105 protein-coding genes and 3 pseudogenes (1 of these 108 running past the window's edge) are annotated in these 111,677 nt (G+C 73.4%); 59 read left to right on the plus strand and 49 right to left on the minus strand.

Annotated features, from left to right (window positions below):
• Window positions 1–134: 134 nt before the first annotated feature.
• The gene (locus ACIP4P_RS27390; RefSeq protein ID WP_400922830.1) at window positions 135–2,633 is read right to left on the minus strand and encodes a Tex family protein; all 2,499 of its coding nucleotides are present in this window, start codon (window positions 2,631–2,633) and stop codon (window positions 135–137) included.
• A gap of 166 nt (window positions 2,634–2,799) precedes the next feature.
• On the opposite strand from ACIP4P_RS27390, the gene ACIP4P_RS27395 reads away from it, so the two are divergent.
• Both ACIP4P_RS27395 and ACIP4P_RS27400 read left to right on the plus strand, forming a co-directional pair.
• Window positions 2,800–3,192, plus strand: a complete 393-nt coding sequence (locus tag ACIP4P_RS27395; protein ID WP_350518036.1) for a PPOX class F420-dependent oxidoreductase — start codon at window positions 2,800–2,802, stop codon at window positions 3,190–3,192.
• A gap of 144 nt (window positions 3,193–3,336) precedes the next feature.
• Window positions 3,337–4,236 carry an aminoglycoside phosphotransferase family protein gene (locus tag ACIP4P_RS27400; protein WP_350518035.1) on the plus strand — a complete coding sequence of 300 codons (900 nt, stop codon included), beginning with the start codon at window positions 3,337–3,339 and terminating at the stop codon, window positions 4,234–4,236.
• On the opposite strand, the gene ACIP4P_RS27405 is transcribed toward ACIP4P_RS27400, so the two are convergent.
• Window positions 4,233–5,138, minus strand: a complete 906-nt coding sequence (locus tag ACIP4P_RS27405) for a LysR family transcriptional regulator (protein WP_400922832.1) — start codon at window positions 5,136–5,138, stop codon at window positions 4,233–4,235. The genes ACIP4P_RS27400 and ACIP4P_RS27405 overlap by 4 nt on opposite strands.
• Window positions 5,139–5,210: 72 nt before the next feature.
• Here ACIP4P_RS27405 and ACIP4P_RS27410 point away from each other — a divergent pair, with 72 nt between their 5' ends.
• From ACIP4P_RS27410 to ACIP4P_RS27440, 7 genes are all read left to right on the plus strand, one after another.
• Window positions 5,211–5,609: a RidA family protein gene (locus tag ACIP4P_RS27410; protein WP_400922834.1), complete on the plus strand. Its 399-nt coding sequence runs from the start codon at window positions 5,211–5,213 to the stop codon at window positions 5,607–5,609.
• Between the two features lie 72 nt (window positions 5,610–5,681).
• Window positions 5,682–6,170 carry a DUF6232 family protein gene (locus tag ACIP4P_RS27415; RefSeq protein ID WP_400922836.1) on the plus strand — a complete coding sequence of 163 codons (489 nt, stop codon included), beginning with the start codon at window positions 5,682–5,684 and terminating at the stop codon, window positions 6,168–6,170.
• On the plus strand, window positions 6,167–6,490 hold the full coding sequence (locus tag ACIP4P_RS27420) for a hypothetical protein (protein WP_400922838.1): 324 nt from the start codon (window positions 6,167–6,169) through the stop codon (window positions 6,488–6,490). The genes ACIP4P_RS27415 and ACIP4P_RS27420 overlap by 4 nt, the downstream gene beginning before the upstream one ends.
• Before the next feature lie 58 nt (window positions 6,491–6,548).
• On the plus strand, window positions 6,549–7,181 hold the full coding sequence (locus ACIP4P_RS27425) for a TetR/AcrR family transcriptional regulator (RefSeq protein ID WP_400922839.1): 633 nt from the start codon (window positions 6,549–6,551) through the stop codon (window positions 7,179–7,181).
• Window positions 7,182–7,204: 23 nt separating this feature from the next.
• Complete coding sequence (locus tag ACIP4P_RS27430; RefSeq protein ID WP_400922840.1) at window positions 7,205–7,939, plus strand: tyrosine-protein phosphatase; 735 nt, start codon at window positions 7,205–7,207, stop codon at window positions 7,937–7,939.
• A gap of 153 nt (window positions 7,940–8,092) precedes the next feature.
• Window positions 8,093–8,359, plus strand: coding sequence for a hypothetical protein (locus tag ACIP4P_RS27435; protein ID WP_400922842.1), 267 nt, complete (start codon window positions 8,093–8,095; stop codon window positions 8,357–8,359).
• Window positions 8,360–8,478: 119 nt separating this feature from the next.
• A complete protein-coding gene (locus ACIP4P_RS27440; protein ID WP_400922844.1) occupies window positions 8,479–8,928 on the plus strand; it encodes a hypothetical protein in 450 nt (149 codons plus the stop codon).
• On the opposite strand, the gene ACIP4P_RS27445 is transcribed toward ACIP4P_RS27440, so the two are convergent.
• A complete protein-coding gene (locus ACIP4P_RS27445; RefSeq protein ID WP_400922846.1) occupies window positions 8,925–9,839 on the minus strand; it encodes a pentapeptide repeat-containing protein in 915 nt (304 codons plus the stop codon). The two genes, ACIP4P_RS27440 and ACIP4P_RS27445, sit on opposite strands and share 4 nt — an antisense overlap.
• A gap of 136 nt (window positions 9,840–9,975) precedes the next feature.
• On the opposite strand from ACIP4P_RS27445, the gene ACIP4P_RS27450 reads away from it, so the two are divergent.
• Entirely contained in the window at window positions 9,976–10,644 is a 669-nt protein-coding gene (locus ACIP4P_RS27450) for a GNAT family N-acetyltransferase (protein ID WP_400922848.1), read from the plus strand.
• Between the two features lie 181 nt (window positions 10,645–10,825).
• On the opposite strand, the gene ACIP4P_RS27455 is transcribed toward ACIP4P_RS27450, so the two are convergent.
• Complete coding sequence (locus ACIP4P_RS27455; protein WP_400922850.1) at window positions 10,826–11,620, minus strand: SGNH/GDSL hydrolase family protein; 795 nt, start codon at window positions 11,618–11,620, stop codon at window positions 10,826–10,828.
• A gap of 178 nt (window positions 11,621–11,798) precedes the next feature.
• Window positions 11,799–12,152: pseudogene (locus ACIP4P_RS27460) on the minus strand (winged helix-turn-helix transcriptional regulator); the annotation flags it as partial.
• Between the two features lie 97 nt (window positions 12,153–12,249).
• Between ACIP4P_RS27460 and ACIP4P_RS27465 the strand changes: the two are divergent.
• A complete protein-coding gene (locus tag ACIP4P_RS27465; protein WP_350518026.1) occupies window positions 12,250–13,464 on the plus strand; it encodes a pyridoxal phosphate-dependent aminotransferase in 1,215 nt (404 codons plus the stop codon).
• 17 nt (window positions 13,465–13,481) lie between these two features.
• The gene (locus ACIP4P_RS27470; RefSeq protein ID WP_350518025.1) at window positions 13,482–13,814 is read left to right on the plus strand and encodes a YnfA family protein; all 333 of its coding nucleotides are present in this window, start codon (window positions 13,482–13,484) and stop codon (window positions 13,812–13,814) included.
• A 122-nt stretch (window positions 13,815–13,936) separates the two neighbouring features.
• Here the strand turns inward: ACIP4P_RS27470 and ACIP4P_RS27475 are convergent, their stop codons facing one another.
• The 3 genes from ACIP4P_RS27475 to ACIP4P_RS27485 all read right to left on the minus strand — a co-directional run bounded on the left by ACIP4P_RS27475 (window position 13,937) and on the right by ACIP4P_RS27485 (window position 16,550).
• Window positions 13,937–15,604, minus strand: coding sequence for a fibronectin type III domain-containing protein (locus tag ACIP4P_RS27475; RefSeq protein ID WP_400922852.1), 1,668 nt, complete (start codon window positions 15,602–15,604; stop codon window positions 13,937–13,939).
• 130 nt (window positions 15,605–15,734) lie between these two features.
• Window positions 15,735–15,989 carry a hypothetical protein gene (locus ACIP4P_RS27480; protein WP_350518023.1) on the minus strand — a complete coding sequence of 85 codons (255 nt, stop codon included), beginning with the start codon at window positions 15,987–15,989 and terminating at the stop codon, window positions 15,735–15,737.
• A 108-nt stretch (window positions 15,990–16,097) separates the two neighbouring features.
• Entirely contained in the window at window positions 16,098–16,550 is a 453-nt protein-coding gene (locus ACIP4P_RS27485) for a (2Fe-2S) ferredoxin domain-containing protein (RefSeq protein ID WP_400922854.1), read from the minus strand.
• Between the two features lie 159 nt (window positions 16,551–16,709).
• Here ACIP4P_RS27485 and lepB point away from each other — a divergent pair, with 159 nt between their 5' ends.
• Window positions 16,710–17,369, plus strand: a complete 660-nt coding sequence (gene lepB / locus ACIP4P_RS27490) for a signal peptidase I (protein WP_400922856.1) — start codon at window positions 16,710–16,712, stop codon at window positions 17,367–17,369.
• A 265-nt stretch (window positions 17,370–17,634) separates the two neighbouring features.
• A complete protein-coding gene (locus ACIP4P_RS27495) occupies window positions 17,635–18,573 on the plus strand; it encodes an SGNH/GDSL hydrolase family protein (RefSeq protein WP_400922858.1) in 939 nt (312 codons plus the stop codon).
• A 90-nt stretch (window positions 18,574–18,663) separates the two neighbouring features.
• Here the strand turns inward: ACIP4P_RS27495 and ACIP4P_RS27500 are convergent, their stop codons facing one another.
• Entirely contained in the window at window positions 18,664–19,800 is a 1,137-nt protein-coding gene (locus ACIP4P_RS27500) for a HoxN/HupN/NixA family nickel/cobalt transporter (protein WP_400922860.1), read from the minus strand.
• Window positions 19,801–20,039: 239 nt separating this feature from the next.
• On the opposite strand from ACIP4P_RS27500, the gene ACIP4P_RS27505 reads away from it, so the two are divergent.
• A complete protein-coding gene (locus ACIP4P_RS27505; protein ID WP_400922862.1) occupies window positions 20,040–21,914 on the plus strand; it encodes a CocE/NonD family hydrolase in 1,875 nt (624 codons plus the stop codon).
• Between the two features lie 109 nt (window positions 21,915–22,023).
• Window positions 22,024–22,563 (plus strand): hypothetical protein, encoded by a 540-nt coding sequence (locus ACIP4P_RS27510; RefSeq protein ID WP_400922864.1) that lies wholly within the window; start codon window positions 22,024–22,026, stop codon window positions 22,561–22,563.
• 64 nt (window positions 22,564–22,627) lie between these two features.
• Here the strand turns inward: ACIP4P_RS27510 and ACIP4P_RS27515 are convergent, their stop codons facing one another.
• Both ACIP4P_RS27515 and ACIP4P_RS27520 read right to left on the minus strand, forming a co-directional pair.
• A complete protein-coding gene (locus tag ACIP4P_RS27515) occupies window positions 22,628–23,329 on the minus strand; it encodes a DUF4328 domain-containing protein (RefSeq protein ID WP_400922866.1) in 702 nt (233 codons plus the stop codon).
• A gap of 211 nt (window positions 23,330–23,540) precedes the next feature.
• Window positions 23,541–24,365: a methyltransferase domain-containing protein gene (locus ACIP4P_RS27520; RefSeq protein ID WP_400922868.1), complete on the minus strand. Its 825-nt coding sequence runs from the start codon at window positions 24,363–24,365 to the stop codon at window positions 23,541–23,543.
• Window positions 24,366–24,418: 53 nt separating this feature from the next.
• On the opposite strand from ACIP4P_RS27520, the gene ACIP4P_RS27525 reads away from it, so the two are divergent.
• From ACIP4P_RS27525 to ACIP4P_RS27535, 3 genes are all read left to right on the plus strand, one after another.
• Window positions 24,419–25,171, plus strand: coding sequence for an SMI1/KNR4 family protein (locus ACIP4P_RS27525; RefSeq protein WP_400922870.1), 753 nt, complete (start codon window positions 24,419–24,421; stop codon window positions 25,169–25,171).
• A gap of 211 nt (window positions 25,172–25,382) precedes the next feature.
• The gene (locus ACIP4P_RS27530; protein WP_400922871.1) at window positions 25,383–26,267 is read left to right on the plus strand and encodes a hypothetical protein; all 885 of its coding nucleotides are present in this window, start codon (window positions 25,383–25,385) and stop codon (window positions 26,265–26,267) included.
• Window positions 26,264–26,491, plus strand: a complete 228-nt coding sequence (locus ACIP4P_RS27535; protein WP_400922873.1) for a hypothetical protein — start codon at window positions 26,264–26,266, stop codon at window positions 26,489–26,491. The genes ACIP4P_RS27530 and ACIP4P_RS27535 overlap by 4 nt, the downstream gene beginning before the upstream one ends.
• A gap of 44 nt (window positions 26,492–26,535) precedes the next feature.
• Here ACIP4P_RS27535 and ACIP4P_RS27540 read toward each other — a convergent pair whose 3' ends face one another.
• From ACIP4P_RS27540 to ACIP4P_RS27550, 3 genes are read right to left on the minus strand one after another with little or no spacing between them, the layout of a single operon-like run.
• Window positions 26,536–26,688, minus strand: coding sequence for a hypothetical protein (locus ACIP4P_RS27540; RefSeq protein ID WP_350518012.1), 153 nt, complete (start codon window positions 26,686–26,688; stop codon window positions 26,536–26,538).
• On the minus strand, window positions 26,676–26,951 hold the full coding sequence (locus ACIP4P_RS27545) for a hypothetical protein (protein WP_400922875.1): 276 nt from the start codon (window positions 26,949–26,951) through the stop codon (window positions 26,676–26,678). The genes ACIP4P_RS27540 and ACIP4P_RS27545 overlap by 13 nt, the downstream gene beginning before the upstream one ends.
• Window positions 26,948–27,319, minus strand: coding sequence for an ATP-binding protein (locus ACIP4P_RS27550; protein WP_400922877.1), 372 nt, complete (start codon window positions 27,317–27,319; stop codon window positions 26,948–26,950). The genes ACIP4P_RS27545 and ACIP4P_RS27550 overlap by 4 nt, the downstream gene beginning before the upstream one ends.
• Window positions 27,320–27,596: 277 nt before the next feature.
• On the opposite strand from ACIP4P_RS27550, the gene ACIP4P_RS27555 reads away from it, so the two are divergent.
• Genes ACIP4P_RS27555 through ACIP4P_RS27565 form a run of 3 tightly spaced genes read left to right on the plus strand, consistent with a single transcriptional unit; the run spans window position 27,597 to window position 28,933 of the window.
• On the plus strand, window positions 27,597–28,445 hold the full coding sequence (locus tag ACIP4P_RS27555) for a helix-turn-helix transcriptional regulator (RefSeq protein ID WP_400922879.1): 849 nt from the start codon (window positions 27,597–27,599) through the stop codon (window positions 28,443–28,445).
• Window positions 28,442–28,642, plus strand: coding sequence for a DUF397 domain-containing protein (locus ACIP4P_RS27560; protein WP_400922881.1), 201 nt, complete (start codon window positions 28,442–28,444; stop codon window positions 28,640–28,642). Before ACIP4P_RS27555 ends, ACIP4P_RS27560 begins: the two co-directional genes overlap by 4 nt.
• Window positions 28,643–28,660: 18 nt before the next feature.
• On the plus strand, window positions 28,661–28,933 hold the full coding sequence (locus ACIP4P_RS27565) for a DUF397 domain-containing protein (protein WP_400922883.1): 273 nt from the start codon (window positions 28,661–28,663) through the stop codon (window positions 28,931–28,933).
• A gap of 50 nt (window positions 28,934–28,983) precedes the next feature.
• On the opposite strand, the gene ACIP4P_RS27570 is transcribed toward ACIP4P_RS27565, so the two are convergent.
• The gene (locus ACIP4P_RS27570; protein WP_400922885.1) at window positions 28,984–29,292 is read right to left on the minus strand and encodes a cupin domain-containing protein; all 309 of its coding nucleotides are present in this window, start codon (window positions 29,290–29,292) and stop codon (window positions 28,984–28,986) included.
• A 71-nt stretch (window positions 29,293–29,363) separates the two neighbouring features.
• Between ACIP4P_RS27570 and ACIP4P_RS27575 the strand changes: the two genes are divergently transcribed.
• Both ACIP4P_RS27575 and ACIP4P_RS27580 read left to right on the plus strand, forming a co-directional pair.
• Complete coding sequence (locus ACIP4P_RS27575) at window positions 29,364–30,152, plus strand: hypothetical protein (protein WP_400922887.1); 789 nt, start codon at window positions 29,364–29,366, stop codon at window positions 30,150–30,152.
• A gap of 47 nt (window positions 30,153–30,199) precedes the next feature.
• Complete coding sequence (locus ACIP4P_RS27580) at window positions 30,200–30,967, plus strand: GNAT family N-acetyltransferase (RefSeq protein WP_400922889.1); 768 nt, start codon at window positions 30,200–30,202, stop codon at window positions 30,965–30,967.
• Between the two features lie 30 nt (window positions 30,968–30,997).
• On the opposite strand, the gene ACIP4P_RS27585 is transcribed toward ACIP4P_RS27580, so the two are convergent.
• The 3 genes from ACIP4P_RS27585 to ACIP4P_RS27595 form a co-directional block, all read right to left on the minus strand.
• Window positions 30,998–31,888 carry an aminoglycoside phosphotransferase family protein gene (locus tag ACIP4P_RS27585; protein ID WP_400922891.1) on the minus strand — a complete coding sequence of 297 codons (891 nt, stop codon included), beginning with the start codon at window positions 31,886–31,888 and terminating at the stop codon, window positions 30,998–31,000.
• 42 nt (window positions 31,889–31,930) lie between these two features.
• Window positions 31,931–32,170 carry a hypothetical protein gene (locus tag ACIP4P_RS27590; RefSeq protein ID WP_400922893.1) on the minus strand — a complete coding sequence of 80 codons (240 nt, stop codon included), beginning with the start codon at window positions 32,168–32,170 and terminating at the stop codon, window positions 31,931–31,933.
• Between the two features lie 80 nt (window positions 32,171–32,250).
• Entirely contained in the window at window positions 32,251–33,105 is an 855-nt protein-coding gene (locus ACIP4P_RS27595; RefSeq protein WP_400922895.1) for a helix-turn-helix transcriptional regulator, read from the minus strand.
• Between the two features lie 103 nt (window positions 33,106–33,208).
• Between ACIP4P_RS27595 and ACIP4P_RS27600 the strand changes: the two genes are divergently transcribed.
• Window positions 33,209–33,949: an SDR family NAD(P)-dependent oxidoreductase gene (locus ACIP4P_RS27600; RefSeq protein ID WP_400922897.1), complete on the plus strand. Its 741-nt coding sequence runs from the start codon at window positions 33,209–33,211 to the stop codon at window positions 33,947–33,949.
• On the opposite strand, the gene ACIP4P_RS27605 is transcribed toward ACIP4P_RS27600, so the two are convergent.
• The 7 genes and pseudogenes from ACIP4P_RS27605 to ACIP4P_RS27635 all read right to left on the minus strand — a co-directional run bounded on the left by ACIP4P_RS27605 (window position 33,937) and on the right by ACIP4P_RS27635 (window position 40,728).
• Window positions 33,937–34,611 (minus strand): HAD family hydrolase, encoded by a 675-nt coding sequence (locus ACIP4P_RS27605; RefSeq protein ID WP_400922899.1) that lies wholly within the window; start codon window positions 34,609–34,611, stop codon window positions 33,937–33,939. The genes ACIP4P_RS27600 and ACIP4P_RS27605 overlap by 13 nt on opposite strands.
• Window positions 34,612–34,663: 52 nt before the next feature.
• Entirely contained in the window at window positions 34,664–35,380 is a 717-nt protein-coding gene (locus tag ACIP4P_RS27610) for a hypothetical protein (RefSeq protein WP_400922901.1), read from the minus strand.
• Window positions 35,373–37,607 carry a hypothetical protein gene (locus ACIP4P_RS27615; protein WP_400922903.1) on the minus strand — a complete coding sequence of 745 codons (2,235 nt, stop codon included), beginning with the start codon at window positions 37,605–37,607 and terminating at the stop codon, window positions 35,373–35,375. Before ACIP4P_RS27615 ends, ACIP4P_RS27610 begins: the two co-directional genes overlap by 8 nt.
• A gap of 10 nt (window positions 37,608–37,617) precedes the next feature.
• Window positions 37,618–38,082, minus strand: coding sequence for a WXG100 family type VII secretion target (locus ACIP4P_RS27620; RefSeq protein ID WP_400922905.1), 465 nt, complete (start codon window positions 38,080–38,082; stop codon window positions 37,618–37,620).
• Window positions 38,083–38,247: 165 nt separating this feature from the next.
• Window positions 38,248–38,976, minus strand: a pseudogene (locus tag ACIP4P_RS27625) (putative Ig domain-containing protein); the annotation flags it as partial.
• A 201-nt stretch (window positions 38,977–39,177) separates the two neighbouring features.
• A pseudogene (locus ACIP4P_RS27630) lies at window positions 39,178–39,795 on the minus strand (trypsin-like peptidase domain-containing protein); the annotation flags it as partial.
• A gap of 171 nt (window positions 39,796–39,966) precedes the next feature.
• Window positions 39,967–40,728, minus strand: coding sequence for a hypothetical protein (locus tag ACIP4P_RS27635; protein ID WP_400922907.1), 762 nt, complete (start codon window positions 40,726–40,728; stop codon window positions 39,967–39,969).
• Window positions 40,729–41,033: 305 nt separating this feature from the next.
• Between ACIP4P_RS27635 and ACIP4P_RS27640 the strand changes: the two genes are divergently transcribed.
• A complete protein-coding gene (locus ACIP4P_RS27640) occupies window positions 41,034–42,158 on the plus strand; it encodes an alpha/beta hydrolase (protein WP_400922909.1) in 1,125 nt (374 codons plus the stop codon).
• A 211-nt stretch (window positions 42,159–42,369) separates the two neighbouring features.
• Window positions 42,370–44,841, plus strand: a complete 2,472-nt coding sequence (locus ACIP4P_RS27645; protein ID WP_400922910.1) for a glycosyltransferase family 39 protein — start codon at window positions 42,370–42,372, stop codon at window positions 44,839–44,841.
• A 240-nt stretch (window positions 44,842–45,081) separates the two neighbouring features.
• On the opposite strand, the gene ACIP4P_RS27650 is transcribed toward ACIP4P_RS27645, so the two are convergent.
• The 3 genes from ACIP4P_RS27650 to moaA form a co-directional block, all read right to left on the minus strand.
• Entirely contained in the window at window positions 45,082–46,653 is a 1,572-nt protein-coding gene (locus tag ACIP4P_RS27650) for an alpha/beta hydrolase (RefSeq protein ID WP_400922912.1), read from the minus strand.
• 140 nt (window positions 46,654–46,793) lie between these two features.
• Window positions 46,794–47,489, minus strand: a complete 696-nt coding sequence (locus ACIP4P_RS27655) for an HNH endonuclease family protein (protein ID WP_400923169.1) — start codon at window positions 47,487–47,489, stop codon at window positions 46,794–46,796.
• A gap of 267 nt (window positions 47,490–47,756) precedes the next feature.
• Window positions 47,757–48,752 carry a GTP 3',8-cyclase MoaA gene (moaA, locus tag ACIP4P_RS27660; RefSeq protein WP_400922914.1) on the minus strand — a complete coding sequence of 332 codons (996 nt, stop codon included), beginning with the start codon at window positions 48,750–48,752 and terminating at the stop codon, window positions 47,757–47,759.
• Between the two features lie 141 nt (window positions 48,753–48,893).
• Between moaA and ACIP4P_RS27665 the strand changes: the two genes are divergently transcribed.
• The 5 genes from ACIP4P_RS27665 to ACIP4P_RS27685 all read left to right on the plus strand — a co-directional run bounded on the left by ACIP4P_RS27665 (window position 48,894) and on the right by ACIP4P_RS27685 (window position 54,307).
• Window positions 48,894–49,571, plus strand: coding sequence for an NTP transferase domain-containing protein (locus tag ACIP4P_RS27665; protein WP_400922916.1), 678 nt, complete (start codon window positions 48,894–48,896; stop codon window positions 49,569–49,571).
• Between the two features lie 254 nt (window positions 49,572–49,825).
• Complete coding sequence (locus tag ACIP4P_RS27670) at window positions 49,826–50,686, plus strand: hypothetical protein (protein ID WP_350514635.1); 861 nt, start codon at window positions 49,826–49,828, stop codon at window positions 50,684–50,686.
• Between the two features lie 293 nt (window positions 50,687–50,979).
• Window positions 50,980–51,816 (plus strand): hypothetical protein, encoded by an 837-nt coding sequence (locus tag ACIP4P_RS27675; RefSeq protein WP_400922919.1) that lies wholly within the window; start codon window positions 50,980–50,982, stop codon window positions 51,814–51,816.
• A 160-nt stretch (window positions 51,817–51,976) separates the two neighbouring features.
• Complete coding sequence (locus tag ACIP4P_RS27680) at window positions 51,977–52,963, plus strand: (2Fe-2S)-binding protein (RefSeq protein ID WP_400922921.1); 987 nt, start codon at window positions 51,977–51,979, stop codon at window positions 52,961–52,963.
• A 213-nt stretch (window positions 52,964–53,176) separates the two neighbouring features.
• Window positions 53,177–54,307 carry a DUF2637 domain-containing protein gene (locus ACIP4P_RS27685; RefSeq protein ID WP_400922923.1) on the plus strand — a complete coding sequence of 377 codons (1,131 nt, stop codon included), beginning with the start codon at window positions 53,177–53,179 and terminating at the stop codon, window positions 54,305–54,307.
• Window positions 54,308–54,397: 90 nt separating this feature from the next.
• Here ACIP4P_RS27685 and ACIP4P_RS27690 read toward each other — a convergent pair whose 3' ends face one another.
• Together ACIP4P_RS27690 and ACIP4P_RS27695 are read right to left on the minus strand one after the other, a co-directional pair.
• Entirely contained in the window at window positions 54,398–56,695 is a 2,298-nt protein-coding gene (locus ACIP4P_RS27690; RefSeq protein ID WP_400922925.1) for a SpoIIE family protein phosphatase, read from the minus strand.
• Between the two features lie 314 nt (window positions 56,696–57,009).
• Complete coding sequence (locus ACIP4P_RS27695) at window positions 57,010–57,531, minus strand: ATP-binding protein (protein WP_400922927.1); 522 nt, start codon at window positions 57,529–57,531, stop codon at window positions 57,010–57,012.
• Between the two features lie 488 nt (window positions 57,532–58,019).
• On the opposite strand from ACIP4P_RS27695, the gene ACIP4P_RS27700 reads away from it, so the two are divergent.
• Both ACIP4P_RS27700 and ACIP4P_RS27705 read left to right on the plus strand, forming a co-directional pair.
• Window positions 58,020–59,063 (plus strand): agmatine/peptidylarginine deiminase, encoded by a 1,044-nt coding sequence (locus ACIP4P_RS27700; protein ID WP_400922929.1) that lies wholly within the window; start codon window positions 58,020–58,022, stop codon window positions 59,061–59,063.
• Between the two features lie 126 nt (window positions 59,064–59,189).
• On the plus strand, window positions 59,190–59,792 hold the full coding sequence (locus ACIP4P_RS27705; RefSeq protein ID WP_400922931.1) for a TetR/AcrR family transcriptional regulator: 603 nt from the start codon (window positions 59,190–59,192) through the stop codon (window positions 59,790–59,792).
• Between the two features lie 9 nt (window positions 59,793–59,801).
• Here ACIP4P_RS27705 and ACIP4P_RS27710 read toward each other — a convergent pair whose 3' ends face one another.
• Complete coding sequence (locus tag ACIP4P_RS27710) at window positions 59,802–60,863, minus strand: Lrp/AsnC family transcriptional regulator (protein WP_400922933.1); 1,062 nt, start codon at window positions 60,861–60,863, stop codon at window positions 59,802–59,804.
• 90 nt (window positions 60,864–60,953) lie between these two features.
• On the opposite strand from ACIP4P_RS27710, the gene ACIP4P_RS27715 reads away from it, so the two are divergent.
• Window positions 60,954–61,991 (plus strand): MDR family NADP-dependent oxidoreductase, encoded by a 1,038-nt coding sequence (locus ACIP4P_RS27715; RefSeq protein ID WP_400922935.1) that lies wholly within the window; start codon window positions 60,954–60,956, stop codon window positions 61,989–61,991.
• Between the two features lie 63 nt (window positions 61,992–62,054).
• On the opposite strand, the gene ACIP4P_RS27720 is transcribed toward ACIP4P_RS27715, so the two are convergent.
• Entirely contained in the window at window positions 62,055–63,743 is a 1,689-nt protein-coding gene (locus tag ACIP4P_RS27720) for a hypothetical protein (protein WP_400922937.1), read from the minus strand.
• Window positions 63,744–64,070: 327 nt separating this feature from the next.
• Between ACIP4P_RS27720 and ACIP4P_RS27725 the strand changes: the two genes are divergently transcribed.
• The 4 genes from ACIP4P_RS27725 to pth all read left to right on the plus strand — a co-directional run bounded on the left by ACIP4P_RS27725 (window position 64,071) and on the right by pth (window position 66,812).
• Window positions 64,071–64,577, plus strand: coding sequence for a hypothetical protein (locus ACIP4P_RS27725; RefSeq protein WP_400922939.1), 507 nt, complete (start codon window positions 64,071–64,073; stop codon window positions 64,575–64,577).
• Window positions 64,578–64,677: 100 nt separating this feature from the next.
• Window positions 64,678–65,343: a DUF3105 domain-containing protein gene (locus tag ACIP4P_RS27730; protein WP_350514646.1), complete on the plus strand. Its 666-nt coding sequence runs from the start codon at window positions 64,678–64,680 to the stop codon at window positions 65,341–65,343.
• A gap of 122 nt (window positions 65,344–65,465) precedes the next feature.
• Entirely contained in the window at window positions 65,466–66,098 is a 633-nt protein-coding gene (locus ACIP4P_RS27735) for a DUF305 domain-containing protein (RefSeq protein ID WP_400923171.1), read from the plus strand.
• 132 nt (window positions 66,099–66,230) lie between these two features.
• Complete coding sequence (pth, locus tag ACIP4P_RS27740; RefSeq protein ID WP_400922941.1) at window positions 66,231–66,812, plus strand: aminoacyl-tRNA hydrolase; 582 nt, start codon at window positions 66,231–66,233, stop codon at window positions 66,810–66,812.
• A gap of 45 nt (window positions 66,813–66,857) precedes the next feature.
• Here the strand turns inward: pth and ACIP4P_RS27745 are convergent, their stop codons facing one another.
• Window positions 66,858–68,351 carry an MFS transporter gene (locus tag ACIP4P_RS27745; RefSeq protein WP_400922943.1) on the minus strand — a complete coding sequence of 498 codons (1,494 nt, stop codon included), beginning with the start codon at window positions 68,349–68,351 and terminating at the stop codon, window positions 66,858–66,860.
• A 144-nt stretch (window positions 68,352–68,495) separates the two neighbouring features.
• Between ACIP4P_RS27745 and ACIP4P_RS27750 the strand changes: the two genes are divergently transcribed.
• Together ACIP4P_RS27750 and ACIP4P_RS27755 are read left to right on the plus strand one after the other, a co-directional pair.
• Window positions 68,496–69,050: a MarR family winged helix-turn-helix transcriptional regulator gene (locus tag ACIP4P_RS27750; RefSeq protein ID WP_400922945.1), complete on the plus strand. Its 555-nt coding sequence runs from the start codon at window positions 68,496–68,498 to the stop codon at window positions 69,048–69,050.
• Window positions 69,051–69,143: 93 nt separating this feature from the next.
• Window positions 69,144–69,653 carry a GNAT family N-acetyltransferase gene (locus tag ACIP4P_RS27755; RefSeq protein ID WP_400922947.1) on the plus strand — a complete coding sequence of 170 codons (510 nt, stop codon included), beginning with the start codon at window positions 69,144–69,146 and terminating at the stop codon, window positions 69,651–69,653.
• An 82-nt stretch (window positions 69,654–69,735) separates the two neighbouring features.
• On the opposite strand, the gene ACIP4P_RS27760 is transcribed toward ACIP4P_RS27755, so the two are convergent.
• From ACIP4P_RS27760 to ACIP4P_RS27775, 4 genes are all read right to left on the minus strand, one after another.
• Window positions 69,736–70,245: a methylated-DNA--[protein]-cysteine S-methyltransferase gene (locus ACIP4P_RS27760; protein ID WP_400922949.1), complete on the minus strand. Its 510-nt coding sequence runs from the start codon at window positions 70,243–70,245 to the stop codon at window positions 69,736–69,738.
• A complete protein-coding gene (locus ACIP4P_RS27765; RefSeq protein ID WP_400923173.1) occupies window positions 70,242–71,882 on the minus strand; it encodes a DNA-3-methyladenine glycosylase 2 family protein in 1,641 nt (546 codons plus the stop codon). The genes ACIP4P_RS27760 and ACIP4P_RS27765 overlap by 4 nt, the downstream gene beginning before the upstream one ends.
• Window positions 71,883–72,303: 421 nt before the next feature.
• Window positions 72,304–73,437: a ribosome small subunit-dependent GTPase A gene (rsgA, locus tag ACIP4P_RS27770; protein ID WP_400922951.1), complete on the minus strand. Its 1,134-nt coding sequence runs from the start codon at window positions 73,435–73,437 to the stop codon at window positions 72,304–72,306.
• Window positions 73,438–73,743: 306 nt separating this feature from the next.
• Complete coding sequence (locus tag ACIP4P_RS27775) at window positions 73,744–74,790, minus strand: cytochrome c oxidase assembly protein (RefSeq protein ID WP_400922953.1); 1,047 nt, start codon at window positions 74,788–74,790, stop codon at window positions 73,744–73,746.
• A 280-nt stretch (window positions 74,791–75,070) separates the two neighbouring features.
• On the opposite strand from ACIP4P_RS27775, the gene ACIP4P_RS27780 reads away from it, so the two are divergent.
• Window positions 75,071–76,930: an FtsW/RodA/SpoVE family cell cycle protein gene (locus tag ACIP4P_RS27780; protein WP_400922955.1), complete on the plus strand. Its 1,860-nt coding sequence runs from the start codon at window positions 75,071–75,073 to the stop codon at window positions 76,928–76,930.
• Window positions 76,931–77,064: 134 nt separating this feature from the next.
• Here ACIP4P_RS27780 and ACIP4P_RS27785 read toward each other — a convergent pair whose 3' ends face one another.
• Complete coding sequence (locus ACIP4P_RS27785) at window positions 77,065–78,396, minus strand: YihY/virulence factor BrkB family protein (RefSeq protein ID WP_400922956.1); 1,332 nt, start codon at window positions 78,394–78,396, stop codon at window positions 77,065–77,067.
• 235 nt (window positions 78,397–78,631) lie between these two features.
• On the opposite strand from ACIP4P_RS27785, the gene ACIP4P_RS27790 reads away from it, so the two are divergent.
• The 11 genes from ACIP4P_RS27790 (at window position 78,632) to ACIP4P_RS27840 (ending at window position 88,565) form a co-directional block, all read left to right on the plus strand.
• Window positions 78,632–78,715, plus strand: a complete 84-nt coding sequence (locus tag ACIP4P_RS27790; protein WP_318264789.1) for a putative leader peptide — start codon at window positions 78,632–78,634, stop codon at window positions 78,713–78,715.
• 211 nt (window positions 78,716–78,926) lie between these two features.
• Window positions 78,927–80,660: a nitrite/sulfite reductase gene (locus tag ACIP4P_RS27795; RefSeq protein WP_350514657.1), complete on the plus strand. Its 1,734-nt coding sequence runs from the start codon at window positions 78,927–78,929 to the stop codon at window positions 80,658–80,660.
• Window positions 80,661–80,732: 72 nt separating this feature from the next.
• Entirely contained in the window at window positions 80,733–80,912 is a 180-nt protein-coding gene (locus ACIP4P_RS27800; protein WP_350514658.1) for a hypothetical protein, read from the plus strand.
• Complete coding sequence (locus ACIP4P_RS27805) at window positions 80,893–81,594, plus strand: phosphoadenylyl-sulfate reductase (protein ID WP_350514659.1); 702 nt, start codon at window positions 80,893–80,895, stop codon at window positions 81,592–81,594. Before ACIP4P_RS27800 ends, ACIP4P_RS27805 begins: the two co-directional genes overlap by 20 nt.
• 76 nt (window positions 81,595–81,670) lie before the next feature.
• A complete protein-coding gene (gene cysC / locus ACIP4P_RS27810) occupies window positions 81,671–82,252 on the plus strand; it encodes an adenylyl-sulfate kinase (protein WP_400923175.1) in 582 nt (193 codons plus the stop codon).
• Window positions 82,249–83,205, plus strand: coding sequence for a sulfate adenylyltransferase subunit CysD (gene cysD / locus ACIP4P_RS27815; RefSeq protein ID WP_400922959.1), 957 nt, complete (start codon window positions 82,249–82,251; stop codon window positions 83,203–83,205). Before cysC ends, cysD begins: the two co-directional genes overlap by 4 nt.
• 2 nt (window positions 83,206–83,207) lie before the next feature.
• On the plus strand, window positions 83,208–84,527 hold the full coding sequence (locus ACIP4P_RS27820) for a sulfate adenylyltransferase subunit 1 (protein WP_400922961.1): 1,320 nt from the start codon (window positions 83,208–83,210) through the stop codon (window positions 84,525–84,527).
• A 243-nt stretch (window positions 84,528–84,770) separates the two neighbouring features.
• A complete protein-coding gene (locus tag ACIP4P_RS27825) occupies window positions 84,771–85,928 on the plus strand; it encodes an aliphatic sulfonate ABC transporter substrate-binding protein (RefSeq protein WP_400922963.1) in 1,158 nt (385 codons plus the stop codon).
• A 159-nt stretch (window positions 85,929–86,087) separates the two neighbouring features.
• Window positions 86,088–86,891 carry an ABC transporter ATP-binding protein gene (locus ACIP4P_RS27830; protein WP_350514663.1) on the plus strand — a complete coding sequence of 268 codons (804 nt, stop codon included), beginning with the start codon at window positions 86,088–86,090 and terminating at the stop codon, window positions 86,889–86,891.
• The gene (locus ACIP4P_RS27835; protein ID WP_400922965.1) at window positions 86,878–87,819 is read left to right on the plus strand and encodes an ABC transporter permease; all 942 of its coding nucleotides are present in this window, start codon (window positions 86,878–86,880) and stop codon (window positions 87,817–87,819) included. The genes ACIP4P_RS27830 and ACIP4P_RS27835 overlap by 14 nt, the downstream gene beginning before the upstream one ends.
• Entirely contained in the window at window positions 87,816–88,565 is a 750-nt protein-coding gene (locus tag ACIP4P_RS27840) for a sirohydrochlorin chelatase (RefSeq protein ID WP_400922967.1), read from the plus strand. Before ACIP4P_RS27835 ends, ACIP4P_RS27840 begins: the two co-directional genes overlap by 4 nt.
• Before the next feature lie 3 nt (window positions 88,566–88,568).
• Here ACIP4P_RS27840 and ACIP4P_RS27845 read toward each other — a convergent pair whose 3' ends face one another.
• Both ACIP4P_RS27845 and ACIP4P_RS27850 read right to left on the minus strand, forming a co-directional pair.
• Window positions 88,569–88,880, minus strand: coding sequence for a hypothetical protein (locus ACIP4P_RS27845; RefSeq protein ID WP_400922969.1), 312 nt, complete (start codon window positions 88,878–88,880; stop codon window positions 88,569–88,571).
• 143 nt (window positions 88,881–89,023) lie between these two features.
• Window positions 89,024–90,040, minus strand: a complete 1,017-nt coding sequence (locus ACIP4P_RS27850; RefSeq protein ID WP_400922971.1) for a hypothetical protein — start codon at window positions 90,038–90,040, stop codon at window positions 89,024–89,026.
• Window positions 90,041–90,164: 124 nt separating this feature from the next.
• On the opposite strand from ACIP4P_RS27850, the gene ACIP4P_RS27855 reads away from it, so the two are divergent.
• Entirely contained in the window at window positions 90,165–91,019 is an 855-nt protein-coding gene (locus ACIP4P_RS27855; RefSeq protein WP_400922973.1) for a helix-turn-helix transcriptional regulator, read from the plus strand.
• 67 nt (window positions 91,020–91,086) lie between these two features.
• Here ACIP4P_RS27855 and ACIP4P_RS27860 read toward each other — a convergent pair whose 3' ends face one another.
• From ACIP4P_RS27860 to ACIP4P_RS27875, 4 genes are all read right to left on the minus strand, one after another.
• Window positions 91,087–91,800, minus strand: a complete 714-nt coding sequence (locus ACIP4P_RS27860; protein ID WP_400922975.1) for a ricin-type beta-trefoil lectin domain protein — start codon at window positions 91,798–91,800, stop codon at window positions 91,087–91,089.
• A gap of 354 nt (window positions 91,801–92,154) precedes the next feature.
• Window positions 92,155–93,891, minus strand: a complete 1,737-nt coding sequence (locus tag ACIP4P_RS27865; RefSeq protein WP_400922976.1) for a DEAD/DEAH box helicase — start codon at window positions 93,889–93,891, stop codon at window positions 92,155–92,157.
• A gap of 169 nt (window positions 93,892–94,060) precedes the next feature.
• Entirely contained in the window at window positions 94,061–94,267 is a 207-nt protein-coding gene (locus ACIP4P_RS27870) for a cold-shock protein (RefSeq protein ID WP_350514670.1), read from the minus strand.
• Between the two features lie 354 nt (window positions 94,268–94,621).
• Window positions 94,622–96,808, minus strand: coding sequence for an MMPL family transporter (locus ACIP4P_RS27875; RefSeq protein WP_400922979.1), 2,187 nt, complete (start codon window positions 96,806–96,808; stop codon window positions 94,622–94,624).
• 493 nt (window positions 96,809–97,301) lie between these two features.
• Between ACIP4P_RS27875 and ACIP4P_RS27880 the strand changes: the two genes are divergently transcribed.
• The gene (locus ACIP4P_RS27880; protein WP_400922981.1) at window positions 97,302–98,195 is read left to right on the plus strand and encodes an aminoglycoside phosphotransferase family protein; all 894 of its coding nucleotides are present in this window, start codon (window positions 97,302–97,304) and stop codon (window positions 98,193–98,195) included.
• Window positions 98,196–98,366: 171 nt separating this feature from the next.
• A complete protein-coding gene (locus tag ACIP4P_RS27885) occupies window positions 98,367–99,359 on the plus strand; it encodes a polysaccharide deacetylase family protein (RefSeq protein ID WP_400922983.1) in 993 nt (330 codons plus the stop codon).
• Window positions 99,360–99,389: 30 nt separating this feature from the next.
• Here ACIP4P_RS27885 and ACIP4P_RS27890 read toward each other — a convergent pair whose 3' ends face one another.
• The 5 genes from ACIP4P_RS27890 to ACIP4P_RS27910 all read right to left on the minus strand — a co-directional run bounded on the left by ACIP4P_RS27890 (window position 99,390) and on the right by ACIP4P_RS27910 (window position 104,886).
• Window positions 99,390–100,112: an exonuclease domain-containing protein gene (locus tag ACIP4P_RS27890; RefSeq protein WP_400922985.1), complete on the minus strand. Its 723-nt coding sequence runs from the start codon at window positions 100,110–100,112 to the stop codon at window positions 99,390–99,392.
• A 186-nt stretch (window positions 100,113–100,298) separates the two neighbouring features.
• Window positions 100,299–102,275, minus strand: a complete 1,977-nt coding sequence (locus ACIP4P_RS27895) for an FtsX-like permease family protein (protein WP_400922986.1) — start codon at window positions 102,273–102,275, stop codon at window positions 100,299–100,301.
• Window positions 102,272–103,021 (minus strand): ABC transporter ATP-binding protein, encoded by a 750-nt coding sequence (locus ACIP4P_RS27900; RefSeq protein WP_400922988.1) that lies wholly within the window; start codon window positions 103,019–103,021, stop codon window positions 102,272–102,274. The genes ACIP4P_RS27895 and ACIP4P_RS27900 overlap by 4 nt, the downstream gene beginning before the upstream one ends.
• A 91-nt stretch (window positions 103,022–103,112) precedes the next feature.
• Window positions 103,113–103,565, minus strand: a complete 453-nt coding sequence (locus ACIP4P_RS27905) for a GNAT family N-acetyltransferase (protein ID WP_400922990.1) — start codon at window positions 103,563–103,565, stop codon at window positions 103,113–103,115.
• Between the two features lie 46 nt (window positions 103,566–103,611).
• A complete protein-coding gene (locus ACIP4P_RS27910) occupies window positions 103,612–104,886 on the minus strand; it encodes an SAV2148 family HEPN domain-containing protein (protein ID WP_400922992.1) in 1,275 nt (424 codons plus the stop codon).
• A 439-nt stretch (window positions 104,887–105,325) separates the two neighbouring features.
• Here ACIP4P_RS27910 and glgX point away from each other — a divergent pair, with 439 nt between their 5' ends.
• The 3 genes from glgX to treZ form a co-directional block, all read left to right on the plus strand.
• Window positions 105,326–107,440, plus strand: coding sequence for a glycogen debranching protein GlgX (gene glgX, locus ACIP4P_RS27915; RefSeq protein ID WP_350514677.1), 2,115 nt, complete (start codon window positions 105,326–105,328; stop codon window positions 107,438–107,440).
• 148 nt (window positions 107,441–107,588) lie between these two features.
• A complete protein-coding gene (gene treY, locus ACIP4P_RS27920) occupies window positions 107,589–110,018 on the plus strand; it encodes a malto-oligosyltrehalose synthase (RefSeq protein WP_400922995.1) in 2,430 nt (809 codons plus the stop codon).
• Window positions 110,019–110,020: 2 nt separating this feature from the next.
• Window positions 110,021–111,677 carry the 5' portion of a malto-oligosyltrehalose trehalohydrolase gene (treZ, locus tag ACIP4P_RS27925; RefSeq protein ID WP_400922997.1) on the plus strand. 185 nt of this gene lie beyond the right edge of the window, so only the first 1,657 of its 1,842 coding nucleotides appear in the window; its start codon is at window positions 110,021–110,023; its stop codon lies off the right edge, out of view.

The following is a 111,677-nucleotide window of genomic DNA, read 5'->3' on the forward strand; positions in this document are numbered from 1 at the left end:
TGTGGGTGGGGGTTTACACCTAGCTTTCTGACACCAACTCGCATAATAAAAACCGGCGGGCCCCCCCCCCCCGGGGGGGGGGGGGGGGGCCGGGCGCCCCCCCCCCCCCCCCCCGGCCGTACCCCTGCCGTGCCTCAGCGCCGTCCGGAGCGCCGGTCCTTCGCGCCGTCGCCGCCGCCGGTCAGCCCGGCCCGGCGCAGCGCGTCCGCCATGGCGCTGTTCGCCAGCGGGGCGTTGCCGCCGGAGCCGCCGCCCCGCCGGTCCTGGCCACCCTGACCGCCGCCGCGCCGCTCCTGACCGCCCTGGCCGCCCTGGCCGCGGTCACCGCCGCGCCGCTCCTGGCGCGGCGGGCGGGCCTGCCGCTCGCCGCCCCGGTCGCCGCCGCGCTCGCCCCGGTCGCCGCCGCGCTCCCGGCCGCCGCCGACCTCGTCGTCCAGCCGCAGCGTCAGCCCGATCCGCTTGCGCGGCACGTCCACCGTGAGCACCCGGACCTTGACGATGTCGCCCGGCTTGACCACCTCGCGCGGGTCTTTGACGAAGGTCCTGGACAGCGCCGAGACGTGCACCAGCCCGTCCTGGTGGACGCCCACGTCGACGAAGGCGCCGAAGGCGGCCACATTGGTGACCACGCCCTCCAGCACCATGCCGACCTCCAGGTCGCCGATCTTGTCGACGCCCTCCTTGAAGGTCGCGGTGCGGAAGGCCGGACGCGGGTCCCGGCCCGGCTTGTCCAGCTCGCCGAGGATGTCGGTGACGGTCGGGACGCCGAAGGTGTCGTCGGCGAAGTCCGCCGGGCGCAGCGCCCGCAGCCGCTCGCCGTTGCCGATCAGCTCGCGCAGCTCCCCGCCCGTGGTGGCCAGGATGCGGCGCACCACCGGGTAGGCCTCGGGGTGCACGCTGGAGGCGTCCAGCGGGTCGTCGCCGCCGGGGATCCGCAGGAAGCCCGCGCACTGCTCGAAGGCCTTGGGGCCGAGCCGGGAGACGTCCTTGAGCTGCTTGCGGGTGCGGAACGGGCCGTTGGCGTCGCGGTGCGCGACGATGTTGTCGGCCAGCGTGGTGGTGATCCCGGAGACCCGGGTGAGCAGCGGCGCCGAGGCGGTGTTGACGTCCACGCCGACGGCGTTGACGCAGTCCTCGACCACGGCGTCCAGCGAGCGAGAGAGCTTCACCTCGCTCAGGTCGTGCTGGTACTGGCCGACGCCGATCGACTTGGGGTCGATCTTGACCAGCTCGGCCAGCGGGTCCTGGAGGCGGCGGGCGATGGACACCGCGCCGCGGATCGACACGTCCAGGTCCGGCAGCTCCTGGGAGGCGAACGCGGAGGCCGAGTAGACCGAGGCGCCGGCCTCGCTGACCATCGCCTTGGTGAGCTTCAGCTCCGGGTGGAGCTTGAGCAGGTCCTCGGCGAGCTTGTCGGTCTCCCGGGAGGCGGTGCCGTTGCCGATCGCCACCAGGTCGACGTCGTGCTTCTTCGCCAGCGCGGCCAGGGTGTGGAGCGCCGCGTCCCACTTGTTGGCGGGCTGGTGCGGGTAGATCGTCTCGTACGCGACCACCTTGCCGGTGGCGTCCACCACCGCGACCTTCACCCCGGTGCGGAAGCCCGGGTCCAGGCCCATGGTGGCGCGGGTGCCGGCCGGGGCGGCGAGCAGCAGGTCGCGCAGGTTGGCGGCGAAGACCCGGACCGCCTCCTCCTCGGCCTCGGCCCGCAGCCGGGACCGCAGGTCGATGCCGAGCCGCACCAGGACCCGGGTGCGCCAGGCCCAACGGACCGTGTCGCCGAGCCACTTGTCGGCCGGGCGGCCGCGGTCGGCGATGCCGAAGCGGGCCGCGATGCGCTGCTCGTAGTCGCTCTCGCCGGGCAGGTCGGCCTCGGACTCGCCGTCGTAGGGGGAGAGTTCGAGGTCCAGCACCTCCTCCTTCTCGCCGCGCAGCATCGCCAGGATGCGGTGCGAGGGGAGCTTGGTGTACGGCTCGGCGAAGTCGAAGTAGTCGGCGAACTTGGCGCCGTCGCCCTCCTTGCCGTCCCGGACCGTGGCCACCAGGCGGCCGCGGGTCCACATCCGCTCGCGCAGCGAGCCGACCAGGTCGGCGTCCTCGCCGAAGCGCTCCACCAGGATCGCCCGGGCGCCCTCCAGCGCGGCCGCGCCGTCCGCCACCGACTCGTTGAGGTACTGCGCGGCGAGCGCGGCCGGGTCCTGGGCCGGGTCGGCGAGCAGGGTGTCGGCCAGCGGCTCCAGCCCGGCCTCCCGGGCGATCTGCGCCTTGGTGCGCCGCTTGGGCTTGAACGGCAGGTAGATGTCCTCCAGCCGCGCCTTGGAGTCGGCCGCCAGCACCTGGGCGCGCAGCGCGTCGTCCAGCTTGCCCTGGGACTCGATCGACTCCAGGACGGCCGACCGGCGCTCCTCCAACTCGCGCAGGTAGCGCAGCCGCTCCTCCAGCGTGCGCAGCTGGGCGTCGTCCAGCGAGCCGGTGACCTCCTTGCGGTAGCGGGCCACGAACGGCACGGTCGAGCCGCCGTCGAGCAAGTCGACGGCCGCCTTCACCTGCCCCTCGCGGACGCCCAGTTCCTCGGCGATCCTGCGCTCGATCGCCTGCTGGGCCTGCCGGGCCACCTGTTCGACTGGCGTGGTCACGAAGCCGGTCACCTTCTCCTTCTGTGCTTTCGCCCTACGCCCTGCATTCTGGCAGGTACCGGTGACGCCTCCCCGGCGCACCCGGGGCGGCGGGCGTGGCGCGAACCGGCCCCGGCCCCAATCATGCTTGAGCCGGGCCCAGTTGCGACCGCCTACGGTGATGGGCATGGACACCCTGGACACCGCGGCCGAGCTGCAGCGGCTGGCCGCCGCCAAGTACCTGCTGGTCACCACCCACCGGAGGAACGGCACCCCGGTGGCCACCCCGGTCTGGGCCGCCCGGGACGGCGACGCCCTGGTCTTCACCACCGTGACCCGCACCGGCAAGGTCAAGCGGCTGCGGCACCGACCGGACGTCCTGGTCGGGCCGAGCGACATCCGCGGCACCCCGCTCGGACCGCAGGTCCCGGCCACCGCCGTGCTCGACCCCGGGCGGACCGCCCGCTACCGCGGGCTGCTGCGGCGCAAGTACGGGCTGCTGTGCGCGGTGGCGCTGGCCGGGAACGTGCTGCGGTACGGCCGGGGCGGCACCATCGGGGTGCGGGTCACCATCGGCTGACGCCGGTGCCGCCGATGTCGGTGCCGCCGACGCCGGTGCCGGTGCCGCCGGTGCCGCTGGTGCCGCCGCCGAGGCGATCGAAGACGTGTGCGCAGTTCGCGAATCCGGCTGAACCCCGGCGATCTGCGTTGTACGCTGCCGGTCATGTGCGCTGCCGCCCGGATGCACCCCGATGAACCGGTCGTCGACGCGGCCCTGGTACGGCGGTTGATCTCCGCCCAGTTCCCGCAGTGGGTGGGCCTCCCGGTCACCGCGGTCGGGTCCGCCGGGACGGACAACGCGATGTTCCGGCTCGGGCCCGAACTCGCCGTCCGGCTGCCCCGGGTGGAGTGGGCCGCCGGGGACGTCCGCCGCGAACACCAGTGGCTGCCCCGGCTGGCACCCCGGCTGCCGGTGCCCGTACCCGCCCCGCTGGCCGTCGGCCGCCCCGCCGCGGGCTACCCCTGGCAGTGGTCGGTGCTGCGCTGGCTCGACGGCGTCAACCCGGCGGTCGGCGTGCTCGCCGCACCCGGGCCGCTCGCCCGCGACCTGGCCGCCTTCGTCAACGCCCTGCGCGCCGTCAACCCGGCCGGGGCACCGGCCGGCCACCGCAGCGTGCCGCTCGCCTCCCGGGACGGCTCCACCCGCGCGGCGATCGCCCAGCTCACCGGCGCGATCGACACCGCGGCCGCAACCGCCCTGTGGGACAAGGCACTCCGCCTCCCCGAGTACGACGGCCCGCCGCTCTGGATGCACGGCGACCTCACCCCGGGCAACCTGCTGCTGGACCGGTCCGGCCGGCTCGCCGCCGTCATCGACTTCGCCCTGATGGGCGTCGGCGACCCCACCGCCGACCTGATCCCGGCCTGGAACCTGCTCCCCGCCTCCGCCCGTCCCGCCTTCCGCGCCGCCCTGCGCGCCGACGACGCCATGTGGGCCCGCGGCCGCGCCTGGGCCTTCTCCATCGCCCTGGTGTCCATCCCGTACTACCGCCACACCAACCCGGCGCTGACCGCCAACGCCCGGCACGTCGTCCGGGAGGTCCTCGCCGACCGGAGCGTCTAGGGCTCCTGCGGGCCCGGCCCGGCGACGGCCAGCAGGTGCGCCACCAGCGGGCCGCGGTCGTCGGCCCGCCAGGCGAGCGCCGAGCGGGTGCGGGCGGTCCCGGGCTCGATCCGGCGGAAGGCGACGCCCCGCAGCCGGATCCGCCGGATGCCGGCCGGGGCCAGGGAGACCCCGAGCCCCGCGCCGACCAGGGCGCAGACCGTCTGCCACTCCACCGCGTGCTGCCCGATCCTCGGGGTGAAGCCCGCCCCCGCGCACAGGCCGGTGATCCGGTCGTACAGCTGCGGCCCCTCCTCCCGGGGCAGCAGGACGAACGACTCCTCCGCCAACTGCCCGATCCGGACGGTCCGTTGGGCGGCCAGCGGATGGCCCGCCGGGAGGACGGCGACGAAGGGTTCGGTGAGCAGCGTGCGGAACCGCAGCCCCGGCTCGTCGGCGGGCGGCTCGCGCAGCAGGCCGACGTCGATGCCGCGGTCGTGCAGGGCGGCCAGCTGCGGTGCGCTGGTCATCTCCCGCACGTCCAGCCGCACCCCGGGGTGCCGCTCCCGGAAGGTGCGCAGCAGCCCGGGCAGGACGGTCAGGGCGAGCGAGGCGGAGAAGCCGATCCGCAGCCGGCCGGCCTCGCCGCCACCGACGGCGCGGGCGGCCGTCAGCCCGTCCGCGAGGTCGGCCAGCGCCCGGCGCGCGGCGGGCAGCAGTTCGCCGCCGGCCGGGGTCAGGGTCACACCGCCGGGCTCGCGCCGGAACAGCGGGTGGCCGACCTTCTCCTCCAGTCGGCGGATCTGCTGGCTCAGCGGCGGCTGGGCGATGCCGAGCCGGGCGGCGGCCCGGCCGAAGTGCAGTTCCTCGGCGAGGACGGCGAAGGCGTGCAGTTGCGGCAGGGGCAGTTCAGGGCGCTCCATACGCTTAGGGGTATCAGATCGGCGGCCCGCGAGTATTGGACGTATCCCCGCAGGCCACCTAGCGTTCGGCGCATGACGCAGACGACACGGCGGCACGCCGTCCTGAGCGGTTCCACCTTCGAGGAGCAGATCGGCTACGCCCGCGCCGTGGTGGACGGCGACTGGGTGCACGTGTCCGGGACCACCGGGTTCGACTACACCACCATGACCATCTCCGAGGACGTGGTGGAGCAGGCCGAGCAGTGCCTGCGCAACATCGGGGCCGCGCTGACCGAGGCGGGCTCCGGCTTCGCCGACGTGGTCCGGGTGCGCTACCTGCTGCCCGAGCGCGCCGACTTCGAGCCCTGCTGGCCGGTGCTGCGCCGCTGCTTCGGGGATATCCGGCCGGCCGCGACGATGCAGGTGTGCGGCCTAGCGGACGAGCGGATGCGGATCGAGATCGAGGTGACCGCCCACCGCTCGGACGGGTGATCCACCAACACCACTGCTCCCACCTCTGACCGTTGCTATCGTCTCTCGCAACTAGTAGCAGGGGGAGAGTACTTGACGCCCAATACCACCACCGTCAGAGTGCGCGGGAAGGCACTGTGGGTCGGTGGCAATATGTATCCACTGCAACACATCGTCCATACACAGCAGACGACCTGGCCTGCACCCCGTCGCTCGCGGACGATCAGTCGGTTCATCTACCAGATGCTCATATTGCTGTTCTCTGCCATGCTCGCGCTGGCCAGTCACGCTCCGACCATTGCAACCGCATCACTGGTCGTGGTGGGCTCTGCCAGCCTTTGGCAACTGATCAGCCGCCTGAGCCGAAAGACGCTGTACGAGTTGGCCATCGAAATGTCCACCTCCAAGATCACCGTCCTGACGAGCCACGATCGCCAGACGATCGAACATCTCGCCCACGGGATCGCAGCGGGGATCAACAACCCTCAAGCCGAGTTCTCGTTCCAGGCCCACAACCTCCACGTCGGCGACAAGATTACCCAGTACGGCGACCACAACACCGGAAAGCGGGTCGGACTGTGAGCAACTCCTTCCACTTCGGGGACTCCGTCACCCAGCACGGCGACCACAACATCGGCATCGTCAAGAACCAGGGCCCGGTCGACCCGCAGGCCGCGCTGCGCGAACTCGTCGCCGCCGTCCAGCAGTTGCGCGACCAGGTGCCGACCGAGGACCGCGAGGTGCTGGACGAGTCGCTGGAGGCCATCGGCGACGGCTCCGAGGCCTCGCCGTCCGCCCTGCGGCGGGCGCTGCGCAACATCTCGGGGGTGGCTTCGCTGGTCCGGGCGGGCGCGCCGGTGGTGGAGTCGGTGCGGCGGATCCTGGACTCGATCACCTCCTGATTTTTCATACCGGGTCAGGAATCTGCCCTGGTCAACCACAACTGTTAGCCTTCCTGGCATGACCGGACTGCGGGAGCTCAAGAAGGAACGGACCCGGCGGGCCATCTCCGAGGCGGCCATCGGGCTCTTCCTGGAGCACGGCTTCGACCAGGTCTCGGTGGCCGACGTGGCGGCGGCCGCCGAGGTCTCCAAGCCCACCCTGTTCAGCTACTTCGCCAGCAAGGAGGACCTGGTCGTCCACCGCTTCGCCGACCACCAGGAGCAGTCGGCGGACGTCGTCCGCGGCCGGGCCGACGGCGAGCCGGTGCTCGACGCCCTGCGCCGGGACTTCCTGGACGGCCTCGCCCGGCACGACCCGGTCACCGGTCTCAACGACCACCCGCAGATCCTGGCCTTCACCGCCCTGGTGTACGGCACCCCCAGCCTGGCCGCCCGGGTCGGCGCGTACACGGCCCGGGCCGAGCGGTCGCTCGCCGAGGCGCTGCGCGAGGCCCCCGACCTCGCCCCGCCGCACGAGCTCACCGCCCAGCTGCTCGCCGCCCAGGTCACCGCCACCCAGCGGGTCCTGGCCCTGCACAACTGGCGCCGGATCGACCGGGACGGCCGCACCGCCGCCGACCTCCAGCCCGAGGCCGTCGCCGACGCCGACCGCGCCTTCGACCTGCTCGCCCGGGGCTACGACGGGGCTTGACAGCACTGCCTAGAGTGCCGCGCATGACGACGCAACAGATCGGGTTCGAAGCCCTGCACAACTTCCGCGACCTGGGCGGCTGTCCGGCCGCCGACGGCCGGACGGTCCGCCGGGGCCTGCTCTACCGCTCCGACTCGCTCGGCAAGCTCACCACCCCCGCCGACCTGGAGCGGCTCCGCGCCCTCGGCGTGCGGACGGTGATCGACCTGCGCTACGACTGGGAGATCGCCGCCAAGGGCCGGGTCCCCGACTTCGACGGCCTGGAGTACCACCACCTCTCGATCGAGCACCGCCCGTACGACCAGGCCGAGATCGACCCCGCGCTCGACCCCTGGCGCTATCTCGCCGACCGCTTCGCCGAGGTCGCCGAGGACGGGGTGCGGGAGATCCGGCAGGCCCTGGACGTGATCACCGGGGCCGAGGCGCCGGCGGTCTTCCACTGCGCCTCCGGCAAGGACCGCACCGGCCTGATCGCCGCCCTGCTGCTCACCCTGCTCGGCGTCGCCGAGGACGACATCGCCGCCGACTTCGCGCTCACCGAACGCGCCACCCCACGGCTCGTCGCCGACTGGCACGCCGCCCACCCCGGCCGGACCCTGCGCTGGCCCGGCTACGGCCGCGCCCCGGAGACCGTCATCCGGCTCGCCCTCGCCGACCTCGCCGCCCGCCACGGCTCCGTCGAGGGCTACCTCACCGGCCCCCTCGGCATCGACCGCGCCCAGATCGACGCGCTGCGGGCGCGACTGCTCACGGCCTGAGCCACCTCGGCATCTGACGGATAGTCAACGTCCGATCCAGGGCTGGAGTTCACCCCGATTCAGGTTGACGCAAACATGCCAGCCGCCGTTGTCGCCCCCCACCCCCGGTGTCAGGATCGGCCCACTATCCACACGAACCAACGGGAGACACCCATGAGGATGCGCACCCTTCTGCCCGTCGCCCTGCTGACCGCGGCCGGCCTGTTCGCCGGCGTCAACACCGCCACGGCGGCGGACAAGTACCCCGGCTTCCAGTGCTTCAAGACCAAGGACCGCGTGGAGTACTGCAGCGACTCCAAGGTCAAGAACCACGATGCGGGCGTCGCCTGGGTCAAGACCTGCCCGAACGACATCGTCGGGCAGATCAACGGCAAGCCGTACGTCCAGGCCAGCCGCCCGAACGGCGCCCACAGCTGCTGACCCGCACCACCGAGCCCGCCCGGCGCCCCACCGCCGGGCGGGCTCGGTCATGCGCCGCTCCGGCCGGTCGCGCGAATTCCCTTCGCCCGGAAGGGAGTCGACGTGACACCATCCGGCCCATGCCCACTCCCGACCCCAGCCGGACGCACACGATCACCAGCGGGTACAGCGTCTCCGACGACTCCTACTTCCTGGAGCTGGTGGGCGTCGCGGACGGACGGACCCTGCTGATCGCGACCGTCCCCGACGAGGACCCGGCCCGGGAACCGACGATCAGCGTCGACCCCCGGCTGCAGCCCACCGAGATCCCCTACGCCGTGATGCGCCGGTTCATGCGGCAGGTCGAGGAGGAGATCGCCACGGTCCGTGCCTGGATGCGCCTGCGCCCCGAACTCGTCACCCTCATCCACGCGTTACGCCAGGAGTACTGCGGCGCGGTCGACGACGCCGGCTTCCCCGCAGTGCTGGCCCGGGTCCGCGCCACCGTCCCGCCCGCCGACGTGACCACCGTCATCGAGGCCGCCTTCCGCCGTACCCCCGCCGACTTCGGCATTCCGGACAGAGCCTAGCGGCGCCGGCCCCGGGACGGGCGGGGGCCGTTGCCCCGGCGGGCGGGCTTCGACGGGGCGGCGGCCGGGGTGGCCTCGGGCCAGTGGGTGGGGCGGGTGAGGGCGGCCGGGAGGCGGGTGGTGGCGTCGCCGCGGGCGGCGTTGAGCTGGATCTGGGTGAGGAAGAGCGCGGTGGTGAGGTCGGCGCCGGTCAGGTCGGCGTCGCGCAGGTCGGCGCCGATGAGGTCGGCGAGGCGCAGGTCGGCGCCGGAGAGGTCGGCGGCGACCAGGAGGGCGCCGCGCAGGTTGGCGCCCCGGAGGTCGGCGCCGCGCAGGCGGGCGCCGAAGAAGTCGGCGCCGCGGTGTTCGCGGCGGCGGGGGACGCCGGCCCGGACGAGTTCGCTGGCCCGCAGCAGGAGCTCGCTGACCCGCCCGCGGTGGGCGGGGACGTCGACGGCGAGGATCTCCTCGGGGGTGCCGGCGGCGAGCCGGTCGGTCTCCTCCAGGGCCTGTCGCAGCTCGGCGTGGACCGCGGCGGCGGGGACGAAGGTGAGCGCCTCGGTGAGGTAGCGGAGCAGTTCGTGGAGCTGCCGGACGATCGGGAAGACGTCGAACATCGGCTTACCGTTGGCGGGCTCCTCGCGCCAGCTGACCCCGCCGAAGGTCACCTGGGAGACCCGCTGGCCGGCGCCGAAGCAGTCGTAGACGGTGCAGCCCTGGAAGCCGCTGTCCCGGAGCCGGGCGTGGATCCCGCAGCTGAAGTCCGTCTGCAGGTTGCGGCAGGCGGTGCCGGCGGCCTTGCCGACGGCGAAGTCGGTGCCGGCGGCGAACGGCAGGGCGACGCAGCAGAGCCCGAAGCAGCTGCCGCAGTCGGACTGGAGCGGGGTCGGCGCGGCCGCCTCGGTGTTCTGCGGCGGCTCGGTCTCGCTCACGTCCGGGGTCCTTCCAGCAGCTGGGCGCCGGTGCAGCCCGGCGCGTCGAACCCGTCAAGATTACTGGGCAGGCCGCCCCTCGCGCGGGTAAGGTGTGAGATCGATGAGAGACCATTACACGCGGGGGAGCAGGGTCATGTCTCAGCCGAACGTCACCGAGCTGGTCCGGATGTGGATCAGCGGCTGGACCGTCTCCCGGGGCGCCGCCGACCCGGTGGAGCAGCCCTGGGGCTGGACCATCGACGTCGGCGCACCGGCCAGGGAGGTGGCCCGGCACGTACTGCCGGAGCCGACCGAGGACGAGGTCCGCAAGCTCGCCGGGGCGACCACCGCGCCGACCACCTGGCTGAAGCTGTTCGCCGAGGACGGGACCGTCCGGCCCTGGCTGGGCCCGCAGTGGCGGCTGGACCCGCCGGGCTTCCTGATGACCGCCCCGCTCAGCCCCGAACCGCCCGCCCTCCCGGCCGGCTACACCCTGACCACCTGGACCAGGGGCGGAGTGCTGCGCGCCCTGGTCCGCAGCACGGACGGGCACCTCGCCGCCCGGGGCCAGGCGGGCCTGGCCGGCCCGGTGGCCGTGCCGGACCAGATCGGCACCAGTCCCGAGCACCGCCGCCGGGGCCTGGGCTCCGTGGTGATGGCGGCGCTGCGGTCCGGCGCGTACGAGGCGGGCGCCCGCACCGGCGTGCTGGTCGGCACGGCGGACGGCCGGGCGCTGTACACCGCGCTCGGCTGGACCACCCACGCCCCGATGGCGAGCCTGGTCCTGGAGCCGGAGCAGCCCGGAGCGGGCTGGCTCGGCTAGGGCCTGTCCGCCGCGGGGCCCTGGGCGTGTCTGGCAATTCGCGTCGGATCAGCGCGCGGCGTCGGGGTGCGTGCATCGCAAGGCGGAGGAGGGAGTCCATGCGGAGCATCGGCGACCGACGACAACGCGGCGAGGTGCGTGCCCCGACGCCGCGCGCCCGGCGGGAATTGTCAGACACGCCCTATCGGTACGGCAGCAGCTCCGGCCGCTTGGCCGGGCGGCCGTCGCCGGAGGAGCGGCCGGTGAGGCGGCGGCCGATCCACGGGCCGAGGTGGGTGCCCAGCCAGCGGGCGTCGGAGCGCAGCTGCTCGGCCCGGCCGGGCGGGGCGACGGCGGGCAGCGGGGCGCGCCAGTCGGAGGCGGCGGGGCGGCCGAGCGCTTCGAGCACTCCCTCGGCGACCCGGCGGTGGCCCTCGGGCGACAGGTGGAGGCGGTCCTCGGCCCAGAGCCGGCGGTCGTCGAAGCAGGGCGCGGAGAAGAGGTCGACGACGGCGATGCCGTCCTGCTGCCCGAGTTCCTGGACGAAGGCCTTCATCCGCAGGATGGCGGGCAGCAGCCGGCCGCCGCCCGCCATCCTGCGGGTGGGGTCGGTGCTGGTGAACAGCACGACGGTGGCGCCGGTGGCGCGCAGTTCGGTGGCGCAGCGGCCGAGCAGCCGCTCGACCCGGTCGATGTCGCAGCCGGGGCGCAGCACGTCGTTGAGGCCGCCGGCCAGGGTGACGAGTTCGGCGCCCATCCCGGCCGCGGTGGCGAGCTGTTCGTCGTGGATCTGGCCGATGAGCTTGCCGCGCACGGCGAGGTTGGCGTACCGGAAGTCCGCGTCCTCGTCGTCCCGGGCCTCGGCGGCCAGCGCGGTGGCGACCCGGTCGGCCCAGCCGCGGTAGTGGCCGTCGGGCAGGAGGTCGTCGCACATGCCCTCGGTGAAGGAGTCCCCGACGGCGACGTAGCTGGCGTAGCTGCGCTTGGTGGTGGGCACGGGCGGCCTCCGCTCTCCTTCGAGGACTCTCCTCGGACGGCGCCGCCCGGCTGGCTCAGGGAGCGGCCCGACGATCGTACGTGTGCACTTGCCAACCAGTACGGCGGGGGCCCGGCCCGCTCAGTCGGTACGCCCGCTCAGGCGGTACGCCCGCTCAGAGCGTCGCCCCCGAAGCCGTGAACCAGTGCTCCCGCACCGCGTCGGTGGGCCGCTGCTCGCCCAGGGCGCTCAGCCCCCACTCGCCCAGGGCCTCGATCACCGGCCGCAGTTCGCGTCCGCGCTCGGTCAGCTCGTACACCGTCGCGTTGGCCGGCCGTTCCAGCCGTCGCCGTTCCGCGAGCCCCTCGCCCTCCAGCTGCTTGAGCCGGGCGGCCAGGATGTCGGTGGAGACGCCGGGCAGGTCGGCGTGCAGGTCGGTGTAGCGGCGCGGGCCGCGCAGGAGTTCACGGACGATCAGGAGGCTCCAGCGTTCCCCCACCGCGTCCAGGGCGCGGGCGACGGCGCAGTACTGGTCGTAGCTTCGGCGTGACATGTGGATCAGCATAGCCAAGAGGTTGGACTTTCCAAGTGCCAACTTGGTAGAACAAAGCTGAAGCAACGGAGCGGTGGTGACGGTCGGGAGGCCGCAGATGGAGTTTCGGCAGTCCAGCAAGCTGAATGACGTGTGCTACGAGATCCGCGGCCCGGTGGTCGACCAGGCCAACGCCCTGGAGGAGGCCGGGCACAGCGTGCTGCGGCTGAACACCGGCAACCCGGCCCCGTTCGGCTTCGAGGCGCCCGAGGAGATCATCCAGGACATCATCCGCAACCTGCCCTCGGCGCACGGCTACAGCGACTCGCGCGGCATCCTGCCCGCCCGTCGCGCGGTGGTGCAGTACTACCAGCAGCGCGGGGTGCAGGGCGTCGGCGTCAACGACGTCTACCTCGGCAACGGCGTCTCCGAGCTGATCCAGATGGCGATCACCGCGCTGGTCGACGACGGCGACGAGGTGCTCGTCCCGATGCCGGACTACCCGCTGTGGACGGCCTCGGTCCGGCTGGCCGGCGGCAAGGCCGTGCACTACCTGTGCGACGAGGAGGCCGAGTGGTACCCGGACCTCGACGACATCGCCGCCAAGATCACCGCCCGCACCAAGGCGATCGTGGTCATCAACCCCAACAACCCCACCGGCGCGGTCTACCCGAAGGAGCTGTTGGAGGGGATCCTCGACCTGGCCCGCCGCCACCAGCTGATGGTGCTGGCCGACGAGATCTACGACAAGATCCTCTACGACGGCACCGAGCACCACTGCCTGGCCGCGCTCGCCGACGACGTGCTCACCCTCACCTTCAACGGCCTCTCCAAGGCCTACCGGGTGGCCGGCTTCCGCAGCGGCTGGCTGGTCGTCTCCGGCCCCAAGCAGCACGCCACCGACTACCTGGAGGGCCTGACCATGCTCTCCGGCATGCGGCTGTGCCCCAACGTGCCCGCGCAGTACGCCGTCCAGGCCGCGCTCGGCGGCCACCAGTCCATCAACGACCTGGTGCTGCCCGGCGGCCGGCTCACCGAACAGCGCGACATCGCGGTCAAGGCGCTCAACGAGATCCCCGGCGTCAGCTGCGTCAAGCCCAAGGGCGCGCTGTACGCCTTCGCCCGGCTCGACCCGGCGGTGCACCGGATCGTCGACGACGAGCGCTTCGTGCTGGACCTGCTGCTGCGCGAGAAGATCCACGTCGTCCAGGGCACCGGCTTCAACTGGCCCCGCCCGGACCACTTCCGCTTCGTCACCCTGCCGCGCGCCGACGACCTGGAGACGGCGATCAACCGGATCGGGCGCTTCCTGGCGACGTACCGGCAGGTCTGACCGCCTACGCTCGGCCCATGACCACGCTCCGCTCCGTCGCCCTGTTCGCCGTCGCCGCGCTCGCCGAGATCGGCGGCTGCTGGCTGGTCTGGCAGAGCGTGAAGGAGCAACGGCCGTGGTGGCTGGCCGGGTTGGGCGTGGTGGCGCTCGGCGCGTACGGCTTCGTGGCGGCACTGCAGCCGGACGCCGCCTTCGGCCGGGTACTGGCCGCCTACGGCGGGGTGTTCGTGGCCGGCTCACTGCTGTGGGGTGTGGTCGTGGACGGCTTCCGGCCGACCCGGTACGACCTGCTGGGGGCGCTGATCTGCCTGGCCGGGGTCGGCGTGATCATGTACGGACCCCGGCGCTGAACGGGTACAGGCCCCGGCGCTGAACGGGTACGGGCCCCGGCGCCGAACGCGTACGGGCCCCGGCGCCGAACGCGTACGGGCCCCGGCGCCGAACGCGCCGGGGCCCGTGGGGCGTTGCGGGACTACCAGCCCCAGCCGCCGCCCTGACCGTCGTCGTCGTGGTCGGAGTCCCAGCCCTCGCCGACGTTGCGCAGGATCGTGTAGTTGTCGATCTGCGTGCCGTTCTCGGCCAGCGCGGTGACCTTCATGACCGACTTCTGGCCCAGGTGGGCCGGGGTGACGTCGACCTTGATGAAGGAGTAGCCGGTGTAGCGGACCCGCGACCACTGGATGGTCTCGGGGGTCTTCACCTTGCCCTTGCTCCAGTAGTAGGTCTTGACCTCGTCCTGGTGGTTCTCGTGCCCCTCGTAGGTGTCCGGCACGTCGAACTTGTACAGGCTGCGGCCGGCCGCGCCCGCGGTCACGTAGACCACGCCGTCCTTGGCCGGCTCGATGGTGGCGCCGCTCGGCACCTGCTTCGAGACCTTGTTGCCGAGGATCGCGTCGGTGCGCTCGTAGATGTGGTTGTGGCCGTTGATGACCAGGTCCACCCGGTACTTCTCGAACAGCGGCACCCAGGCCTCGCGGACACCGCCCTCGGAGGCGTGCGCGACGGTGGTGGAGAAGGCGCAGTGGTGGAAGAAGACTACGACGAAGTCGACGGTCTCGTCGTTGCGCAGGTCCTTGAGGGTGCGCTCCAGCCACTTGGTCTGCTTGTTCGCCGAGATGCCCAGGTTGGCCGGGATCTCGTAGGAGACGTCGTTGGCGTCCAGCGAGATGACGCCGACGTTCTTGTAGCGGAAGGTGTAGACGCCGGGGACCTTGCGCGGGTCCGGGCCGTTGTCCGGCAGGAAGAAGCGGGCGTTCTCGCCGCCGTAGCCGTTCGGCGAGTACCAGGCCTCGATGTCGTGGTTGCCGTACGCGACCATCCACGGGATCTCGGCGGCGACCGTCTCGGTCTGCACCAGGAAGTCGTCCCAGGTCCGCGCGTTGAAGACGGACTTGTCCGGGTCGGTGCCGGAACCGGCCGGGTCGGCGTAGCAGATGTCGCCGGCGTGCAGGTGGAAGGCCGGCTTCTGGGCCTTGATGATGTTGTCGTTGCCGGCCGCGTGGGCGCTGACGCCCTGGTCGCCGAAGGCGGTGAAGGTGAACGGCTCGTACACCTTGCCCCAGCGGTGGTCGCGGGAGGGCGCGGTGCGGAAGGTGTGCAGCGTGGAGATCTGCTGCTGGGAGGCGGGGTCGAAGCCCTCGTGGCCGACGCCGTAGTAGTAGGTGGTGTCGGGGTGGAGGTCCTCCAGCGCCACGTGCAGGTAGTACTGGTCCACCGGCTGGCTGTTGGGGGTCAGCGCCGGGGTGTGCAGGGCGCGGACCTCGGCCTGGACCTTGTGGCTCAGCTCCCACGGGGTCTTGCCGAAGCGCAGGAACGGCTTCTTGACCGGCGCCGGGACCTGCCAGGAGATGCGGAACTGGGTGTCCGGCTCGGGGCCGAACTGGAGGTGGCGCCCGATCGGCGCCACCAGCGAACCGTCGATGCCGGCCGTCGTGGCACCGGTCACCAGCTGGGGACCGGCCGGAGCGGCGAAGGCCGGCGCACTGCCCAGTGCACCACCGACGGCGACGGCACCCACGGTCACGGCGCCGGCGCGCAGCATGCGACGGCGGGAGAAACGGGCCCGCAGGTACTCGTGCTGCTCGGCCATGCTCATGCGGTCGGCGAGCTTGGCCGGCACGCCCATGTTGGGGATATCCATGCGCGGGACTCTCCCAGTGGATCATGGACCGCATGCGGACTTCCGGTGAACGAGCGTCAGCGCGTCATCGAACACGCACACCAAGATCCGGCCATGGCGAGGTAAAGATCATGCCCATGATCGGGCCCGGTCAGGAGGAGGATTCGTCCCAGAGGTTCGCGGACCGGCTGCCGGTGCCGTCGCAGGTGCGGCAGATCTCGTCCCGGTACGCCTGCTTGGCGCCGGTCGCGTCCACCCGGTAGCGGACGTACACCCCGGTGCCGTCGCACAGGAAGCAGTTGCCGCCGCCCCCGCCCACCTCGGTGGTGCCGGTGCCCTGGCAGGTACGGCAGTTGAGGCCGGCGGTCCGGCCGGTGCCCGCGCAGATACGGCAGACCGTCGTCATCGTCTTCCTCCCCTTGCGCGGAACCGCTCGATGCCACCGGTCATGGTAGTGGGCCGACCCGGTGGCCGTCCCCGGACGCGAACACGGCGTTCCGCCAGGCGAGTTGAATCACTCGGGCAGGCCCTCGCGGACCCGGCGGGAGACCGAGATCAGCTGGAGGTCCAGCAGCCCCGGCGGCTCGGCGACACCGGGCCCGCCCGCCGCCACCCAGGCGGCTATGTCGTCGATCATCTCGTCCATCAGCACGAAGCCGAGCCAGACCGGCCGCGCGCCCGCCGCCCGCCCCACACTGGACGGGCCGACCACCACCACGTTGGACTGGGAGCACACGTCCAGGCACTTCGACGCCCGGACCCGGCCCGCCGAACCGACCGCCGTCCGCAGCCGCTCGAACTGCCCCGCGTGGTCCACCTCCGGGTGCTTGGTCCGGCTGCCGCAGCAGCAGTCGCGGCAGACGGTGACGGTCACCGGGGCGCCGGCGCCCTGCTTGCCGTCGCGGTCGCGGCCACGGTCACCGCTGCGGCCACGGTCACTGCTGCGGCCCGAGTCTCGACGGCTCATCCCCGCTGGTCCCCCTCCTGGTCGGCGGCCCCGGCCCGCGGCACGCTCTGCACCGGAACTGTACCTGTCACGCCCGGGGCCCTCGGCGACCGCCCGGGCCCGCTGAACTAGGATCCGGCCGACGACGTGGCACGGAAAGAGGAAAGAGGGGGCGCACGGATGCCGAGGCGGAGGATCCGGGGTCTGTGGTTCGCACTGGCCGTGGCGGTGACCGGCATCCTGTGCGGAGCACTCGGACTCTCGGTGGTCCTCACCGGCGGCTACTCCCTCCACCGGATGGACGGCACCGCGATGGGCCCCGGCCTCCGACCCGGCGACCGGATGCTGGCCGACCGGGTCGCGGCCGGGGACGTCCGGCGCGGCGAGGTCTACATCGTCGACTCGCCCTGGGGCCTCCACACCGCCCCGGTGTTCCGGGTGATGGCCCTCGGCGGCCAGCGCATCGCCTGCGCCGGCGGACAGCTCAGCCTGGACGGGGCGCCGCTGGACGAGCCGAGCGCCCGACAGGCCGGCACCTGCACCCGCGACTTCGAGGTCACCGTCCCGCCCGGGCGGGCCTTCCTGATGGGCGACCGGCGGGACACCGCCGCCGACTCCCGGCAGCACCTCGACGACGACCGGCAGGGGACGGTCGACCTCGCCGCGCTGACCGGGAACCGGGTGGTCTGGGACTCCGGCGACGACTCCCCCGCCCTGCCCGGCAAGTTGATCGGCGCGGCGGTCCTGATGGTGCTCGGCGCGCTGATCACCGTGATCGGGGTGCTCGCCGTCGTCGTCCTGGCCTCCTTCGCCGCCGCCCGGCGCCGCACCGCCCGGTAACCGGACCGCCCGGCAACCGCACCGCGCGGCATCGGGAATTCCGTTCGCCGCCGTTCCGATCGCCGTGATTTCCGACCGCCGCTATTTCCGAAACGCGGTGGAGCGGAATTCGAAATGTCACCCGGTGCCAGCTGACGGGTTTTCCGGAATTCCGGCCGAAACCATGGACGCCGCCGAAACCTGGCAGTAACTTACCTGCGAGTAGTAGCTGTGGCCCGGCTCGGCACGACCCCCACCCGTCGTTTCTCTCCCCCAGGAGGAACCCGTGCTCCGCCCTGCCCGGAATTCCCGGCGATTCCGCAATTCCAGTGTCCTGGCCGCCGTCGCCGTCGGCGCCGTCCTCGCGCTCACCTCCACCACCGCCCAGGCCGCCACCCCCGCCCCCCGGCACTACGTGGCCCTCGGCGACTCCTACGCCGCCGGCGCGGGCGTGCCCGGCCAGTCCGGCGGCCTGTGCCTGCGCTCCGACCACAACTACGGCCACCTGGTGGCCGCCTCGCTCGGAGCCGGCCACTACACCGACGTCACCTGCTCGGCCGCCAAGGTCAAGGCGATGACCCAGCCGCAGTACGACGCCTTCATCCGGGTCAACGACCCGCAACTGGACTCGGTGACCGCCGACACCGACCTGGTCACCCTCGGGATCGGCGGCAACGACCTCGCCGCCAGCGACCTCGGCCTCGGCGAACTGGTCGCCACCTGCATCGCCGGCGCCGTCGTCAACCCGCTCGGCACGCCCTGCAAGGACGTCTACCACCACGGCTACTGGGACTGGAAGACCTGGTCCTGGCAGTACGGCAACGACGACCTGGCCCAGCGGATCCACAGCAGCATCGCCCCGCAGATCGCCACCACCCTGCGGCAGATCCACGCCAAGGCGCCCAAGGCCCGGGTGCTGCTGGTCGGTTACCCGTCCGTGCTGCCCGCCGACGGCTCGACCTGCGTGCTGCGCCAGCCGGTGACCCCGGGCGACGTCGAGTACATGCACGGCGTGCTGAACGAGCTGAACGCCGCCCTCAAGTCCACCGCCGCCGCCAACGGCGCCACGTACGTGGACACCGCGACGCCCACCCGCGGGCACGACGTCTGCTCGGACGACCGCTGGATCGAGGGCGCACTGCCCGGCTCGCCGGCCGTGCCGTTCCACCCGAACGCCACCGGCGAGAAGGTGATGGCGGACGCGGTGCTCGCCGCGCTGCGCTGAGCGGTGCCGCTCCGGAGAACCCCGAGGGGCCGGTGACCGGACCCCCGTCACCGGCCCCTCGGTTCTTCGGCTCTCAGGCCCGGCCTCCGGCTACTCCGACTCGGCGCCGACGCCGGCCGCCAGCCCCGCCGACCACTTCTCCTCGACCTTGCCGAACTTCCAGAACGCGATCGCCCCGACCCAGGTCAGCACGAACAGTCCGACGATCGCGTAGCCGACGAAGTTGAGGTCCAGGGCGCCGATCCAGGCGATCGGCCCGCTGGTGATGTCCAACTTCTCGCCGAGCAGGCCGATCAGCTCGACCAGGCCGATGACCAGCGCGACCAGCACCGACAGCCCGGTGACCGTCAGGTTGTAGTAGATCTTCCGGACCGGCCGGGAGAACGCCCACTCGTAGGCGAAGTTCATGAACGAGCCGTCGATGGTGTCCAGCAGGCTCATCCCGGCCGCGAACAGGATCGGCAGCGTCAGCAGCGCGTACCAGGGCAGCGAGAACGCCGCCGCGCCGCCGGCCAGCACCAGCAGCGACACCTCGGTCGCGGTGTCGAAGCCCAGGCCGAACAGCAGGCCCACCGGGTACATGTGCCAGGGCTTGGTCACCGCCCGGGTGACCTTGCCGAGGATCCGGTTCATCAGCCCGCGCCGCTCCAACTGGCGCTCCAGCTCGGCCTCGTCGTACTCGCCCTGGCGCATCCGGCGGAACACCTTGAGGATCCCGTTGAAGGCTCCCAGGTTGATCAGGCCGAGCAGCAGCAGGAAGGTGCCGGAGACGGTGGTGCCGATCAGGCCGGTCATCTTGTGCAGGGTCGAGTCGTCCGCCTGGACCTGGTCGGCGAGCGTGCGGATGCCGAAGGCCAGCAGCGCGCAGAGACCGAAGACGATCGAGGAGTGCCCGAGCGAGAACCAGAAGCCGACCGACAGCGGGCGCTTGCCCTGGCCCATCAGCTTGCGGGTGGTGTTGTCGATCGCCGCGATGTGGTCGGCGTCGAAGGCGTGCCGCATGCCGAGGGTGTAGGCGGTCAGGCCCATGCCCGCGCCGAAGACCTGGCCGCCGACGTCGTAGTGCTCGGGCGCGACCAGGGCGAGCAGGGTGAACCAGCCGATGACGTGCAGCGCGAGGATGAAGCCGCCCATCCCGGCCAGCCGGATCCACTCCTCGCGGGTGAGCCGGTCGCGCCATCTGACGGGCGGCGCACCTGTCGGGGCACGTGTGGCTGGGCTGGACATCCTGCGGTCCTTCCGGGTGATTCGGGCCCGGTCGGCCCGCTGAGCTGGGCCATCTTTCCCCCCTCCGGGTCGCAGATGCAAGTCATGTGCAAATACCGGACGGGGCGGGCCGGACCGGGGGCGTGTCACCGGACCGTCGCCTTCATCAGGAAATCGACCGGCTCCTCCCCTAGGGTCGAAATGCCGACGCCCGTCGCGCGGCGATCACAGCCCCGGCCCGGGACCCGATGGGAGCGGCCATGCCGTCGTACCCCTTCCACACCACCCGCGAGGACCTGCGCATCCCGCTGCCCGACGGCACCGAACTCGCCGCCCGGCTGTGGCGCCCGGTCAGCGACGAGCCCGTCCCCGCCCTGCTGGAGTACTCGGCCGACCGCCTCGGCGACCGCACCGCCGCCGCCGACGCCCGCCGCCACCCCTGGTACGCCGGCCACGGCTACGCCGCCGTCCGCGTCGACACCCGTGGCCACGGCAACTCCGGCGGTCTGCCCGGCGAACCCGGCGGCGCCCGGGAACTCGACGACGGCGCCGCCGTCGTCGAGTGGCTCGCCCGCCGCCCCTGGTGCAACGGCCGCCTCGGCCTGCTCGGCACCGGCACCGCCGCCACCACCGCGCTACGGCTCGCCGCCCGGACGCCGGGAACCGTCGGCGCGGCCGTCGCCGCCTGCCCCGAAGGCGGCCACCGGCTCGGCGGCGCCGTCCTCGCCGCCGACCTCCACACCCGGCTCACCGCCCTGATCGCCGACGCCGCCCTGCCACCCGACCCGCGCCACCTCGGCGACGCCTGGCGGCCCGGCTGGCTCGCCCGGCTCGAATCCCTGGACCCCCCGGTCGACGCCTGGCTCGCCGCCGGGGACACCACCGTGCCGGTGTCCGTCCCCGTGCTCGCGGTGGCCGGCTGGGGCGACCCGTCCTGCTCCTTCGTGCTCCGCCTGCTCGCCGAGTCCCCCACCGCCCGCGCCCTGCTCGGCCCCTGGCCGCACGGCCTGCCCGAGGCCGCCCTGCCCGAGACCCTGCGCTGGTGGGACCACTGGCTGCGCGGCGTCGACACCGGCGCCGCCAAGGAACCCGCCCTGCGCAGCTGGATCAGCACCCGCTGGACCGGCGAGGACGCCTGGCCCTCCCCCGACGTCCGGGAGATCCACTACGACCTGGACGGCCAGCTGCGCACCGCCGGCACCGCCGCCCACGAACGCTACGTCCCGGTCCGCTCCCCCCAGCACACCGGCCTCAACGCCGGCGCGTACGTCCCGCACGGCCGCCCCGCCGACCAGCCGCCCGACCAGCGCGAGGAGGACGGGCGCTCGGTCTGCTTCGACTCCCAGCCACTGCCCGAACCGGTCGAACTGCTCGGCGCCCCCACCGCCCGGCTGCGGCTGCGGCCCACCGACACGCCCGTCCAGGTGGTCGCCCGGCTGTGCGCCGTCGGCCCGGACGGCACCTCCGCCCTGCTCACCCGGGGCGTCCTGGCCACCGCCGCTGCCGACGTCGAGCCGGTCGAGGCCGAGGTCGAGCTCGCCGCCTGCGCCGCCACCGTCCCGGCCGGGCACCGGCTGCGGCTCGCGCTCTCCTCCGTCTACTGGCCCTGGGTGTGGCCGAGCGCCGACGACACCGGCTACGCCCTCGACCCGTCCCGCTCCACCCTCAGCCTGCCCGTCCGCCACCTCGCCGCCGACGTCGGCGCCACCCCCGTCACCCTCGCCACCCCCGCACTGCCCGACCCGCTCGACATCCACCTCACCGAACCGCTCGCCGCCCGGCCCGAACACGTCACCGTGCACGACATCGGCCGCCACGAATGGCGCACCGAACTCTCCCCCGCCACCGACGGCACCCGCACCCACCCCGACGGCCTGGTCCGCGACGAGCACACCGTCACCGCCTACCGCGTCCTCACCGGCGCCCCACTCAGCGCCCAGGCCCGCACCGACCACACCGTGCGCCTGGAACGCCCCGACATCGGCTGGGACATCACCGTCCAGACCCGCACCCAACTCCGCTGCGACGCCGACCACTTCCTCAGCGTGGTGCAGCTGAGGGCACTGGAGGCGGGATCGGTGGTGTTCACCCGCGAGTGGCAGCACCGGGTCCCCCGGGAGGGTCCCGCGCAGTAGCTCCCGCCCGCTCCGCCGCCCCTGGGACAATGGGAAAAGGCGTTGGGCCCGCGGTGGGCGGGCCGGTAACGTGCGGGGACGATCGAGGGGGCGGGTGCGGGTGCGGCCGATGCTGTTGCTGGACGTGGACGGGCCGTTGAACCCCGAGGCGGCGAAGCCGTACCGGCGGCCCGAGGGGTACGGGACGCACCGGTTGATGACGCCGCGCTGGCGGGCCGCGGAGCGGCGGCGGCTGGCGGCGTGGGGGCTGCCGCACAAGGCGCCCAAGCCGCTGCGGGTCTGGCTCGACCCCGGGCACGGGCCGGCGCTCGCCGCGCTGCCGTTCGACCTGGTGTGGGCGACGACCTGGGAGGAGGAGGCCAACTCCTTCATCGGGCCGCTGCTGGGACTGCCCGAGCTGCCGTTCATCGCCTGGTCCGAGCCGCGGCCCGAGACGGCGGGCGGGGTGTTCTGGAAGACTCCGGAGATCGTCGCCTGGGCGCGGGGCCGCCCGTTCGCCTGGGTCGACGACCACATCACGGACGCGGACCGCGCCTGGGTCCGGGCCCGCCACGACGGCCCGGCGCTGCTCCACCACGTCGACCCGAGGACCGGGCTGACGGCGGACGACTTCACGCTGCTGGCGGACTGGGCGGACGGGTTGCGGTGACACCACTGCGCGGGAAGTCGGACCAGCCGACTTCCCGCGCAATTCCCGCGCACCGGGAGCGGGTTCAGCTCCCGGCGACCGGGACGGCGCTCCCGTAGATCCGGGCGATGTTCTCGGCGCTGCGCTCCTCCTGCATGGCCGTCACCTTCCGGACCACCAGCACGGCGAAGACGGCGGCGGCCAGTTCGGACAGGTCGGAGCCGATCATCCAGACGACGCCTTGCTGGTAGTCGTCCGGGAAGCGCGCCCCGTCGGTGATCTGGGTACCGGCCCGGCTGAGGATGTTGGCCAGCCAGAACGTCGCCCACCAGAGGTTGAGCACCGTCTCCGAGAGCGGCTCGCGCACCCCGAGGGCGTCCGGCCGGGCGCCGGCCTGCCAGACGTCCTGGGCGATCTGCCGGGGGAACCAGAAGCAGACCACCGGGGTGAACCAGGCGCCGATCGCCCAGCCGCGCCCACGCCGGTGACCGTGGGGGTTCAGCACCTCGGCGTTCACCCGCACCCGGTAGAACCAGGTGATGAAGGCGGCCGCCGAGCCCGCCAGGGCCAGGTAGTACAGCAGGAACGCGAGCAGGGACAGCGCGAACGGAGCACCGAAGGCCGTCTCGTCGCCGAAGGGGACGGAGGCCGGCAGGTCACCGGCCGCCCCGTACAGGAGGACGTCGGCGACGAGCCGGAACAGGGTCACTGCGCCGCACACGACGAGCAGGACGGTGGCGACGGTGGCGGTCGTTCTCGGCGACCGGTACACGGCGGGCGAAGGCATGGGTGTAGGAGCTCCAGGTATGGACCAAAGTGACGGGGCGCAACGTTAGGGCCCCGACAGCTTCGTGCACCAGCTGTTTTCGGGATCAGTATGGTGACGGGCTCTGACAGTGCAGGGGTACGGAGGAAGTCGGCGGGGCCGACTTCCTGTGCAGGCGAACCCATCTGACGGCCCGGTCCAGCGGACCCGGCGGGGCGGCGGCGCGGCCCGCTCAGCCCGGACGGTGGGCGACGGCGGCGAACATCGTCACCGACAGGTGGAAGGCGCCCTGTTCGGCGGCGGCCGTCAGGTCGGCGTGGAGCCGGTCGCCCTGCTCCTCCGTGATCAGGCCGCGCCCCCGCGCCGCCGTGGTCAGCCCGCGGACGATCGGCCAGACGACGGTGCGCGGATCCTGCAGCAGCACGTCGGCGCCCACGTGGTCGACCGTCAGGCCGGCCGCCGACAGCCAGCCCGTCAGACGGCGCCCCGCGTCCGGGGTGGCGGCGGTGGCCTGGGCGACGGCGGCCAGCGCGGGCCGCACCTCCGGGGCGACCGGGTGCAGCACCAGGGTCGCCCAGTCCGTGTCCAGCAACGCGACCCGGCCGCCCGGACTCAACACCCGGGCCAACTCGCCGACGGCCCGGGCCGGTTCGTCCAGGTGCTGGAGCACCCGCTCGCACCAGACCAGGTCCGTCCCGCCGTCGGGCAGCGGCAGGGCGAGCGCGTCACCGTCCACGAACCGGGCCGTGCCGCCCGCCTCGACCGTTCGCCGCTCGGCGACGGCGCGCAGGCCGGGGTGGGGTTCCAGGCCGGTCGCGGTACCGGCCGGGCCGACCGCCGCCGCGAGCACCCGGGTCTCCGAACCGGTGCCGGACCCGACGTCCAACGCCCGCTCACCAGGACGCGCGGCCACCTGCGCGTGCGCCCACGCCCGCAGCCGCCGCACTCCGGGGTTCGCGGCCTGGGCGTCCAGCGCGGCGACCAGGCGATCGGTCAGCGCGGGATCGGCGTTGGGCGCATGGAAGGCCGAGGTGGGGCGGGGGCGCGGATCGGACATGTCGCCCACTATAGGGAGAGGACGGTCGGCGCCGGGGGTTATCGTGACCGACCGTGCGAACCACGAACTGGGACCAGGTACGGCAACGCCTGCTCGCGCTGCACGAGCAGCGGGCGGCCCACGACGACGACCCGGCCGCGACCACACTCGCGGCCCCGCTCGCGGCCCCGCTCACCGAGGCCCAGGTCGACGAGGCGGAACGGCAGTTCGGCATCACCTTCCCGGCCGACTACCGCGACTTCCTGCTCAAGGTCAGCGCGGGCGGGCACTTCCCCCGGGAACTGCGGCCGGGGCCGAGCGGCTGGCACTGGGCGGATGACGAGGACACCGACCTGACCCGCCTGGGCACGCCGTTCCCCGATCACGACACCGCATGGGCAGCGGCCGACGAACACTGGGACAACGCCCCGCGCGAGGAGGACCACGACACCACCGAGGACTGGCTCGACGCCCGCGCCGCCTGGTCCGACGCCGCCGAGGCCGCCGAGCGCGACCGGGTCACCGGTGCCATGTTCCTCAAGGGCCACGGCCACAACTTCTCCGCGCTGCTGATCGTCACCGGCCCGCACCGCGGCGAGATGTGGTTCGACGGACGACCGACCTGCGACCGCCTCAACCCACTGCTGACGGACGAGGGCCGGCCGGCGGGCTTCACCGACTGGTACCTCGACTGGCTGCGCCACGAGGAGCGGTTGATCACCCCGGAACAGCAGGAGGCCGACCGCCGACGGCGGCGGGTCGGCAAGGAGACGCCCATCTGGCTGCGCTGGTTCGACACCTGGGGCGAGGAGAACTGCGGTCACTGAGGATTCCTGTCGGGCCAACCGCTGCTCTGTGTAAGCTGGTTGCGTTGATGTGGCAACGGGCCCACGCACTCGGTCACCGGCAGCCGGGGTGGGGCGAAGGGCTCTGGAGAGTCGCCCGCAGGTGTTGTCGCTCTTCTTCCATACACACGACAGACAGTCGACCTGTCTCTCCAGCCGCCGCCGGACGGCTCCATGGGGGGATTGGAGTCGCATGTCTACCTCGGACAATGTCACTCGTCTGGCCAGACGCATCCAGAGGCTGACCGGCCTACCGCTTTGGCGGTCTCGTGAACTCGCGCGCCAGGTAAGGGTCTTCGTAAAATACCCGGCCCCCGACGCCACCACCCATGCCCAACGGCGCTTCGAAGCCATGGTGGTGGGCGTGCTCGCCAATGCGTTCCGCGATCGTCAGCGCGACGGGGCCATGCTGGGGGTTCTCTTCGCGACGCACGACGGAGACGGGCTCACACTGCATCTTCACCCGGAGATGGCAGACGAGGCGGTGGGTGAACTACTGGCCGGCTGGACGGGTGCCCGCCGCGCGGTCGAGGGAGTCCCCGGCGTGCGATGGTCCGCCCGAGACGGGCGGCTCGTCATCGAGAGCGCGATCTTCCCCGCCCGCATCACTCTGGTCCGAGCTGACGGTGCACCGCTCTGGGTGCCGGACGAACTGCCGGACGAGATCGTTCTGGTGGCCCTCCAGAGCGAAGTCGCCCACGCCAGCAGCTGGGACCGACCCGACGCCTCGGATGTCCGCGATCTGTTGTGGAGCCGGCTCCTGCGCCGTCCGACCCTGCTGAACCGGGCCGCCGCCGCCCACGGCGTGGCCAACTGCTACACGCACGACGTCGTCGACCTGGTGATCGAATGGTGCTGCGGCGACAGCGTGGAGGCGCTCCTCGCCGCTCTGCTGGCCCACGGTTTGGCCGACGGCCTGGCCGACGGGCTCGCCGTGGCACACGCGGCCGAGTTCTACCGGGCCTCGGCGACCGCCATGATCGGTGGCCGAACGGTCGTGCTGAGGCGACACGGTCTCTGCGATCACGAGGACTCTCCGGACGCCCCCACCTCGGACCGGGCGGAGGCCGTCCGATGACCCCCACCCTTGCCCTGGCCGGCGCCCTGCTGTGCGGCGTGGTGAGCGGAGCGATCCGGGCTTGGCGTGACGTCCTCGTGCTCCGTCGCCTGGAACGCCTGATGACCGGCTGCACTCCCCGCCAGCGCGCCGAGGTGGCCCGGACCATCGCGGCGACTCTTCAGCGCCCCGGCCATCCCCAACTGCCCTCAGTTGCAAGGAAGGTGGACGAGATCGACCGGTAGCCGCCCGGCGGGTCCGACCGGGCGGCGTGGGGAGGGGCAAGGGGTCAGGCCACCGGTTCGCGGTCGCGGGTGGGGGCGGTCACGGTGGTGTCGTCCGGGCGGTGGGGCATCCGCAGGACGGCGAGCGCGCCGAGGGCGACGACGGCGATGGCGAGGAGCAGGAGGGTGAGCAGGGCGAGGCCGATCAGGAGTCGCACGGGGTGTCGTCCTCGGTCTTGTCGTGGGAGCGGAGGAGGGCGAGGAGGTTGATCACGGTGCTCGCCGGGGCGTTGCCGAAGCGCACGAGGACGCGGCCGTCCACGACGCTGTCGGTGGTGGCCGAGGGCCAGAGGAGGCCGAAGTTGCGGCCACGCTCGGCGAGCTCGGCGAGCAGGTAGGTGATTTCGAGCTCGGTGTAGGTGCGCATCAGCGGGTCGCCGGGCTCGATCGGGCCGCGAGGGCTGCGGTCGTCAGCGCTCACGCGGCGGCGTCCAGCTCGAACCAGACGGATTTGCCCCCGGTCTTACGGGGCTCCGTGCCGAAGCGGTGGGTGAGCGATCGGACGAGGTGCAGGCCCCGGCCGGAGAGGGCGTAGGGGTCGGAGTCACCGCGCGGGGTGGGGAACAGCGGGTTCTGGTCGCTGACGGAGACGCGGAGGACGTCTCCGAGGATCAGGACGACCACGATGGGCGCCGCACAGCCGCCGTGCCGCCAGGCGTTGACGAAGAGTTCGAGGAGGGCGAGCTCGGCGTCGGGGACGAGGTCGGGCTTCCACCGGGCGCGCGAGGTGGCCTCGCGCAGCTCCTCGCGCGCGGCCGACCAGTCAGGGGGGATGTCGAGGGAGAACACGAAGGAACCTCCGCGGGGGCGAAATGGATCACTCATCGCCGCATGCCGGCAGGCACGCCTCAGGCAACGGCGAGACCACAGGGCCGCCGCATACGCAGCGCATGCGGCCCACTACGCTCAGCATGGAGCCCGTGCGGCAGTCGACGCAACTCACTCGCCAATAGTCGCAAATTTGCAAATCGAACCTGAATTCGGCGGCTGAGACTGCCCGTTGTCGGTAGCGCGGCCGCAGCTTGCGTGGGCAGACTGGTCAACTGACAGCTCAGGAGGGGACAAGATGGCAGTCTCGACCGTTCGTCGGCGGAGGCTTGGTGGCGTACTGCGGAAGCTGCGCGAGGAGCGGAAGCTCACCGCAGAGACAGTCGCGGAGGCCACCGGGATGAGCCAGGCCAAGCTCACTCGGATTGAGACCGCTCACACGGCTGCCAAGGTCGAGGACGTCAACAAGCTCCTCGACTACTACGGTTGCGACGACGAGGACTACCGGGCCGGGCTGATCGCCATCACCAAGGACGGGAACAAACGCGGCTGGTGGCTGAGCTATCGCGATGTCATCAACTCCACCGCGACCGACCTGATCCTCCTGGAAGCCGACGCGACCACCTATCGGACTTACGAGCCGGCCTTCATTCCAGGACTCTTCCAAACCCCCGACTACGCGCGCATCGTCATCGACCGGCTTCGCATCGACTCCGGCGGTTCAGTCGAGGATCTGGTTCAGGTTCGGATGGCACGCCAATCCATCCTGACACGCCCGAATCCCGTACAGGTATGGGCGGTCATCAATGAGGCAGCGCTCTGCTCGAACGCCAACCGCCCGGAAATCATGGCCCCGCAATTGGACAGGCTCTTGACGCTCAGCCGCCTGCCCAACATCAACATCCAGGTCATGCCGATCGGTGCGGCGGTCCACCCGGGAATGAGCGGAGCGCTCACGCTGATGGGGTTCCCGGAGCGCAAGGACCTCGACGTCGTCCTGGTCGAAGGGCTGGTGAGCAGCATGTGGGTCGAGGATCCAGCCGATGTGGAGCTCTGCGGGGCGAAGTTCCAGGAAATCACGGCAGAAGCAATGTCCGTCGACTCGTCGCTCGCCTTCATCACCACACAGAGAGACAAGATCAAGTGACTCGACCGACCTTCAAGAAATCCACATACAGCGGCGGAGACGTCAACTGCGTCGAGGTTGCCACCCCGGGCGGCGCCAGCTGCTTCATACGCGACGCAAAGGACCCCACCGGTCCAATACTGGAGTTCGACCGCACGGCCCACTTGGCCTTCATCAACGCTGTTGCCGCCGGAGAGTTCGACTTCGGGCTCGTCTGACACCACAAGGAGCCTCACGTGTCTGATGCCGTCTTTCGAAAGTCGTCCCACAGCAACGATTCCGGCAACTGCGTCGAACTCGGCGTGCTCGTGGAGACCGCGACCTTCAAGACGTCGTCGCATAGTGGCGGCAATGACAACTGCGTCGAGATCGCCCACCCGGGCAGCTCGGTCTCACTCATCCGCGACTCGAAGGACCCATCCGGCCCCTCTCTGGCCTTCGATCGTGCGGCGCACACGGCCTTCATCAGTGCTGTCACAGCCGGGGAGTTCGACTTCGGACTCCTCTGAGCACCATCTCACGGCGCCTCGCCCGACCCCGGGCGAGGCGCCGCCCGCGTTCACTCCCCGTCGGGGACCTCCACGATCAGCAGCGTTCCCCTGCTGCCCGCCCGCACCGCGTGGCGTTTGCCCGCCGGGATCCGGCACGCTTCACCGGCAGCGACCGTCAACTCCTCCTCTTCCAGCTCCAGTTCCAGGACGCCGTCGACGACGAACAGCACCTCGGCCGTTCCGTGCTCCTCCTCCGGCAGCTCCCGGCCGTCCATCCGCAGCACCTTCACGGCCGCCGTCCCGACCCTCCCCAGCACCACCGAACGCCAGGCGTCAGGCAGTTGGGCCGCTTCCTTCTTCACGTCCACCAAGCTCATGACCAGGGACGCTACCCGGGCCGGCCGTCGCGTTGGTCGACCGTTTGGCAAAACCTGCCAGGATCACCAGGGTGAACGCTCGCGCGCTGTACGAGGCGCTCCTCGACACCGACGGCCCCTACGAAGCCGTCATCGACCCCTGGCTCGCCCAGCCCTCCACCTCCGCCTACCGCGCACGCCTCCACACCGCCGCTACTCCGCACTGGGCCGACCAGGACCTCCTGGAGGAGCTCTACGCCCTCAGCCGGGTCAGCGACTACCTTCTCCTCGATCCCCAAATCCCGCCGTACCTGAGCCTGTTCGCCGCGCTCGGCATGACGGCCTTCGACGACCGCTCCTTCGACCCCTTCCTGCACGAGATCGTCGAGGTCGAACAAGCCGAGGACCCCCACTCCCCCATCGAGATCCTCGACCACCACTGGCCCGGCCTGATGCTCGGCGAGTTGCTGTTCAGCCGGGCCGGCGTCCGGGTCCGGGCGGGCGTCGCCCACGCCGAGCGCGGGGTCGCCGACCGCTGGCCGCTCTACTGGACCCACCGCCGCGCCCACCGCCCCACCCGCGATCTCTCCCAGGGCTGGGGCAACAACTCCCAGTGGCGCACCGACTTCCGCCTCGACTACCGCACCCCCGACGGCGACCTGCTCAACGCCGCCGAGTCCACCCCGATCGACGGCCGCCCCGACCTCCACCCGGACCACCCCGCCAACCTGGCCCCCGAGGAGCGCCTGCTCACCCCCGCCGAACGCCGCGAACTGCTCCGCCACCGCACCTTCCTGCGCGCCCCCGCGGCGGCCACCGGCCCCGAGTGGGCGGGGGACCTGTTCCCGTGGGAGTGGCGGCTTCCCACAGACCTCGGGTGAGGGCTGGATCACTGCGCATGATCACATTGGTTGATAGGTAGAGGCGCATGGAAGAACTTGTACGCCTCGAAGACGTCCGGGACGCCGCAGCCGGAGGCGCCCACCTCCTCTGGGCCGCGCAGGGTCAGCACGACGGTCGGCTCGGTCCGGGGGTGCGGGCCTGGCGGCACGGGACGGCCCTGGCGGTGGCGAGCCCCGACCTCTCCCAGCGGGACCGGCTGGCGGTCGACGGTGCCCCGGCCGACGTCACCCACCTGGTGCGGCACGTCCTGGCGGACCTCGGGCCGACGTACCGCCCCGTCGGCCCGGCCCCGCTGATCGAGGCCGTGACCGGCGCGAGCCCCGGCCTCGCCCCGGTCGCCGAGTTCTACTGGATGGAGACCTCGACCCCGCCCCCCGGCTCCCCCTCCCCCGGGGTGCGGTGGCTGGACGACGTGCAGGTGAAGGAGGCGACCTCGCTGTTCGACCGCTTCTTCCCCGACTCGTACGCGCAACCGGACGACGGCGGCCCGCACCGCTGGGCCGGGATCGTCGGCCCCCTCGGGGACGGCGCCCAGCCCGAGCCCCTGGCCGTGGCGGCCGACGCGTGGTCGGCCGCGGACTGCGGGTTCCTGGCCGGCGTGTGCGTGCACCCGGACACCCGCGGGCGCGGGCTGGCGCAGGCCGTCTGCGGCTTCGTCCTCGACACTCTGATGCGCCGGCACGGGCGCGCCGCGCTGATGGTGCACGAGGACAACCAGGCTGCGATCGCCGCCTACGAGCGACTGGGCATGGCCAGGCGGCTGTTCGGCGTGGCCCAGGTCGTGTCCCCGTAGGAGCCGTAGGAGCCGTAGGAGCCGTAGGACTCAGGCGTGGTCGGCGAGCAGCTCGCCGACCACGTGCCGGGCGGTGCGCACCATCCGAGGGTTGCTGTCCCGGTAGTAGTCCAGCTCCATCAGCGCGACGGACAGCGCCCAGCCGCGCCCCCGGTCCCAGGCCGCGTCGTCGGCGGCGACGGCCGTCCGGAAGGCCGCGCGCACCGGGGCGGGGAGCACGTACCAGGCGGTGATCAGGTCCACGGCCGGGTCGCCGAGGCCCATGCAGCCGAAGTCGATGACGGCGCCGAGCCGCCCGTCGGCGTCCACCAGCAGGTTGCCGGGCTGGAGGTCGGCGTGGATCCAGACCGGCGGGCCGGGGTGGTCGGCAGCACCAAGTGCCGTTTTCCACAGGGACGTTACGGCAGCCACGTCCACCTCCCCTGCCAGCCCGGAGAGCGCCCGCCGGACCGCCGCGTCCCGCGACGCCAGCGACGCGCTGCGGTAGGAGGCCGGGCCGCCGGCCGGGTCGACCCGGTGCATCGCGGTTACGAAGGCCGCCAAGTCGGCGGCCAGCAGCGCCGGTTGGCGCACCGACCCGGCCACCGGATTGACGCCCGCCAGCCACCGCAGCACCGACCACGGCCACGGGCACCCGTCGACCGGCTTCCCCAGCCCCACCGGAACCGGTACGGCGAAGGGGAGTTCGGGGGCCAGCCGGTGCAGCCAGGCCTCCTCCTTCTCGATGTCCTCGACCGCCCCGGGGATGCGCGGGATCCGGATCACCAGGTCGGCGCCCAGCCGGTACATCGCATTGCTGGTCCCGGCCGAGTCCACCGCCTCGACCGGCAGGTCGGCCCACTGCGGGAACTGCCCGGCGACCATCCGCCGTACCAGCGCCTCGTCGATGTCCAGTTCGTCCACGTGCATCTTCCCGGCCATGACGCCCGACCCTGCCAGCGTCCACCGGTCCCGGCAAACCAATTATCGGCGGCCCGGGCCGGCGCCCGCCCGCCACACCCCGGTGCGGATCCACCGGCGGTTGAGGACACAGGTCACGACCGGTCCGACGAACGCGGCCAGCAGCCACAGGAGCCAGAGGGCCCGACTGCGATCATGGTCCTGCCACCAGCCCGGAAGCACCAGTGCCAGCAGGAACGGCGCCACCAGGAGCACCGCCCAGGTCGCCATCCAGGTGATCACCACACGCGCCACGACATCCATGCGTCCCCCCACCCCGGGCCGTGTTTGAACGTGTTCAATATAGCCCGGGCAGGCGGATCACGGGGCGCGGCCCGGCCCGCTCACCCCCGCACCGCGAGGTCCTGGCTCCCCACCACCCTGAGCAGCTTCAGCGCCGAGTGCGAGGACGTGCCGGGCGCGGCCGTGTAGAAGACCGTCCACTGGTCCCGGTGCGGGTCGTGCAGCGCCTCGCAGTCCAACTCCAGCGGGCCGACCACCGGATGCACCAGGCGCTTGGTGGTCGAGCGCCGCATCTCCACGTCCTGCCGCGCCCACAGCTCGCGGAACTCCGCACTGGTGGCGAGCAGCCGGTCCACCAGCCGGCGCACGCCGCTGTCGGCGGGGTAGCGGGCGGCGGCCGAGCGCAGATCTGCGACCGCCCCGCGGGCGAACAGGTCGTGGTCGGCGGGGTGGTGGAGGTCGCGGGCCGCCGGGTCGGTGAAGAACCGCCAGACGAAGTTGCGCTCACCGGGCGGCAGCGCGGAGAAGTCGCCGAGCAGCGCGGCCGCCATCGCGTTCCAGGCGAGGATGTCGCGGGCGGCGCTGCAGACCATCGCCGGGGTGTCGTCCAGCCGGTCGAGCAGGTGCAGCACGCCGGGCCGCACGTCACGCGGCAGCGCGCTCGGCGGCAACGGCGGCTCGCCCACCAGGTGGTGCAGGTGCGCGGTCTCGTCCTCGGACAGCCGAAGCGCCCGGCCGATCGCGCCGATCATCTGCCGGGACGGACGCGGTCCCCGGCCCTGTTCGAGCCGGATGTAGTACTCCACCGACATGCCCGCCAGCTGCGCCACCTCCTGGCGGCGCAGGCCCGGGGTGCGGCGCCGCCCGCCCGCCGGCAGGCCGACGTCGGCGGGCTGGATGCGGGCGCGCCAGCGCCGCAGGAAGGCGGCCAGCTCCGCCCGGTCCACGTGTTCCACCCCCCAAGTCTCGCCCGACCGCCGCAGCGTGACCATGGCATCGCCGGTACCACCCTCGACAGTGCCCTCCCGCACCCGGCGCCGCCCGACCACAGTTGCCCCCATGACCAACGAAGACCACCGCATCGCCCTGATCACCGGCGCCAACAAGGGCATCGGCCTCGCCACCGCCCGCGAACTCGCCCGCGCCGGACACACTGTGCTGATCGGCGCCCGCGACCCCCGACGCGGCACCGAGGCCGCCGCCGGACTGACCGCCCAGGGCCTCGACGCCCGCTACGTCCGCCTGGACGTCACCGACCCGGCCACCGTCGCCGCCGCGGCCGCGCTCGTCGCCGCCGAATACGGCCGGCTGGACACCCTGGTCAACAACGCGGGCATCACCCGGGACTTCGGCCACACCCCGGAGACCCTGCCCCTGGACGACCTGCGCGCGACCTACGAGACCAACGTGTTCGGCGCCGTCACCGTCATCAACGCGATGCTGCCGCTGCTGCGCAAGTCCCCCGCCGCACTGATCGGCAACGTCTCCAGCGGCCTCGGCAGCTCCTCCGTGCTCGCCGACCCGGACACCCCGGCCGCCGAGTACGCGGCCCTGCTCGGCTACAACACGTCCAAGTCCGCGCTCAACGCCGTCACCATGGTCTACGCCCGCACCCTGCGCGCCGACGGCATCAAGGTGCACTCCCTCGAACCCGGCCACTGCGCCACCGACCTCAACCACCACTCCGGCCCCGCCGACGTCGAGGAGGGCGGCCGCCGGATCGCCCGCCAGCTCGACGAGGCGCTGACCGTACCGACCGGCCAGTTCTTCCACGCGGAGGGCGGCCGCTACCCCTGGTAGCCGGCACTCGCGGCGACCAGCCCCGGCAGCCGCCGCATGTCGTCGAAGACGACCGTGCCCGGCCCGGCCAGCCGCTCCGCCGCCGTCACCCCGCCCGCGTAGCCGAGCGCCCGCATCCCGGCGGCCCGGGCGGCCAGCACACCCGGCCCGCTGTCCTCCACCACGAGGCAGCGGGCCGGCTCGACGCCCATGCGGCGCGCGGCGTGCAGGAACAGGTCGGGCGCGGGCTTGCCGCGCCCGACCTCGGTCGCGCTGAAGATCCGCCCCTCGAACCGCCCGTACAGCCCGGTCCGGCCCAGCGTGTGCCGCATCTTCTCGTGCCCGCCACTGGACGCCACACAGGTCGGCAGCGTGAGCGCGGCCAACGCGTCCAGTGCCTCCACCACCCCGTCCACCGGCGTCAGCCCGGCGTCCACGGCCTCGGCGTGCAGCGCGCGGAAGCGCTTGTCGAAGAGCGTCGCGACCTCCTCACCGAGCCGCTCGGCCACCATCGCGTGATTGGCCGCCTCCGACCGCCCGACGAACCGCTCGACCACCTCGGCCTCGGTCAGCGGCCAGCCGAACTCCGCCCCGAGTTGGACGAGGACGCGGACGGCGATGATCTCGCTGTCCACGAGGACGCCGTCGCAGTCGAATATCACCAGGTCTATGGGGGTGGTCATCCGATCAGCATAGGACCCGCCCCGGTCGGTCGGTCCGGGACAGGGGATCCACTCATTGCACCGACCTCATCCAGTCGGTCATCGCGGGACCGTAGGAATCCGCCGGCGGCTCGGCCGGAAGCTGGATCCCGGCGTCGCAACGAAGTTCCCTGGACGCCACCTCGGCCAGCTTCAAGGCCGAGTCGGCCAGCAGTCGACGCTGATTGGACGTCAACTGCCCTTGATCCTGGCCATAACCGGCGGCCCGACCGAAGACGCCGACGTCCACGAAGTACGGGACCGAGAAGTGGTCGGCCTCGTGAGGCCGGGTCCAGCAGCGGAAGTAGACCCTGGTGCCCTCGCTGGTGAAGTTCCCGCCGCCATCCTGATCGCGGGGAAGGGAAACCGATTGCAGAAGCAGTGAGGGCATTTGCTTCGGCGTGAGACCGTCCGTCGACGGGGGCTCGGGGTAGCCCTTGTCCTGCTTCACGACCGCGCTGACGAGTTGGTGTTCGCCCTGCATACCCCTACAGGCACCCATCACCGCGAAGTCGTCCTGGTGAACCGTCCGCAGTGGCCTCTGCGTCGCCGTGACGTCCTCGTTGTCCACCACGAACGCACGCAGCGTCTGCTCGTCCAGCGTTCCGAAGCACGAGACCGAGGGCACCGCGGCGAAGGAGTCGGGCCGCCACTCCTGCCAGGCCGGCCAAGCCCCCGCCAGCACCCCGATCGCGAGCACGGCCATCCCGACCCGCCGCCACCGCCGCCCGTTCCACTTGCTGTCAGCCATTGACGGCCCGTCCGAAGCGGCCGGCGGCGTACGTACCGCCGGCCAGCACGCCCTTCGCGGCGCCCGTGGCCAGTGCTTGGATCCGCTCCTGATTCAACCCTGTTCCCTGCGCGGCCTGTTCCACCGTCTTCTTGGCGGACGCGGCAGCCGCATTGAAGCCCTCGTCATCCGCACGCGTGGCCGGGTCAGCGGTGTTCGGATCGATGTAGTAGCTCGACGCCACCTGATCGATGAAGTAGTTCACCGGCAGCGAAAGACCCTTGCCGACACCAGGTAGATCCCCCGCCACCCTGCCGCCGGTCACAGCCCAAAGCGCTTTCCCCCACATGGCGTTCTGGCCGATGGAGTCGTTGTACGCCTTCGCCTGACCCTTCATCTCGTCCACCAACCCGGCGGTCCGGCCTGCGGTGAGATATCCGGCCACCTCGCCGCCGGAGTGTGCCGCGTTGGTCACGGCCAGGTCGAACTCAGGACCGTAGGCGTCGCGGTGAAGCATCACGTCCTGGATACGCGCCGTCGTATAGGCCTGCTGGGCCTGGGCGATGGCGCCGAAGGCGTCCGGGTTGCGGCCCAGGGCCCCCAACAGCTTCTCGGCGTTCCCCTGATTGAGCTTCGCCGGCGCGCCATAGGTCGTCAGCGCGCCGTCCTCCGGGTTCAGCGCCACGTGCACATCACCCATGTAGGCGGCCGTCAGATGGCCCAAGCTGGGCGCGAGGTCCGCGAAGTCAGCCCCCTTGCGGAGCAGCTTGGGACCTTCGCCGCTCCCGAAACGGTCGACCACATCGTGCATCAGCTTCGCCATCTCGGGTGTGTGCTGCGGCAGCGGCGCGTCCTGAGCGTCGAAGGCGCGTCCGGTGGTGGCCGCCTCCAGCGCGTGACCGAGGGCGAGGACACCGGGCGACTCCGGGTGGCCGCTGGGGATGTAGTCGTTCCCCTTCACGATGTCCTGGAGCGGCGACTGGTCACCCCCCGCAGTCAGCGCCGTGAGGTAGTCGTTCGGCTGGTGGTATGCCCTGACCGACCCGTCGAGGTTGTACGCCGTCTTGTCGTCGCTGAAGAACTTGGTCGCGGCCTCGGGATTGTGCCCGAGCGCATCCAGCACGCCTGCCATCGGGTTGAAGCCGCCCGTCTGGGGACCTTGCAGCAGCTTCATCCGGTCCAGGTCTGCACCGATCCAGGGCGTCGTGGTGAAGAAGCCCGGCATCTCACTGAGCTGGGTGACGTGTTCGGCGACCGGGTTGAGGAAGTGCGCGTCGTAGGTCCCGTTCCGCAGGATGTTCGCCAGGATCTGGTAGCCGTACGGCTGCACGCTGCCACCGGCCCGCTTGCCATCCGGCAGGATGTCCACCCGGGTCGCCCCAGCCTTGCGCAGCCCGGCCTCCCACTCGTCGGACAGGTGCGGGAAGTTGTGGCTGTCGGTGGCGCTGGCCAGTGCCGTGCCGAGGTTCTTCTGGAGGTCGGTGATGGCCTGTGGCCTGTTGCCACCCTTGTCGGCCGAGGCGGCGGCCAACTGGCCGTAGTACTTGAGGAAGCCGTCCGGCCCGAGCCGCCCGTAGAAGGCGGTGGTGAACTGCGGGTTGTTGGCGTTGGCCTTCAGGGTCTTGTTGAGCTCGTCGAGTTGGGCGTCGGAGAGGTTCCCGGCCAGCTTCAGGAGGTCGGCCGCCTTCTTGCCCTGCTCCTCCGGTCCCGTCGACGGCTGGAACGCGGTCCGGCTCTTCCCGGTGGCACCGCCGAGCGCCGCGGCGGCTGCGGTGTCGGCCGCCTTCGCGCGGGCCACGGCCTTCGCGATGTCCTGCCCCACCGACTGGGCCAGTGCCTTGTAGGTGGTGGCGTAGGTCGGGTCGTGCTTGTCGGCGTCGCTCGTCGGCGCGGGCCAGCTGATGTTGGCACCGTCCGCGTCCACGGTCAGGGAGTGGTCGGCGGCCCGCTTGAGCGCCGCGTCCAGATCGGCTCGGGCGGCGGCGAGTTCGGTATGGGCGTCGCGCAGGGCCTTGCCGATCGCGCTGGCCTCCTCGAAGGCCGCGTCGAGCTCGTTGCGGGTCTTGGTGATGGTGGCGGCGGCCCGTTCGGCTGCGTCGCCCCGCCAGTTCGACCCCTGAAGCGGCGTGAGGATGTCGCCGGTGAACTCGGAGGAGAGCTTCCAGTCGCGGGTCAGCGACTCGAAGGCCGAGGCCAGGGTGTCGATGCCTTTGAACGTCTCCTGGCGCAGGTCGGAGTAGGTACTCATGTCACCGGCCTCAGTTCGTCTTCAAATTCTGGGCGTTCACCTGATCGGCGCGCTCATACTGGTCGGCGTTGCTGGTCAGACCGGTGGAGATGTCCGCTATGGCCTGGCTGGTCGCCTGCGCCTGCGCCTGCCACAGCTCGTGCGCGGCCTGGACCGCCCCCACGATCGCCCAGTCCTTGGACATGCCCTGGAGACTGCTCTGGAGGTCCTTCCACACGTCCTTGGTGGCCTTGTCGAAGTCGGTGTGCAGGGTGCCCGCGTTGGTCCCGGCCTTGCGCAGCGCGTCCGGGCTCACCCTCACCGTCGACTGGCCGGGCGCCGCCGCGGCCACCGGTGGCGGTGCCCACCCCGGGGCCGCCGCGCCCGAGGCTGCGGCGGCGAGGTCGGGGAACCGTTTCTTCGCGTCCTCCGTCAGGTTCCCCGATTTGTCGAAGAGCCACGGATTCACCTTGCGCTCGAAATCCAGGTCAGTCACTCGTCCCCGCCCAAACTGTGTGTCCCCACCGACAGATCGTTCTTTCGTTCGACCCAGTGCGCAGCCTAACCATCGGTCGTTGCCGTGTAGAAAACTTGAGCAAAACCTGAGTAAGCGCCAGGGCCCGACGGACTCAGCCGCCGGGCCCTTCCTACCGACCGGGTGTCAGCCGGTCTGGATGGAGGTGTCGTCGATCACGAAGCTGGTCTGCAGCGAGGCGTCCTCGGTGCCGGTGAACTTCAGGGTGACGCTCTGGCCCGCGTACGCCGACAGGTCGAAGGTGCGCTGCTGGTAACCGGCCGCGGCGTCCACGTTGGAGTAGGTCTTCAGCGTGGTCCCGTTCACCGCGACGGTCAGCTTGTCGTACGCCGTCGAACCCGTCTCCGCGGTGTCGATGTGCAGCCAGAAGCTCAGCGTCGCCTTGCAGCCCGCCGGGATGGTCACCGTCTGGGACAGCGTGTCCGTGTGGGCACTGCCGTAACCGTCCAGGTACGCCTTCCAACTACCGCCGTGGGCCGGCTCCGAGGAGCTGTTGTCGATCACACCGGACGACGCCGTCCACGGCGACGCCGTACCCGTCTCGAAGCCCGGGTTGCCCAGCAGCTGCGCCGGGGTGCAGGAACCGCCACCACCACCGGTGACCGCCCAACCGAAGCTGGTCGTCGCGGACTTGCCCGCCGAGTCGGTGACGGTCACGGTGACGGTGGAGCTGCCCGCCGCGGTCGGCGAGCCGGAGATCCGGCCGGTCGAGGAGTTGATCGACAGGCCGGCCGGCAGCCCGCCGGCCGCGTAGGTCAGCGGGGCCGTCCCGCCCGAGGCGTTGATCTGCAGGCCGACCGCGCCGCCCACCGCGGTGGACTGGTCGCCGGGGCTGGCGACGGTGACGGCGGCGCCGGCCGGCTTGGTGAGCAGGCAGCCGGGGACGGTGAGGTCGACGGCCCGGGAGGAGTTCAGGCAGGTGGTGAACCAGTAGGTCTCCTCACCGTAACTCTGGCCCTTGAAGGCCTTGGTGGAGCCGTCGGCGGCGACCTCGCACGGGTTGTCGAGGGTGCACATCTCGCCGTTGTCGTTACCGGTGTTGTTGATGCCGACGATCCGCCCGCTCGCGGAGTCGATGATCGGCGAACCGGAGGTGCCGTGCGTGGTGTTGCAGCCGGAGCTGTAGCGCAGCGAGTCGTGCCAGGTCCACTGGTCCTCGCGCAGGGTGGGCACGAATCCGTTGACGGAGCAGTTCCAGACCTGCTTCCAGTACGAGGACGGGATGTACATCGAGGAGCCGTCGGCCGGGTGGGTGTCGCTGACGGTCAGCGCGGTGGCGCCGTACTTGGAGCTGATCGACGCGAAGGTGTCGGTGAGGCGGTAGAGGGTGACGTCGGTGCCGGTCATCGTCGCGTAGATCACCTGGTCGGCCTGGACGGTGCCGAGGGCGTTGCCCGCGCCGTCCAGCAGGGTGCCGCTGCGGCTGGCGGCGACGTTCTGGATGACCTGGCCGTACGGGGGCATGGTGGGCAGGCAGTGCCCGTTGGTGAGCATCATGGCCCGGTCGCCGGCCACCGAGGAGGGGAAGCGGACCAGCGAGGCCGAGCAGTCGTCGAGGGCGATGGTCGACGTGAGGTCGGCGGCCTGGACGGCGTGCGCGGGGGCGGCGGCGAAGACCAGCCCGCTCGCGACGACCGCACCGGTACCGGCCATCGCGACAAGTCTCTTGAACATGGCTCTCCTTGTGGGGGATCGCGGGCGACCCGACTGGTCGTCGGGGCCCGCGCCCGCACGAAAGTGCCATGGTCACTTCAAGAGGTCAACGGTTCCTGCACAACTCGCCACTGTCAGGCCCCTGTTGTGCCATGAGATGGCAATCCCTTGTCCTGGTATGCCCGTTACGGGCTACGGCTGCGGCGCCGAGTTCACATTCTGCCCCTCGGTCTTGGCAGTCCCCTTGCCGTCCTGAGGATGAATGGTGATCTTCCACAGCGTCCCGCCGTCCTCCGGCGTGAAGTCGTGCTTGTCCTGGAACTTGACGAAGTCACAGTTCTGGGTGAACTGCCGCGCGTCCGGGTCCCAGTCGACGCCGGTGGTGTAGTAGAAGTCGTACGAGCCGTCCTGGACGCCCTTGACGGTCGCCACCTGCCCCTTGGCCGCGAACACCGAGGCCAGCGAGGTGCCGTTCCGGGCGATGGTGAAGACCAGGTCCGTCGTGGCGTTGTTGGTGACCTCCAGCGTGCCCTGGCCGCCCTTGCCGCCGTCCCGGACCATGGTGCCGTTCTCCAGCGTCCGCGGCTGCGCGGGCAGCTTGGGGAGCTGCGGAACGGTGGCGTTGACCGGGACCCCGGCCTCCTTCAGCTTGGCGAGGGCCGCCGTGACGCCCGTCATCCCCTGCCCCGCGCCGAGCCGCCCCTGGCCGACCGCCAGGGCACAGAGCTTCTTGGCCTTGACGTCCGCACGAACCGCCGAAGCGTCGGTGGAGAGCGTCGTCAGCGCGTTCACCAGGTCGGTGCGCCCGGCCACGGCCTCGCCGGGCGCGGTGGCGGCGTTCAGGTCCCGGACGGCACGACCGGTACCGGCCTCGACGACGCCGAGCGCGCGGTCGAGTTCACCCATGTCCTTGGCCGCGGACACCTTGCCCAGGCCCGTGTCGATCGACTCCATGGCCTGGCCCAGCACCGAACCGAACGGCGACGGGGTCGGGGTCGGCGTTGCGCTCGGCGCCGCCGTACCACCGCCACCCCCGCCCGAGCACGACACGAGCAGCAGCGCCGCACCGACGGCCAGTACGGATCTACCGGCAGACCCCGCGAACTTCACAACCCCACCCCGATGGCGTCCCGTGCACACAACGTGCACATGCGGAGCGAGATGATGCCGATCACCAACCACCCCGGTCAACCGGTTTGGAACGATCACCCGAAGGGGCCGTTCCGGCCCTCCCGTCGGGGTCAACTACGATCGGGCCCGTGCTCAGTCTCACCGGACTCCCCCTCCAGATCATCGCCTCGGTCCTCGCGATCGTCGTCTTCGTCGCCACCATGTGGTTCTGGCCGAAGTTCGGCGGAAAGGGCTGGAAGTCCTGGCTGGGCCGGATCGGGGCCTTCCTGGCCACCCAGCTGGCGGTGCTGGCCGCCATGGGCCTGATCGCCAACAGCTACTTCGGCTTCTACAGCTCCTGGACCGACCTGCTCGGCACCAGCGGCGGGCTCGGCACCGTCGTCGACCACCAGCCCAACGCCTCCGGCGTGCGGGTCACCGGCGAGCAGAAGTTCTACTCCTCGCAGGGCTCGGAGCCGGACCGCTCCGGGCAGATCCAGAAGGTCGACGTCAAAGGAGCCGGCACCGGCCTGAGCACCGAGGCCTACGTCTACCTGCCGCCGCAGTACTTCCAGCCGGACTACGCCAAGCAGCGCTTCCCGATGGCCGTCGTCCTCACCGGCTACCCGGGCACCCCGGAGAAGCTGATCTCGCTGATGCAGTACCCGGCCTCCACCCTGGACGCCATCGAGCAGAAGAAGCTGCCCCCGACCATCCTGGTGATGACCCGCCCCACCCTCGTCGACAACCGGGACACCGAGTGCGTCGACGTGCCGAACGGCCCCCAGGTCGAGACCTTCTTCACCACCGACCTGCCCAAGGCGCTCGCCACCACCTACCGGATCGGCACCGACCCGGCCAACCGGGCCGTGATCGGCAACTCCACCGGCGGCTACTGCGCGCTCAAGTTCGCCCTGCGCAAGCCCGACTCCTACCCGGCCGCGATCGCGCTCTCCGGCTACTACAGCGCGGCCCACGACGCGACCACCGGCGACCTGTTCGGCGGCAACGACAAGCTCAAGCAGGAGAACGACCTGCTGTGGCGGCTGAAGAACCAGCCCGCCGCCCCGGTCTCGCTGCTGCTGACCACCGCGTACGACGAGAACAACTACGGCGAGACCAAGGACATGGTCGCCGCCTTCAAGGCCCCCACCAAGATGTCCACCATCACCCTGGACACCGCCGGCCACAACTTCCACACCTGGACCCGGGAGATCCCCCCGGCCCTGGAGTGGCTGGGCAAGCACATCACCATGCCGCCGGCCGCCGCCTGAGCCCCTCCGACCGGCCCTCCGACCGGCCCTGCGACCGGTCCTCCGGCCGGTCATCCGGCCGGTCCGCCGGGGGCCCACCGCACGCACGTCCGATGAGAACCGTCCGAACCCGCCCCCGAACGGGTGAGGGACGGGAGGAAGCGGGCAGATCACACCCGTCTCACAGCCGTATCTCACGGTTCTCTCAGCCACGCCACGCACGGTATGGCGCATGACCACGAGCAGCTACTCCCCTCCGGCCGGCGAACCGTGGCCCGAGGCCGCGAACTACCCGCCGCCGGAGGTGCCCCAGCCGGGCGCCGACCGGCCGGCCCCGGCGCCGCTCTTCCCCGAGCAGCCCCTGCCGCCCGTCGGCCCCAAGGGCCCGGCCTCCTGGTCCGGACGGCTGCGCACCCTGCCGGCCCGCGCCTGGCGCGGCCGCGCGGACGACCCGCGCTGGGTGCGCCCGGCCCTGCTGGCGCTGATGGCCGCGACCGTCGTGCTCTACCTGTGGGGCCTGGGCGCCTCCGGCTGGGCCAACGCCTTCTACTCCGCCGCCGTCCAGGCCGGCAGCCAGAGCTGGAAGGCCTTCTTCTTCGGCTCCTCCGACGCCGGCAACTTCATCACCGTCGACAAGCCCCCGGCCTCGCTGTGGCCGATGGCGCTGTCGGTGCGGCTGTTCGGCCTCTCCTCGTGGTCGATCCTGGCCCCGCAGGCGCTGATGGGCGCCACCACCGTGGGCGTGCTGTACGCGACGGTGCGCCGCCGCTTCTCCCCGCTCGGCGGCCTGCTGGCCGGCGCCGCGCTCGCGCTCACCCCGGTCGCCGCGCTGATGTTCCGCTTCAACAACCCGGACGCGCTGCTGGTGCTGCTGCTCACCCTGTCCGCGTACGGGATGGTGCGGTCGATCGAGACCGCGAGCACCCGCTGGCTGATGTTCACCGGGGCGATGTTCGGCTTCGCCTTCCTCACCAAGACGCTGGCGGCGTTCCTGATCCTGCCCGCCTTCGCGGTGATCTACCTGGTCGTGGCGCCCACCGGCTTCTGGCGGCGGGTGCGGCAGATGCTGCTCGCGGGCGTGGCGCTGGCGGTCTCCGGCGGCTGGTGGGTCGCCGTCGTCGAGCTGCTGCCGGCCTCGGCCCGCCCGTACGTCGGCGGCTCCCAGGACAACGACTTCCTCTCGCTGACCTTCGGCTACAACGGCCTCGGCCGGGTCGACGGCAACGAGCGCGGCAGCGTGGGCGGCGGCGGCCGGATGCCGGCCGGGCTCGACCTGCCGGCCGGCGCCGGGCACAACCGGGGCTGGGGCCAGACCGGCATCACCCGGCTGTTCGGCAGCGACATCGGCGGACAGATCGCCTGGCTGCTGCCGGCCGCGCTGATCCTGCTGGTGGTCGGCCTGTGGGCGACCCGCCGCTACGCCCGTCCGGACACCGCCCGCGCGGCCTTCCTGGTCTGGGGCGGCTGGCTGGTCTCCACCGCGCTGATCTTCAGCTTCATGTCCGGGATCTTCCACCAGTACTACACGGTGGCGCTGGCGCCGGCCGTCGCGGCACTGGTCGGCATGGGCGTGGACGGGCTGTGGCGGGCGCGGCACCGGCTGCCGTACGCGCTGCTGCTGGCGGGCGTGCTCGCGGTGACGGCCGGGTGGGCGTTCGTCCTGCTCGGGCGCAGCTCGGACTTCCTGCCCTGGCTGCGCTGGGCGGTGCTGGTCGGCGGGCTGGCGGCGGCGGCCGCGCTGGTCGCCGGGCAGTTCGCGGGCAAGGCCTCCGGACGCCTCGGCGCGCGGATCGCCTCGGTGGCGGGCCTGGTCGGCCTGGCGGCGGCCTTCGGCGGCCCGGCCGCGTACGCGGTGGACACCGTGGGCACCGCGCACAACGGGTCGATCATCACCGCCGGGCCGTCCGTGAAGGGCGCGGGCTTCGGGCCCGGGGGCTTCGGACGCAAGGGCGGCAAGGGCGGTCAGGGCGGCCAGGGGTTCCCGGGCGCCATGGGCAACGGCCGGTTCGGCCAGGGCGCTCAGGGCGGTCAGGGCGGCCAGGGCGGCCAGGGCTTCCCGGGCGGCCAGGGCGGGTTCCCCGGCGGCATGGGCGGCTCCAACGGGCAGGGTGGTCAGGGCGGCCACGGCGAGCGCGGCTTCCCGGGCGGCTCCGGCCGGGGCTCCGACGGGACCGCCCCCGGCGGCCGCCACGAGCGCGGCTCGACCGGCTCGGCGGGCTCCGGCGGCGCCACCGGCGTGCCCGGCTTCCCCGGTTTCCCCGGCGGCCAGGGCGCGGAGGGCGCGGGCGGCTTCGGCGGCGGCATGGGCGGCCTCCTCGGCGGCACCAAGGTGAGCTCCGAGGCGGCGGCGCTGCTCTCGCAGGACGCCGGCCAGTACACCTGGGCGGCCGCCACCACCGGTTCGCAGAACGCCGCGAGCTACCAACTCGCCACCGGCAAGCCGGTGATGGCCCTCGGCGGCTTCAACGGCACGGACCCCTCGCTCAGCCTGGCGGGCTTCCAGAAGTACGTCGAGCAGGGCAAGGTGCACTGGTTCATCGCCGGCGGCTCGCACCGCGGCTTCGGCGGCGGGGCGAACGGCGAGGGCGACGAGGGCGGCCAGCAGAACGAGGCGGCGCAGATCGAGGCCTGGGTGACCAGCCACTTCACCGCCAAGACGGTCGGCGGCGCCACCTTCTACGACCTGACGGCCCCGACGTCCTGATCAGGACCGCCTGATCGGAACCCCCTGATCAGAACCTCCCGGTCCCGAGGCCAGGGCTCCCGGAACCCCTGATCCGGGAGCCCCGCACCGGGGGTCCGGGCTCCGGGAATCCCTGGCCCCGGAGCCCGAACTCCCCTGGGGGCGTGCCGCGTTCGCGCGGCATGCCCCCTTCGCGTCGTCGGCCCGCCGAGCCCGGTCCGCCATCCGGCCCGCAGCCCGGCCCACGGCTCAGTCCACGGCTCAGTCCGAGGCGCAGTGCGTCCCCTCGGCCGGCAGTACGCCGTCCACCAGGAACGCGGCGGCGGCGTCGCGCACGCAGCCGCTGCGGCCCCAGGAGATGTGCCCGTCGCCGTCGCGGGTGAGCAGCACGCCGTGCTGCAGTCCGGCCGCCATCCGCTGCGCCCACGGGTAGGGGGTGACCGGGTCCTCCGTCCCGCCGATCACCAGGATCGGGGCGCTGCCGGGCGCCGTCACGGTGTGCGGCCGCTCGGTGGAGCGGTACGGCCAGGGGCGGCAGTCCGGGTCGAGCAGGGTGACCCGGGTGTCGTGCCGGCTGGTGAGCGGGGCCCGGACGGCGAGTTCGGCGAGCGCGGCGCGCAGGTCGGCGTCGCTCGGGGCGAGCGGGGCGTCGGCGCAGTGGATGGCCGCGTAGGCGTCCGAGGAGGTGTCGTAGTGGCCGTCCTCGTCGCGGCCGGTGGTGCCGTCGGCGAGCTTGAGCAGTTCGTCGGCCTCGCCGCGGGCGAGCGCCGGGTCGAGGGCGGCGCGCAGCCGGGGCCAGTTGTAGTGGCCTTCGGAGAGCCCGTCGATGACGCCGGCCCAGGCGAGGGCGGCGGTGACCCGGCGGCCGTCGGAGGCGGTCAGCGGGTGGTCCTTGAGGCCGTCGAGGAAGTCGGCCAGCCGTCCGGGGGCGGTGTCCGGGTCGTCGCCGAGCGGGCAGGAGGCGCCGTCGGCGGCGCAGCCGGCCGCGTAGGCGCGGAAGGCGGTCTCGGTGGCGACGGCCTGTTCGCCGTTGAGGTGCATCAGGTCGGTGCTGCGTTCGACGGCGCCGTCGAGGACGAGCCGGCCGGTGCGGTCGGGGAACTCCTCGGCGTAGAGGACGCCGAGGTAGGTGCCGTAGGACATCCCGTAGAAGTCGAGCTTGCGTTCGCCGAGGGCGCCGCGCAGCACGTCCATGTCGCGGGCGGTGTCGCGGGTGCCGACGTGCGGGAGCACGTCGGCGTACTTGGCCTCGCAGGCGTCGGCGAGGACCCGGCCGTGGTCGTAGGCCGGATCGTCGGTGGCGGTCCACTGTTCGCGGGTGCGGTCGTCCAGGCAAGTGACCGGGACGGTGCCGCCGGAGGCGCGCGGGTCGAAGCCGACCAGGTCGAAGCGGTCGCGCAGCGGGCCCTGGTTGCCCTGCCAGCGCCGGGCCAGCCGGACGCCCGAGATGCCGGGCCCGCCGGGGTTGAGCAGCAGGGAGCCGACCCGGTGCGCGGGGTCGGCGGCGGGCACCCGGAGGACCGGGACGTCGATGTCGCGGCCGCCGGGGGCGGCGTAGTCGAGCGGGACCTTGAGGGTGGCGCACTGGAGGACCGGCTCGTCCGGGTCGGCGCCGGGTTCCGGCTCGCCGTCGCACGGGGTCCAGCCGAGCTGCTGGTCGTAGTAGGTCCGCAGGGCCGGGGAGGTGTCGGCGGAGACCCGTTCGGCGAGCGGCGGGCGGCTGGCCGGACCGCCCGCGGATTGCGCGTCGCCGGGGCCGGAGCAGCCGACGGGCAGGGCGAGCAGGAGGGCGGCGAGGGCGGGCAGGGCGCGTCGCGGCAGGCGGGGGGTCATCGGGGACACCGCCCACGAATACCATCCGACGCCCTGCCGGGGCACCTCCGCCCACCCGTCCTTGGCGCGACCTTGTCGCGGCCCCGGCCCTGCTGCCGCCCCTGGCGGCTCAGCGGTGAACCGTTTCCTCAGCCGCTTCCTCAGCCGCCGCACTGCTGCAGCATGGCCTTCTTGTCCGCCTCGGTGACCGGCAGCTGGTACTTCAGCGAGACCTGGGCGAAGCGCACCGCGTAGGAACAGCGGATCTCGGTGTTGGCGGGCAGCCAGGTAGCCGGTCCGGAGTCGCCCTTGGAGGCGTTCTGCGAGCCGTCGGCGGGGATCAGGTTGAGCGGGTCGTTGGCGATCTGGACCCGCTTGGTCCGGTCCCACTTGGCGGCGCCCATCTGCCAGTCGTACGACAGCGGCATCACGTGGTCGATCTGGATCTTCGACGCCTGCTGCTTGGTCCACTGGACGGTCTTGCCGGTGTACGGGTCGTGGATGGTCATCGCGGTGACCACGCAGTCCGAGCCGTCCTTGCGCTCGACGCCGCTGCCGTCCCGGGCGAGCAGGTCGTTGCGGGTGTCGCACTTGTTGCCGCCGAACGGGACGCCCTCGACGCTGTCCGTCCAGGCGGGGCCGAACTCGTTGCGGTCGTAGCCGTCCTTGCCGCCGGTCGGCGCGGTGGCGACCTTGGCGATGAGGTCGCGGCCGGCCTTCTGCTCCTCGGGGGTGGTCAGCGGCGCCAGGCCGGGCTTGGTGCCGTCCGGGTTCTGCAGCGGGCTGGTGCCGACACCGGCGCTGGGGGTCGAGGCGTGGTCACGGCCTTCGATCAGCCAGCCGACCAGCGCGAGCACGGCTATCAGGAACACGGTGGCGGCGGATATCCAGGTACGGCGGGCGGGCACGCAGAACTCCCGAGGTCAGGGGCGGGTTGACGGCGCACCAGCAGACCAGTCACCCCAAGAGCGGGTCAAGCCGACGCCACGGTAAGGCCAAGGAGCATGTCGAAGCTCACACTCCGCCAGAACCCGGCCGCCGGCCCGCGCACCCCGCGCCACCCCTGCCCGGCCGCCCCACCGCCGGCCGCCGGCCGCCGGCCGCTCAGGCGCCGGCCGCTCCGCTCAGCCGCCGATCGCCGACATCGGCCGCTCCGGCCGGACGAACTCCGCACTGCCGATGGCGTGTCCGGGCCCCTTGCCGTGGACGGCGGCCCGCCAGGCCGCCTCGATCCGCCCGTCGTCCGCCCCGCCGCGCAGCAGGGCGCGCAGGTCCGACTCCTCGGTGGCGAACAGGCAGTTGCGCAACTGCCCGTCGGCGGTCAGCCGGACCCGGTCGCAGCCGCCGCAGAACGGGCGGGTGACGGAGGCGATCACACCGATCACGGTGTCCGTCCCGGCGATCCGCCACTCCTCCGCCGGGGCGTTGCCGCTGCGCCCGACCGGCACCAGGTCGAAGCGCTCGCCCAGCCGCGCCAGCACCTCTTCGGCCGTCACCATCGCGGCTCGGTCCCAACTCCCCTGCGCGTCCAGCGGCATGGACTCGATGAAGCGCATCCGGTAGCCGTGCTCGACCGCGAAGGACGCCAACTCCGGTATCTCGTCCTCGTTCACGCCGCGCACCGGCACCGCGTTGACCTTCACCGGGTCCAGCCCGGCCGCCTTGGCGGCGGCCAGCCCGGCGAACACGTCGCCGATCCGGTCCCGCCGGGTGAGCGCCGCGAACCGGTCCGCGCGCAGGGTGTCCAGGCTGACGTTCACCCGGCCCAGCCCGGCCTCCCGCAACGCAACGGCCGTGCGTGCCAGGCCGATCCCGTTGGTGGTGAGCGACAGCTCCACCCCCGTCGCGGCCAACCGCCCGACCAGGCCCGGCAGTCCACGCCGCAGCAGCGGCTCCCCGCCGGTCAGCCGCACCGAGCGCACCCCCAGCCGCTCGACCGCGATCCGCACCAGCCGCACCACCTCGTCGTCGTCGAGGGTGTCCGCGCGGGGCAGCCAGTCCAGGCCCTCGGCCGGCATGCAGTAGGTGCAGCGCAGGTTGCAGCGGTCGGTCAGGGAGACCCGCAGATCGGTGTGGACCCGTCCGAAGCGGTCCACCAGCGGGCGCGGTGCGGAGTTCATCGCCCCAGTACAGGGGCAGCGGCGCCGCGGGACCAGCGGCCGAACCGCCGGGGAGCGCCCGCGACCAGCGCCTTCGCCTTGTGGATTCGTACAACCGCGGACCGGCTGCGCGACCCGGCCCGGAGCGGGCAGGCTGGGCCCATGCAGAACGCGCACGGCCCGGCCCCGGCGGACGGGCGACCGGCCCGGCCGGCCCCGCCACAGCCCCGGCCCGCCCCCGCCGTGGGCCCCGCCCCGGTCCCCGCCCTGGTCCTCGCCGCCGGGGGCGGACGCCGGCTCGGCGGACGGCCCAAGGCCCTGCTCCGGTACGCGGGCCGGCCGTTGGTGGAGCACGCGGTGGCCACCGTACGGTCCGGCGGCTGCCCGGACGTCACGGTCGTCCTGGGCGCGGACCGCGCGCGGGTCCGCGCCACCGCGCACCTGCCGGGCTGCCGGCTGGTCGCCAACCCGGACTGGGCGGAGGGCATGGGCTCCTCGCTGCGGGCCGGACTGGCCGCGCTGCCGCCGCGGTCCCCGGCGGTGCTGGTGATGCTGGTGGACACCCCGGGCGTCACCCCGGCCGCGGTGGCCCGGCTGCTGGCCGCGCACCGGGCCGGCGCCGAGCTGGCCGCGGCGGCGTACCACGGGCGGCGCGGACACCCGGTGCTGATCGGTGCACGGCACTTCGCCGAGGCCGCCCGGGGAGCCACCGGCGACGCCGGGGCCCGCGCGCTGCTGGCGGCGCACGCCGGGGAGCTGGTCCTGGTGGAGTGCGCGGACGTCGCCGTCCCGGACGACCTGGACACCCCCGCCGACCTGGCCCGCTGGTCCGCCGGCTGACCCCGCCCGACACCCCTTCCACCCCCTGGGCCCCGGCCTCCCCCGTACGCCGACCGCGCTCCCCTCCGTACGCCGACCTCGCCGTCCACCGTGCGCCGACCGCACATCATCCCCGGGAACGGTCGGGCCTCCCCCTGCCCGGGGGGCGACCCCTGATCCGTCCCTGAGGATTGCCCCATTCCGCGCCCAGAGCCGGACGTTTCGGGGAGCATGGGAACCAAACACCCACCCGACACCGACGGACGGAGCCCGCGATGGCAGGACTGCCCGACGACTTCACCGGACACGACCCCGCGCGGCCAGGCCCGGGGACGGGCGGTGGCGCCCGGGCGATCCGCTGCCCCGCCTGCCGCCGTGAGCACCTCTACGAACCGCCGTCGCTGCCCTGCCCGTGCGGCGCCTCGCTGAAGGTGCCGCTGCTGCGCGGCGGGGTCCCGGTGCAGGTGCGGTTCCGCTCCTGGGAGGACTCCTGGCTGAGCATGCGCTGCCCGCACTGCGGCCGCTCCGACCAGTGGCCGCAGCCCGAGTTCACCTGCAACTGCGGCGCCACCGTCCGCCTCCCGGTGGACCGCACCACCCGGCTGGGCACCGGCACCGCCGGTCCGCTCGCCGCCCCCGGCCCGCAGTCCACCCGCCCGTACCCGGCCCACCCGGTGAACGCCCCGGTGCCCACCCCGCCCGCACCGCCCGGAGCCCCGGCCGGCCGGCCCCGCCCGTTCCGCCACCGCACCCCGTTCCGCCCCCACCCGGTGCGCACCTCGCAGGACGCGGTGTTCACCGCCGCCCGCTACCTGGAGTGGCTCGGCTTCGACGACCTGGAACTGACCGAGGCCCAGGAGCGCGACGGCGTCACCCTGTTGGGCAGCCGGATGGTCGCCCAGGTGGACACCTGGACCGAGCCCGCCGACGTGAAGTCGGTCGAGTGCCTGTGGCTGCAGACCCTGCACGCCGAGGAGATGGCCGCCGCGATGTTCACCCTGGCCGGGTACTCCCACCAGGCCACCGTGCGCGGCGAACAACTGCTGGTCGCCCTGTTCAGCCTGGACCTGGCCGGAGTGCCGCAGCCCGCCAACGGCGCCGCCGAGGCCCTGATGGAGACCGGCTGGACCTCCTGACCGCCGACCGGACTCCGCCGGATCGTTTCCTCCGTCCGCCTTGGGTCATCTCCCCCGACCCCGCTAGATCATTCCCTCCTGCCCCTCTAGATCATTTCCCCCGGAAAAGCAACAACCTCCGCTCGTGATCTGGTGCACAAGCTCACCCCCGTGTTGAATTGCCGCCACAGCGCGGGCCTTTCGCCCTGCCGTCGTGGTGCCGTTGCGCTGCCGTCGTGCCGCGAACGGTCCGGGGCGGCCGGGCTCCAGGGCAGGTCCGCGTCCTGCTGGATGGCGCACACAAGGAGGTGGCGTTGTCAGAGCACGGATGGAGCCCGAGCGGCCCGGACGGGCGGGGGCGGGCGGCAGCGGAGGAACCGGGCGACACCGTGTGGCGACTGCGGTCCCGGGGGTGCTGGCAGGAGGCCGCCGAACTGCTCCGCCCGGTCGCCGAACACGACCCGGTCGCGGCCCTCGCACGAGCCGAACTCCTCATCGAACAGTGCCTGTTCACCGCCGCGCACTGGACCCAGGCGGAACAGGCGCTCCGACTGGCCGAAGCCCTCGCGGAGGGCACCGAACAGCGCGCGGCGGCGGCCTGCGCGCGCGGCTTCCTCGCCTACCTGGCCAGCGTGCTCGGCCCGCGCGACCGCCTCGACGAGGCACAGGCCGCGCTCGGCCGCACCTCGGCCCTGCTGCCGCCGGACGCACCGGGCCGCCCGCTGCTGGACTTCCGGCGCGGACTGGTCGCCGAGAACCTGCTGCGCGACCGCAGCGCCGCCTGGATCGCCTACCGCCGGGCGCACGAGGGCGCCGGGGAACGCGGGGACGAACTGCTGCGCTCCTACACCTGGCGGCACCTGGCCGCGCTGGCACTGGCCCGCGGCGACCACGGCAACGCCAGGGAGGGCTTCGACGCCTCGCTGCGGCTGCGCGAGCAACTCGGCTTCACGGTGGGGGTGGCGCCGGCGCTCGCGGCGCTCGCCGAGGTGTCCGAGCCCGCCGAGGCCGCGCGGTTGCGCGCCGAGGCGGCCCGGTTGGTGCACGCCCTGGGCGGGGTGCCGGTGTGGCTCGCACGCCAGTTGGGGCGCGCGCCGGGGCCTCCCCCGGACGGACGCATCGCCCGCGAACCCCGGGGGACAATCAGCTAAGGTGAGCCTTACCTGTCCGGAGCGAGCAGCGCTCCGGACAGGTTCGCCTTGCTGTTCCCCGGGCACCGCCGTGCCCCGGTCCGGCCGGGCCCGGCGCGGTCGCGACCGGGGCCGTCGGGCGGTCGGCCGGCGGCCCCGGTCGACCCGATGGGGCCCGCCCATGACCGCGAGCAGCACCCGGCCCGGCCCCGCGCCGTGCGCCCCCCGCACCACCGAGGCACACGCCCCCGCAGGGCCACCGGCCCCCAGCACTCCCACCGCCCCCGACACGCCCCCGTACCACCGGCTGACCGCACTGGCCCCGCTGCTGAGCGTGCACTGTGCCCCGCCCCGACGGGGCGACGGCTGGCTGCCGCTCGCCGAACTCGCCGCCGACCCGGCCGCGGTGCGCGACCTGGTCGCCCACGACGCCCGGCAGGGCCTGGCCCGGTACGGGCAGCCGCTGCGCCCGGACGTGGCGGCGGGCTTCGGGCTGCACCGGCTGGTCTGGCCGGTCTCGCTGCTGTTCACCGTGCCGTGGTTCCTGGAGCGGCGCGTCCCGCTGCTCGGGCCCGGCGACGTGTCGGTGCGCCGCGGTCCCGCCTCGATGGAGCTGACGGTGCGCCCGGCGGCCTTCGTCTGCCTGCCGGCCGACCCGGCGGCCGACCCGGCGGCCGGCCGGGTGGCCGTTCCGGGGGCGGACCCGACGACCACCCCGCCGGTGGCCGCCCGCACCGCGCCGGACGGGGCGGCGCTGGCGGCCGAACTGCGCTGCGCGCTGGGCGAGTTCCTCACCCCGCTGCTGGCCGCCTTCGGCCCCGCGGTGCGCCGCGGCCCCCGGGTGCTGTGGGCGATGGCCACCGACGCGGTGGTGGAGGGACTCTGCTACGCGGGCGAAGTGTTCGGGGAGCAGGAGCGGGCGCGCGCCGAACTGTCCGCGCTGCTCGCACCCACGACTCCGACCCCCGGACCAGCGCGCACGCCCGGCGCGGACCCGACGCCCGCTCCCGCCCCGGCCCCCTTCACCCCGGGCGCCGGCTTCGCGCCCCCGGCGCCCGGCCGCAGCGGTGCTTCGGGTACGGACCGGGCCCGGGCCAGCTGTTGCCTCGTCTACACCGTCGAACCCGCGGACATGTGCGGCGGCTGCCCCCGCGTCACGCGACGTTGACGAAAATCCGTCCGATTACGGATTCGAAAAGCCCGTGATTCCGGGAATATCCCCCGCTGAATTCATATGACCATGTGATTGGTGAGGGGTCAGAAATCCCTCTCCTCAGCGCATTGACGACGAATCCGCCATTCGCCCGCCGAGCATCCGCCATGATGGTCCCCGCCATCACGGCGCAGGAACGCGACGCAGAAAGCGAGGCTGGTTCCGGCAATGAAATTGTCCGACATACCGCTCGGCTGGGCCGTCACCGGGGTTGCGGGGCTGCTGGTCAGCGCGCTCCTGGTGGCCCTGGCCCGAAGCCGGGGATCCGCCGCCGGGACGGATTCCTGGGAGCGTTCCGAGGAACGGCGCCGCAACAAGGAATCCCTGTACGGCGCCGCCTCCTACACGCTGCTGTTCTGCTGCGCCGGGGTCGCGGCCGCGCTCTCCTTCCACGGGCTGGTCGGCTTCGGCGTGCAGAACCTCGGCCTGTCCGGCGGCTGGGAGTACCTCGTCCCGTTCGGGCTCGACGGCGCCGCGATGTTCTGCTCGGTGCTCGCCGTCCGCGAGGCCAGCCACGGCGACGCGGCGCTCGGCTCCCGGCTGCTGGTCTGGCTCTTCGCCGGTGCCTCGGCCTGGTTCAACTGGGTGCACGCCCCGCGCGGCTTCGGCCACGCCGGCGCCCCGCAGTTCTTCTCCGGCATGTCGCTGTCCGCCGCGATCCTGTTCGACCGCGCGCTCAAGCAGACCCGCCGGGCCGCGCTGCGCGAACAGGGCCTGGTGCCCCGTCCGTTGCCGCAGATCCGCATCGTCCGCTGGCTGCGCGCCCCGCGCGAGACCTACGCGGCCTGGTCGCTGATGCTCCTGGAGGGCGTGCGCAGCCTGGACGAGGCGGTCGACGAGGTCCGCGAGGACAAGCGGGAGCGCGCCATGGAGAAGGAGCGCCGCAGACTGGCCGGCCGCCGCGAGCGGGCCGAGATCCGGGCGATCAACCGGAGCAGCAGCCACTGGCGCGGACGCGGCGCCGCCGCACGGCAGTTGGAGTCGGCCGGCTCGGAGTCCGCGATAACCGGCGGGCCCTCGGGCTCCCCCGAGGCCGGCCCGCGGGAGGTCTCCGGCGCGGCCGAGGCCGGTCCGCGCGAGGTCTCCGGTGCGCCCGAGGCCGGCCCGCGCGAGGTCGGGGCGGCCGAGGTCGGGGCGGCCGAGGTCGGGGCGGCCGAGGGCACCGTCGTCCAGCCGGGCCTGCCGGCCCGTCCGGAGCGGCGCACCATCGACCTCACCGCCGACGAGGACACCGTCACGCTGCCCCGGCTGGACTCGCTGGAGCGCAAACTGAAGGACCTGGAGCAGCAGTTCGGCTGATCCCCGGGTCAGGGAGCCCGCTGACCCGGGGGCCGGTCAGAACCCAGGGACCGGTCAGAACCCGGGGACCGGTCAGAACCCGGGGACCGGTCAGGCCGCGCCGCCGGTCCCGCTGAGCTCGAACCACATCCGCTTGCCGGACCCCCGCGGCTCCACGCCCCAGGCGTCCGCCAGCGCCTCGACGAGCATCAGCCCGCGCCCGGAGGAGGCCTGCTCCCCCGGCGTCCGGCGGGTCGGCCACAGGTCCGACTCGTCCTCCACCTCGACCCGCAGCCGGACCGGGGCGCCGTCCGAGGCCGACTCCCGGTAGAGCCGGGCGGTGAACATGGCGTCCCGGTCGGTGTGCCGGATCGCGTTGGTGACCAGTTCGGAGGAGAGCAGTTCGGCGGTGTCGATGAACTCGGCGACGCCCCAGCGGCGCAACGCGTCGCGCAGTTCGGCGCGCACCTCGGCGACCCGGGCCAGGTCGGCCTGGCCGATCCGGCGGCGCAGCTGCTGGGCGGCCAGCCCGCCCTCCGGGCCGTCCCAGCGCAGCAGGAGCAGCGCTATGTCGTCCTCGCGCTCGTTGGAGTCGGCGGCCTGCGAGGCGATCCGGTCGGCCAGCTCCTCCAGCGGGTCGCGGGCCGCTTCGCCGGGCAGCGGCAGCGGGCGGGCGAGCGAGCGGGTGAGCCGGGCGATGCCCTCGTCCAGGTCCATGCCGCGCGCCTCGACCAGGCCGTCGGTGCACAGCACCACCGTCTCGCCCGGGTCCAGGCTGAACCGGGTGACCCGGTACTCCTGGTCCGGGTCGATGCCCAGCGGCAGCCCGCCGGCCACCGGCACCACGGCCGCGGTGCCGTCCACGCGGCGCACCAGCGGGTCGAGGTGGCCGGCCCGGACCGCGTACACCACGCCGTAGTCCACGTTGACCTCGGCGTAGGTGCAGGTCGCGAAGTGGTCGGTGTCCAGGTCGGCGAGGAAGCGGGAGGCCCGGGCCATCACCGCGGCGGGCGGGTGGCCCTCGGCCGCGTAGGCGCGCAGCGCGATCCGCAGCTGGCCCATGATCCCGGCGGCGTGCACGTCGTGGCCCTGGACGTCGCCGATCACCAGGCCGACGTGCCCGCCGGGCAGCGGCACCACGTCGTACCAGTCCCCGCCGATCTGCAGCCCGGAGCCGGCCGCGAGGTAGCGCACCGCGGTGGTCACCCCGGGGACGGAGGGGACGGTGCGCGGCAGCATCACCCGCTGCAGGCCGGCCGCCAGTTCGTGCTCGGCGTCGTGCAGCCGGGCCCGGGCCAGCGACTGGGCCACCAGCCCGCCCAGGGTGGACAGCAGGGTGCGCTCGTCCGCGTCCAGCTCGCGCTCGTCGTCGAAGCTGACCACGCAGACGCCGATCGCCCGGCCGCTGGCCACCAGGGGCAGGTACGCCCAGGAGCCGCGCCCGGTGCGGCTGGTCCGCTCCCACACGTCCGGGTGGCGGTCGCGGAAGTCCTCGCGGCTGGAGATGAACACCGGGGCGCGGTACCTGAGCGCCTCGGCGGCCGGGTGGCCGGCCGGCAGCACGGCGCGGTCCCAGACCGCGAGCGCCTGCGAGCGGTAGCCGGAGGCGCCGAGGATCCGGGTCCGGCCGGCCTCGAAGGAGGCGAGCACCAGGCCGTCCGGCGGAAGTCCGGGCAGCGGCAGCTCGGTGAACACCCGGGCCACGTCACGGACGGTGACCGCCTCGGAGAGGGCGCGCGCGGCCTCCTTGATGAACCGGGAGCGCTCCTCGCGCAGCAGGGCCATCCGGTCGGCCCGGTCGCGCTTGTGCAGCTCGACGGTGGCGTCCCAGACGAAGCCGACCATCCGGGAGGCCCGGCCGAAGGCGTCCGCGAGCACCCGGCCGCGGAAGCGCACCGCACGCATCGTGCCGTTCGGCCCGACGGTGCGGTAGTAGGCGCCGCACTGGCCCAGCTCGGCGACCGCGCGCTCGACCCGGCGGCGCACCACGGGCGCGTCCTCGGGGTGCAGCAGGGAGAGGAAGGAGGCGGCGGTGCGGTCGAAGCGGCCCAGCTCGACGGCGTCCAGGCCGATGATCGCGCAGGCCCGCTGGTCGCCCTCCAGCACGTCGCGGCGGATGTCCCAGTCGAAGGAGCCGATGCCGTTGGCGGCCATCGCGGGCTCCAGCCAGTCCGGCATGGTGTCGGCCGAGGCGGGCGGCAGTCCGCCGGACAGCACGGGCGCCAGCCGCCCGGAGGCGAGCACGGGGGGCGTGCGCACGGAGTTGCGGCGGGTGGCCTGCGCGGGCGGGCGGGGAGAGCGCGCGGGCGGGCGGGCGGCCGACGGCTGCGGCGGGGTCGACGGTTGCGGCTCGACGGCGGACGCGCCGGGAGGAAGCGCCGGCCCCGGCGACTCGGGCTCAGTGGGCATGCTGCTCCTGCCGCTGCCGTGGCGGACCGCGCCGACCGTCCGGACGGGCCGCGTGGCGGTGTGATGGGTCGTGCTGGATCGGACGGTGCCGACGGACGGTGGTCAGTCGAGGTTCGGTCTCCCCGCTGCTTCCCGCACGTGGACACACATTTCCACCATCCTGTCCAATGTTCGGCCGAGCGGCAATGGCAACGAGCCGGAAATCTTGCGTTCCGCCTTGCGTTCAGGGCTTGCTTCGGGAACGGATCATTCGATGGCGAACTGTCGTACGGGCGGTGCGAACGGGAGTGCCGGTGGCGGTCGACGGGCCCAGGTTACGGGAGGGCGAGTTCGAACCAGGTGACCTTGCCGTCGCCCCGCAGCTGCACGCCCCAGGAGTCGGCGAGCGCCTCCACCAGCAGCAGGCCGCGGCCCGAGGTCGCGTACTCGGCGTCCGGATCGCGCCGCCGCCCGGGCAGCCGGCTCGCGCCGTCCTGCACCTCGATCCGCAACCGGCTGTCCGTGCCGAGCACCGCGTCGAAGACCGCGCCCTTGGAGGTGTGCAGCAGCGCGTTGGTGACCAGCTCGGAGGAGAGCAGCTCGGCGGTGTCGGAGAGCTCCGGCACCCCCCAGTGGCTCAGCGCGGTGCGCAGCCGCTGCCGCACCGAGCCCACCGCGACCAGGTCGGCCGGTTCGAGCGTCAGGTGCAGTCTGCGGTGCAGCGCGCACCCCGGGGCCGACGCACCCGGCAGGGCCGTCCCGGTGCTGGCGGCCTGACCCGGGCCCTGGGCCGGCCCGGACCGGTAGGCGTCGCCCGAACTCGTCCGCTGCCGCGGGAATCGCGACTGACCGTCCATCACCACATGCCCCCGCCCTCGAATCCGGGCCCCCGCCTCCGGATCCCCCGCCGGCCGGGTGGCCCCCTGGTTCTGACCACCCATCCTCATGCCCAGTTGACGGCGTTTGCAACAGTGTGCGTCCGATCACGTGGGGTGAAAGGGGCACGGGGAGGTTCACGTGATCCAACTGCTCGCGCCGGACAGGTTTGCGAAGCGCAGAGGCTGTTTTCGAGACCGCCCCCACCCGATCCCGCGCACACCCGGCGCCCGCACGGACCGTGCGCGGACCCGCGCGCCCCCGGCCCCGCCCCGCCGTGCGCCCACCCCCGCGACGCCCGGCGCCGGACACGATGTCGACCCATTGTCGGCCCGATGCCGGACACGACGGCGGACACGATGCTGGACACGGCGCCCCGGCGCGGGTTCAATGGCCCGTGATGTTTGAACGACGTTCTAACATCACCGTCGGAAGCCCCGCCCCGAGCCGACCCCCCTAGGACCTGACGATGACCACCCCCACGCCCGCCTCCCTCGGCTACCGGATGCCCGCCGAGTGGCACCCGCACGACCGCACCTGGATGGCCTTCCCCACCGCCAACCCCACCTTCGACACCCCTGAGAACCTGCACGCCGGCCGCGAGGCCTGGGCCGCCGTCGCCAACACCATCGTCCGGTACGAGCCGGTCACCCTGATCGTCAACACCGGCGAGACGGTGGACGCCCGCACGTACGTCGACGAGCGGGTCGAGATCGTCGAACGCCCCCTGGACGACGCCTGGATGCGCGACATCGGCCCGTCCTTCCTGATCGACGGCCAGGGCTCGCTGGCCGCCGCCGACTGGATCTTCAACGGCTGGGGCGCCCAGTCCTGGGCCCGCTGGGACAAGGACCAGCACATCGCCGAGCACATCGGCGAACTCACCGGGGTCCGGCGCTTCGCCTCCCCGCTGATCAACGAGGGCGGCGGCATCCACGTCGACGGCGAGGGCACCGTGCTCGTCACCGAGACCGTCCAGCTCGGCGAGGGCCGCAACGCCGACTGGACCAAGGAGGAGGTGGAGGCCGAGCTGCACGCCCACCTCGGCACCACCAAGGCCATCTGGCTGCCGCGCGGACTCACCCGCGACTACGACGAGTTCGGCACCCGCGGCCACATCGACATCGTCGCCTCCTTCGTCCGCCCCGGCGTCGTGGTCGCCCACGTCCAGCCCGACCCGGCCCACCCGGACCACGCCGTCTGCCAGGAGCTCGTCGCCGTCCTGCGCGCCGCCACCGACGCCCGCGGCCGCCGCCTGGAGGTCATCGAACTGCCCGCCCCCACCGTCCTGTTCGACGAGGACGGCGAGCCGGTCGACTACTCCTACATCAACCACTACGTGGCCAACGGCGTCGTCGTGCTCTGCGCCTTCGACGACCCGCGCGACCAGCAGGCCGCCGACGTGCTCGGCGAGGCCTACCCCGGCCGCACCGTCGAACTCGTCGACGCCCGGGGGATCTTCGCCAACGGCGGCGGCATCCACTGCATCACCCAGCAGCAGCCCGCCGTCTGATCCTTCTGGTCCGTCCGGTCTGCCCGACCCGACCCGTCCGACCGTGGAGCGGGGCCCGGCGCCCCCGCTCCGTGCTCCCCCACCGCTCCCCCTCCGCAGAAACCGGCAGAAAGCAGGCCCACCACCATGGCCGACCCCCGCCCGCGCCGCCCGGCGCGCCCCCGCGAGGAGGTCTATGCCACCGCCCGGGCCGCGATCGCCGAGCACGGCCTCGCCAAACTCACCATGGCCGGGCTCGGCAAACAGCTCCAGATGAGCGCCGGACACCTGCTCTACTACTTCGGCAGCAAGGACCAGCTGCTGCTGGAGACCCTCCGCTGGAGCGAGGACCAACTCGGCACCCGCCGCCGCGCCGCCCTCGCCGACCCCGCCCTCGACCCCTGGCAACGCCTCGACGCCTACCTGCGGCTCTACCTGCCCGAAGGCCCGGGCGACCCGCGCTGGATCCTCTGGGTCGAGGTCTGGGGCCGCTCCCCCGCCAGCGCCGAGCTCCGCCAGGGCCAGCAGGAGATCGAGGCCCCCTGGCAGGCCGACCTGGTCACCCTCATCGAACAGGGCACCGCCAGCGGCCACTTCACCCCCGGCCCCGCCCCCGCCCGGGCCGCCCGGCTCCGCGCCCTCCTCGACGGCCTCGCCGTCCCCATCGCCATCGGCCTGCCCGACACCCACCCGCCGACCGCCCTCGGCCACGCCACCGCGGTCGCCGCCGTCCTCCTCCGCACCTCCTGAGCGGCTCCCTCACCCCACCCGGCCGGCGGCCCAGTGGGGGCCGACACCCTTGACCCGCTGGAGCACCGGCGCCGTCTCCAGGCTCTGGATCCCGTCGATGGCGCTCAACCGCCCCGTCAGGTACCGGTGCAGCTCCGCCGGGCTGTCGCACAGCGCCTTGGCCATCAGGTTCGTCCGACCGGTGGTCGCGAACACCGCCGCCAGCTCCGGATGCCCGGCCATCGCCCGGGCCACCCCGTCGAGGCGGTCCGGCGCCACCGCGAGCCACAGCAGCGCCTGCGCGGACACCCCGAGCACCGTCGAGGAGAGGTCCACGTCGAAGAACAGCGCCCCGTCGGCGCGCAGTCCGGCCAGCCTGCGCGCCACCGTGGCCTGCGAGAGCCCGGTCGACGAGGCCAGCTCGGCGTACGAGGCCCGGCCGTCCCGCCCGAGCGCGGCGACCAACGCCGACTCGGCCCCGACCAGCGGGCGCGGCACGGTCGACGGAAACGGCTCGGCACCGCCCACGGGGGCGCCGGCCGCGGTGCCGGTGCCGGTGCCCGCACCGGTGTCCGCACCACCCGGCACGCCGTCCGAGGGCCGGATCAGCTCGCACTGCCGCTCGTCGAGTCCGTGCAGCCGCCCCGGCCAGGCCGTCGGGCCGCCCAGGTACGTGTGCAGCAGGCAGTACGCGCTCACCGCGGTGATCCCCGCCTTGCGCGGGAGGTCGTGCAGCAGCAGCGACGGGCTCGACTCACCCGCACCAGGGGTCGTCAGCACCGCGCTCACCTCCGTGCCACCCGAGATCAGCTGGACCCACGACGTGTCGGGCCGCCGTGCCAGCGCCTCGGCCAGGTTCCGGGTCGCCGCCGGAGCGGTCGTCAACCGGACCATCCACTGACTCCCGCCCACCCGCTCGGGCACCGGCAGGCCGACGACCCGGAGTCCCGCCTCGGCGCGCAGCCGGCGGTACCTGCGCGCGATCGTCTGCTCCGAGCTGCCGAGGGCCTCCGCGACGCGGCTGAACGGGACCCGTCCGTCGAGGTGCAGGGCATGGACCAGACCCTGGTCGAGGGCATCGAGTTCGATCATTTCCCCACTCCGGCCCGCCTGGATGGAGGATTCCCTCCATCTCCATCCGTACAGCAGAACTTTCCGCCGTCCCGGGCGCAGGGTATCCGCATGACCGAGACACCACGCACCACCTCCCGCGAAGTCCGACTGGCCGCCCGACCGACCGGACTGCCGGGCCCCGAGCACTTCACCCTCGTCACCACGCCCCGGCCGGTGCCCGCGGCCGGGGAGGTACTCGTCCGCAACCGCTTCTTCCTGATCGCGAGCTCGCTGCGGATGATGATCAGCGAAGGCGCCGAGGACGTGCACGGGGTGCCCTTCCCGGCGCTGCGCCCCGGCGACACCCTCGGCGCGACCACGCTCGGCGAGGTGGTCCTCGCCCCCGCCGACAGCGGCCTGACCCCCGGCGACCTCCTGGTCCACCGCCGAGGCTGGCGCGAGTACGCGGCCGTCCCGGTGGCGGACTGCGAGCGGCTCGACGCCGGACCGGCCGACCCGGTCGAGGCGGCGCTGGGCCACGGCTGGACCGCCTACGCCGCGCTGACCCGCGCCCTTCGGGTCGGGCCCGGCGACACCGTCTTCATCACCGGCGCCTCCGGGGCCATCGGCTCGATGGCCGGCCAGATCGCCCGCCGCCTCGGCGCCGGACGCGTCGTCGGCAGCGCCGGCTCCGCGGCCAAGGCCGAGCGGCTGGTCGAGGAGTTCGGCTACGACGCGGTGGTGGTGCGCGGCGCCGGTCCCGTCGTCGAGCAACTCGCCGCGGCCGCGCCGGACGGGATCGACAAGTGCCTCGACCTCGTCGGGGGCGAGCAGTTGAGCGCGGCCGTGGCGGTCGCGAACCACGGTGCGCGGATCGCCGTGATGGGTTCGCTCTCCGGCCAGCTCGCGGCCACCGGCACCGGACGCACCGCGCCGGTGTCCCTGGACTCGGTCCAACTGCTGCTCAAGCGGATCACGTTGGTGGGCTACAGCGCGGACGACGACCCGCAGGCGCAGCCCGAATGGGCACGGACCTACCGCGAGTGGCGCGAGGCGGGCCTGATCTCGTTCCCGCACCAGCGGATCGCGGGGATCGAGAACGCCGTACAGGCGCAACTGGACACCGCCGCCGGCCGGTACCTGGGGGCGGTGGTCGTGGCGCTGTGAGCGGGCCCGGGCCTCCCCACCGGTTCGGCGCGCACGCCCGGCTCCGGCTCCGGCTCCACCGGCTCACTCGGTCCAGATCGCCGCGGCGGTGCGGTCGTCGGCGTAGCCCTTGGCCCGGACCTGCACCTGACGGAGGAAGTCGACGGTGCCCGGCGGGTGGGGGTGGGCCCAGTGGGCGGAGAGGAAGTGGGCGACGGCGGGTTCGTCGGCGATCGGACGGGACAGGCCCGGGGTGCAGAGCAGCAGGATGTCGCCCTGGGTGGCCGGGACGAGCCGGAAGCGGAACGGTCGCGGGTCCGGCACCGGAGCCTCCGGAACCGGCGGCTGGCCGTCCGGGTGATGCAGCAGCCGGGCCGCGTAGGCGTCGATCCAGTGACCGGAACGCAGCAGGTAGAGCCCGCCCGGACCGACGCCGAACGCGGCGCGGTAGCCCGCCGACGGGTCCAGTGACACCAGCAGGCAGTGCAACGAGGCCGGGGACGGGGTGTCGTCCCCCTCGCCGCGCGGGGCCAGCGCACGCAGCGGGGCGACGGCCCCGGTGGCCAGCCGCTGGAGGCCGTAGCGCAGCCGGTCCCGGGCGCCGTCGCGCAGGTCGGCGGCCAGGCCGGCGCGGCTGCGCCCGATCGCGGCCGCGAGCTGGCGGCAGGACTCGCCGGCGGCGGTGGCGACGGCCCGGGGCGTGAGCGACTCGTCCTCGGCACCGCCGGTGCGCTCGCACCCGGCGAGGACGGCGAGCAGCAGTCCGTCGGGGCCGTCGCCGAACCTGGTGACCAGCAGGCTGTCCCGGCGCGGTTCACCCCGGTAGCGGGCGGAGTCACCGCGGACGGAGACCGCCCGCAGCACCGTCGTCCCGTACTGGGCGCCCTCCAGCGCGGTGTCCGGGACGACCGCGCCGAGCGCGCCCGGGTCCGCCTCGGGCAGGGCCGTCGGCTCGGGGCCGTAGGTCGGGGGGCGCTCGCCGACGTGGGGGACGGTGGTGCCCCGGTCGGTGAGCGGGACGCGGACGGCCAGGCGGGGGTCGGGGACGGAGGTCGGGACGGCGGCGGGCTCCGGGTCGGGCTGGGGTGCGTGGTCGGGTTCGGGCTCGGGGGTCGGCTGCTTGGCCGCCGGGGGTTCGGGGGCGGGGGCCGGTTCGGGGGCGGGCTCGGGCTCCGGAGTGGGAGCGGGAGCGGGCTCCGGAGCCGGCTCGGGCTCGGGTTCCGGGGCGGGCTCCGGCTCGGGTTCCGGTGCCGCGGCTGCCGGGGGTTCGGGGGCCGGGTCCGGGGTGGGCTTCTCCAGGGAGACCGGGAAGGCCTCCGCCTCCGGCTCCGGTTCGGGCTGTGGTTCCGGCTCGCGTTCCGGCTGCGGCTGCGGCTGCAGCTCCGGCATCCGGGGCGCATCGGCGACGGAGGAGGCGGCGGGCACCCGGTGGGTCTCGGCCGGGGTGCGCTGGCGCCCGATGCCGCCGGTCCCCTCGATCACACCGATCGCGTCGTCGAACCAGTCGTCGATGCTGTCCCGTTCCAGCACCGGCGCCGGGGCGGCATCCGCCACCGGGGCCGGTTCGGGCTCGGGCTCGGGTTCCAGTTCCGGTTCCGCCGTCCGCTGCTGCCCGATCAGCCCCGCCGCCGTGTCGAACCAGTCGTCGACGCTGCCGTCGCCCGCGTCGGCGTGCGGAGTGTCGGGGAGGGTGCCCGCCGGACCGTCGTAGACGGTGTCCCACCAGCCGTCGTCGGGCCGGGGCGGCTGTGCGGGTGCACCCTGCTTGCTCATCTGGCGGCTCCTGGTCGGTCCGTGGTCGCGCGCCCCCGGCGGGGCCGGACTGGCGTCATTGTCTCCAAGTGCAACGACCGTGTCCGGGTTTCGGCGACAACCGGTCACCGACCGGATCATCCCGGCCACGGCGCTCACCAGCCGGTTCGCCGGCGCCGGCACGGGCGGCGTGGCGGGGACGTCGCCGGGGCGTCGGTTTCCGTTCCGTCCTGGCTTGCCGGATGTGCCCCGAGCAGGGCGTTTCCTGGACATTGCGGCGTGTTGGGGGGTGAAAATGAGGGCCGAGGAGGGGCATCGCTTCACCCGTTCGGCTGATTAAATGTGCGCATGACCGCGTCGGCCCCGAGCTCACTCCGACCGGGGACGGCCGCATCCGCGGGCCGCCCGGCGGGTGCGCTGTTGGTCCTGCTGCTGGTCGCCCTGCTGACCGCGCTGCCGTGCACGGGCCTGGCGAAGGCGGACGCTCCCGCCCAGCCGTCCCCGGGTACGGCGGCCGCCGTCTCGGTGGTCGCCGCCGCGGAGGCGCTCGCGCCGACCCCGCACGCCCGTGACGCCGCCCGGGTGTCCGACCACCGCCAATGGCTCGGGGAACACCAGGACCACTCGATCCTCTGCACCGCCGACGGCCGGCCGCCGAGCGACAACGGCTGTTCCAGCCACCCGTTCTGCCCGCAGGACGCCCAGCTGCCGAATCCGCCGCCGCACCCGCAGCCCGTCGTGTCACCGCTCGCCGCGCCGGCGCCCGAGGCGCTGCCCAGGGTGGTGCCCGCGGGCCTGCTGGACGGTCCGCGCCCCGCGCCGGACCTGCACGTGCTCCAGGTCCACCGGTCCTAGCGGAACCCACCGCCGACGCCACCGTCGGCGGGTCCGCCCCTCCCCCCACTCCAGCCGACCGCCGCCACAGCCGTGCGCGGCGGGGACAAGGACAACCATCATGGGTTCCGCCTCGAAGCAGTCCAACAAGCCGGGCGGCAAGGCCGCCGTCGCCGACCGCCGCACCCGGATCGCCGAGCTGCGCGCCGCCGAGGAGCGCCGCGACCGCCGCAACAAGATCATCGCCTCGGTCGCCGCCGGTGTGCTGGTGATCGGCGCGGTCGCCACCGGCACCTGGCTCGTCATGGACCAGAACCAGAAGAAGAAGGACCGGGTGGCCGCCGCCAACGCGGACATCCCCGGCGTGAAGACCTTCGGCGAGCTGACCCGCAACCACGTCACGACCAAGGTCAACTACCCGATGACCCCGCCGGTCGGCGGCGACCACAACGCGGTCTGGCTGGACTGCATGGGCCACGTCTACGACAAGCCGGTCGAGAACGAGCGCGCCGTCCACTCGCTGGAGCACGGCGCGGTCTGGGTGACCTACAACGGCAAGGCCACCCCGGACGACATCAAGACCCTCTCCGACAAGGTCCAGAAGACCCCGTACTCGCTGATGAGCCCGTACCCGGACGAGCAGGGCACCATCACCCTGAACGCCTGGAGCACCCAGCTGATCGTGGACAGCGCCAGCGACCCGCGGGTCAACGAGTTCTTCACCAAGTACGTCCAGGGCAAGCAGACCCAGGAGCCGGGCGCCTCCTGCACCATGGGGCAGATGTGACCGCCGACGCGACCCGCGCCGGGGACCTCGCGCAGGACCCGGCGGAGGACGCGGCCGAGGCGGACACCGAGCACGCGGAGGCCGGGCAGGCGGCGTCGCCCGCCCGTTCCGGCCGCCGCCGGCTGTGGTGGCCGGCCGCGCTGGCCGCCGTGGTGGCGCTGGCGCTCGGGGTCCCCGCCCTGGTGGCGGGCGGGACGACGGCCTCCGGCTCGTCCTCGCTGACCGTCCCCGCGGACGACTCCCCCGAGGCCGGGTTCGCCCGCGACATGGCGACCCACCACCAGCAGGCGGTGGACCTGTCGTTCATCGTCCGGGACCGCACCACCGACGAGCCGACCCGCACCCTCGCCTTCGACATCATCAACACCCAGGCCAACCAGCGCGGGATGATGATGGGCTGGCTCGACCAGTGGGGGCTGTCCCAGCACTCGAACGCCCAGCCGATGGCGTGGATGAAGATGGGCCACGAGTACCAGGCCCACGACGGTTCGCTGATGCCCGGCATGGCGACCAACGCCCAGATGGCGAAGCTGCGCACGCTCAGCGGGCGGGACGCCGAGGTGTACTTCCTGCAGCTGATGATCGAGCACCACAAGGGCGGCGTCGAGATGGCCCAGGGGTACGTCGACATGGCGAAGAACGACATCGAGAAGCGGCTCGCCCAGTCGATGGTGGTCGCCCAGACCTCCGAGCTGGGGCTGATGACCGACATGCTCAAGGAGCGCGGCGCCGCCCCCGGCGTGCCCGCCTCCTGACAGCCCGCAGTTCCCGCTGGACCGGTCGGTCCAGCCGTTTCCCCGGACGGACGGCCGGGGCGCGAGGGCGGTTCCGCACCTGCCCACCGCGCCCCGGCCGTCCGCCGTCCGCACCACCCCTGGAGCACCCGCATGACCACTGACGCGCCCTGGCTGATCGCCGGACTGGGCAACCCCGGCCCCTGGTTCCGGCGCACCCGGCACAACGCCGGCTTCCTGACCGTGGACCGGCTGGCCGGACGGCACGGCGCCCGGTTCCGCCGACGCGGGATCGCCACCCTGGTCGCGGAGATCACGGTGGACGGCCGACCGGTGCTGCTGGCCAAGCCGCTCTGGTTCATCAACCTGTCCGGCCGCCCGGTGGCCGCCCTGCTGCGCCGGTACGGGGTTCCCGTGGAACGCCTGGTGGTCGTCCAGGACGACCTGGACTTCGCCTACGGCGTCGGCAAGTTGAAGCGCGGCGGCGGCCCGGGCGGGCACAACGGGGTGCGCTCGGTGGGCGAGGTGCTCGGCACCCGGGACTTCGTCCGGCTGCGCTTCGGTATCGGGCGCCCGCCGAAGGGGCAGAGCGTCGGCGACTACGTGCTGAAGACCTTCTCGGAGGACGAACTGGCCGCGATGCCAGGGGTGTTGGACCGTTGCGCGGACGCCCTGGAGACGCTGGTGCGGCTCGGCCTGAACCGGGCCCAGGACGCCCTGAACGTCACCGCCTGACCGTCACCGTCTGGACGTCACCACCTGAACGTCACCGCCCGAACGTCACCGCCCGACCGCGGCCGGGCGGGTCAGCGCGACGGCCGCCGCCGCGACCACGGCGAGGGCGGCCAGCACCGTCCGCCCACCGGACGCTGCGCCCGCCAGGTGGACACCGAGGACGGACAGCGCCATCCCGAGCGCGGTGCCGAGACTGCGCGCCATGTTCACCATGCCGCCGCCGACGGCCGAGCTCGCCGCCGGGACGGCCCGCATCACCAGCGCGTTGTTGGCGGGCAGCAGCAGACCCAGCCCGTACCCGGCGGTCAGCAGCGGGACCGCCACCGCCGGACCCGGGACCGGCAGCACGGCGAACAGCAGCAGTCCGGCGGCGGCCAGCCCGGCACCGAAGCGGCACCGGGTGACGTCCGACCAGCCCCGGGGCAGCAGTCCGCCACCGACCGTCGCGGCGACGGCGAACGCGGCGGGCAGCAGGGTGACCACCAGCCCGGCGGCGGCCGTCGACACGCCCGCACCGGTGAGCAGCACCGGGGTCAGCACCAGCGGGCAGAACAGCAGCAGGTAGCCGATCAGCGCGACCGCCAGCCCGGACCGCACGCCCGGGGTGTTCACCAGCCCGGGCGCCAGGATCGGCCGGGCCGCCCGCCGCTCCTGGCGCACCAGCGCCAGGGTGAGGCCGACGGCGGCCACCAGCAGCACGGCGACGGCCCAGCCGGGCAGCGGCAGACCGGAGGCGGTGGACAGGGCGAGCAGCAGCGCGGTGGTCGCGCCGGTGAGCAGCAGCATGCCGGGCAGGTCGAAGCGGGGCTCGCGCGGTTCGCGGCGCCTGCGGGACTCGCGGGGCTCGTCCGGTTCGTGCGGTTCGCGGGGCGCCGTGCGCGTCCGCGGGCCGGGCACGGCGGCCTGCTGCCCGGTCCGGGTGCGGGGCAGCAGGTACCAGCCGGCCACGATGCCGAACACCGCGATCGGCACGTTGACCCAGAACACCCACTGCCAGGAGGCGTGCTCCACCAGCAGCCCGCCCAGGCTCGGCCCGAGCGCCAGCCCGAGGCCCTGGGCGGCGGCCTGGATGCCGAGCGCGCGCCGCATCGCGTGCTCGGGGACGCCGCGCGCGACCAGGGCGACGCTGTTGGCCTGCATCATCGCGGCGCCGACGGCCTGCACCGCCCGGCAGCCGACCAGGATCCACAGGGCGCCGGCGAACCCGGCACCGAGCGAGGAGAGGCCGAAGACGGCGAAGCCGCCGATGTACATGGTCTTGCGGCCGACCAGGTCGGAGAGCCAGCCGATCGGGGCCAGCAGGGCGACCAGGACGAGGAGGTAGGCGAGCGCGACCCACTCGACGGCGGCGAAGCCCGCGTCGAAGTGGCGGCCGAGGGCGGGGAAGACCAGGGCGATGACGCTGGCATCGAGCTGGCCCAGGAAGGCACCGAGACAGACCGTGCCGACGGCCAGCCAGTGGGCGTGGCGCCAGCCGGCTATGCCGCGGGGCCGGGGCCGCTCGGTGAACAGGCGCACGGCGAGGGCAGTGGCGTTCATGCCACGAATATATCGGATGCAGATATGTTCTTTCTACGAGTTGCTCGTCCTGCGATACGAAGGATCTCGCAGAGCGTCCACCCCGCGTCCGAGGCGCGGACAGCGCCCCGGGAACGCCCCGTACCAGGCGATACGCTGTCCGCCATGCCGTCGTCACCACACGTTCCCGACCCCGCCACCGAAAGCCCCGACCCGGCGGTCGAGCACGCCCGGCGGCTGACCGACACCGTCACCCGGCTGCGCCGCGCACTGCGCAGCAGCATCCGCACCGACTACCCGTGGGAGTCCCTGCCGATGGCGCAGGTCGAACTCCTCCAGACACTGGCCGCCGCGCCCCTGCGGGTCGGCGAACTCGCCGCCCGCCAACGGCTCGCGCCCAACACCGTCAGCGGGCTGATCGGCAAGCTCCTGGAGGCCGGGTTCGTCGACCGCCAGGCCGACCCCGGCGACCGGCGCACCGCCCGGATCGCGCTCACCCCAGTCGGACGACGCCAACTGGACGACTGGCAGCACGCCCACGAGCGCCGGATCGCCGCCGCCCTCGGCACCCTCGACCCGGGCGACCGGGACGCCGTCGTACACGCACTCCCCGCCCTGGAGCGGCTCGCCCGGGCCCTCGCCCAGCCGGGGGCCCTCCCCGAGGGGACGGCGGCGGTCGACGGGGCCGCAGTGGGCGGGGCCTCGGTCGACGAGGCCTGAGTCGGGGCCGACGTCGAGGGCGGTGCGGTCGCAGGGCCCCGGGGCGGCTGAAATCGCTGGTCACCGGGGCGGGCCGGGCACTACCGTCCCGGCATGACCGGCATCGAGGTACAGATCGAACCCTGGACGGACACCGACCTCGCGCTGCTGCGCCGGGTGAACACCCCGGAGATGAAGAAACACGTCGGCGGGCCCGAGACGGAGGAGCAGTTGCTCGTCCGACACGGGCGCTACCTGGACTTCGTCCCGTCCGGCCTCGGTTGCATGTACCGGATCGTGCTGCAGCCCGGCGGCGAGGCGGTCGGCACCGTCGGCTACGGCACCCGCACCTGGGCGGGCGGGACCGTGCACGAGATGGGGTGGAACGTCCTGCCCGGGCACCAGGGGCGGGGCATCGCCGCGGCCGCCGCCCGGGCCGCCGTCGCGGCCGCCCGGCGCGAGGCGGCGCACCGCTTCCTGCACGCCTTCCCCGCGGTGGACAACCCCGCCTCCAACGCGGTGTGCGCCAAGGCCGGGTTCACGCTGGTCGGCGAGACGGACTTCGAGTTCCCGCCCGGGCGGTTCATGCGCAGCAACGACTGGCGGGTGGATCTGCGGGGCTGAGCGGCCCGGTGTTCTGGCGTCCTGGCGTCCTGGCGTCCTGGCGTCCTGGCGTCCTGGCGTCCTGGCGTCCTGGGGACGGTGCTCAGAACAGGGTGCCGCTCTCCAGCTCCAGCAGCCAGCGCTTGCGGTCCACGCCCGCGGCGAAACCGGTGAGCGCGCCGCCGGCGCCGAGCACCCGGTGGCAGGGGCGCACGATGAGCAGCGGGTTGGCGCCCACGGCGCCGCCCACCGCCCGGACCATCCGCGGCTCCTGCCCGGCCAGCTCGGCGAGTTGGCCGTAGGTGACGGTCGTGCCGTACGGGATCTCGTCCAGCGCGGCCCAGATCCGGCGGCGGAACTCGGTGCCCTCGGGGGCGAGCGGAAGGTCGAAGTCGGTGCGCTCGCCGGCGAAGTAGGCGGTCAGCTGGGCGACCGGCTCGGCGAGCGCGTCGGGGTCGAACTCCCACCCGTCGGCGGGCTCGGCCAGTGCGTACTTCTGCCCGGGCGCGGTGACGGTGGCCAGGGCGGCCGGGCCGCCGTCCTCGGGCCGCACGCCGCTGAGCAGCAGGCGGCCGAACGGGCTCTCCATGGTGGTGTAGACGGTGGTGCTCATGCCGGGTCGATCTCCGTTCCGGTGCTGATGGTGCTGGTACTGGTGCTGCTCGTGCTCGCGCTCGTGTTCGCGCTCGCGCTCGGCAGGGGGTCGGGGCCGGTGCCCGCAGGGCCGGCCCAGAGCCGGTGGACGGCGTAGGAACGCCACGGGGCCCAGGCCTCGGCGGCGCCGGCGGCGGCCTTCGGATCACCGGGGACGCCGAGCCGGATCAGGCCGTGCTTGACGCCCACGTCACCCGGCAGGAAGACATCGGGGTCGGCGAGGGCCCGCATCCGCAGGTAGCCGACCGTCCAGGGGCCGATGCCCGGCAGGGCCAGCAGCCGGGCGGCGGCCTCCTCGCGGTCGACGCCACCGTCCAGGCGCAGCACGCCCTCGGCCAGCGCGGCGCACAGGCCGGTGAGCGCGCGGCGGCGGGCCGCGGGCATCGCGAAGTCCTCCGGGTCCGCGGTGGCCAGGGCCGCCGCGGTGGGGAAGAGCAGCCGCAGGCCGCCGTTCGGTTCGGGCAGGGCGGTGCCGTACTTCTCGGCGAGCCGACCCGCCAGGGTGCGGGCGGCGCCGACGGTGATCTGCTGGCCGAGCACCGCGCGGACGGCGAGTTCGTGCGGTTCCACGTGGCCGGGCGAGCGCAGGCCGGGACGCTCGCGGACCAGCGGGCCGAGCACCGGGTCGGCGCCCAGTTGCTCGTCCACGGTGTCCGGGTCGGCGTCCAGGTCGAAGAGGACGCGCAGGCGCTGGACGGCGGTCGGCAGGTCGCGCAGGTCGGCGAGCAGCAGGCGGCAGTCGAGCCAGCCGCGGGTGCGCGGGTCCTCCGGCGCGAGGCCGTCGACCTCGGCGATGCCGTGGCCGTACGGGAGCGCGAGGGTGCGCCGGTAGGTGCGCACGCCGGCGCGCGCGCCGGGCACCACCTCCTCCACGCCGGGGACGGCGCGCAGTTCCAGGAAGTCGATCAGGTGGTCGCTGTCGAGTGCGCCGCGGTAGGCCAGGCGCAGGGTGAGGCCGCCGGCCGGGGTCGCGGTGCGGCGACCGGCCAGCACCTCGGCGCGCAGGCCGCTGGGGGTGCGGTCGTAGACCTCGCGGACGGTGTCGTTGAACTGGCGGACGGAGGCGAAGCCGGCCGCGAACGCGATTTCGGTGACGGGCAGTTCGGTGGTCTGGAGGAGCAACCGGGCGGTCTGGGCGCGACGGGCGCGGGCCAACGCGATCGGGCCGGCGCCGAGCTCGGCGGTGAGCTGGCGCTGCAGCTGCCGGGCACTGTAGCCGAGCTTGTCGGCCAGACCGGCCACGCCCTCGCGGTCCACCACGCCGTCGCCGATCAGGCGCATCGCGCGGCCGACCAGGTCGGCGCGGTGGTTCCACTCCGGGGAACCCGGCACCGAGTCCGGGCGGCAGCGGCGGCAGGCCCGGAAGCCTGCGCCCTGGGCGGCGGCGGCGCTCGGGTAGAAGCGGCAGTTGACGCGCTTGGGGGTCACGGCGGGGCAGCTCGGCCGGCAGTAGATGCCGGTGGAGGTGACGGCCGTGAAGAAGACGCCGTCGAAGCGGGCGTCGCGGCTGTCCACGGCTCGGTACCGGATGTCGTCGTCGATCACGCTGTCCAGTCTGCGGCACCGAGCCGGGGGTGACTGGCGGGAATCGGACATCGCCATCGGGGGCCGTTCCCTTGCCTGCCCGGCCCCCGTCGCCGCTTCGGCCCTGCCGGAGCGGCGACGGAACCGCTGGTGCAGGGATGAGGCCCGATACCGGGGGCTTCCCCCCTCCCCTCCCCCCCGCCCACCCTCCGCCACCACCACCGGGCCCAGCCCGCCCACCCACCACCCGTCCACCTACCGCCCGCGGGCCCACCGCCCTCCACGCCGCACCCGCCGCGTGCACACACCCGCCCCGCGCCCCGGCCGCCCTCTCGCCCGCCCGCCTCCACTCTCGCGGCCAAACCCGCCCCACCCGCCCGGTTCCTCCGAGGCCCCCGCACCGGCCGGCCGCCGGCCAGCCGGTCGGTGCGGGTGGGCACCGCCCGGCTCATGCCGGGCGGACGTTGAGTCGCCGGGCCGCGGGCAGGTCGGGTCAGCGCTTCACCGGACCTCCCGCCGCACGCATCGACTTGTTGATCGCCTTCCACTTGTTCAGCCGGGCCTTGGCCACCCGGGCGTCGGAGCGCGAGGCGATCCACTCGTTCTCGCGCTGGAGCTTGAGGTAGCTGTCCATCCGGCGCTGCGGCAGGCTGCCGTCCTCCAGCGCCGCGCGGACCGCGCAGCCGGGCTCGGTGTGGTGGTTGCAGTCCTGGAAGCGGCAACCATCGGCCAGCTCGGCTATGTCGGCGAAGGCCAGGTCCACCCCCTCGCCACCGTAGAGGCCGACCTCGCGCAGCCCGGGGGTGTCGATCAGCACGCCCCCGCCGGGCAGCGGTATCAGCTCCCGGGTGGTCGTGGTGTGGCGCCCCTTCTGGTCGACCGAGCGGGCCTCCTGGACGGTCATCACCTCGGTGCCGACCAGCGCGTTGGTGAGGGTGGACTTGCCCACGCCGGACTGGCCGATCAGCACGGTCGTGCCGGGGGCGCAGGCGCGGAGCACGTCGATGCCCTCGCCGGTCTCGGCGCTGACCACCAGCACCGTGACGCCCGGTGCGACGGCTTCGACGTCGGCCCGGATGAAGTCGGCGTCGTCGACCAGGTCGGCCTTGGTCAGGACGACCAGCGGTTCGGCGCCGGACTCCCAGGCCAGGGCGAGGAAGCGCTCGATCCGACCGAGGTCGGGGTCGGCCGCGAGCGAGGAGGCGATCAGGACGGTGTCGACGTTGGCCGCCAGCACCTGGCCGTCGGAACGCTTGCCGGCCACCTTGCGGATGATCGCGGTGGAACGCGGCAGCAGCGCCGTGACGGTGGCCATCGGCTGGGCGTACAGGTCGACCGCGGCCCAGTCGCCCGTGCACGGGCAGTTGATCATGTCGGCGTCGCCCACCGGCCGGGTGTCGAGCCGGACGGTGCGCAGCTCGCCCGTGTCCGGGTCGGCCAGGACGGCGTCGCACTGGCCGCGGTCGATCCGGACGATCCGGGCCGGGAGCAGCCCGGCTTCGGCGAGCGGGGCGAAGAGCTCGTCCAGCTCGGGTGTCCAGCCGTAGCCGGTCAGCGGCGAGCTCTCAGCGGACGTGGAGAACGAGGAAAGGGAGGAGAACGACGGAACGGAGGCAGCGTTGAACAACGCAGTGGCCCTTCGGGAGGAGTTGTCCCGGCGGGCTACGGCTGGCGCGGAAGGCTCAGCCGGCGGCCGGGAAAAGGAGGTGAACGCGCGTGCTGCCCAGGGCAGCTATCGGGGCGACAACGACCACGGGGTTCACCTCCTGCTCTCTACTCCTCGGGCGGCCCAATGGCCCCCGAACCTGATGGGTCACACGCTAGTGGAGCGGGCGGGGGCGGCCAACCTATTTTTGACCTGCGGAAATGCGGTCGGGAGGGGGCACTGCGAGCCCGTGGGGGCCAACCTTCGCCCCTCGCTCCACGCCCCGCCCTACCCTCCGTACCGGTGCTTGAGGTTCGGGTCGTCCAGCCACCAGGGCCGCATGCCGGTCTCCTCCTCCTCGGGCAGCCCCGCCGCCCGCGCCTCCGCGGCCTGCGCCTCGAAGCGGGCGTCCAGCTCGGCGTCGACGACCTTGATCTCCTCGCGCCCCTGCACCACCATCCGCCGCACCAGCGCGGCCAGGAACGGCAGCCCGACCAGGTCCCCCAGCACCCAGAAGGCGTTGCCGCCCCAGGTCTGGTCCTGGGCCAGGCTCGGCCCCCAGGGCCGTCCGAGCGCCACGTAGTAGTGCTCGGCGACGAGGTGGCCGCCGTAGATCAGCACGATCCCCAGCCCGGCGTCGAAGATCACCTCGGCGAAGGTGATGAACAGTCCGACCAGGTGCGGGTACTCGTGCCCGACCGGGTCGATCTGCAGCCGCGGCCAGAAGTAGGCGAGGCCCAGCAGCACCAGCGCCAGGTGCAGCACCACGTTCCCGACCCCGCTGGAGACCGACCACGCGTACCAGGGCGTGAAGTAGAGCAGCCACGGCGGCGCCATCAGCACCGCCGTGGAGACCGCCGGGAACATCAGCACCTTGGACGGCCGGCTGCGCAGCGCCCGCAGGATCCGCTCCCTCCGGCGCTCCGGCGAGGACTCGACCAGCAGCGAGACGGGGGCGCCGAGCGCGAGCAGCAGCGGGACGACCATGAGCAGCAGTACGACCTGCACGGCCCGGTCGGTGAACAGGATGCGCTCGTACACCCCGAGGCCGGAGCAGGTGCACCAGATCCACAGCAGCAGCCCGCCGAGGAAGGCGGCGGTGCGGGTGGGCTGCCAGCGGTCGCCGTCGCCGCGGTTGACGGTGCGCACCGCGGCCAGGTACCAGCCGCCGAGCAGCACCGAGAGGGCGAGCACCAGCGGTTCGAGGGTCCATGAGGTGGCCAGGTCGGACCACTGCCACGCGGGTGGCCCGGTGTAGGCGAGCGCCCGGGCCGCGCCACTGCTGGAGAGCGTCTCCACCGCGCCGTTCATCCGTCCGCCCGTCCCGTCCGACACCACCGGCCGCCTGATCCCGCGGACCGCCGGCGACCGCCGCCGCACAGGGCCTGCGGCGCCCGGCCATGATGGCGGTGCCGACGCCGCCCGCCGCACCCGGGGCCCACCTCTATACCCGGACCTGACCAAAGCTTTACCAAAGCCCAACAAAGCTTTGCCAAGGCAAAGTTCTGCCCTTGCCGAGCCCGGAGGCGCAACCGGCGCGGGGTCACGTTCGTCTGGCAGGATGCAGCGTCGGCGCTACCGGCCACGTGGGTGAACAGCAAGGGGACGACAACAGGTGCAAAGCACTGCACGCGGCGACGGCCGCCGGCTGGCCGTGCGCCACCGCAACATCGAGCTCGGCCTGCTGGCGCTCGCGGTGGCCGTCTGCCTGGCCGGACACATCGACGCCTCGCTGGCACTGACCGGCAAGCTGCCGCCCGGGCTGCTGGTCCACGGCCTGTCCCTCGGGGCGCTGGTCGTGGTGGCGCACCTGGCGGTGCGGCGGTACGCGCCGTACGCGGACCCGCTGATCCTTCCGCTGGGCGTGTTCCTGACCGGCTTCGGCCTGATGCTGCTGGACCGGCTGGACTTCAGCTACAAGGCCGCGCACGCCGCCAAGGGCGACTACCAGAAGCTGCCGGCCGCGCCCTCCCAGCTGATGTGGGTGTTCATCTCGGTGGCGGCGGCGCTCGCGCTGATCGTCTTCGTCAAGCACCACCGCTTCTTCCAGCGCTACGTCTACGTGATGATGGCGGGCGCGCTGATCCTGCTGACCGCGCCGATCTTCTCCCCGACCGACAGCTTCGGCGCCAAGCGCTGGATCAAGCTCCCCGGGCTGCCGTCCTTCGAGCCGGACGAGTTCGTGAAGGTCGCGATCACGATCTTCTTCGCGGGCTATCTGATGGCCTCCCGGGACGCCCTGGCACTGGCCGGGCGGAAGGTCTGGGGGATGACCCTGCCGCGCGGCCGGCACGCCGGGCCGGTGCTGGCGATCTGGGCGGTCAGCCTGATGGTGCTGATCTTCGAACGCGACCTCGGCACCTCGCTGATCTTCTTCGGCGTCTTCGTCGTGATGCTGTACGTGGCGACCGAGCGCACCAGCTGGGTGGTGCTCGGCCTGCTGATGGCGGTCGGCGGCGCGGCCGTGGTCGGCACCGTGGAACCGCACGTGCACGGGCGCGTCGAGGCCTGGCTGCACCCGCTCGACTACTACCCGCCGGTCAACAACCTGGCGATCTCCTCGCAACCCGCCGAGGCCCTGTTCAGCCTCGGCACCGGGCACATGACCGGCACCGGCCTGGGCTCCGGCCGGCCCTGGCTGATCGGCTTCGCCGGGCGCAGCGACTTCATCTTCACCACCATCGGCGAGGAGCTGGGCCTGGCCGGGGTGACCGCGGTCCTGCTGGTGTACGTGCTGCTGATCCAGCGCGGCCTGCGCACCGCGATCGGCCTGACCGACCCGTTCGGCAAGCTGCTGGCCACCGGGCTGTCGGCGGCGCTCGCGCTGCAGGTGTTCGTGGTGGTCGGCGGTGTGAGCGGGCTGGTGCCGCTGACCGGCAAGGCGCTGCCGTTCCTGGCGGCGGGCGGTTCCTCGCTGCTGGCGAACTGGCTGATGATCGCGCTGCTGATCAAGCTGAGCGACTCCTCGGGGCGCACCGCCCTGGACCCGGCCCAGCCCAGCCCCGAACCGCTCCCGGTGCAGGCCAACCCGGCCAACCGACCGGCGGTCGACCAGGCGACGACGGCGCCAGGCCCGGGCGGGTCGGTGACCCCGGCCGCCGGCACCGACCTGACCGCGCCGCTCGGCACCGGCCCCGGCGGCCCCGGCACCCCCGCACCGGGCGCCGGAGCGGACCCGGGCGCCCCGACGGAGCTGCGCCCGCCGTACGGCCACACGCCGGCCGCGGGGGTCCCCACCGACCCCGGCGCACCCACCGAGCTGCGCCCCTCCCACGGCCACCCGCCGACCGACCCGCAGGGCTCGTACGGGCACCCGGGCACCGAGCCCCAGGGCTCCTACGGCCGCCCGCCGACGGACCCGCACGGCTCCTACGGCCAGCAGGGCTCCTACGGCTACCCGCAGGTCTCCGACCAGCCCACCCACGGCTACGGCCTGCCCCCGCAGTCCCCGTACCCGCCCAACCCGGCGGGCTGACGGCCGGGCGGGCCCGCGGCGGCCCCCGCCCGGCACGACGCGCACGACACGCACGACACGACAGGGCCTCCCCCGCACCCGCGAGGGAGGCCCTGTCACGTCGTCGATCGAACCGCGAGCCGGAGGGGAACCGCCTACGGCTGCTCCCACGGCGGCCGCGGCGGCCTGGGCGGGTAGCCCGGCACCTGCTGCCCCGAAGGCCCCGAAGCTTCCGGAGCCCCCGCAGGACCGGCCCCCGACGGCCGGTCGCTGTCCGGCGGCGGCGGTGCGGCCCGGTGGTGCGGCCCCGGGCGCGCGGTGAGGCGCCCGCGCACGTTGTCGGCGGCCAGCACGTCGGCCCACCGTTCGGGGTACTCGGCGGGCACGTCGACGTCGTCGCCGTCCTCCTCGCCCCACTCCTCCTCCACGCCCTCGGCCAGCCCCAGTTCGCGGGCCCGCCGGGCCCGTTCGACGGCCCGCCGGGCGGCGACCTCGCGGACCACCGCGGCGGCCGCCTCCTCGTGGGCGCGTTCGTTCTCGGCCCGGGCGTCGGCGGTCTCCAGGGTGGGCCAGCGGCGGTCTATGGCGGCGTTCATGGCGGCGCCGATGAGCACCGCGAGGGCCACCACGAAGATCCACAGCAGCACGGCCACCGGCGCGGCCAGCGAGCCGTACACCGAGGGCCCCTCGACCGAGCTGACCAGGTAGAGCCGCAGGCCGACGCTGCAGAAGACCAGCACCACCAGGGCGACCAGGGCGCCGGGGATGTCCTCGCGCCAGGGCGTGGAGACGGGGACGGCCAGGTGGTAGAGGGTGGTCAGGGAGACGATCAGCAGCAGGATCGCGACCGGCCAGTAGGCGGTGCCGACCACTCCGGCGGCGCCGGGTACGGCGTTCTCCACCAGTCCGGGCCCGGCCATCAGCAGTGGCAGCACCAGGGAGCCGATCACCAGGGCGCCGAGGTAGAGGACCAGCGACAACGCCCGGGTCTTGACGATGCCCCGCTTGCCGTCCAGCCCGTACATGACGGTGATGGTGTCGATGAAGATGTAGAGCGCCCTGGAGCCGGACCACAGCGACAGCAGGAAGCCGATCGAGATCAGGTCGGGCCGGGTGTGGTCGAAGACCTGGCTGAGCAGCGGTTTGACGACCTCGTTGACCGAGGAGTCCGACAGGACCGTCCCGGAGGCCGCGACGATGTCGTGCTTGAGCCGTTCGATGGCCTCCGCGCCGATGAACCCGTCGAGGTAGCCGAGGGTGGCGGCCAGGCCGAGCAGCAGCGGCGGGATCGACAGCAGGGTGAAGAAGGCCGCCTCCGCGGCGAGGCCGGTGACCCGGTACTCGACGCAGGTGTTGGTGGTGTCCCTGACCAAGTCCCACGCCGTGCGGCGCCAGGTGGCCTGTTTGGCCGCGCGCCGGGAGCCCTTGCCCCGGCGCCTGGAGGGCCGCTCGGGGTTCGGTCTGCTCGTATCGCCTGCTGCTTGCACAGGGCTAACGGTATCGGGCCCGGGCAGCGCTGTTGATCTCCCCGGGGGTACCGGCGCGTGTACGGCGGCGGTCCGGACTCCCCGTCAGTCCCGCCGTCCGGGGCCCGGCGCGCTCCCGGCCGGACGCCCGGCCGGGAGCGGCGGGAACGGCGGATCGTCCCGCATGTCGAAACCCTGGCGTCCATTATTCGGATGTTAGTGGACCGCGAGTCCCGAGCCGTGCGAATCTCTTGCCATGTCTAGCGCCGGAACCACCCTGGTAGGTCGACTCCACGTCGACCTCCTCCGCGTGTCCAGCGCCATCTGTCCGGTGACCTGAGCCCACCCGCCGCTCCACCGCACCCGGCGCCGATCCCACCGCCGTCCGCCGCACCCGCGGATGCGCAGGCGCCCACCCGGCACGGTCACTGCTCTCCCGGCCCCCGAGCCGCCGGTCCTGAGAAACCCGCAGGTCACAGCAGCACCGCACGGCCGAGCACGCCCCGCGACCCACCCGGCGCCAGCGCCCACCTGCCCAGAAGGACTTCACCATGGCCACCTCCCCCGAGACCGCCGAGCCCACGGCCGACCGCGCCGACGCGCGCCGCCCCGGCGCAGCCGCCGCGGCTCGCAAGGTGACCCGCCACCGCGGCGAGGGCCAGTGGGGCATGGGCCACCACACTCCCCTGAACGCCAACGAGCAGTTCAAGAAGGACGACGACGGTCTCAATGTGCGGACACGCATTGAGACGATCTACGCGCACCGGGGCTTCGACTCGATCGACCCCGCCGACCTGCGCGGCCGGATGCGCTGGTGGGGCCTCTACACCCAGCGCAAGGAGGGCATCGACGGCGGCAAGACCGCGATCCTGGACCCGCACGAGCTGGACGCCGAGTACTTCATGCTCCGGGTGCGGATCGACGGCGGCCGGCTGACCGTCCCCCAGCTGCGGGCCATCGCCGAGGTCTCCGAGGAGTACGCCCGGGGCACCGCCGACCTGACCGACCGGCAGAACATCCAGTACCACTGGATCCGGATCGAGGACGTCCCGGCGATCTGGCGCAAGCTGGAGGCCGTCGGCCTGTCCACCACCGAGGCCTGCGGCGACACCCCGCGCGTCATCCTCGGCTCCCCGGTGGCCGGCGTCGCCGAGGACGAGATCATCGACGGCACCCCGGCCATCGAGGAGATCAACCGCCGCTTCATCGGCAACCCGGAATTCTCCAACCTGCCGCGCAAGTTCAAGTCCGCGATCTCCGGCTCCCCGCTGCTGGACGTGGCGCACGAGATCAACGACGTCGCCTTCGTCGGCGTGGTCCACCCCGAGCACGGGCCCGGCTTCGACCTATGGGTCGGCGGCGGCCTGTCCACCAACCCCAAGCTGGGCGTGCGGCTCGGCGCCTGGGTCCCGCTGGAGCAGGTGCCGGACGTCTTCGGCGGCGTGATCGGCATCTTCCGCGACTACGGCTACCGCCGGCTGCGCAACCGCGCCCGGCTGAAGTTCCTGCTCGCCGACTGGGGCGCGGAGAAGTTCCGCCGGGTGCTGGAGGACGAGTACCTGAAGGACCGGCTGATCGACGGACCGGCGCCGGCCGAGCCGGCCGGCCGCTGGCGCGACCACGTCGGAGTCCACCGGCAGCGGGACGGCCGCTACTACATCGGCTTCGCCCCGCGCGTCGGCCGGGTCGACGGCAAGCTGCTCGGCCGGATCGCCGACCTCGCCGCCGCCCACGGCAGCGACCGGGTCCGCACCACCGCCGAGCAGAAGATGCTGATCCTGGACGTCGCCGAGGAGCACGTCGAGTCGGTGGTGGCCGGTCTGGAGGAGCTCGACCTGCGGGTCACCCCCTCCCCGTTCCGCCGCGGCACCATGGCCTGCACCGGCATCGAGTACTGCAAGCTCGCCATCGTCGAGACCAAGGAGCGCGGCCGCTCCCTGATCGACGAACTGGAGCAGCGCCTGCCGGAGTTCGCCGAGCCGCTCACCATCAACATCAACGGCTGCCCGAACGCCTGCGCCCGGATCCAGGTCGCCGACATCGGCCTCAAGGGCCAGCTGGTCACCGACGAGAACGGCGACCAGGTCGAGGGCTACCAGGTCCACCTGGGCGGCGCGCTCGGCCTGGAGGCCGGCTTCGGCCGCAAGGTCCGCGGCCTCAAGGTCACCAGCGCCGGCCTGCCCGACTACGTCGAGCGCCTGCTGACCCGCTACCAGGCCGACCGCACCGAGGGCGAGCGCTTCGCCCAGTGGACGGCCCGGGCCACCGAGGAGCAGCTGTCGTGAACGAGCGGAGCGAGAGAACCGATCAGGCAGGGCGTGTTCGCGAAGCGAACGCCGAGCGCAGCGAGGTGGGCGATGAGTGAACGAGCCGCGCCCTTCTTCTGCCCGTACTGCGGGGACGAGGACCTGCGCCCGTCCGAGGCCGGCCACGGCTCCTGGGAGTGCCACGGGTGCCGCCGCGCCTTCCAGTTGAAGTTCCTCGGCCTGCTGTCACCGACCAACGGGGGTACGTCACATGAGCAGCACCGCGACTGACCACGCGGAGCTCGCGGAGCGGGCCGGCCGCGAGCTGGAGGAGGCCACCGCGCAGGAGGTGCTGCGCTGGGCCGCCGAGACCTTCGGCGCGCGGTTCTGCGTCACCTCCTCGATGGAGGACGCGGTGGTCGCCCACCTGGCGGCCTCGGTGTTCCCCGGCGTGGACGTGGTGTTCCTGGACACCGGCTACCACTTCGCGGAGACCATCGGCACCCGGGACGCGGTGGCCGCGACTATGCCGGTCAACGTCATCACGCTCACCCCGCTGAAGACCGTCGCCGAGCAGGACGCCGAGCACGGGCCGCGGCTGCACGACCGCGACCCGGACCTGTGCTGCGCGCTGCGCAAGGTCGAGCCGCTGGGCCGCGGCCTCGGCGGCTACGACGCCTGGGCCACCGGGCTGCGCCGCGACGAGTCGCCGACCCGGGCGAACACCCCGGTGGTCGCCTGGGACCCGAAGCGCCGCAAGGTCAAGATCGCCCCGATCGCCCGGTGGACGCAGCAGGACGTGGACGCCTACGTCGCGGCGAACGGCGTGCTGCTCAACCCGCTGCTCTGGGAGGGCTACACCTCCGTCGGCTGCTCGCCGCTGTCCTGCACCCGCAAGCCGGGCGAGGGCGAGGACGCCCGGGCCGGCCGCTGGTCCGGCTCCGGCAAGACCGAGTGCGGCATCCACCTCTGACCGGCCCGCCCCGCCGGGGCGAGGCCTGACGAACCGTCAACTACTGCGTAAGGAAAGAGCCGTGACAGCGAACACCCTGGCCGCCGATGGAGCCGCAGGGGCGGCCCCCGCGGCCTCCCCCTGCGAGCGCGGCGCCACCGTGTGGCTGACCGGGCTGCCGAGCGCGGGCAAGACCACGCTGGCCTTCGCGCTGGCCGAGCGGCTGCGCGCCGACGGCCACAAGGTCGAGGTCCTGGACGGCGACGAGATCCGCGAGTTCCTCTCCAAGGGCCTCGGCTTCTCCCGCGAGGACCGGCACACCAACGTCACCCGGATCGGCTTCGTCGCCGAGAAGCTCGCCGCCAACGGCGTCAAGGTGCTCGCCCCGGTGATCGCCCCGTTCGCGGACTCCCGCGCGGCGGTGCGCGAGCGGCACGCCGCGGCCGGCACCGAGTTCCTGGAGATCCACGTCGCCACCCCGGTGGAACTGTGCGCCGAGCGGGACGTCAAGGGCCTGTACGCCAAGCAGGCGGCCGGCGAGATCTCCGGCCTGACCGGCGTGGACGACCCGTACGAGGCCCCGGCCGCACCGGAGTTGCGGCTGCAGACGCAGGGCCGTGCGGTCGCCGAGTCCGCCGCCGAGCTGCACGCCTTCCTGACCGAGAGGGGTCTGGCATGACCACCGCGACCGACAGCCCGGTCCGCACCGACGACGCCGACCGGAATCCGGGGGGCCCCTTCGCGCTGTCCCACCTGGACGCGCTGGAGGCCGAGTCGGTGCACATCTTCCGCGAGGTCGCGGGGGAGTTCGAGCGCCCGGTGATCCTGTTCTCCGGCGGCAAGGACTCCATCCTGATGCTGCACCTGGCGCTCAAGGCCTTCGCGCCCGCGTCCGTCCCCTTCTCGCTGCTGCACGTCGACACCGGCCACAACTTCCCCGAGGTGATCGCCTACCGCGACCGCGTCGTGGCCGAGCACCACCTGCGCCTGCACGTCGCCCACGTCCAGGACTTCATCGACGACGGCCGGCTGCGCGAGCGCCCGGACGGCACCCGCAACCCGCTGCAGACCGTGCCGCTGCTCGACGCCATCGAGTCGAACCGTTTCGACGCGGTGTTCGGCGGCGGCCGCCGGGACGAGGAGAAGGCCCGCGCCAAGGAGCGCGTCTTCTCGCTGCGCGACGAGTTCGGCGCCTGGGACCCGCGCCGCCAGCGCCCCGAGCTGTGGTCGCTGTACAACGGCCGGCACGCCGTCGGCGAGCACGTCCGGGTCTTCCCGCTGTCCAACTGGACCGAGCTGGACGTCTGGCAGTACATCGAGCGCGAGGGCATCGAACTGCCGGAGATCTACTACGCGCACGAGCGCGACGTCTTCTCCCGCAACGGCATGTGGCTGACCGCCGGCGAGTGGGGCGGCCCCAAGGACACCGAACCGGTCCAGCGCCGGCTGGTCCGCTACCGCACCGTCGGCGACATGTCCTGCACCGGCGCCGTCGACTCGGACGCCACCACCATCGAGGCCGTGATCGCCGAGATCGCCGCCAGCCGCCTCACCGAGCGCGGTGCCACCCGCGCCGACGACAAGCTGTCCGAGGCCGCGATGGAAGACCGCAAGCGCGAGGGGTACTTCTAAGCATGAGCACTGCAACCGCCACCGCCCTGCTGCGCTTCGCCACCGCCGGCTCCGTCGACGACGGCAAGTCCACCCTGGTCGGCCGCCTGCTGCACGACTCCAAGTCGGTCCTCGCCGACCAGCTGGAGGCCGTCGAGCACGCCTCCCGCAGCCGCGGCCAGGAGGCGCCCGACCTCGCCCTGCTCACCGACGGCCTGCGGGCCGAGCGCGAACAGGGCATCACCATCGACGTCGCCTACCGCTACTTCGCCACCCCCCGGCGCCGGTTCATCCTCGCCGACACCCCCGGGCACGTGCAGTACACCCGCAACATGGTCACCGGCGCCTCCACCGCCGAGCTCGCCGTCGTCCTGGTCGACGCCCGCAACGGCGTGGTCGAGCAGACCCGCCGGCACGCGGCCGTGGCCGCGCTGCTGCGGGTGCCGCACGTGGTGCTGGCCGTCAACAAGATGGACCTGGTCGACTACGCCGAGCCGGTGTTCGCCGCCATCGCCGAGGAGTTCACCGGCTACGCGGCCTCGCTCGGCGTGCGCGACGTGCTGGCCGTCCCGATCTCCGCGCTCGCCGGGGACAACGTCGTCGAACCCTCCGCCCACATGGACTGGTACGGCGGCCCGACCCTGCTGGAGCACCTGGAGACCGTGCCGGTCGGCAGCGACCCGAGCGCGGAACCCGCCCGCTTCCCGGTCCAGTACGTGATCCGCCCGCAGACCGAGGAACACCCCGACTACCGCGGCTACGCCGGCCAGCTGGCCTCCGGCGTACTGCGCGTCGGCGACCCCGTCACCGTCCTGCCCTCCGGCCTGACCAGCACCGTCGCCGCCATCGACGCCCTCGGCCGCCCCGCCGACGCCGCCTGGGCCCCCCAGTCGGTCACCGTCCGGCTCGCCGACGACCTCGACATCTCCCGCGGCGACCTGCTCGCCGCCGGGACGGCCCCCGCCCCGAGCAAGGACGTCGAGGCGACCGTCAGCCACCTCAACGAACGGCCGCTGCGCGCCGGGGACAAGGTGCTGCTCAAGCACACCACCCGCACCGTGCGCGCACTGGTCAAGGAGATCTCCTACCGGATCGACATCGACACTCTCGAACAGCGTTCCGGCGCCGAGGGGTTGAACGTCAACGACATCGGCCACGTGAAGCTGCGCACCGCCGAGCCGCTGGCCCTCGACGACTACACCGACAACCGCCGCACCGGCTCGTTCCTGCTGATCGACCCGGCCGACGGCACCACCCTCACCGCCGGCATGGCCGGCGAGGCCTTCGCGAGCGCACCGGCCGCGGACGCAACCGACGCACCCGACGAGGAGGACTGGGTCTGATGCCCAGCGAGGCGTTCTCGGGCATGGACAAGGAAGGCGGCCGCATCGGCAGCGGCGTCCTCGGCAGCGGCCAGGGCGGCCTGACCCGATGTGCGGGCCGACGGGGCTGAGAACGCCCTGTCACCGGGCCGCTCCCCCTCGGCCGCCCGGCTTGCCCCGGCAGCGCACTGCCGCGAGCACCATCCTTCCGAACTCCGCTCCCGAGACCGTCTCCTGACGGTCCGTCCGTGAACAGGACCCACCATGGCACCGAACCCCGCCCTCGCGCATACCCCGACACGCCCCGGCGCCGGCCGGATCAGACGCGTCGCCGCCGCCTCCGCGGCCGGCCTGACCGCGGTCGCCCTGCTGTCCGCCTGCGGCTACGGCTCCAAGGCGGACAAGTCCGACGACAAGGCCAACGCCGCCGCGACCGCCGGGACTTCGGGCGCCAAGCTGTCCGCCGACACGGTGAAGATCGGCTACTTCGCCAACCTGACCCACGGCACCCCGCTGGTCGGCCTCCAGGAGGGCATCTTCCAGAAGGAGTTGGGCGCCACCCAGGTCAAGACCCAGGTCTTCAACGCGGGCCCGGCCGAGATCGAGGCGCTCAACGCCGGCTCGATCGACATCGGCTGGATCGGCCCCTCCCCCGCGATCAACGGCTACACCAAGTCGAACGGCCAGTCGCTGAAGATCATCGGCGGTTCGGCCTCCGGCGGCGTCAAGCTGGTCGTCAACCCGGAGAAGATCACCTCCCTGGACGACCTCAAGGGCAAGAAGATCGCCACCCCGCAGCTGGGCAACACCCAGGACGTGGCCCTGCTCAACTACCTGGCGGGCAAGGGCTACAAGGTCGACGCGGCCTCCGGCGCGGGCGACGTCTCGGTGGTGCGCACCGACAACAAGGTCACCCCCGACGCCTACCGGTCCGGCTCCATCGACGGCGCCTGGGTGCCCGAGCCGACCGCCTCCAAGCTGGTCACGCTCGGCGCGAAGGTCCTGCTCAACGAGAAGGACGTCTGGCCGGACAAGAAGTTCGTGATCACCAACATCATCGTCTCGCAGAAGTTCCTCAAGGAGCACCCGGACGTGGTGGAGGCCGTGCTGCGCGGCTCGGTGAAGACCAACGCCTTCATCAAGGCCAACTCCGACAAGGCCAAGGCCGACGCCAACGAGGCGATCAAGAAGGAGGCCGGGAACTCCCTGGAGCCCGCGATCCTCGACCCGGCCTGGGCCGACATCGACTTCCTGGACGACCCGCTGGCGAACACCCTGCAGGCCGAGGCCGACCACGCCGTCACCGCCGGGCTCCTCAAGAAGCCCAACCTCAACGGCATCTACGACCTCACCCTGCTGAACAAGGTGCTCGCCGCCCAGGGCCAGCCCGCCGTGTCGGACGCCGGCCTCGGCGCCAAGTAGCGCCCCGGCCCTCCAGGTTCCGCGGTCCGGCCGCCCCGCCCGCCCGGTCGATCCCGATCGATGCCCACCGGCCGGGCGGGGCCCGGACCCCGGCGCACCGCCCCGCGGCCCCGCAGCCCCCTCCAGTCTTGCCAGACCACTCACGCAGGAGGTGCCCGGATGACCCCGGCACTGACCACCCCGGCGGACGCCCCCGGCGCCGACGCCCCCGGCGGTGCGCCCGCCGTCCGGATCTCGCACGTGCACAAGTCCTTCGGCCGCCCGGGATCCCAGACCCACGTGCTGGACGACATCACCCTCGACGTCGCCCCCGGCGAGTTCGTCACCCTGCTCGGCGCCTCCGGCTGCGGCAAGTCCACCCTGCTCAACCTGGTCGCCGGCCTCGACGAGCCCACCCGCGGCAGCATCGAGGTGCCCGGCGGCCGCCCCGCCCTGATGTTCCAGGAACACGCCCTGTTCCCCTGGCTCACCGCCGGCCGCAACATCGAACTCGCCCTCAAGCTGGCCGGCGTCCCCCGCCCCGAACGGCGCGCCGAGGCCGAGCGCCTGCTCGAACTGGTCCGCCTCAACGGCGCGTACGGCAAGCGGGTGCACGAGCTGTCCGGCGGCATGCGCCAGCGCGTCGCGATGGCCCGGGCCCTCGCCCAGGGCAGCAAGGTGCTGCTGATGGACGAGCCGTTCGCCGCGCTCGACGCCATCACCCGCGACGTGCTGCACGACGAGATCACCCGGATCTGGGCCGAACGGCAGCTGTCCGTCCTCTTCGTCACCCACAACGTGCGCGAGGCCGTGCGCCTGGCCCAGCGCGTCGTCCTGCTCTCCTCCCGGCCCGGCCGGGTCGCCCGCGAATGGCGGATCGACCTGCCCCAGCCGCGCCGCATCGAATCCACCGGCGTGGCCGACCTGTCCATCGAGATCACCGAAGAACTGCGTGGGGAGATCCGCCGCCATGGCCAGCACTGACACCACCCTCCCCCGCCCGGACCGCGACACCGCGTCCGACGCCGCCCCCGGCGGCGGGACCGACACCGCTTCCGACACCGCCGACGTCGGCGCCGGCCTGGACGCCCTCGACTCGGTCTCCGCGCAGCGCAGTTCGCTCGGCGAGGTGCTGCGGCAGAAGGCGCTGCCGCCGCTGATCGGCGTGCTGGTGGTGCTGGCCCTGTGGCAGGGCGCCTACAGCCTGCACGTGACCTCCTCGTACAAGCTGCCCAGCCCCGCCGACGTCTGGCGCTCCCTCCAGGACCTCTGGTACCAGGGCACGCTGCTCTCGATCGTCTGGACCAGCGTCTGGCGCGGCCTGTCCGGCTTCCTGCTCGCCGTCGTCATCGGCACCCCGATCGGCCTGGTCGTCGCCCGGGTCAAGCCGGTGCGCACCGCGATCGGCCCGGTCCTCCAGGGCCTCCAGTCGCTGCCCTCGGTCGCCTGGGTGCCGGCCGCCGTGATCTGGCTCGGCATCAACGACTCGATGATGTACGCCGTCATCCTGCTCGGCGCCGTCCCGTCCATCGCCAACGGCCTCGTCGCCGGCATCGACCAGGTGCCGCCGCTGTTCCTGCGGGCCGGACGCACCCTCGGCGCCACCGGCCTCACCGGCGCCCGGCACGTGCTCATCCCCGCCGCGCTGCCCGGCTACCTGGCCGGCCTCAAGCAGGGCTGGGCCTTCTCCTGGCGCTCGCTGATGGCCGCCGAACTGGTCGCCTCCTCCCCCGACCTCGGCCGGGGCCTCGGCCGGTTCCTGGAGGACCAGCGCGAGTTCTCCGACATGTCCGGCGTGCTGCTCGGCATCATCCTCATCCTGTTCGTCGGCATCGCCATCGAACTGCTGGTGTTCACCCCCGTCGAGCGCCGGGTGCTGCGCAACCGCGGCCTGCTGGCCTCCGGAAAGTGAGCCGGACCCCGGTGCCCGCCCTCCTGCTGATCGCCCACGGCAGCCGCGACCCGCGGCACGCCGCGACCGTGGCCGCGCTGGTGCGGGAGGTGCGGGCCCAGCGGCCCGCCCTGGAGGTCGCCACCGCCTACCTCGACCACTGCGCGCCGCGGATCCCGCAGGTTGCCGCCCGGCTGACGGACGCGGTGGCCGTCCCGCTGCTGCTCAACCGGGCCTTCCACGCCAAGCACGACATCCCCGCCGCGCTGCGCGCCACCGGCGCCGCGCTGCCGGTCGCCGACGTGCTCGGCCCCTCCCCGCTGCTGCTCGCCGCGCTGGACCGGCGCCTCGCCGAAGCCGGGCTCGACGTCCGCTCGGCCGCCGTCCGGTCCCGCACCGGTGTGGTGCTGGCCGCCGCGGGCTCCTCCGACCCGGCCGCCGACGCCGCCACCCGCGCCGTCGCCGCCACCTGGCGCCGCACCCGCGGCTGGGCCGCCGTCGAGGTCGCCTACGCCTCCGCCGCCGGCCCCCGCGTCCCCGACGCCCTCGCCGCCCTGCGCACCGCCGGCGCCACCCGCACCGCCGTCGCGCCCTACCTGCTGGCCCCGGGCCTGCTGCCCGACCGCATCGCGGCGGCGGCCGAGGACGCCGACCTGCTCGCCGACGTCCTGGGGCCCGCCCCTGAACTGGCCACCCTGCTGCTGGAACGCTACGACCGGGCCCGCCTGGCCGCCGAGGCCCTCCCGGCGGAGGCCCTCACCGCCTGAGCGTCAAGACGCCCTGCGGTGCTGGTACTCGGCCACCGCAGCGGTGATCACGCTGAGCGGCACGGGCTGGTCCACGTCGGCGATGGCGGCCTGGATCCACTCCCGCATGACGGCCGTCGGCTCCACCCCTCGCTCCCGCGCCCGGCGCCGGACCTCGTCCATCACCGGCTTGGGCAGCCGCAGCGAGGTGCTGATCATCACCGACTCCGCCGCCACCTGCTCGCCGGGCTCGGCGGCCGTGATCTCGTCCTCGGTCAGCTCGTGCGTCCCGTAGTGCTCGGCGATCGCCTCGAACTCCCTACTGCCGTCTGCCATCCGCGCCTCCGTCTCCTCTCCGGCCGCAGCCTGCCGTCGATCCCGCGCCGAAGGCCGACCGCCGTCACCCGGACGGGCGACGGCGGCCGGAAGCGCGTACGGCGCGCACGGCCGGAGCCGTGCGCGCCGTGGGCCTCGGTGCGTCAGACCCGGCGCAGGACGAAGGTGTCGTCCGGGTGGCCGGCGTTGGCGTCGGCGAGGCCGCCGGAGAGCTGGTAGAGGGCGCCGGCCGGGCCGGTGGTGACGGCGGTGGGGGTGGCGTCGGCGGAGGGGTGGACGGCGGTGAGGCGGGCGGTGCGCCAGTGGTCGTCGGAGCGGAGTTCGACCTCGGCGTCGCGGCCCGCGCCGAAGAAGGCGTTGGTGACGCCCGCGATGGTGCCGTCCGGGCGGCCGAAGATGCCGTCGAGGTGGAGCAGGGCCCCGCCGTCGGCGATCTCGACCCGGCGCAGCGCGGACGGGTCCCACAGCGGGAGCTGCCACAGGGTGCCGTCGTCCCACTTGCCGAGGACGAGCCGGCCCTCGCGGTAGGCGATGCCGTTGAGTCCGTAGGAGCCGGGGGCGGCGGTGAGCCGGTCGTCGCGCAGCAGGACGGATCCGGTGCCGTCCGGGTCGACCCGGTAGACGACGGGGGCGAAGGAGTCGGTGACGTAGGCGGTGCCGTCGGGGGCGAGGGCGATGTCGTTGGCGAGGTGGCTGCCGCCGTCGCCCGCGACGGCGGCGAGGTCGGTGTAGTAGAGGCGGCGGCCGGTGTCGAGGTCGTAGGCGGCGATGCCGGCGACCCGGCCGAGGGTGGCGGGGCCGCTCCGCTCCCCGACGCCGTTGTCGAGGTTGGTGACCAGGATCCGGCGGTGCACCCGGTCGATCCGCAGGCCGGCGATCTCGATCAGGGTGCCGGGGTCGTCGACCAGGGTGTGGACGCTGCCGTCGAGGCCGACCGCGGAGACGGTACCGTGCCGCAGCGAGCCGACCAGGAAGCGGTGGTGGGCCTGGTCCCAGACGGCTGTCTCGGGCACCAGGGTGGGGGCGTGGCCGGTGATCACGGCCGGGGCCGGGCAGCGGGCGGCCGCGGCGGCGGGTAGCGTGCCGGCGGTGCCGACCAGGGTGGCGGCGGCCGCGAGGGCGACCAGGGTACGGCGGACGGCGTGGTGGTGACGCTGCATCGGGGACTCCCTGGGAGGGGGCGTTCGGTGTCGTGATCAAGCCTCCCGCGGGCGCCGTCGCGCCAGCAGTGCGTGGGGATACTGGTAGTCGGACCACCAGGAAGGACCGGGAAGGGCGGGGGACATGGACGAGTCGGAGGAGCGCCGCACGGAGCTGTCGGGCTTCCTGCGCAGCCGTCGGGCGCGGTTGACGCCGCAGCAGGTGGGGATGGCGCCGGGGGTGCGGCGGCGGACGCCGGGGCTGCGGCGGGAGGAGCTGGCGCTGCTGGCCGGGGTGGGGGTGACCTGGTACACGTGGCTGGAGCAGGGGCGGGACATCCACCCCTCGCCGGAGGTGCTGGCGAGCCTGGCCCGGACGCTGCGGCTGGACCGGGCGGAGACGGCGTACCTGTTCCGGCTGGCGGGCAGCCACCCGACGGACGGGGAGGTGAGCGCGCCCGCCGAGGTCCCGGCCGCGCTGCTGCGGCTGATGCACGCTCAGTGGCCGGCGCCGGCCTGGGTGATGGACGCCAACTGGGACCTGCGGGCGTGGAATCCGGGCGCGGACGCGCTGTTCGGGCTGGAGGGGCGGCCGCCGGAGGAGTGCAACATGGCCTGGGTGGTGTTCGGGAACGCCGTGCACCGGCGCCGGGTCGACCACTGGGAGGAGCACGCCCGGCACTTCCTGGCCCAGTTGCGGTCGGCGTACGCGGAGCGCGGCGGTGAGGCCACCGCGGTGGGCCGACACCTGGGCCGGATGATCCAGCACGTGCGGGGCGAGCACCCGGAGGCGGACCGCTGGCTGGACGAGCACCAGGTGGCGGAGCGGTCGGGGGCCGAGAAGGTGGTCCGGCACGAGGAGTTGGGCGAGTTGCGGATCGACCAGCACGTGCTGCTGGCCGCCGAGGGGCTGCAGTTGATCGTGATGGCGCCGCGGGACGAGCGGACGGCGCAGCGGCTGCGCCTGCTGGCCCCGACGGCCGCCGCCGTGCGGGCGTGACCCGGGTCCGTCGTACGGGTGCGACCCGGGTCCGTCCGCCGACGGACCCGGGTCGGCCCGGCGGGCGTCAGGCCGGGAGGTTCCACTTCTGGTTGGCGGCGCCGTTGCAGTCCCAGATGCCGAGCTGGTTGCCGTTGGCGGTGGAGAAGCCGAGGTCGTCCAGGCAGCGGCCGGACTGCGGGTTGAGCAGCGAGCCGTCGGCGCGGGCCTGCCACTGCTGGGAGCCGGTGCCGTTGCAGTCGAAGAGCTGGACCAGGGTGTGGTTGACGGTGCCGCCGCCGGAGACGTCCATGCACTTGCCGAGGGCGCGGATGGTGCCGTCGGAGCCGATCCGCCACTTCTGCGCCAGGCTGCCGTTGCAGTCGTAGATCTGGACGGGGGTGCCGTTGCTGTAGTTGGCGCCCTTGACGTCGACGCACTTGCTGGCGTAGCCGGTGATCTGGCCGGTGGGGCCGGCCGGCGGGGCGGCGCCGACGATGACCCGCGGGAACATGACGGTGTCGCCGATGCCGCAGGCCGCGGAGGCGCTGCCGTCGCCCATCGCCACGCCGCCGAACGCGGGGCGCGAGAACTGCACGGTGTGGTTGGAGTTCCAGTAGTAACAGGTGGCGGTCACGGTCCAGGTCTGCATCGGGTCGAGGCCGCTGCAGGTGCCGATCGCGTTCCAACCGGCGACGTAGGCGCCGCAGGAGGGCGCGGCCTGGGCGGAGGTGGCCGGTCCGGCCAGGGCGGCGGCTCCTGCGAGCAGGGCGGTGGTCAGCAGAGCGGAGGTTCGGCGCATCGGGGGATGGTCCTTCCGGGTCGGCGGATCACGTCAACTCAACTTCTGTGGCCGCATGGTGATGGTGCGACAGGTGTGTGCGGGCCGTGTAGAAGAATCGATCCTCCGCAGTCCTCCGTCAAGCGTTAGTTCAAAGCAGTCTGCAACTGATTCATCTGAGCTGATGATTTCAGCCAGCCGGGGGCCGAACGGCACGGGCTTCGTCGGATGGCCCGGATCGGCCCGGATCGCCCCGGCTCGGCCCGGCCCGGCCCGGCCCGAAACGCGGAACGGGCCCCACGCCCTCCCCGTCAGTGGGAGGTCGCGGAGCCCGTCCGTAGGAACCCCGGGTCGGCGGCCGAACGCCGCCGGCCGTCAGTCGGCCGTGCGGCGCTGGCGCCCGGTGCCGTAGTTGGAGCCGGACTTGGTGCCGCTGCCCGGCCGGGCCCGGCCGGAGGAGCGGCCGATGAACCCGGCGGCCTGCTGCCGCTCGCCCTGCTGGCCGGCCGCGCCGAGGCGCTGCTTGGGGCGGGGGCGGCGCGGGTTGCCGTTCATGTCGACGTCGGTGGGCAGCCCGGAGCGCTTGCCGGAGCGGCGGCGCGGGCCGCCCGACCGGCCGTCGGCGCCCTTGCCGTCGGCGGAGCCGGCCGGGGCCGCGGGCTGGGCGGCGACCGGGACGGCCAGCGCGACCGCGACGCCGCTGGGCGTGCGGGCGCCGGTGATCCGGGTCAGCTCGGCGTCGCCGGGGCGGATCTTGGTCACGGTGGGGCGGATCCCGGCGACCGTCATCAGCCGGTTGACCTCGCGGCGCTGCTCGGGCAGCACCAGGGTGACGACCGTGCCGGACTCGCCGGCCCGGGCGGTGCGGCCGCCGCGGTGCAGGTAGTCCTTGTGGTCGATCGGCGGGTCGACGTTGACGACCAGGTCGAGGCCGTCGATGTGGATGCCGCGGGCGGCCACGTTGGTGGCGATCAGCGCGGTGACCTCGCCCTCGCGGAACTGGTCGAGGACCCGGTTGCGCTGCGGCTGGGACTTGCCGCCGTGCAGGGCGGCGGCCATCACGCCGGTCGCGCGCAGCTGCTTGGCCAGCCGGTCGGCGCCGTGCTTGGTGTGCACGAACATGATCACGCGCCCGTCGCGGGAGGCGATGTGGGCGGTGGCGGAGGCCTTGTCGGTGGGCTCCAGCTGCAGGACGTGGTGGTCCATGGTGGTGACCGCGCCGGCCGAGGGGTCGACCGAGTGGGTGACCGGGTCGGTCAGGAAGCGCTTGACCAGCCGGTCCACGTTGCGGTCCAGGGTGGCGGAGAACAGCATCCGCTGCCCGCCCTCGGCGACCTGCTCCAGCAGCCTGCTGACCTGCGGGAGGAAGCCCATGTCGGCCATCTGGTCGGCCTCGTCGAGGACGGTGATGGCGACGTCGGACAGGTTGACGTCACCGCGCCCGATCAGGTCGTCCAGGCGGCCGGGGGTGGCGACCAGGACCTCGGTGCCGCGGCGCACCGCGCTGGCCTGCCGGCTGATGCCCATGCCGCCGACGACGGTGGTGATCCGCAGGTTGACGGCGGTGGCGTACGGGGTGAGCGCGTCGGTGACCTGCTGGGCGAGCTCGCGGGTGGGCACCAGGACGAGCGCCAGCGGGTGCCGGGAGTCGGCGCGGCGACCGGCGGTGCGGGCCAGCAGCGGCAGGCCGAAGGCCAGGGTCTTGCCGGAGCCGGTGCGGCCGCGGCCGAGCACGTCGCGGCCGGCGATCGAGTCGGGCAGGGTGGCGCCCTGGATCGGGAACGGCTCGGTGACGCCCTCGCGGGTGAGCGCGGAGAGGATCGCCTTGGGCAGGTCGAGCTCGGCGAAGGTGGCCGCCGGCGGCCGGGCCGGGGTGCCCTCGACGACGGTGAAGTCGGCGGGCTCGGCGGCGACGGCACGGCCGTTCTTGGGGGCGCCCGCCTTGGGGGCGCCGGTGCGGCCGCGCGGCTTGCGCGGGCGGTCCACGCCCTCCGCGGTGCGGCGGGGGCGGCCGGTGCGGCCCTGGTCGGCCGAACGCTCGGCCGAGCGGGTGGTGGTGCGGTCCGCGCTGCGGTCACCGCGCTCGCGCGGGGTGCGGGCAGGGGTGGTCACGGGGTCTCCGTCCGTTGGTCGGTAGCCCGCGGGATCGCGGGCCGATCGGCCGTCGGAAGGGAGTGCGCCGCCCCGGCCGTTCGGCGGCATGAACGAGGGCCCGCACCGTCGAGCGGTACGGGCCCCCGCTTCACGAGATCATGGATCGCGCGTCAGCGTGATGCTGGCGTCAGCCGATGACCTGGATGTTCTCGCCCTGCGGGCCCTTCTGGCCCTGCGTGACCTCGAACTCCACGCGCTGGCCCTCGACGAGCTCGCGGAAGCCGTTGGCCTGGATGTTCGAGTAGTGGGCGAAGACGTCCGGGCCGCCGCCGTCCTGCTCGATGAAGCCGAAGCCCTTTTCGCTGTTGAACCACTTCACGGTGCCGGTAGCCATAACCGTCTCCTCATATTGGGGCATCAGGGACTCACACCTCGTGAATCCCGGAGTAGCCGCGATCCCCATCCGGAGACTGAAACACCGGACAAAACAAATGCGCCTGTTGGTTGGGACCAGCAGGCGCACACAAGCGTTCATGGGAACCAAAACTGCAACTGACTCGACTGTAGCACGGCGACACCCCGATTGACCGGGGACTTTTCTGCTCAACAGATCACGTTTGCCGGGCCCGGGAAAGGGGGACGGCGCCCCGCCGGAGCGGGGCGCCGCCTGGTTGTACGACCCTCGATCAGGGCGCCGGACTCGGCGCCGGACTCGGCGCCGGACGCAGGGCCGGACCCGGTGCCGGACTCAGTGCCGGCCGACGGGCTCCGGCGGCATGGTGGTGCCGACCAGCTGGGTCGGCTCCTCGCCGTGGCCCTTGACGTCACCGTGACCGGGCCACCACGCACGGCGACCGAGCAGGGCGGTGAGCGCCGGGGTGAAGAACATCGACATCACGAAGGCCGCGATGATGATGCCGATGGCGATCGAGAAGCCCATCTCGCTCATCATCGTGTTGCCGGCCAGCAGCATGGTGCCGAAGGTCGCGGCCAGGATGAAGCCGGCCGCGGCCACCGTCGGGCCGCCGTGGCGGATGGCCTGGCTGGCCGCCTCGCGGGGGCTGCGGCCCTCGCGGGCCTCCTCGCGCAGTCGGGCGATCATCAGGATGTTGTAGTCGGTGCCGATCGCGACCACGAACAGGTAGATCAGGATCGGCAGCATGAACATCAGTCCGGACTCGCCCTTGAAGTCCTGGAACACCAGGGTGGTGGCACCGAGGGTGGCGCCGAACCCGAGGCCGACCGAGGCCATCAGGTACCACGGGGCGACCACGCTGCGCAGCAGCAGGCCGAGGATGATCATGATCAGCACCGCGGCGATCGGGAACACCAGGCTGTAGTCGTGCGCCATCGCGGTGTTGATGTCCTTCAGCACCGAGGTGGTGCCGGCCACGTAGGCCTTGGTGCCGGCCGGCGCCTCGTCGTGGGCGACCGTGCGGACCTTGCCGATGGTGTCGATGGCCTTGTTGGTGGTGGACTGGTCCTTCAGCACGACGGTGACGTCGACGGTGAGCCCGTCCTTGCTGATGCCGCGGTCCGGGGTGGGCAGCGCGGCGGCGGCCACGCCGTCGACCTTGCCCAGGTCGTTCACGTAGCCCTGCAGCCCGGCGACGTCGATCTTGTTGCCGTTCTGGCTGGTCAGCAGGATGTGGGCCGGGTCGGCGGCGCCGGCCGAGTAGGCCTTGATCATGGTGTTCTGGACGACCATCGACTCCTTGTCCTTCGGCATGGCACTGCCGGCCATGTCGAAGGTGCCCTGGTAGCCGAGGGCGGCGATCGCCAGGCCGACCATCACCAGGCCGGAGACCAGGGCGGCCCCGGCCGGACGACGGCCCACGGTGCGGCCGATGGCGGCGAAGCGGGCGTTCGAGGGCTCGCGCTGCCAGGCCTTGGAGGGCCAGAACAGGACCTTCTGCGGGATCAGGCAGAGGATCGCGGGCACCAGGGTGACCGAGGCGAGCGCGGTGACGCCGACGGCGATGGCCAGCGAGGGGCCGAGCGCCTTGAACATGCCGAGGCTGGACAGCACCAGCACGGCGAAGGCGACCACGACGGCGCCGGCGGCGGAGGTGATGGCCTCGCCGACCCGGCCGACGGCGTTGGCCACGGCCTCCTTGCGGTTGTCCCCGGCCCGCAGCCGCTCTCGGTAGCGGAACATCAGGAACAGGAAGTAGTCGGTGCCGACGCCGTAGAGCACGACGGTCAGGATCTGCGACATCGAGCTGTCGGCCTTGAGGCCGAACCAGTCGCTCGCGAAGCCGATCAGACCGGTGGCGACCAGCGAGTAGATGATCACGGAGACGACCGGCAGCAGCGCGACGATCGGGCTGCGGAAGATGATGCCGAGCGTGAGCAGGATGATCACGACCGTGCCGAGGCCGATCAGGATGCCAGCCTTGTCGCTGGACTCCTTCTGGTCCAGCGCGGTCGCCGCGTCGCCGCCGACCTGGAACTTCAGGTTGCTGCCGGCGGCGAGCTCCTTGCCGTCCTCGCGGATCTTCTTGGCGGCGTCGGTGTACTCCGGCTGCTGCATCTTGCTCTTGTCGATGGCGACCAGCGCCATCGCGTACTTGTGGTCCTTGGAGTAGGAGCCCGTCTGGTCGGAGACCGGCAGGACCTGCTCGACCAGCGGGATCTTCTTGTCGGCCAGGCCCTGGGTGACCTTGTCCATGGCCGCCTGGTCGTTCGCGTCCAGCGCGGCGCCGTCGGTGCGCTCGAAGAGCAGCAGCGCGGACGGCGACTTGTCGGACGGGAAGGCCTTCTGCTGGACGTCCGCCGCCTGGATGGACTCGTAGTGCTTCGGCAGGAAGGCCGCTTGGTCGGTGTTGGTGGTGAGTGCGGGAGCGGACCCGATGATCGCGACCGCCGCGATCAGCCACGCTCCGATCACCCACCAGGCGCGACGGACGACGAAGTGTCCTAGTCGGTGGAACATGCTCGAATGCCTCCTGGGCATGGTTCACCGCAGCCCTTGGGGGACGGGACGCCGGGCGACGGCAGGAACGGCCGGGCCGCGCGCGCTGGCGCTCCCTAGCCGGTCGGCAGGTAAGTGGGACTGGGCGTCATCCTACGAGTACCTGCTTGCCGCGCGGCAAGGAGCCCCCGTGTTCCAACCCCCGTGCGGGACCGACCCGAACCGGCCCCGCCCCAGTGTCTCGTGCCCGCAAGGTGATTGACCTCGTGCTCCGGGTGGAGTCATCTCCCCCTCAGGGTGGAGTCCGCCCCCTACCCCGGGGGAGGAGAGATCAGGGTCCCGGGGTAGGGGTGGACCCACCCCACCCCGGGGGCCGGGTCCACCCTGCGGTTCACCCCGAGCTTCACCTCGGGAACGGGGACCCGCCGCGCGGCCGGGCGGCCGTGCGTCATGATGATCACCGTCCGGAATCCTCCGGACGCACGGATGAACGGCCGCGGAACGGAGCCCAGCCATGATCCCCTTCGACGAGGACCGCGCCCGGCTGCTGCTCGCCGGGGCCTGCGCGGCCGCCGGACTGCCCGACCCGGCCGGGGCCCGGCTGATCGCGCTCGGCGAGAACGCCGTCTTCGACCTCGGCGACCCGGCCGTGGTCGCCAAGGTCGGCCGCGCCCCCGAACTGCACGAGCGGGCCCGGCGTGAACTGACCGTCGCCCACTGGCTCGCCGGACAGGGCATCCCGGTGGTCGACCCCTACGGGGAGGTGGCCCCCGGACCCCGACTCGCCCACGGTCACCCGGTCACCTTCTGGCACCGGCTCGCCCCCGCCGTCCGCCCGGCCCGCCCGGTCGACCTCGCCCCGCTGCTGCGCGCCCTGCACGCGCTGCCGCTGCCGCCCTTCCCGCTCGGCCGGCGCGACCTGCTCGCACCGGTCGAACGCTGGCTGGCCTCCGCCGAGGGGCACGTCAACCCGGCGGACGTCGACTTCCTGCGCCGGCGCCGGGACTCCTTCGCCGCCGCCCTGCCCGACCTCGCGCCGCAGCTGCGCCCCGGGGTGATCCACGGCGACGCGCTGCCGCGCAACGTCCACGTCGGCCCGGACGGACCGGTGCTGCTCGACCTGGAGACCTTCGCCGACGACCTGCGCGAGCACGACCTGGTGGTCCTCGCGCTCGCCCACGACCGCTACGGCGTGCCGGCCGAGGAGTACCGGGCGTTCACCGAGGCGTACGGGCGGGACGTGCGGGACTGGCCCGGGTTCGCGGTGCTGCGCGGAGCCCGGGAGACCGCCAGCGCCTCCTGGGTCGCCCAGCAGGCGGTCGGCAACCCGGCGGCGCTCGCCGAGTTCGGCCGACGGGTCGCCTCGCTCCGGGAGGGGGCCACCGAGGTGCGCTGGTACCCGTTCTGACCGGGCAGGGGTGGCCGCGCTGAGCGGCGGACGCCGAACCGGTCGAGTGTGAGAAGACTCCTACGCCGGAGCGGTCCGGCCCGCAACCGGGACACGTACGATCGGCGTCCTATCGCACAGTCATCCTGACCGAGGGATCGGCCCCCTTCTCGCCCCTCAGGAGCCGCCGCCATGCACCGGACCGCCCCCCGTCGCCGCTCCCCCTCCCCCTCCCTCCCCGGCCGTCCGGCCGGCCGTCGGCGGCTGGTCGCGGGCTGCATCGCGGTGGCCGCCGTGCTGGGCCTGTCCGCGTGCGGCACCGCCAGCGGCGCGCTCCAGCCGACCACCGCCGCCGCGGCCACCACCACCCCGGCGCAGCCGACCGGCGGCGCGGCCGCGAGCATCGCGCCCGGCTCCGGCTCCGGCTCGGGCCCCGGCTCCGACGCCGCCACCGGTGCCGCGGCCCCGCCCGCCGCCACCAAGCCGCACCCGCCCACCACGCCCGGCCGGAGCCCGGCCGGCGGCACCCACGACGCGCCCACCTCCGCGCCCGCGCCGTCGGCCCCGCCCGCCCACACCGGATCGCCGACCAGGGTGATCGGCTCCACCGCCTCCGGCGGTCGCACCGTGGCGCTCACCTTCGACGACGGCCCCGGCCCGGCCACCGGCCAGATCCTCGACCTGCTCGCCCAGTACCACGTCAAGGCGACCTTCTGCGAGATCGGCCAGAACGCCGCCGCCAACCCGGCCCTGGTCAAGCGGGTGCTGGCCGAGGGGCACCGGCTGTGCGACCACAGCGTCCACCACCCGCAGCCGTTCGAGAAGCTCCCGCACGACAAGGCGGTGTACGAGATCAGCGCCGCCCGGGACATGATCGTCAAGGCCGGCGGCCCGGGCACCCGGGTCGGCTGGTTCCGCGCGCCCGGCGGCGGCTTCAACGCGGACAACGAGCACATCACCGCGAGCCTCGGGATGTCCTCCCTCGGCTGGTCCGTCGACCCGCGCGACTGGTCCCGCCCCGGCGTGCCCGCGATCGTCGCCACCGTGCAGAAGCAGCTCAAGCCCGGCGGGGTGATCCTGATGCACGACGGCGGCGGCGACCGCAGCCAGACCGTGGCCGCGCTCAAGCAGCTGCTGCCCTGGCTGGTCGCCCAGGGGTACACCTTCGACTTCCCCGCCTCGTAGGGCGGGCGGGCCTCCGGCACGGGAGGTCCGTCAGGCGTCGTCCCCCGCCGTCGCCCTGGACGGCCAGCGGGGGTCGACCACCGCCTGCGGGTCCTTGCCGCGGCGCAGCCAGGCCTGCAGGCCCTCGGCCCACTCCCGGTACCAGCCGACCTGGCGCCGGTGCAGTTCGGCGGGCGCCACCTCCCCCACCTCGGCCGGGTAGCGCCCGGCCAGGGCGACGGCGACCCGCACGGCGGCGAGGGCGTCGCTGCCCGCCTCGTGGGCGTCCGTCAGCTCGACGCCGTACACCTCGCAGACGCGTTGCAGGGTGCGGGAGCCCTTGCGGTACTTGTCCACCGCCCGGTCGATCACCAGCGCGTCCAGCACCGGCCCGACCGGGGCGCCGAGACGGTCGGCGAGCGTGGGCAGCCCGTACCGGCGCAGCTCGGCGTCGAGCAGCGAGAGGTCGAAGGGCGCGTTGAACGCCACCACCGGCCGGCCGTCCGCGATCCGCGCGCAGAGCGCCGCGGCTATCTCCTCCACCGCCTCCTTGGCCTGCCGCCCCCGGCCGCGGGCCACCGCGTCCCCGATCCCGTGGATCGCCTCCGCCTCGGCGGGGATCGGCACCCCGGGATCGAGCAGCCAGTTGGCGGCCTCCACCCGGACGGCGCCGACCGTGTCCACGAGCGCGGCCGTGACGATGCGGTCCACGGCCGGGTCGGTGCCCGTGGTCTCCAGGTCGAAGCCGACCAGTGGCTGCTGCCACCAGCTCATCAGGTCTGTCCTTCCGTCCTCCTGCACGAAGCCCCTATCATCACCCGCCCCACCGACAACCCGGCCGCCGGGGATCCGCCCGGGCCCGGTCCAGGTGCGCGGCGGGGCGCGCACCCGGGGTGAACTCCGGCATCCCCCAAGGGGGTTGACAGGCTCGTTCCGGTCGGGGTGGCGGGCGGGCGTGGCCTACCGGGCGGTGGTGCGGGTGGTCAGGGCGAGGCGGCTGGGGAGGAGGCAGGCGGCCAGGGCGAGTGCCAGGCAGAGTGCCGCGCCGGCGCCGAGCGGGAGCCAGGGCAGGTGGAGGGGGACGGTGGCCTGTCCGGTGAGGATGCGGTGGTCGAGCAGTGCGGTGGTGCCGTACTGGGTGAGGGCGGTGACCGCGAGGGCGAGCACGGTGGCGGTGGCGACCACCAGGACGGCCTCCAGGGCGACCGTCTGCAGCACCTGGCGGCGGACGGTTCCGGCCAGGCGCAGCACGGTGAAGTCGCGGCGGCGGTCGGCGGTGCTCATCACCATGGTGTTGACGATGGCGATCAGCGCGTAGAGGAGTGCCGGGCCGAGGATGGTCGTGGTGGCGATCCAGGTGTAGTGGGCGCCCTGGTCGGGGCCGGGGTTGCGGGCGTCGGTGAGGGTGCCGCCGAGCCGGTCGGCGGGTTCGGCGCCGAGGTGGACGGCGTCGGGGCGGGCGCCGGCCAGGTGGGCGGTGACGGTGTCGCCGCTGAGCAGGATCTCGTCCAGGCCGAGCTGGGTGCGGTAGACGAGGGCGAGCCGCAGGCTGGTGACGGTGCCGTCGGCGAGGCGCAGGTTGATCTGGTCGCCGAGTTTCCAGCCGTGGCCGCGGGCCTGGTGGGTGGAGGCGGCGAGGGTGGCGCCGTGCAGGTCGGCGGCGGTGCCGGCGACGGCGGGCAGGGTCCAGGCGGTGGCGAGGTCGCCGTCGACGACGGTGGCGGCGGAGGGCACGGTGGCGGGCGAGTCCTCGCCGTGGTCGTCGAAGGCGGGCCGGTCGGCGCCGAGGCCGGTGACGACGGTGGCGGTGGTGGCGGTGGCGTGCAGGCCGGGCCGGTCGGCGGTGAGCCGGTGGGCGGCGTCGGCGGGCAGTGGGGCGGTGCCGGGGCGCAGCACGTAGCGGGCGGCTGCGGTGGCCCGGTTCTGGGCGGTCATGGCGTCGGCGAAGGCGGCGGTGGAGCCGATCACGGTGCCGGCGAGCGCGATGGTGAGGAAGGCGGGGGTGGCGGTGGAGACGGTGCGGCGCACGGCGGTGAGCGCGTTCTGCCGGGCGAGCAGCGGGGCGGCGGCGGTGAGCCGGGCGAGCGGGGCGCTGAGCAGCCGGAGCAGGGCGGGGACGAGGACGGGCGCGAACAGGGCGAGGGTGGTGATGGTGAGCAGGTCGGCGCCGAGCACCCACTGGGAGGCGAGTTGGGGGTCGTCGGGCTGGTCGCCGGGGGCGGGCGGCATGGTGTCGGCGGACAGGTAGTAGCCGACGGTGCCGGCCAGGGCGAGCAGGGAGAGCAGGGCGCCGGCCCAGCGCGGTCGGGTCATCACCGTGCGGTCGGCGGCGGCGTCGCCGAGCGCCTCGACGGCGCGCACCCGGCCGGCCCGGACGGCGGCGGTGACGGCGCCGAGCAGGGCGACCAGCAGGCCGACGGCGGCGGCGAGCAGCATCGGGCCGACGGCGGGCCGGGCGGTGAAGCCGGCCGGGGCGGCGCCGCGGTCGACCAGCCAGGCGGCCAGGGCGGGCGCGCCGGGCAGTGCGAGCAGGCAGCCGCTGACGGCGGAGGCGAGGCCGACGACGGCGGCCTCGCCGGTGATCAGTCCGACGATCTGCCGGGGGGTGGCGCCGACGGCGCGCAGCATCGCGATCTCCTGGCGGCGCTGGGCGACGGCGAAGGCGAAGGTGCCGGCGACGACGAAGACGGCGACGAAGGCGGCCATCGCGGAGGTGAACTGGAGCACCTTGTGCAGGGAGGGCGCGCCGAGCGGGGAGTCGTCGCCGGCGGTGCGGTTGAGCAGGCTGCCGGTGGTGGCGACCAGGGTGACGCCGAGGGTGAGGGCGACGTAGGAGCCGGCGAAGGCGGCCTTGCGGCGGCGCAGGCCGGCGGCGGCGACGGGCAGCAGGGTGCCGAACGACCGCCGGCCGGCGGTGCTCTCGGTGGGCTCGCTCATGCCACGGTCTCCAGGGCGGTCATCCGCTCGGCGACCTGCTGGGCGGTGGGGCGCGGCAGGTCGTCGACGATCCGGCCGTCGGCGAGGAAGAGCACGCGGTCGGCATAGGAGGCGGCGACCGGGTCGTGGGTGACCATGACGGTGCTCTGGCCCTCGCGGTCGACGAGTTCGCGGAGCAGGGTGAGCACGTCGCGGCTGCTGGAGCTGTCGAGGGCGCCGGTCGGCTCGTCGGCGAACAGCATCCGGGGCTTGGTGATCAGGGCGCGGGCGATGGCGACGCGCTGCTGCTGGCCGCCGGAGAGCTGGGAGGGCAGGTGGCCGGTGCGCTCGCCGAGGCCGACCTGGGCGAGTGCGCGGTGCACCTCGGCGCGGTCGGGGCGCTGCCCGGCCAGACGCAGCGGCAGGCCGACGTTCTGTTCCGCGGTGAGCGAGCCGACCAGGTTGAACGCCTGGAAGACGAAGCCGAGTTGCTGTCGGCGCAGGACGGTGAGCCGGGTCTCGGTGAGCCCGGCGAGGTCGGTGCCGGCCAGGACGACCCGGCCGCTGTCGGGGCGGTCGAGGCCGGCGCTGCACTGCAGCAGGGTGCTCTTGCCGGAGCCGGAGGGGCCCATCACGGCGGTGAAGGTGCCGCGGTCGAAGCTGACGTCCACCCCCCTGAGCGCGTGGACGGCCTCCGGGCCGGTGCCGTAGGTGCGGTGTACGTCTTCGAGGCGCAGTACGGCCCCGTCATCCCCCGTGATCTTCACAGCGGCTACACCTACCACGGGCGCGACGGCGCTGACCAGCCGCTTTGGGGGAATCGTTACGGCGCGGGCCGACGTGGGCCGACGTGGACCGTCAGGGCGCGGGCCGGTGCATGGCGACGTCGATCGGGTCCTCGGCGACGACGGCGAAGCCGTGCCGCTCGTACAGCCGCCGGGCGGCGCTGCCGCGCAGGACGACCAGGTGGACGGGTTCGCCCGCGGTGTCGGCCTCGGCGAGGAGGTGGCGCAGCACGGCGGTGCCGAGGCCGCGGCCCTGGAGGTGGGGGGCCAGGTAGAACAGTTCCAGGTGGCGCCCGCCGCGTTCGTCGGGGCGGATCGTGACGCATCCGGCGAAGGCCCCGTCGATCCGCAGCACCGAGGTGTGCCGGACGGAGAAGGACTTCCGTACCCGTTCCCGGGAGCGGTCCGGGTCCCAGCGGCCGAGGCGTTCCAGGTCGGCGCGCATGACCTGGGCCTTGAGGTCGACGATGGGGTCGAGGTCCTCGGGGCCGGCCGGTACCAGGGTCCAGGTGGGGAGGCTGTTCACGGCGCGCAGTGTTCCACCGGTGCCCCGCCCCTGACCAGGGGTTTTCTCAGGACACGTTCCGGGAGTCCGCCCAGATCCCCTCGAACTCCTCGCGGTAGACCTCCAGCAGGCCCGGTTCGCTGCCGCCCGGCTGCTGGCCGGCGCCGCCGCGCAGGATCAGGGCCGGGGACTCCATGCCCCGGGAGCGGCGCAGGTAGGGCTGGATGACGCCGAGGTCGCGGCTCTGCCGTCGGCCGGCCACCGGGCCGGTGGGGCGGGGGCCCTCGACCAGGTAGGCGGTGAAGCGCGGGGTCTCGTCGAAGACCCGGATCTCGAAGCCGCCCTGGTCCCGCAGCCGGGCCCGGACCCGCCGCACGTGCATGATGTTCATCTCGATCGAGCGGGACAACTCGCCTCGGGAGAGGCCGAGTTCGCGTTCGCGGCGGCGCACCGCGCTGCTCGCCGGGTTGAGGAACAGCAGCCGGACCCGGCAGCCCTCGCCGGCCAGCCGGACCAGCCGTTTGCCGGTGTAGTTCTGGCAGAGCATGCCGAGGCCGATGCCGAGCGCGTCGAGGCGTCGGGCGCCGTCCAGCAGGTCCTCGACGGGCAGGTCGCGCTGCAGCCGGACCCGGTCGGCGTGGACCGCGACCACGTCGGCGTAGCGGCCGGCGACCAGGGACTCCACCACGTCGGCGGGCACCCCGCCGGCGCCGCCGTCCAGGACGGCGAGCAGCCGGGCGGCGGCGCGCTCGGTCTGGGCCAGCACGGTCTGGGTGAGCACCCGGTTGCGGGAGACCACGTGCCGGGCCACTTCCAGTTCGTCCAGGGCGAGTTCGATCTCGCGCCGGTCGGCGAGGTAGGGCTCGAAGCAGGGCCAGTGCTGGACCATGAGTTCGCGCAGTTGGGGCAGGGTGAGGAAGACCAGCGGGTCGTCGTCGGCCGGGTCGAGCAGGTAGCCCTTGCGGCGGCTGACCTCGCGCACCGCGCCGGCCCGGTGGGCCCACTCCTCGCCGGCCGGTCCGGCGGCGGCGGTGACCCAGTCCTCGCCGTGGGCGGGGGCGTAGATCGGGTGCAGCACCTCGTCGACCAGGGAGCGCAGCCGCTGTTCGACCAGGTTGAGCCAGACGTAGGCGCGGCCGGACAGCCGGACCCGCTGGTAGGACTCCTCCCACTCGCCGGTCGACCAGGCGAGCGCGGGGACCTCGACCGGGCCGGCCTGGGCGGGGACGAGGGCCCGGCCGGTCAGGGTGGGGCGCATGACGACCGTGGGCGCCTCGCTGCGGGTACCGCCTCGGTCGGGGCCGTCGGGCCCGGGGCCGCGGCCGCCAGCGGGGAACACCATGCGCCACCTCATCTGCGGCTGACCTCCGCAGGGGCGGGGGCCGTTGACGGGCCGTTGACAAGCACCGGTCGGCCGGGGCGGCCGGACGATCAAGGGTACTGCCCGCCGCGAGCCGCCCGCAGCCGGATGGGCCAGGGGCCCGTCCGCACCACCGGCCCCACCCGTCGCAACGAGGCCGGCACTCTTCACACGAATGCCCGCCGGACACCCGTTCGGAGCAACCCCGGCGGTACCTCCCGGCCGCCGGGGAGGCGCTCGGGGAGTATCTCCGGGAGTGTGCGGGCTGTGCCGTGCGTCACGGCGCGCCGAGCCCGCACATGCCCGGCCGCCCGGCCGGGAAGAGAGCGTCCGGGTCCGGCCGGGTCGTCCGACCGTACATCCGAATGGACGTCAGTTCCGGTATGCCACAAGGAAGTTGTCACAAGGAAGTTGAGGACTCATGCAGGTCTGGCCCGGTAAGCCCTACCCCCTCGGTGCCACCTACGACGGGGCCGGCACCAACTTCGCGGTGTTCTCGGAGAGTGCCGACCGGATCGAGCTGTGCCTGATCGACGGGGACGGCTCGGAGACCGCCGTCGAACTGCGCGAGACGGACGCCTTCGTCCGGCACGCCTACCTCCCGGGCGTCCAGCCCGGCCAGCGCTACGGGTTCCGGGTGCACGGCCCGTACAACCCGGGCCTGGGCCAGCGGCACAACAGCGCCAAACTGCTGCTGGACCCGTACGCCAAGGCGATGAGCGGCCACATCGACTGGGACGAGTCCGTCTACGGCTACCACTTCGGCGCCCCCGAGCGCCGCAACGACCTCGACTCCGCCCCGCACACGATGCACTCGGTGGTGATCAACCCGTACTTCGACTGGGGCACCGACCACCCGCCGCGCACCGACTACCACCGCACCGTCATCTACGAGGCCCACGTCAAGGGCCTCACCCGGCTGCACCCGGGCATCCCCGAGGAGATCCGCGGCAGCTACGCGGGCCTGGCCCACCCGGCGGTGATCGAGCACCTGGCCAAGCTCGGCGTCACCGCGATCGAGCTGATGCCGGTGCACCAGTTCGTCCGCGACCACCGGCTGCGCGACCTCGGCCTGGCCAACTACTGGGGCTACAACACCATCGGCTTCTTCGCCCCGCACTCCTCCTACTCCTCCACCGGCGACCGCGGCCAGCAGGTGCAGGAGTTCAAGTCGATGGTCAAGGCGCTGCACGCGGCCGGGATCGAGGTCATCCTCGACGTCGTCTACAACCACACCGCCGAGGGCAACCACCTCGGGCCGACGCTGTCGCTGCGCGGCCTGGACAACGTCTCCTACTACCGCCTCGCCCAGGACCAGCGCTTCTACGAGGACACCACCGGCACCGGCAACAGCCTGCTGATGCGCAGCCCGCACGTGCTCCAGCTGATCATGGACTCGCTGCGCTACTGGGTCACCGAGATGCACGTGGACGGCTTCCGCTTCGACCTCGCCGCCACCCTGGCCCGGCAGTTCCACGAGGTGGACCGGCTGTCCTCGTTCTTCGACCTGGTCCAGCAGGACCCGGTGGTCTCCCAGGCCAAGCTGATCGCCGAACCCTGGGACCTCGGCGAGGGCGGCTACCAGGTCGGCAACTTCCCGCCGCTGTGGACGGAGTGGAACGGCATGTACCGGGACACCGTGCGCGACCTGTGGCGCGGCGAGAACGCCGCCCTGGCCGAGTTCGGCTCCCGGCTCACCGGCTCCTCCGACCTCTACCAGGACGACGGCCGCCGCCCGATCGCCTCCATCAACTTCGTCACCTGCCACGACGGTTTCACCCTGCGCGACCTGGTCTCCTACAACGACAAGCACAACCAGGCCAACGGCGAGGACAACCGGGACGGCGAATCCTTCAACCGCTCCTGGAACTGCGGCGTCGAGGGCCCCAGCACCGACCCGGCCGTCGAGGAGCTGCGCGCCCGCCAGCAGCGCAACCTCATCGCCACCCTGATGCTCTCCCAGGGCGTGCCGATGCTCTCGCACGGCGACGAACTCGGCCGCACCCAGCAGGGCAACAACAACGCCTACTGCCAGGACAACGAACTCGCCTGGGTGCACTGGCCCGAGGGCGACGGCCCGGCGGCCCGGCTGCTGGAGTTCACCCAGGGGATGATCTGGCTGCGCCGCGACCACCCGGTGTTCCGGCGGCGGCGGTTCTTCCACGGGCGGGCGGTGAGCGGCTACGACGACCTCACCGACATCGCCTGGTTCACCCCCGCCGGGGAGGAGATGACCAAGCGCAACTGGGGCGCCAGCTACGCCAAGTCGCTGACCGTCTTCCTCAACGGCTACGCGATCTCCGAGCCGGACCGGCGCGGCGGGCGGATCGTCGACGACTCCTTCCTGCTGATGTTCAACGCCCACTTCGAACCGCTGGAGTTCACCGTGCCCGCCGGCCACGGGCAGGAGTGGCAGGTCGTGGTCGACACCGCCCAGCCCCGGTTGCCCGCCCCCGGCGGCGGGGCGAGGGTCAAGGCCGGGGACGCGCTGTGGCTCACCGACCGCTCGCTGCTGGTGCTGCAGCGGCCCGCGTGAGGCTCCCGGGGCCGGGTGAGGGACTCGGGGCCGGGTGACGTTCCCGGGTCCGTGCGGGGATCCCCGGCCCGGCGTAGGGATCTTGCGGTCACCTGTTCGGGTCAGCTGCGGGTCTTGGCGGCGGGCCCGGCCGGGTACCTATGGACCTATGACCTCCGCCGCCGAGCCCGCGCAGCCCCGCCCGGCCGCTACCCACCCCACCGCCAGCTACCGCCTCCAGCTCCAGCCCGGATTCACCCTGCGCGACGCCACCGCCGCCGTCCCCTACCTGGCCGCGCTCGGCGTCTCCCACCTGCACCTCTCCCCGCTGTTGGAGGCCACCCCCGGCTCCACCCACGGCTACGACACCGTCGACCACACCCGGATCAGCGAGCAGCTCGGCGGCGAGACCGCCCTGCGCGCCCTGGCCGCCGAGGCGCACCGGCAGGGCCTGGGACTGATCGCCGACGTCGTCCCCAACCACATGGCCGTGCCCGTCCCCGAACGGCTCAACCACCCGCTCTGGCAGGTGCTCCGGGACGGGCCCGACTCGCCGTACGCCCGCTGGTTCGACATCGACTGGACGGCGCAGCCCGGCCCCGCCGACGCCCCCGCGCGCGGGCGGGTGCTGCTGCCGCTGCTCGGCGACCGGCTCGGCGCCGCCCTCGACCAGCTGGTGGTGGACGGGGACACGCTGCGCTACCACCGGCACGAGCTGCCGCTGCGCCCGGGCACCGCCGGGCTGCCGCTGCCCGAACTGCTGGCCCGCCAGTGGTACCGGCTCGCCTGGTGGCGCCTCGCCCGCACCGAGCTCAACTACCGGCGGTTCTTCACCGTCAACGAGCTGATCGCCGTCCGGGTCGAGGACCCGGAGGTCTTCGCCGCCACCCACGCCGTGCTGCTGCGGCTGCACGCCGACGGGGTCCTGGACGGCTTCCGGATCGACCACCCGGACGGGCTCGCCGACCCGCGCGGCTACCTGCGCCGGCTGGCCGGGGCCACCGGCGGCGCCTACGTCGTCGTCGAGAAGATCCTCACCGGCGAGGAGCGGCTGCCCGCGGACTGGCCGGTGGCCGGCACCACCGGGTACGACGCGCTGCGCCGGATCGACGGCGTGCTCCTCGACCACGCGGGCGCCGGGCGGCTCGCCGGGGCGTACCGGGCCTTCCTGCACGGCGGGCCGGCGGGCGGTCCGGCCCAGGGCAGGTGCGAGGACCCGCACCCGGCGGTGGCCGCCGCCCGGCGCGGCCGGGCCGACATGACCGGGCCCGGCGGCGAGCTGAGCGCCGAGATCGAGCGGCTGGTCCGGATCGCGCTGCGGATCGGCGCGGCCGAACCCGCCCACGCCGACCACGCGCCCTGGCAGCTGCGCGCGGCCCTGCGGCGGCTGCTCACCGAGTACCCGGCGTACCGGCCGTACGCGCGGCCCGGGGAGCCCGCCGCGGACCCCGACCTGGCCGTGGACGACGCGGACGACCCGACCGTGCGGCTGGTCGCCGCGCTGGCGCTGGGCGAGCTGGGGCGCGGCCCCGACCACGAGGAGTTCTGCGCCCGCTTCGCCCAGACCGCCGCCGCGGTCGCCGCCAAGGGCGTCGAGGACACCGCCTTCTACCGCTGGAACGCCCTGCCCGGCCTCAACGAGGTCGGCGGCGAACCGGCCCGGCCCGGGCTGCCCCCGGCCGGGTTCCACGACTGGTGCCGCTACCTGGAGCGGGCCTGGCCGCACAGCATGACGGCGCTCTCCACCCACGACACCAAGCGCAGCGCCGACGCCCGGGCCCGGCTCGCCGTCCTCGCCGAGCAGCCGGAGGCCTGGGCCGCCGAGGCCGCCGCCTGGTCCACCGCCGCCGGGCCCGCCGCCCCCGGACTCGACCGCGACACCGACTGGCTGCTCTGGCACACCCTGGTCGCCGCCTGGCCGATCGACCCGGACCGGCTGGTCGCCGCCCTGCTCAAGGCCGCCCGGGAGGCCAAGCTGCACACCTCCTGGACCACCCCCGACCCGCGCTACGAACAAGCCCTGGAGCAGCGCGCCCGCGCCGTGTACGGCAACGCCGGGCTGCTCCCCCGGATCGAGGGCACCGTGCGGGCGCTCGGCCCGTACGCCCGCGCCAACACCCTGGCCGCCGCCCTGCTGCACCTGACCGTCCCGGGCGTGCCCGACCTCTACCAGGGCAGCGAGGAGCCGCTGTACACCCTGGTCGACCCGGACAACCGGGGCGTGGTCGACCTCGGCGCGCTGGCCGTACGGCTCACCGACGCGGCCACCCCGCGCCCCGGCGACCTCGCCCGGGAGAAGCTGCACCTCACCGCCACCGCCCTGCACCTGCGCCGCTCCCGCCCGCTCGGCGCGTACCGGCCGCTGGACGCCCCCGAGCACCTGCTCGCCTTCGCCCGCGGGGCGGACGTGGTCACCGCCGTCACCCGGCTGCCGTACGGGCTGGCCCGGGCGGGCGGCTGGCGGGACGCCGTCCTGGAGCTGCCGGCCGGCGGCCCCTGGACGGACCTGCTGTCGCTGCGCGGCTTCCCGGCCGGGCCGGTGCCGGTGGCCGAGCTGCTGGCGGCGTCGCCGGTGGCACTGCTGACGAGGAGGGGCTGAGGATGGCACGGTACGAGGTGTGGGCGCCGTACGCCTCGGTCCGCGTCAGGGTCGAAGTCGACGGCGTGGAGCACGAGTTGGCGCGCTGCCCGGAGCGCTCGGGCTGGTGGTCCGGCGAGGCGCCCGAGGGCGACTACGCCTTCCGGCTGGACGACGGCCCGGCACTGCCCGACCCGCGCTCGCCCCGGCAGCCGCACGGACCCGACGGCCCCAGCCGGGCGGTGGACCACGCCGCCTTCCACTGGTCGCGGACCGGCTGGCGCGGGCGCGCACTGCCCGGCGCGGTGCTCTACGAACTGCACATCGGCACCTTCACCGCGCGCGGCACCTTCGACGCGGCCGCCGAACACCTCGACCACCTGGTCGAGTTGGGGGTCGACTTCGTCGAACTGATGCCGGTCTGCCCGTTCCCCGGCCGGCACGGCTGGGGCTACGACGGGGTGTCACCGTGGGCCGTGCACGAGCCCTACGGCGGGCCGGAGGGGCTCAAGCGCTTCGTGGACACCGCGCACCGCAAGGGGCTCGGGGTGGTCCTCGACGTGGTGCACAACCACCTCGGCCCGTCCGGCAACCACCTTCCCGCGTACGGCCCGTACTTCACCGACCGGCACCACACCCCGTGGGGCTCGGCGGTCAACCTGGACGCGCCCGGCTCGGACGAGGTGCGGGCCTACCTGATCGGCAGCGCGCTGGCCTGGCTGCGCGACTACCGGATCGACGGCCTGCGGCTGGACGCGGTGCACGCCCTCGTGGACGACCGGGCCGTCCACTTCCTGGAGGAACTGTCGTGCGCCGTCGAGCGGTTGGCCGTCACGGAGAACCGCCCGCTGTTCCTGGTCGCCGAGTCCGACCTCAACACCCCGCGCACCACCGCCGCCCGGGAGGCCGGCGGCCACGGCCTCACCGCCCAGTGGAGCGACGACTTCCACCACGCCCTGCACTGCGCGCTCACCGGCGAATCCCAGGGCTACTACGGGGACTTCGCCCGCGCGCCGCTCGCCGCCCTGGCCAAGGCGCTGCGCCACGGCTTCTTCCACGACGGCGGCTGGTCCACCTTCCGGGAGCGCGGCCACGGACGGCCGTTCGGCTCGACGGCGGGCCACCGGCTGCTCGGCTACCTGCAGACCCACGACCAGGTCGGCAACCGGGCGCTCGGCGACCGGATCTCCACCTCGCTGCCGCCCGGCCGACTGGCCTGCGGCGCCGCACTGGTGCTCACCTCGCCGTTCACCCCGATGCTGTTCATGGGCGAGGAGTGGGGCGCCGCCACCCCGTGGCAGTACTTCACCGACCACACCGACCCGGAGCTGGCGGAGGCCGTCCGACGGGGCCGGTGGCGGGAGTTCGCCGAGCACGGCTGGGCCGCCGAGGCTGTGCCGGACCCGCAGGAGCCGGCCACCCTGCTGCGCTCGGTGCTCGACTGGACCGAGCCCCGGCGCGCCCCGCACTCCGAACTGCTCGACTGGTACCGGACGTTGATCCTGCTGCGGCGCACCCGGCCGGAGCTCGCCGATCCGGACCTCGGCGCGGTGCGGGTGGTGTACGACGAGGCGGCGGGCTGGCTGGTGGTGCACCGGGGGCCGTACCGGGTCGCGGTCAACCTGGGCCCGGGCGAGGCGGCGGTGCCGCTGGCGGGCACCGGGCGGGAGGTGGTGGCGG

Origin of the sequence: Kitasatospora sp. NPDC089509 (assembly GCF_044749365.1) — a bacterium.
GTDB lineage: Bacteria > Actinomycetota > Actinomycetes > Streptomycetales > Streptomycetaceae > Kitasatospora.

Coding starts and splice junctions, on each gene's coding strand:
- ACIP4P_RS27395 (WP_350518036.1), top strand. CDS start 2,800: ATGGACACCCTGGACACCGCGGCCGAGCTGCAGCGGCTGGCCGCCGCC.
- ACIP4P_RS27400 (WP_350518035.1), top strand. CDS start 3,337: ATGTGCGCTGCCGCCCGGATGCACCCCGATGAACCGGTCGTCGACGCG.
- ACIP4P_RS27405 (WP_400922832.1), bottom strand. CDS start 5,138: ATGGAGCGCCCTGAACTGCCCCTGCCGCAACTGCACGCCTTCGCCGTC.
- ACIP4P_RS27410 (WP_400922834.1), top strand. CDS start 5,211: ATGACGCAGACGACACGGCGGCACGCCGTCCTGAGCGGTTCCACCTTC.
- ACIP4P_RS27425 (WP_400922839.1), top strand. CDS start 6,549: ATGACCGGACTGCGGGAGCTCAAGAAGGAACGGACCCGGCGGGCCATC.
- ACIP4P_RS27430 (WP_400922840.1), top strand. CDS start 7,205: ATGACGACGCAACAGATCGGGTTCGAAGCCCTGCACAACTTCCGCGAC.
- ACIP4P_RS27435 (WP_400922842.1), top strand. CDS start 8,093: ATGAGGATGCGCACCCTTCTGCCCGTCGCCCTGCTGACCGCGGCCGGC.
- ACIP4P_RS27440 (WP_400922844.1), top strand. CDS start 8,479: ATGCCCACTCCCGACCCCAGCCGGACGCACACGATCACCAGCGGGTAC.
- ACIP4P_RS27450 (WP_400922848.1), top strand. CDS start 9,976: ATGTCTCAGCCGAACGTCACCGAGCTGGTCCGGATGTGGATCAGCGGC.
- ACIP4P_RS27465 (WP_350518026.1), top strand. CDS start 12,250: ATGGAGTTTCGGCAGTCCAGCAAGCTGAATGACGTGTGCTACGAGATC.
- ACIP4P_RS27470 (WP_350518025.1), top strand. CDS start 13,482: ATGACCACGCTCCGCTCCGTCGCCCTGTTCGCCGTCGCCGCGCTCGCC.
- ACIP4P_RS27475 (WP_400922852.1), bottom strand. CDS start 15,604: ATGGATATCCCCAACATGGGCGTGCCGGCCAAGCTCGCCGACCGCATG.
- ACIP4P_RS27480 (WP_350518023.1), bottom strand. CDS start 15,989: ATGACGACGGTCTGCCGTATCTGCGCGGGCACCGGCCGGACCGCCGGC.
- ACIP4P_RS27485 (WP_400922854.1), bottom strand. CDS start 16,550: ATGAGCCGTCGAGACTCGGGCCGCAGCAGTGACCGTGGCCGCAGCGGT.
- lepB (WP_400922856.1), top strand. CDS start 16,710: ATGCCGAGGCGGAGGATCCGGGGTCTGTGGTTCGCACTGGCCGTGGCG.
- ACIP4P_RS27500 (WP_400922860.1), bottom strand. CDS start 19,800: ATGTCCAGCCCAGCCACACGTGCCCCGACAGGTGCGCCGCCCGTCAGA.
- ACIP4P_RS27505 (WP_400922862.1), top strand. CDS start 20,040: ATGCCGTCGTACCCCTTCCACACCACCCGCGAGGACCTGCGCATCCCG.
- ACIP4P_RS27510 (WP_400922864.1), top strand. CDS start 22,024: ATGCTGTTGCTGGACGTGGACGGGCCGTTGAACCCCGAGGCGGCGAAG.
- ACIP4P_RS27515 (WP_400922866.1), bottom strand. CDS start 23,329: ATGCCTTCGCCCGCCGTGTACCGGTCGCCGAGAACGACCGCCACCGTC.
- ACIP4P_RS27520 (WP_400922868.1), bottom strand. CDS start 24,365: ATGTCCGATCCGCGCCCCCGCCCCACCTCGGCCTTCCATGCGCCCAAC.
- ACIP4P_RS27530 (WP_400922871.1), top strand. CDS start 25,383: ATGTCTACCTCGGACAATGTCACTCGTCTGGCCAGACGCATCCAGAGG.
- ACIP4P_RS27535 (WP_400922873.1), top strand. CDS start 26,264: ATGACCCCCACCCTTGCCCTGGCCGGCGCCCTGCTGTGCGGCGTGGTG.
- ACIP4P_RS27555 (WP_400922879.1), top strand. CDS start 27,597: ATGGCAGTCTCGACCGTTCGTCGGCGGAGGCTTGGTGGCGTACTGCGG.
- ACIP4P_RS27570 (WP_400922885.1), bottom strand. CDS start 29,292: ATGAGCTTGGTGGACGTGAAGAAGGAAGCGGCCCAACTGCCTGACGCC.
- ACIP4P_RS27580 (WP_400922889.1), top strand. CDS start 30,200: ATGGAAGAACTTGTACGCCTCGAAGACGTCCGGGACGCCGCAGCCGGA.
- ACIP4P_RS27585 (WP_400922891.1), bottom strand. CDS start 31,888: ATGGCCGGGAAGATGCACGTGGACGAACTGGACATCGACGAGGCGCTG.
- ACIP4P_RS27590 (WP_400922893.1), bottom strand. CDS start 32,170: ATGGATGTCGTGGCGCGTGTGGTGATCACCTGGATGGCGACCTGGGCG.
- ACIP4P_RS27600 (WP_400922897.1), top strand. CDS start 33,209: ATGACCAACGAAGACCACCGCATCGCCCTGATCACCGGCGCCAACAAG.
- ACIP4P_RS27605 (WP_400922899.1), bottom strand. CDS start 34,611: ATGACCACCCCCATAGACCTGGTGATATTCGACTGCGACGGCGTCCTC.
- ACIP4P_RS27610 (WP_400922901.1), bottom strand. CDS start 35,380: ATGGCTGACAGCAAGTGGAACGGGCGGCGGTGGCGGCGGGTCGGGATG.
- ACIP4P_RS27615 (WP_400922903.1), bottom strand. CDS start 37,607: ATGAGTACCTACTCCGACCTGCGCCAGGAGACGTTCAAAGGCATCGAC.
- ACIP4P_RS27635 (WP_400922907.1), bottom strand. CDS start 40,728: ATGGAGTCGATCGACACGGGCCTGGGCAAGGTGTCCGCGGCCAAGGAC.
- ACIP4P_RS27645 (WP_400922910.1), top strand. CDS start 42,370: ATGACCACGAGCAGCTACTCCCCTCCGGCCGGCGAACCGTGGCCCGAG.
- ACIP4P_RS27650 (WP_400922912.1), bottom strand. CDS start 46,653: ATGACCCCCCGCCTGCCGCGACGCGCCCTGCCCGCCCTCGCCGCCCTC.
- moaA (WP_400922914.1), bottom strand. CDS start 48,752: ATGAACTCCGCACCGCGCCCGCTGGTGGACCGCTTCGGACGGGTCCAC.
- ACIP4P_RS27665 (WP_400922916.1), top strand. CDS start 48,894: ATGCAGAACGCGCACGGCCCGGCCCCGGCGGACGGGCGACCGGCCCGG.
- ACIP4P_RS27670 (WP_350514635.1), top strand. CDS start 49,826: ATGGCAGGACTGCCCGACGACTTCACCGGACACGACCCCGCGCGGCCA.
- ACIP4P_RS27680 (WP_400922921.1), top strand. CDS start 51,977: ATGACCGCGAGCAGCACCCGGCCCGGCCCCGCGCCGTGCGCCCCCCGC.
- ACIP4P_RS27685 (WP_400922923.1), top strand. CDS start 53,177: ATGAAATTGTCCGACATACCGCTCGGCTGGGCCGTCACCGGGGTTGCG.
- ACIP4P_RS27690 (WP_400922925.1), bottom strand. CDS start 56,695: ATGCCCACTGAGCCCGAGTCGCCGGGGCCGGCGCTTCCTCCCGGCGCG.
- ACIP4P_RS27695 (WP_400922927.1), bottom strand. CDS start 57,531: ATGGACGGTCAGTCGCGATTCCCGCGGCAGCGGACGAGTTCGGGCGAC.
- ACIP4P_RS27700 (WP_400922929.1), top strand. CDS start 58,020: ATGACCACCCCCACGCCCGCCTCCCTCGGCTACCGGATGCCCGCCGAG.
- ACIP4P_RS27705 (WP_400922931.1), top strand. CDS start 59,190: ATGGCCGACCCCCGCCCGCGCCGCCCGGCGCGCCCCCGCGAGGAGGTC.
- ACIP4P_RS27710 (WP_400922933.1), bottom strand. CDS start 60,863: ATGATCGAACTCGATGCCCTCGACCAGGGTCTGGTCCATGCCCTGCAC.
- ACIP4P_RS27715 (WP_400922935.1), top strand. CDS start 60,954: ATGACCGAGACACCACGCACCACCTCCCGCGAAGTCCGACTGGCCGCC.
- ACIP4P_RS27720 (WP_400922937.1), bottom strand. CDS start 63,743: ATGAGCAAGCAGGGTGCACCCGCACAGCCGCCCCGGCCCGACGACGGC.
- ACIP4P_RS27725 (WP_400922939.1), top strand. CDS start 64,071: ATGACCGCGTCGGCCCCGAGCTCACTCCGACCGGGGACGGCCGCATCC.
- ACIP4P_RS27730 (WP_350514646.1), top strand. CDS start 64,678: ATGGGTTCCGCCTCGAAGCAGTCCAACAAGCCGGGCGGCAAGGCCGCC.
- pth (WP_400922941.1), top strand. CDS start 66,231: ATGACCACTGACGCGCCCTGGCTGATCGCCGGACTGGGCAACCCCGGC.
- ACIP4P_RS27745 (WP_400922943.1), bottom strand. CDS start 68,351: ATGAACGCCACTGCCCTCGCCGTGCGCCTGTTCACCGAGCGGCCCCGG.
- ACIP4P_RS27750 (WP_400922945.1), top strand. CDS start 68,496: ATGCCGTCGTCACCACACGTTCCCGACCCCGCCACCGAAAGCCCCGAC.
- ACIP4P_RS27755 (WP_400922947.1), top strand. CDS start 69,144: ATGACCGGCATCGAGGTACAGATCGAACCCTGGACGGACACCGACCTC.
- ACIP4P_RS27760 (WP_400922949.1), bottom strand. CDS start 70,245: ATGAGCACCACCGTCTACACCACCATGGAGAGCCCGTTCGGCCGCCTG.
- ACIP4P_RS27765 (WP_400923173.1), bottom strand. CDS start 71,882: ATGTCCGATTCCCGCCAGTCACCCCCGGCTCGGTGCCGCAGACTGGAC.
- ACIP4P_RS27790 (WP_318264789.1), top strand. CDS start 78,632: ATGTCTAGCGCCGGAACCACCCTGGTAGGTCGACTCCACGTCGACCTC.
- ACIP4P_RS27795 (WP_350514657.1), top strand. CDS start 78,927: ATGGCCACCTCCCCCGAGACCGCCGAGCCCACGGCCGACCGCGCCGAC.
- ACIP4P_RS27800 (WP_350514658.1), top strand. CDS start 80,733: ATGAGTGAACGAGCCGCGCCCTTCTTCTGCCCGTACTGCGGGGACGAG.
- ACIP4P_RS27805 (WP_350514659.1), top strand. CDS start 80,893: ATGAGCAGCACCGCGACTGACCACGCGGAGCTCGCGGAGCGGGCCGGC.
- cysD (WP_400922959.1), top strand. CDS start 82,249: ATGACCACCGCGACCGACAGCCCGGTCCGCACCGACGACGCCGACCGG.
- ACIP4P_RS27820 (WP_400922961.1), top strand. CDS start 83,208: ATGAGCACTGCAACCGCCACCGCCCTGCTGCGCTTCGCCACCGCCGGC.
- ACIP4P_RS27825 (WP_400922963.1), top strand. CDS start 84,771: ATGGCACCGAACCCCGCCCTCGCGCATACCCCGACACGCCCCGGCGCC.
- ACIP4P_RS27830 (WP_350514663.1), top strand. CDS start 86,088: ATGACCCCGGCACTGACCACCCCGGCGGACGCCCCCGGCGCCGACGCC.
- ACIP4P_RS27835 (WP_400922965.1), top strand. CDS start 86,878: ATGGCCAGCACTGACACCACCCTCCCCCGCCCGGACCGCGACACCGCG.
- ACIP4P_RS27845 (WP_400922969.1), bottom strand. CDS start 88,880: ATGGCAGACGGCAGTAGGGAGTTCGAGGCGATCGCCGAGCACTACGGG.
- ACIP4P_RS27850 (WP_400922971.1), bottom strand. CDS start 90,040: ATGCAGCGTCACCACCACGCCGTCCGCCGTACCCTGGTCGCCCTCGCG.
- ACIP4P_RS27855 (WP_400922973.1), top strand. CDS start 90,165: ATGGACGAGTCGGAGGAGCGCCGCACGGAGCTGTCGGGCTTCCTGCGC.
- ACIP4P_RS27860 (WP_400922975.1), bottom strand. CDS start 91,800: ATGCGCCGAACCTCCGCTCTGCTGACCACCGCCCTGCTCGCAGGAGCC.
- ACIP4P_RS27870 (WP_350514670.1), bottom strand. CDS start 94,267: ATGGCTACCGGCACCGTGAAGTGGTTCAACAGCGAAAAGGGCTTCGGC.
- ACIP4P_RS27875 (WP_400922979.1), bottom strand. CDS start 96,808: ATGTTCCACCGACTAGGACACTTCGTCGTCCGTCGCGCCTGGTGGGTG.
- ACIP4P_RS27880 (WP_400922981.1), top strand. CDS start 97,302: ATGATCCCCTTCGACGAGGACCGCGCCCGGCTGCTGCTCGCCGGGGCC.
- ACIP4P_RS27885 (WP_400922983.1), top strand. CDS start 98,367: ATGCACCGGACCGCCCCCCGTCGCCGCTCCCCCTCCCCCTCCCTCCCC.
- ACIP4P_RS27890 (WP_400922985.1), bottom strand. CDS start 100,112: ATGAGCTGGTGGCAGCAGCCACTGGTCGGCTTCGACCTGGAGACCACG.
- ACIP4P_RS27895 (WP_400922986.1), bottom strand. CDS start 102,275: ATGAGCGAGCCCACCGAGAGCACCGCCGGCCGGCGGTCGTTCGGCACC.
- ACIP4P_RS27910 (WP_400922992.1), bottom strand. CDS start 104,886: ATGGTGTTCCCCGCTGGCGGCCGCGGCCCCGGGCCCGACGGCCCCGAC.
- glgX (WP_350514677.1), top strand. CDS start 105,326: ATGCAGGTCTGGCCCGGTAAGCCCTACCCCCTCGGTGCCACCTACGAC.
- treY (WP_400922995.1), top strand. CDS start 107,589: ATGACCTCCGCCGCCGAGCCCGCGCAGCCCCGCCCGGCCGCTACCCAC.